The 115,343-nt window shown below is 69.4% G+C and carries 89 protein-coding genes (2 of these 89 cut by a window edge); 56 read left to right on the top strand and 33 right to left on the bottom strand.

The window, feature by feature from the left end; genetic code table 11:
- Positions 1-95: the end of an adenylyl-sulfate kinase gene (gene cysC / locus AMYAL_RS0133945; RefSeq protein WP_020635753.1), read on the top strand. 1,732 nt of this gene lie to the left of the window's left edge; only the last 95 of its 1,827 coding nucleotides appear in the window; its start codon lies off the left edge, out of view; the stop codon is at positions 93-95.
- A gap of 19 nt (positions 96-114) precedes the next feature.
- Positions 115-1,455, top strand: coding sequence for a M20/M25/M40 family metallo-hydrolase (locus AMYAL_RS46740; RefSeq protein ID WP_020635752.1), 1,341 nt, complete (start codon positions 115-117; stop codon positions 1,453-1,455).
- Positions 1,456-1,829: 374 nt separating this feature from the next.
- Here the strand turns inward: AMYAL_RS46740 and AMYAL_RS0133935 are convergent, their stop codons facing one another.
- The gene (locus tag AMYAL_RS0133935) at positions 1,830-3,125 is read right to left on the bottom strand and encodes an MFS transporter (protein WP_143267878.1); all 1,296 of its coding nucleotides are present in this window, start codon (positions 3,123-3,125) and stop codon (positions 1,830-1,832) included.
- A 116-nt stretch (positions 3,126-3,241) separates the two neighbouring features.
- On the opposite strand from AMYAL_RS0133935, the gene AMYAL_RS0133930 reads away from it, so the two are divergent.
- The 18 genes from AMYAL_RS0133930 (at position 3,242) to AMYAL_RS46715 (ending at position 32,082) form a co-directional block, all read left to right on the top strand.
- The gene (locus AMYAL_RS0133930; RefSeq protein WP_020635750.1) at positions 3,242-5,869 is read left to right on the top strand and encodes a penicillin acylase family protein; all 2,628 of its coding nucleotides are present in this window, start codon (positions 3,242-3,244) and stop codon (positions 5,867-5,869) included.
- 261 nt (positions 5,870-6,130) lie between these two features.
- On the top strand, positions 6,131-9,538 hold the full coding sequence (locus AMYAL_RS0133925; protein ID WP_020635749.1) for a non-ribosomal peptide synthetase: 3,408 nt from the start codon (positions 6,131-6,133) through the stop codon (positions 9,536-9,538).
- Positions 9,539-9,566: 28 nt separating this feature from the next.
- Positions 9,567-10,271 carry a thioesterase II family protein gene (locus AMYAL_RS0133920; protein WP_020635748.1) on the top strand — a complete coding sequence of 235 codons (705 nt, stop codon included), beginning with the start codon at positions 9,567-9,569 and terminating at the stop codon, positions 10,269-10,271.
- An 82-nt stretch (positions 10,272-10,353) separates the two neighbouring features.
- A complete protein-coding gene (locus tag AMYAL_RS46735; protein WP_084702198.1) occupies positions 10,354-11,172 on the top strand; it encodes a thioesterase II family protein in 819 nt (272 codons plus the stop codon).
- A complete protein-coding gene (locus tag AMYAL_RS0133910) occupies positions 11,118-13,193 on the top strand; it encodes a condensation domain-containing protein (protein ID WP_084702197.1) in 2,076 nt (691 codons plus the stop codon). The genes AMYAL_RS46735 and AMYAL_RS0133910 overlap by 55 nt, the downstream gene beginning before the upstream one ends.
- Entirely contained in the window at positions 13,186-16,371 is a 3,186-nt protein-coding gene (locus AMYAL_RS46730; protein WP_020635745.1) for a non-ribosomal peptide synthetase, read from the top strand. The genes AMYAL_RS0133910 and AMYAL_RS46730 overlap by 8 nt, the downstream gene beginning before the upstream one ends.
- On the top strand, positions 16,368-17,129 hold the full coding sequence (locus AMYAL_RS46725; protein ID WP_020635744.1) for a 2OG-Fe dioxygenase family protein: 762 nt from the start codon (positions 16,368-16,370) through the stop codon (positions 17,127-17,129). Before AMYAL_RS46730 ends, AMYAL_RS46725 begins: the two co-directional genes overlap by 4 nt.
- Positions 17,130-17,188: 59 nt before the next feature.
- Positions 17,189-18,052, top strand: coding sequence for a RimK family alpha-L-glutamate ligase (locus AMYAL_RS0133895; RefSeq protein WP_020635743.1), 864 nt, complete (start codon positions 17,189-17,191; stop codon positions 18,050-18,052).
- 7 nt (positions 18,053-18,059) lie between these two features.
- Positions 18,060-18,398, top strand: a complete 339-nt coding sequence (locus tag AMYAL_RS0133890; RefSeq protein ID WP_020635742.1) for a hypothetical protein — start codon at positions 18,060-18,062, stop codon at positions 18,396-18,398.
- Positions 18,395-18,976, top strand: a complete 582-nt coding sequence (locus tag AMYAL_RS0133885; RefSeq protein ID WP_209447264.1) for a hypothetical protein — start codon at positions 18,395-18,397, stop codon at positions 18,974-18,976. The genes AMYAL_RS0133890 and AMYAL_RS0133885 overlap by 4 nt, the downstream gene beginning before the upstream one ends.
- Positions 18,973-19,986, top strand: coding sequence for a BtrH N-terminal domain-containing protein (locus AMYAL_RS46720; RefSeq protein WP_020635740.1), 1,014 nt, complete (start codon positions 18,973-18,975; stop codon positions 19,984-19,986). Before AMYAL_RS0133885 ends, AMYAL_RS46720 begins: the two co-directional genes overlap by 4 nt.
- Before the next feature lie 96 nt (positions 19,987-20,082).
- Positions 20,083-20,253: a hypothetical protein gene (locus AMYAL_RS0133875; RefSeq protein WP_020635739.1), complete on the top strand. Its 171-nt coding sequence runs from the start codon at positions 20,083-20,085 to the stop codon at positions 20,251-20,253.
- A gap of 45 nt (positions 20,254-20,298) precedes the next feature.
- The gene (locus tag AMYAL_RS0133870) at positions 20,299-25,530 is read left to right on the top strand and encodes a non-ribosomal peptide synthetase (RefSeq protein WP_020635738.1); all 5,232 of its coding nucleotides are present in this window, start codon (positions 20,299-20,301) and stop codon (positions 25,528-25,530) included.
- Between the two features lie 105 nt (positions 25,531-25,635).
- Positions 25,636-28,779, top strand: coding sequence for a non-ribosomal peptide synthetase (locus AMYAL_RS0133865; protein ID WP_020635737.1), 3,144 nt, complete (start codon positions 25,636-25,638; stop codon positions 28,777-28,779).
- A 65-nt stretch (positions 28,780-28,844) separates the two neighbouring features.
- Entirely contained in the window at positions 28,845-29,672 is an 828-nt protein-coding gene (locus AMYAL_RS0133860) for a phytanoyl-CoA dioxygenase family protein (RefSeq protein WP_020635736.1), read from the top strand.
- 97 nt (positions 29,673-29,769) lie between these two features.
- Positions 29,770-30,195: a VOC family protein gene (locus AMYAL_RS0133855; RefSeq protein WP_020635735.1), complete on the top strand. Its 426-nt coding sequence runs from the start codon at positions 29,770-29,772 to the stop codon at positions 30,193-30,195.
- 161 nt (positions 30,196-30,356) lie between these two features.
- A complete protein-coding gene (locus tag AMYAL_RS0133850; RefSeq protein ID WP_020635734.1) occupies positions 30,357-31,331 on the top strand; it encodes a ParB N-terminal domain-containing protein in 975 nt (324 codons plus the stop codon).
- A 136-nt stretch (positions 31,332-31,467) separates the two neighbouring features.
- Positions 31,468-32,082: a response regulator transcription factor gene (locus AMYAL_RS46715; RefSeq protein ID WP_209447263.1), complete on the top strand. Its 615-nt coding sequence runs from the start codon at positions 31,468-31,470 to the stop codon at positions 32,080-32,082.
- Positions 32,083-32,087: 5 nt separating this feature from the next.
- On the opposite strand, the gene AMYAL_RS0133840 is transcribed toward AMYAL_RS46715, so the two are convergent.
- From AMYAL_RS0133840 to AMYAL_RS0133820, 5 genes are read right to left on the bottom strand one after another with little or no spacing between them, the layout of a single operon-like run.
- The gene (locus AMYAL_RS0133840) at positions 32,088-32,822 is read right to left on the bottom strand and encodes a thioesterase II family protein (RefSeq protein ID WP_143267880.1); all 735 of its coding nucleotides are present in this window, start codon (positions 32,820-32,822) and stop codon (positions 32,088-32,090) included.
- Positions 32,823-32,824: 2 nt separating this feature from the next.
- Entirely contained in the window at positions 32,825-33,559 is a 735-nt protein-coding gene (locus AMYAL_RS0133835; RefSeq protein WP_020635731.1) for a thioesterase II family protein, read from the bottom strand.
- 17 nt (positions 33,560-33,576) lie between these two features.
- Complete coding sequence (locus tag AMYAL_RS0133830) at positions 33,577-34,833, bottom strand: cytochrome P450 (protein ID WP_143267881.1); 1,257 nt, start codon at positions 34,831-34,833, stop codon at positions 33,577-33,579.
- Complete coding sequence (locus AMYAL_RS46710; RefSeq protein ID WP_209447262.1) at positions 34,817-36,649, bottom strand: non-ribosomal peptide synthetase; 1,833 nt, start codon at positions 36,647-36,649, stop codon at positions 34,817-34,819. The genes AMYAL_RS0133830 and AMYAL_RS46710 overlap by 17 nt, the downstream gene beginning before the upstream one ends.
- 53 nt (positions 36,650-36,702) lie before the next feature.
- Positions 36,703-36,921: an MbtH family protein gene (locus AMYAL_RS0133820; protein WP_020635728.1), complete on the bottom strand. Its 219-nt coding sequence runs from the start codon at positions 36,919-36,921 to the stop codon at positions 36,703-36,705.
- Between the two features lie 191 nt (positions 36,922-37,112).
- On the opposite strand from AMYAL_RS0133820, the gene AMYAL_RS0133815 reads away from it, so the two are divergent.
- The 10 genes from AMYAL_RS0133815 (at position 37,113) to AMYAL_RS0133770 (ending at position 54,876) form a co-directional block, all read left to right on the top strand.
- A complete protein-coding gene (locus AMYAL_RS0133815; protein WP_039795949.1) occupies positions 37,113-38,219 on the top strand; it encodes a branched-chain amino acid aminotransferase in 1,107 nt (368 codons plus the stop codon).
- 109 nt (positions 38,220-38,328) lie between these two features.
- The gene (locus tag AMYAL_RS47930; protein WP_020635726.1) at positions 38,329-40,314 is read left to right on the top strand and encodes a SidA/IucD/PvdA family monooxygenase; all 1,986 of its coding nucleotides are present in this window, start codon (positions 38,329-38,331) and stop codon (positions 40,312-40,314) included.
- A gap of 2 nt (positions 40,315-40,316) precedes the next feature.
- Positions 40,317-42,209, top strand: a complete 1,893-nt coding sequence (locus AMYAL_RS0133805; protein ID WP_020635725.1) for a helix-turn-helix domain-containing protein — start codon at positions 40,317-40,319, stop codon at positions 42,207-42,209.
- A 72-nt stretch (positions 42,210-42,281) separates the two neighbouring features.
- Entirely contained in the window at positions 42,282-43,697 is a 1,416-nt protein-coding gene (locus tag AMYAL_RS0133800) for a DUF6002 family protein (RefSeq protein WP_020635724.1), read from the top strand.
- Positions 43,691-44,836: a hypothetical protein gene (locus tag AMYAL_RS0133795; protein WP_020635723.1), complete on the top strand. Its 1,146-nt coding sequence runs from the start codon at positions 43,691-43,693 to the stop codon at positions 44,834-44,836. Before AMYAL_RS0133800 ends, AMYAL_RS0133795 begins: the two co-directional genes overlap by 7 nt.
- Entirely contained in the window at positions 44,836-45,714 is an 879-nt protein-coding gene (locus AMYAL_RS0133790) for an LLM class flavin-dependent oxidoreductase (protein ID WP_020635722.1), read from the top strand. Before AMYAL_RS0133795 ends, AMYAL_RS0133790 begins: the two co-directional genes overlap by 1 nt.
- A gap of 3 nt (positions 45,715-45,717) precedes the next feature.
- Positions 45,718-47,550, top strand: a complete 1,833-nt coding sequence (gene asnB / locus AMYAL_RS0133785) for an asparagine synthase (glutamine-hydrolyzing) (protein WP_020635721.1) — start codon at positions 45,718-45,720, stop codon at positions 47,548-47,550.
- Positions 47,551-47,605: 55 nt separating this feature from the next.
- The gene (locus AMYAL_RS0133780; protein ID WP_020635720.1) at positions 47,606-52,459 is read left to right on the top strand and encodes a non-ribosomal peptide synthetase; all 4,854 of its coding nucleotides are present in this window, start codon (positions 47,606-47,608) and stop codon (positions 52,457-52,459) included.
- Positions 52,460-52,480: 21 nt separating this feature from the next.
- Positions 52,481-53,626 carry an acyl-CoA dehydrogenase family protein gene (locus AMYAL_RS46700; protein WP_020635719.1) on the top strand — a complete coding sequence of 382 codons (1,146 nt, stop codon included), beginning with the start codon at positions 52,481-52,483 and terminating at the stop codon, positions 53,624-53,626.
- 56 nt (positions 53,627-53,682) lie between these two features.
- Positions 53,683-54,876, top strand: coding sequence for an MFS transporter (locus AMYAL_RS0133770; protein ID WP_020635718.1), 1,194 nt, complete (start codon positions 53,683-53,685; stop codon positions 54,874-54,876).
- Positions 54,877-54,940: 64 nt separating this feature from the next.
- Here the strand turns inward: AMYAL_RS0133770 and AMYAL_RS46695 are convergent, their stop codons facing one another.
- A complete protein-coding gene (locus AMYAL_RS46695) occupies positions 54,941-56,581 on the bottom strand; it encodes a DUF885 family protein (protein WP_020635717.1) in 1,641 nt (546 codons plus the stop codon).
- Positions 56,582-56,823: 242 nt separating this feature from the next.
- Between AMYAL_RS46695 and AMYAL_RS46690 the strand changes: the two genes are divergently transcribed.
- Complete coding sequence (locus AMYAL_RS46690; protein ID WP_020635716.1) at positions 56,824-63,348, top strand: non-ribosomal peptide synthetase; 6,525 nt, start codon at positions 56,824-56,826, stop codon at positions 63,346-63,348.
- Here the strand turns inward: AMYAL_RS46690 and AMYAL_RS0133755 are convergent.
- Complete coding sequence (locus AMYAL_RS0133755; RefSeq protein WP_020635715.1) at positions 63,345-64,100, bottom strand: thioesterase II family protein; 756 nt, start codon at positions 64,098-64,100, stop codon at positions 63,345-63,347. The genes AMYAL_RS46690 and AMYAL_RS0133755 overlap by 4 nt on opposite strands.
- A 164-nt stretch (positions 64,101-64,264) precedes the next feature.
- Here AMYAL_RS0133755 and AMYAL_RS0133750 point away from each other — a divergent pair, with 164 nt between their 5' ends.
- Positions 64,265-64,642 carry a hypothetical protein gene (locus tag AMYAL_RS0133750; RefSeq protein WP_020635714.1) on the top strand — a complete coding sequence of 126 codons (378 nt, stop codon included), beginning with the start codon at positions 64,265-64,267 and terminating at the stop codon, positions 64,640-64,642.
- On the opposite strand, the gene AMYAL_RS0133745 is transcribed toward AMYAL_RS0133750, so the two are convergent.
- Positions 64,639-65,502: an alpha/beta fold hydrolase gene (locus AMYAL_RS0133745; RefSeq protein WP_020635713.1), complete on the bottom strand. Its 864-nt coding sequence runs from the start codon at positions 65,500-65,502 to the stop codon at positions 64,639-64,641. The two genes, AMYAL_RS0133750 and AMYAL_RS0133745, sit on opposite strands and share 4 nt — an antisense overlap.
- 58 nt (positions 65,503-65,560) lie before the next feature.
- Between AMYAL_RS0133745 and AMYAL_RS0133740 the strand changes: the two genes are divergently transcribed.
- Positions 65,561-66,397, top strand: a complete 837-nt coding sequence (locus AMYAL_RS0133740) for a helix-turn-helix domain-containing protein (protein WP_039795943.1) — start codon at positions 65,561-65,563, stop codon at positions 66,395-66,397.
- On the opposite strand, the gene AMYAL_RS46685 is transcribed toward AMYAL_RS0133740, so the two are convergent.
- Positions 66,368-67,060 (bottom strand): hypothetical protein, encoded by a 693-nt coding sequence (locus AMYAL_RS46685; RefSeq protein ID WP_039794565.1) that lies wholly within the window; start codon positions 67,058-67,060, stop codon positions 66,368-66,370. The two genes, AMYAL_RS0133740 and AMYAL_RS46685, sit on opposite strands and share 30 nt — an antisense overlap.
- A gap of 98 nt (positions 67,061-67,158) precedes the next feature.
- Here AMYAL_RS46685 and AMYAL_RS0133725 point away from each other — a divergent pair, with 98 nt between their 5' ends.
- Positions 67,159-68,007, top strand: a complete 849-nt coding sequence (locus AMYAL_RS0133725; protein ID WP_020635709.1) for a fructosamine kinase family protein — start codon at positions 67,159-67,161, stop codon at positions 68,005-68,007.
- Position 68,008: 1 nt separating this feature from the next.
- Here the strand turns inward: AMYAL_RS0133725 and AMYAL_RS0133720 are convergent, their stop codons facing one another.
- A complete protein-coding gene (locus tag AMYAL_RS0133720) occupies positions 68,009-68,683 on the bottom strand; it encodes a TetR/AcrR family transcriptional regulator (RefSeq protein ID WP_020635708.1) in 675 nt (224 codons plus the stop codon).
- Positions 68,684-68,775: 92 nt separating this feature from the next.
- On the opposite strand from AMYAL_RS0133720, the gene AMYAL_RS0133715 reads away from it, so the two are divergent.
- A complete protein-coding gene (locus tag AMYAL_RS0133715; protein WP_020635707.1) occupies positions 68,776-69,501 on the top strand; it encodes an SDR family oxidoreductase in 726 nt (241 codons plus the stop codon).
- A gap of 13 nt (positions 69,502-69,514) precedes the next feature.
- Here AMYAL_RS0133715 and AMYAL_RS0133710 read toward each other — a convergent pair whose 3' ends face one another.
- Together AMYAL_RS0133710 and AMYAL_RS0133705 are read right to left on the bottom strand one after the other, a co-directional pair.
- On the bottom strand, positions 69,515-70,324 hold the full coding sequence (locus tag AMYAL_RS0133710) for an RDD family protein (protein ID WP_020635706.1): 810 nt from the start codon (positions 70,322-70,324) through the stop codon (positions 69,515-69,517).
- Positions 70,321-71,067 carry a hypothetical protein gene (locus tag AMYAL_RS0133705; protein ID WP_020635705.1) on the bottom strand — a complete coding sequence of 249 codons (747 nt, stop codon included), beginning with the start codon at positions 71,065-71,067 and terminating at the stop codon, positions 70,321-70,323. Before AMYAL_RS0133705 ends, AMYAL_RS0133710 begins: the two co-directional genes overlap by 4 nt.
- Before the next feature lie 105 nt (positions 71,068-71,172).
- On the opposite strand from AMYAL_RS0133705, the gene AMYAL_RS0133700 reads away from it, so the two are divergent.
- Complete coding sequence (locus tag AMYAL_RS0133700) at positions 71,173-72,015, top strand: helix-turn-helix domain-containing protein (RefSeq protein ID WP_039794561.1); 843 nt, start codon at positions 71,173-71,175, stop codon at positions 72,013-72,015.
- On the opposite strand, the gene AMYAL_RS46680 is transcribed toward AMYAL_RS0133700, so the two are convergent.
- Positions 71,988-72,206: a DUF397 domain-containing protein gene (locus AMYAL_RS46680; protein ID WP_039794557.1), complete on the bottom strand. Its 219-nt coding sequence runs from the start codon at positions 72,204-72,206 to the stop codon at positions 71,988-71,990. The genes AMYAL_RS0133700 and AMYAL_RS46680 overlap by 28 nt on opposite strands.
- 195 nt (positions 72,207-72,401) lie before the next feature.
- On the opposite strand from AMYAL_RS46680, the gene AMYAL_RS0133690 reads away from it, so the two are divergent.
- The gene (locus tag AMYAL_RS0133690) at positions 72,402-73,178 is read left to right on the top strand and encodes a helix-turn-helix domain-containing protein (RefSeq protein ID WP_020635703.1); all 777 of its coding nucleotides are present in this window, start codon (positions 72,402-72,404) and stop codon (positions 73,176-73,178) included.
- A gap of 57 nt (positions 73,179-73,235) precedes the next feature.
- Here AMYAL_RS0133690 and AMYAL_RS0133685 read toward each other — a convergent pair whose 3' ends face one another.
- From AMYAL_RS0133685 to AMYAL_RS0133675, 3 genes are all read right to left on the bottom strand, one after another.
- Positions 73,236-73,499, bottom strand: coding sequence for an amphi-Trp domain-containing protein (locus AMYAL_RS0133685; RefSeq protein ID WP_020635702.1), 264 nt, complete (start codon positions 73,497-73,499; stop codon positions 73,236-73,238).
- An 81-nt stretch (positions 73,500-73,580) separates the two neighbouring features.
- Positions 73,581-74,180, bottom strand: coding sequence for a formylglycine-generating enzyme family protein (locus AMYAL_RS0133680; RefSeq protein WP_020635701.1), 600 nt, complete (start codon positions 74,178-74,180; stop codon positions 73,581-73,583).
- Between the two features lie 13 nt (positions 74,181-74,193).
- Entirely contained in the window at positions 74,194-75,339 is a 1,146-nt protein-coding gene (locus tag AMYAL_RS0133675) for a Cmx/CmrA family chloramphenicol efflux MFS transporter (protein WP_020635700.1), read from the bottom strand.
- 395 nt (positions 75,340-75,734) lie between these two features.
- On the opposite strand from AMYAL_RS0133675, the gene AMYAL_RS0133670 reads away from it, so the two are divergent.
- Positions 75,735-76,814, top strand: a complete 1,080-nt coding sequence (locus AMYAL_RS0133670; protein ID WP_026467663.1) for an NAD(P)H-dependent amine dehydrogenase family protein — start codon at positions 75,735-75,737, stop codon at positions 76,812-76,814.
- A complete protein-coding gene (locus tag AMYAL_RS0133665) occupies positions 76,811-77,290 on the top strand; it encodes a carboxymuconolactone decarboxylase family protein (RefSeq protein WP_020635698.1) in 480 nt (159 codons plus the stop codon). The genes AMYAL_RS0133670 and AMYAL_RS0133665 overlap by 4 nt, the downstream gene beginning before the upstream one ends.
- A 450-nt stretch (positions 77,291-77,740) precedes the next feature.
- Here the strand turns inward: AMYAL_RS0133665 and AMYAL_RS0133660 are convergent, their stop codons facing one another.
- Both AMYAL_RS0133660 and AMYAL_RS0133655 read right to left on the bottom strand, forming a co-directional pair.
- A complete protein-coding gene (locus tag AMYAL_RS0133660; protein ID WP_020635697.1) occupies positions 77,741-78,514 on the bottom strand; it encodes a TIGR03084 family metal-binding protein in 774 nt (257 codons plus the stop codon).
- 95 nt (positions 78,515-78,609) lie between these two features.
- A complete protein-coding gene (locus AMYAL_RS0133655) occupies positions 78,610-80,151 on the bottom strand; it encodes a GMC oxidoreductase (protein WP_020635696.1) in 1,542 nt (513 codons plus the stop codon).
- A 219-nt stretch (positions 80,152-80,370) separates the two neighbouring features.
- Here AMYAL_RS0133655 and AMYAL_RS0133650 point away from each other — a divergent pair, with 219 nt between their 5' ends.
- From AMYAL_RS0133650 to AMYAL_RS0133640, 3 genes are all read left to right on the top strand, one after another.
- Positions 80,371-80,736 carry an RNA-binding S4 domain-containing protein gene (locus AMYAL_RS0133650; protein WP_026467661.1) on the top strand — a complete coding sequence of 122 codons (366 nt, stop codon included), beginning with the start codon at positions 80,371-80,373 and terminating at the stop codon, positions 80,734-80,736.
- Positions 80,737-80,858: 122 nt separating this feature from the next.
- Complete coding sequence (locus AMYAL_RS0133645) at positions 80,859-83,192, top strand: cellulose binding domain-containing protein (RefSeq protein ID WP_026467660.1); 2,334 nt, start codon at positions 80,859-80,861, stop codon at positions 83,190-83,192.
- Positions 83,189-84,637, top strand: a complete 1,449-nt coding sequence (locus tag AMYAL_RS0133640; RefSeq protein ID WP_020635693.1) for a cellulose binding domain-containing protein — start codon at positions 83,189-83,191, stop codon at positions 84,635-84,637. The genes AMYAL_RS0133645 and AMYAL_RS0133640 overlap by 4 nt, the downstream gene beginning before the upstream one ends.
- A gap of 44 nt (positions 84,638-84,681) precedes the next feature.
- Here AMYAL_RS0133640 and AMYAL_RS0133635 read toward each other — a convergent pair whose 3' ends face one another.
- On the bottom strand, positions 84,682-85,422 hold the full coding sequence (locus AMYAL_RS0133635; protein ID WP_020635692.1) for a class I SAM-dependent methyltransferase: 741 nt from the start codon (positions 85,420-85,422) through the stop codon (positions 84,682-84,684).
- Between the two features lie 113 nt (positions 85,423-85,535).
- Between AMYAL_RS0133635 and AMYAL_RS0133630 the strand changes: the two genes are divergently transcribed.
- Positions 85,536-86,108, top strand: a complete 573-nt coding sequence (locus tag AMYAL_RS0133630) for a TetR/AcrR family transcriptional regulator (RefSeq protein WP_020635691.1) — start codon at positions 85,536-85,538, stop codon at positions 86,106-86,108.
- A 45-nt stretch (positions 86,109-86,153) separates the two neighbouring features.
- On the opposite strand, the gene AMYAL_RS0133625 is transcribed toward AMYAL_RS0133630, so the two are convergent.
- The 3 genes from AMYAL_RS0133625 to AMYAL_RS0133615 all read right to left on the bottom strand — a co-directional run bounded on the left by AMYAL_RS0133625 (position 86,154) and on the right by AMYAL_RS0133615 (position 88,549).
- Positions 86,154-86,987 carry a bifunctional 5,10-methylenetetrahydrofolate dehydrogenase/5,10-methenyltetrahydrofolate cyclohydrolase gene (locus AMYAL_RS0133625; RefSeq protein ID WP_020635690.1) on the bottom strand — a complete coding sequence of 278 codons (834 nt, stop codon included), beginning with the start codon at positions 86,985-86,987 and terminating at the stop codon, positions 86,154-86,156.
- Entirely contained in the window at positions 86,984-87,607 is a 624-nt protein-coding gene (locus tag AMYAL_RS0133620; protein WP_020635689.1) for a cyclodeaminase/cyclohydrolase family protein, read from the bottom strand. The genes AMYAL_RS0133625 and AMYAL_RS0133620 overlap by 4 nt, the downstream gene beginning before the upstream one ends.
- 111 nt (positions 87,608-87,718) lie before the next feature.
- A complete protein-coding gene (locus AMYAL_RS0133615; protein ID WP_020635688.1) occupies positions 87,719-88,549 on the bottom strand; it encodes a hypothetical protein in 831 nt (276 codons plus the stop codon).
- Between the two features lie 168 nt (positions 88,550-88,717).
- Here AMYAL_RS0133615 and AMYAL_RS0133610 point away from each other — a divergent pair, with 168 nt between their 5' ends.
- The 3 genes from AMYAL_RS0133610 to AMYAL_RS0133600 all read left to right on the top strand — a co-directional run bounded on the left by AMYAL_RS0133610 (position 88,718) and on the right by AMYAL_RS0133600 (position 93,142).
- Positions 88,718-89,173: a hypothetical protein gene (locus AMYAL_RS0133610; RefSeq protein WP_020635687.1), complete on the top strand. Its 456-nt coding sequence runs from the start codon at positions 88,718-88,720 to the stop codon at positions 89,171-89,173.
- Positions 89,174-89,362: 189 nt separating this feature from the next.
- Positions 89,363-91,696 carry a chitobiase/beta-hexosaminidase C-terminal domain-containing protein gene (locus AMYAL_RS0133605; protein WP_020635686.1) on the top strand — a complete coding sequence of 778 codons (2,334 nt, stop codon included), beginning with the start codon at positions 89,363-89,365 and terminating at the stop codon, positions 91,694-91,696.
- A gap of 126 nt (positions 91,697-91,822) precedes the next feature.
- On the top strand, positions 91,823-93,142 hold the full coding sequence (locus AMYAL_RS0133600; RefSeq protein ID WP_020635685.1) for an aldehyde dehydrogenase family protein: 1,320 nt from the start codon (positions 91,823-91,825) through the stop codon (positions 93,140-93,142).
- 75 nt (positions 93,143-93,217) lie between these two features.
- Here the strand turns inward: AMYAL_RS0133600 and AMYAL_RS0133595 are convergent, their stop codons facing one another.
- The 5 genes from AMYAL_RS0133595 to AMYAL_RS0133575 all read right to left on the bottom strand — a co-directional run bounded on the left by AMYAL_RS0133595 (position 93,218) and on the right by AMYAL_RS0133575 (position 99,754).
- Complete coding sequence (locus tag AMYAL_RS0133595; RefSeq protein WP_020635684.1) at positions 93,218-93,448, bottom strand: putative acetyltransferase; 231 nt, start codon at positions 93,446-93,448, stop codon at positions 93,218-93,220.
- Complete coding sequence (locus AMYAL_RS0133590) at positions 93,445-93,684, bottom strand: glutaredoxin family protein (protein WP_020635683.1); 240 nt, start codon at positions 93,682-93,684, stop codon at positions 93,445-93,447. Before AMYAL_RS0133590 ends, AMYAL_RS0133595 begins: the two co-directional genes overlap by 4 nt.
- 3 nt (positions 93,685-93,687) lie before the next feature.
- Positions 93,688-96,576: a helix-turn-helix transcriptional regulator gene (locus tag AMYAL_RS0133585; protein ID WP_020635682.1), complete on the bottom strand. Its 2,889-nt coding sequence runs from the start codon at positions 96,574-96,576 to the stop codon at positions 93,688-93,690.
- An 89-nt stretch (positions 96,577-96,665) separates the two neighbouring features.
- A complete protein-coding gene (locus AMYAL_RS0133580) occupies positions 96,666-96,860 on the bottom strand; it encodes a hypothetical protein (protein WP_020635681.1) in 195 nt (64 codons plus the stop codon).
- Between the two features lie 14 nt (positions 96,861-96,874).
- Positions 96,875-99,754 (bottom strand): type 2 lanthipeptide synthetase LanM family protein, encoded by a 2,880-nt coding sequence (locus AMYAL_RS0133575; protein ID WP_020635680.1) that lies wholly within the window; start codon positions 99,752-99,754, stop codon positions 96,875-96,877.
- Positions 99,755-100,074: 320 nt separating this feature from the next.
- Between AMYAL_RS0133575 and AMYAL_RS0133570 the strand changes: the two genes are divergently transcribed.
- The 5 genes from AMYAL_RS0133570 to AMYAL_RS0133550 all read left to right on the top strand — a co-directional run bounded on the left by AMYAL_RS0133570 (position 100,075) and on the right by AMYAL_RS0133550 (position 104,717).
- Complete coding sequence (locus AMYAL_RS0133570; RefSeq protein ID WP_020635679.1) at positions 100,075-101,022, top strand: methylenetetrahydrofolate reductase; 948 nt, start codon at positions 100,075-100,077, stop codon at positions 101,020-101,022.
- Positions 101,023-101,135: 113 nt separating this feature from the next.
- Positions 101,136-102,458, top strand: a complete 1,323-nt coding sequence (locus AMYAL_RS0133565; protein WP_020635678.1) for a M20/M25/M40 family metallo-hydrolase — start codon at positions 101,136-101,138, stop codon at positions 102,456-102,458.
- Positions 102,458-103,336 (top strand): alpha/beta fold hydrolase, encoded by an 879-nt coding sequence (locus tag AMYAL_RS0133560; protein WP_020635677.1) that lies wholly within the window; start codon positions 102,458-102,460, stop codon positions 103,334-103,336. The genes AMYAL_RS0133565 and AMYAL_RS0133560 overlap by 1 nt, the downstream gene beginning before the upstream one ends.
- 40 nt (positions 103,337-103,376) lie before the next feature.
- Positions 103,377-103,973: a winged helix-turn-helix domain-containing protein gene (locus AMYAL_RS0133555; RefSeq protein WP_020635676.1), complete on the top strand. Its 597-nt coding sequence runs from the start codon at positions 103,377-103,379 to the stop codon at positions 103,971-103,973.
- Positions 103,974-104,717, top strand: a complete 744-nt coding sequence (locus AMYAL_RS0133550) for an SRPBCC family protein (RefSeq protein ID WP_020635675.1) — start codon at positions 103,974-103,976, stop codon at positions 104,715-104,717.
- On the opposite strand, the gene AMYAL_RS0133545 is transcribed toward AMYAL_RS0133550, so the two are convergent.
- The 3 genes from AMYAL_RS0133545 to AMYAL_RS0133535 form a co-directional block, all read right to left on the bottom strand.
- Positions 104,710-104,931: a DUF5703 family protein gene (locus AMYAL_RS0133545; protein ID WP_016334446.1), complete on the bottom strand. Its 222-nt coding sequence runs from the start codon at positions 104,929-104,931 to the stop codon at positions 104,710-104,712. The two genes, AMYAL_RS0133550 and AMYAL_RS0133545, sit on opposite strands and share 8 nt — an antisense overlap.
- Positions 104,928-105,941, bottom strand: a complete 1,014-nt coding sequence (locus AMYAL_RS0133540) for a hypothetical protein (RefSeq protein ID WP_020635673.1) — start codon at positions 105,939-105,941, stop codon at positions 104,928-104,930. The genes AMYAL_RS0133545 and AMYAL_RS0133540 overlap by 4 nt, the downstream gene beginning before the upstream one ends.
- A gap of 113 nt (positions 105,942-106,054) precedes the next feature.
- Positions 106,055-107,020 (bottom strand): aldo/keto reductase, encoded by a 966-nt coding sequence (locus tag AMYAL_RS0133535; RefSeq protein WP_026467658.1) that lies wholly within the window; start codon positions 107,018-107,020, stop codon positions 106,055-106,057.
- Positions 107,021-107,156: 136 nt separating this feature from the next.
- On the opposite strand from AMYAL_RS0133535, the gene AMYAL_RS0133530 reads away from it, so the two are divergent.
- The 4 genes from AMYAL_RS0133530 (at position 107,157) to AMYAL_RS46675 (ending at position 112,381) form a co-directional block, all read left to right on the top strand.
- Complete coding sequence (locus tag AMYAL_RS0133530; protein WP_020635671.1) at positions 107,157-108,203, top strand: LLM class F420-dependent oxidoreductase; 1,047 nt, start codon at positions 107,157-107,159, stop codon at positions 108,201-108,203.
- Complete coding sequence (locus tag AMYAL_RS0133525) at positions 108,203-109,042, top strand: undecaprenyl-diphosphate phosphatase (protein WP_020635670.1); 840 nt, start codon at positions 108,203-108,205, stop codon at positions 109,040-109,042. Before AMYAL_RS0133530 ends, AMYAL_RS0133525 begins: the two co-directional genes overlap by 1 nt.
- Positions 109,043-109,524: 482 nt before the next feature.
- A complete protein-coding gene (locus tag AMYAL_RS0133520) occupies positions 109,525-110,235 on the top strand; it encodes a histidine phosphatase family protein (RefSeq protein WP_026467657.1) in 711 nt (236 codons plus the stop codon).
- Between the two features lie 103 nt (positions 110,236-110,338).
- Entirely contained in the window at positions 110,339-112,381 is a 2,043-nt protein-coding gene (locus AMYAL_RS46675) for a M3 family metallopeptidase (protein WP_020635668.1), read from the top strand.
- 56 nt (positions 112,382-112,437) lie between these two features.
- Here AMYAL_RS46675 and AMYAL_RS0133510 read toward each other — a convergent pair whose 3' ends face one another.
- Positions 112,438-113,661 carry an aminotransferase class V-fold PLP-dependent enzyme gene (locus tag AMYAL_RS0133510; protein ID WP_020635667.1) on the bottom strand — a complete coding sequence of 408 codons (1,224 nt, stop codon included), beginning with the start codon at positions 113,659-113,661 and terminating at the stop codon, positions 112,438-112,440.
- On the opposite strand from AMYAL_RS0133510, the gene AMYAL_RS0133505 reads away from it, so the two are divergent.
- Positions 113,660-115,057 (top strand): aminotransferase-like domain-containing protein, encoded by a 1,398-nt coding sequence (locus tag AMYAL_RS0133505; RefSeq protein WP_020635666.1) that lies wholly within the window; start codon positions 113,660-113,662, stop codon positions 115,055-115,057. The two genes, AMYAL_RS0133510 and AMYAL_RS0133505, sit on opposite strands and share 2 nt — an antisense overlap.
- Positions 115,058-115,075: 18 nt before the next feature.
- On the opposite strand, the gene AMYAL_RS0133500 is transcribed toward AMYAL_RS0133505, so the two are convergent.
- Positions 115,076-115,343, bottom strand: partial view of a hypothetical protein gene (locus AMYAL_RS0133500; RefSeq protein WP_020635665.1) — the end only. 362 nt of this gene lie beyond the right edge of the window; only the last 268 of its 630 coding nucleotides appear in the window; the start codon falls outside the window, past its right edge; the stop codon is at positions 115,076-115,078.

The following is a 115,343-nucleotide window of genomic DNA, read 5'->3' as shown; positions in this document are numbered from 1 at the left end:
CGTACGAGTCGCCCCGGCGGCCGGACCTGGTCCTGCGCCCCGACGACGGCGACGTGCGGACGCTGGCCACCAGAATCCGCACCCTGCTCGACTGACCCGAAGGAGCCCGCGCCGATGCCGCCGGAGTTCGCCAGCGATCCGCTGCCCCTGCTGCAGGACCTGATCAGGATCGACACCACCAACCCGCCGGGCCGCGAAGGCGAGGTCGTCGCCTACCTGCAGCGGCTGCTGGCCGACAGCGGGGCGGAGCTGACGGTCCTCGGGCCGGATCCCTTGCGCACCAACCTCGTCGCCCGCTTCCCCGGCCGGGGCGAGGCCCCGCCGCTGCTGCTGCACGCGCATTCCGACGTGGTCCCGGTGGACGGGCAGAAGTGGGACCATCCGCCGTTCGAGGCCAGGATCGTCGACGACCACGTCTGGGGCCGCGGCGCGATCGACATGAAGGGCGGCCTGGCGATGATGCTCGCCGCGCTGTCCCGGCTGGCCGCGGCCGGGGAACGGCCGGCGGGTGACGTGCTGCTGGCGGTGGTGGCCGACGAGGAGGCGGGCAGCGCTGTCGGCGCCCGCTATCTGGTGGACCGGCATCCCGGCCTGTTCGACGGGGTGCGGTACGCCATCGGTGAGGAGGGCGGCGCCGGTGTCGATCTGGCCGGGCTGCGGTTCCATCCGATCGTGGTGGCCGAAAAACGGGCCTGCTGGCTCCGGGTGACCCTGCGCGGCCCCGGTGGCCACGGTTCGCGGCTGACCCCGCCGGACACGCCGATGGCGCGGCTCGGCAAGCTGCTCACCGCGCTGAGCGGGACGAGGCTGCCGCGGCACCAGACCCAGGCCGCCGACCGGATGCTCGCCGCGCTGGCCGCCGCGCTGCCGGAGCCGATGGCGTCCGGGGTCGCCCGGTACCGGGCCGACCAGGCGGGCGACCCTCGCCCGGAAGGCCTGCCGCTGACCGAGGCCTTGCGCCTCGACTCGGTGCTCCGGCACACCGCCAACCCGACGATCGTGCGGACCACCGAGAAGATCAACGTGGTCCCCAGCGAGATCACCGTCGACCTGGACGGCCGGGTGCTGCCCGGCGGGTTCACCGTCGAGGACTTCACCGGCGAACTGCGCGACCTCATCGGCCACGACGCCGAGTTCGAGTTGCTGCTGGAAGGGTCGATGGTCCGCCCGGAGCTGATCGCGGAACCGGAGTTCGGCGGCTTCTACGACACCATGGCCGAGATCCTCACCAAAGCCGACTCCGGCGCGACCCCGCTGCCGATGGTGTCACCGGCGTCCACCGACGCCCGGCTGTTCGCGCAGCTGGGTATCCGGTGCTACGGCTGGCTTCCGCTGCGGCTGCCCGCCGGGGTCGACTACCGCGGCATGCTGCACACCGCCAACGAACGGGTCCCGGTCGAGGCACTGGAGTTCGGCACCACCTGCCTGCGGGACCTCCTCCGCTCCTACCGCTGACCCTCCGTCCCCCCTTCACGGACTTTGTTCACCTATGCCTGACCTGCGCGAGGGTGGTAGTTGCGCGGGTGTATTCCGGTCACAGACCTTGATCAACGGAAGATTCCGGACGTTCAACGGCCGGAATTTTCCCCCGTCGACCACACCGCTGCCCAGCACAAGCCCCGCCCGGCACCAAGACGAAACAGCGCCCGCCTGTGAAGGATTGAGACGTTCACTATCCCAAATCCCTCATCAACGAGACCGAGCGTGGAAGATTCAGGACGCCGAACGTCCCAAATCCTCCACACCCGACCACCAACCGCACCAATGAGTGAGCAAATACTGGTCCCTCAAGGAGGCCTTCACGGACTTCGGGCGCAGGGCGCGCGGGGTCAGCCGAGGTCCGGGAGGGTGCGCAGGGTGCGGATCGGGCGGCTCGCCGCCGGGACGGCCGACAGCACCAGCAGGCACGGCGCCAGGAACAGCACCGCCCTGGCGCCGAACGCGTCGACGAGGAAACCGGCCGTGCCCGCCCCGATCGACAACATGCCGAAGCTGATCAACCGGTAGCTGGCGTTCATCCGGGCGTGCAGCGCGCTCGGCGTGGACCGCTGGCGCACGGTCAGCGCGATCACGCTGCCGCTCGCCGACCCGGTCACGCCGAGGAACAGGCCGATCCCGCAGATCAGGATGTCGCCGCTCCCGCCGTCCGCCAGCGGCAGCAGGAAATAGGAACTGGTGGAGAACACCAGCGAGACCAGCAGCGAACGGCCGTAGCCGAGTCGCCGGATCAGGATCGGGATGCCCAGCGAGCCCACGATGCCGCCGATCCCGCTGGCCACCATGACCGCGCCGTAGACAGCCGGATCGTGGCCGAGTACCCGCACGAAGTAGATCAGGAACGCCACCACGATCATCGCGGAACCGGCGTTGTAGATCCCGGCGTGGGTCACCAGGGCGCGCACCGGCGGATTGCGGAGGACCGCATGCAGCCCTTCGGTGAGTTCGCGGCGTGGATCCCGGTCCGCTTTCCGTTCCGGCACGACCTCACGGTGCCGGATGAGCAGCAGGGCGTTGGCGGAGGTGAGATAGGACAACCCGTCGAACACGAGCGTGCCCGCCGGGCCGAACAGCCCGCTGAGCCAGCCGGCGAGACCGGGGCCCGCGGTGGCGCTGACCGCCAGGTTGACCGAAACAGCGCTGTTGGCCGAAGTCAGGTGCTGCGCGCTGACGAGCCGGGGCACGTAGCTGGTCGCGGCGATGTCATACAGCACCGTCATCACCCCGCCCGCGATCGCGACGACGTAGAGCAGCGGGAGCGTCAGAAACCCGAACAGCGCCAGCAGCGGGACCGCCATCACCAGCACGAACCGGCCGAAGTCCATGACGATCATCACCGGCCGCTTGGTCCGGCGGTCCAGCCACACCCCGGCGAACAGCGGGAGCAGGAAGAACGGCGCCATGTAGCACGCCTGCAACAGGCCGACCTGCGTGCCCGAGCCGTCGAGCACGGTCACCACCAGCAGGGGCAGCACGAACTCGGTGATACGGGAACCGAACTGGGAGACCAGGTCCCCGGTCCAGAACCGGCGGAAGTCCCGCTGGGACCGCAGCCGTCGCGGGCTTTCGGCCTTGGCGGCCGCGTCGATGGCCATCTCACTCGTCCCCAGGGTCGGGTGCGTGGTCACGCGGCAACGCCCGGCCCGCGCGATGGACCCGGCAAGGGTCGCACCACGCGGATACCGACGGCAGTCAGGAGAATCCCCGGCTACTCCACCCGGCGGCCGCGGACGATCCTGCGGGGGTGGGCGACGCGCTGAACACCGTGGACACCGAAACCGAGGCACCCCAGGGCGAGCCGGCCGACCCCGGCCGCAAGCGGCGCCGGGGCTGGCGACGGCTGCGGACCATCGCCTGGTCGCTCGTCGTCGTGCTCATCGTGATCGTCTCCAGTGCCGGTCTCTACGTGACGTGGGCGGTGCGGCATTCGTTCCCCACCGTGGAGGGCACGCTCGCGGTGCCGGGGCTGACCGGCCCGGCAGAGGTGCTGCGCGACGGCTACGGCGTGCCGCAGATCTACGCCGACAATCCGCACGACCTGTTCCTCGCCCAGGGCTACACGCATGCCCAGGACCGGTTCTGGGAGATGGACGTCCGTCGCCACATCACCTCCGGCAGGCTCTCGGAGCTCTTCGGCGAGAGCCAGGTGGTCACCGACTCGACCGTGCGGACCATGGGCTGGCGCCAGGTGGCCGAGCAGGAGCTTCCGCTGCTGTCCCAGCGCACCAGGGACTACCTGCAGGCCTACGCGGACGGCGTGAACGCCTACCTTGCCGAGCACAGCGGGACCGGGCTGAGCCTGGAGTACACCGTGCTCGGCGTGATCAACTCCGGCTACACCCCGGCACCCTGGACCCCGGCCGACTCCGTCGCCTGGCTGAAGGCCATGGCGTGGGATCTCAACGGCACGGTGACCGATCAGGCCCGGCACGCGATGCTGGCCGCGGTCATGCCCCCGGAGACGATCCGGCAGCTGTACCCGGACTACGACTTCCAGCGCTGGGAACCCACCGTGCAGCCCGGCGAGACCAGCCGCGACCCGAAACCGGTCGGCGGGGGCAGCACCGCGCCGTCGTCCGCGGACCCCGGCACCGGGGACATGGCGGGCGCGCTGCGCGACGCGGCGGAGGCGTCGACGGCGCTCGACGACGTGCTCGGCCCGCGCGGCGAGGGCATCGGGTCCAACGGCTGGGTGGTCTCCGGGAAGCTCACCGCGAGCGGGAAACCCATGCTGGCCAACGATCCTCACCTCGCCCCGCAGATGCCGAGCCTCTGGTACCAGAACGGCCTGCACTGCCGTTCGGTCGGCAAGGACTGCCCGTTCGACGTGTCCGGATTCGGCTTTTCCGGCATGCCGGGGGTCATCATCGGGCACAACGCCGACATCTCCTGGGGCCTCACCAACCTCGGCCCCGCCGACACCGACCTGTACCTGGAGCGGGTGACCGACGGGGACTACGAATACCAGGGCCGGAAGGTCCCGCTGCAGACACGCCAGGAGGTGATCAAGGTCGCGGGCGGCAAGGACCGGGTGATCACCGTGCGCTCCACCGGGCACGGGCCGATCCTTTCCGACGTCGTCGACCGGCTGAAGTCCGCCGGGCAGAGCGGCCGGTCACCAGGGGCCGATCCGGTGGGCGGCGGATACGCGGTCGCCATCAAGTGGACCGCGTTGCAGCCCGCCCGCACCCTCGACGCCGTCTTCGAACTGGACGCCGCCCGCGACTGGCACACGTTCCGCCAGGCCGCGTCGAAGTTCGCGGCCCCGGCGCAGAACATGCTCTACGCCGACCGGTTCGGCCACATCGGTTATCAGGCCCCCGGCCTGATCCCGGTCCGCAAACAGGGCGACGGCCGGTATCCGGTACCGGGCTGGACCGACGAGTACGAATGGACGGGCTACATCCCGTTCGACGCGCTGCCCAGCGCGCTGGACCCGGCGAGCGGGTACTTCGTCAACGCGAACAACGCGGTCACCGACCCGTCGTACCCGTACCTGATCACCAAGGCCTGGGGCGACGGCAACCGCAGCCAGCGGATCACCGACCTGATCAAACAGGGCGGCAAGCTCGACGTCGCCGCGATGCAGCGGATCCAGCTCGACACCTACAACGTCAACGCCGAGACGCTGACCCCGCGCCTGCTGGCCGCCCAGGTCGGCAAGGACACCGAGAAGGCAAGAAACCTGTTGCGGGGCTGGGATTTCACCCAGCCTGCCGACTCGGCGCCCGCCGCCTACTTCAACGCCGTCTGGCGAAACCTGCTGCGGCTGATGTTCACCGACAAACTGACCAACGGCGCGCCGAAGGTCGACGTGGACGGCGGCGGCCAGTGGTTCGAGGTGGTCCGTGGCCTGCTGGACCGTCCTGACGACGAGTTCTGGCACAACACCACCGACCCGCGCGGCCTGCGTGGCCGCGACGCCATGCTGGGCGCGGCGATGGACGACGCGGCCAAGGAACTGACCGATCGCCTCGGTGCGGACCCCGGCGCCTGGCGCTGGGGCGAGCTGCACCGGCTCACCCTGAAGAACCAGACCCTCGGCACCGGCCCGGCGCCGGTGCAGTGGCTGCTCAACCGCGGGCCGTACGAGCTCGGGGGCGGACCGGCCACCATCAACGCCGCCGGCTGGAACGCCAAGAAGGGCTACGACGTCAACTGGGTCCCGTCCATGCGCATGGTGGTCGACTGGGCGAACCTGGACTCCTCGCGCTGGATCAACCTCACCGGGGCGTCCGGGCACGCGTTCGACGAGCACTACGACGACCAGATGCCGCTCTGGCAACGCGGCGAGTCCACCGCGTGGGCGTTCGGCCGTGACGCGGTCACGGCAGCCACGAAGAACCACCTGACGCTGAAGCCACCCGGCTAGGCCGTGTCGCGAAGGATGCTTTCGCGACGTCGGCGGACGGCGGCCGCGCTCGCTGCTGGTGATCAGATGGACGACACGCGTGCTTGGACGGACATCACGCGTGTCGTCCATCCAAGCACGCGTGCCGTCCGCTCAAGCACGCTTCGGCCGGGCTGTCGTGAGTGTTGTAGGGCTGATCCCGGACTTGTCGGCCCGCACCCGCGTCGATGATCCTGGCGACGCCCCGCGATGTTCTCGAAGCCATCAAGCCTGGAGTGGCCAATGACCGGTGCCGGTCAGCACGGTGCGGATGTGGACACCGACCTCGACGCGGTCCTGCGCGGCCTGTCGCCGGAAAAACGGCGGCTGGTGGCGGCGGAACTGGCGCGCCGGGCCGCGGTGGCGTCGGCGATCCCCGTCACCGCGCGGACCGGTGACCCGTTGCCGTGTTCCTACGCGCAGGAACGCCTGTGGTACCTCGAACAGACCGATCCGGGGTCGATCGCCTACGTCGTGCCCGCGGCGGTGCGGTTCACCGGCGTGCTACAGGTGGAAGCGCTGCGGCGGTCTCTCGACGAGATCGTGCGCAGGCACGAGGTGCTGCGCACGACGTTCACCGATCGCGGCGGGGTTCCCGGCCAGCTCGTGCACGACGCCGAGCCGCTCACCATCCCGTTGGTGGATCTGAGCGACCGGTCGGCCGAGGCCGCCGAGGCCGAGGTGCGCGAGCGGTACCAGCAGGAGGTCCGGCTGCCGTTCGACCTGGCCGCCGGCCCGTTGATCCGGGCCTGTGTGCTCAAGGTGAGCGACACCGAGCACGTACTCCTGCTGAGCACGCACCACATCGTCTCGGACGGCTGGTCCATCGGTGTCCTGCAACAAGAACTGACGACGCTGTACCAGGCGTACGTGGCGGGCGAGGAGTCCCCGCTGCCGGAGTTGCCGGTGCAGTACGCCGATTTCGCCGTCTGGCAGCGAGGACGGGTGAACGACGGCGAGCTCGACGAGCAGGTGTCGTACTGGCGTGATCACCTGGCCTTCGCGCCGGTGCTGGAGCTGCCGACGGACAAGTTGCGCCCCGCGGCGAGGTCCTCGGCGGGGGAGTCGGTCCCGTTGCGCCTGGGCGCGGACACCGTCCGCGCCGTCGAAAAACTCGCCGAAGGTGAGCAGGCCACCCAATTCATGGTGCTGCTCGCCGCGTACACCGTGCTGTTGCGGCGGTGGAGCGGGCAGCAGGAGATGATCATCGGCTCGCCGATCGCCAACCGGGGGCACGTGGACATCGAGCCGCTGGTCGGGTTCTTCGTGAACACCTTGCCGTTGCGGATGGACACCTCGGGCGACCCGAGTTTCCGCGAACTCGTCCGGGCCGCGCGTGCCGAATGCCTCGCCGCGTACGCCCACCAGGACGTCCCGTTCGAGCGGATGGTGGCCGAGTCCGGAGTGGACCGTTCGGCGGGCTCGATCCCGCTGGTGCAGACCCTGCTCGCGCTGCGGAACGTGCCGATGGCCCGGTTGCGGCTGCCGGGACTGCAGGTGAGCGAGCTCGACCTGCGCACCGAGTCGACCAAATTCGACCTGACCCTGGATCTGGTGCCCACCACCGACGGCGGTCTCGACGGCCGGGCGGAGTTCAGCTCGGACCTGTTCGAAGCGGACACCGTCCGCCGGATGGTCGCCGCGTTCGAGCTGCTGCTGGCCGCCGGGCTGGCCGATCCGGAGACGCCCGTCTCCCGGCTGCCGATCGCCGGGCCCGGCGAACTGGCGGAGATGATCGACGTCGCGAGCGGTGGAGGTTCGGCGGAGCCCGCGAAGACCGCCGGCACCCTGCACGGCCTGTTCGAACGACAGGTGGATCTCGCCCCTGACGCGGAGGCGGTGGCCTTCGGCGAGGAGGTGCTGACCTACCGCGAACTGGACGAGCGCGCGAACCGGCTCGCCTGGTTCCTGCGTGCGGAAGGGGTCCGGCCGGAGCAGCTGGTCGGGATCTCGCTGCCGCGGTCGGAACTGATGATCGTCGCGGTGCTCGGCATCCTGAAGGCGGGCGCCGGGTACGTCCCGCTCGACCCGAACTACCCCCGCCGCCGCGTCGCCTACATGGCCGAGGACGCCGGTGCGGCCCTGGTGCTCACCCATTCCTCGGTGGCAGACCCCGAGCGCGTGCGGACCAGCGACGACGCCGAGGACACCCGCCTGGTCTGCCTCGACGTGGAGGCGGACCGCATCGCGGGGTACCCGGCCGAGCGCCCTCCCGCGGTGGTCGCCGAGCCGAACCTCGCCTACGTCATCTACACCTCCGGCTCGACCGGGCGTCCCAAGGGATCGGCGAACGAGCACGGCCGGGTGGCGAACACCCTGAACGGCGTCAACGGCGCCTACGCGCTGACCCCGGCCGACCGGATGCTCGCCATCTCCTCGCTGAACTACGACATGTCGGTGTACGAGGTTTTCGGCACACTCGCCGCCGGTGCGACGATCGTCGTCCCCAGCGACATCGAGACCACCGACCCGGAGCAGCTGCTCGAACTGTTGCGCACCATGCGGGTGACCGCGTGGAGTTCCGCGCCGGCGCTGCTGGACATGCTGGTCAACCACGCCTACCGGCGCGGCGGCATGGACGGGGTCGTGCTGCGCGCGGTCGGGCTCGGCGGGGACCGCATGCCCCCGGCGCTGCCCGGCAGGCTCGCCGAGCTGGTGCCCGGTGTGCGGCTGCTCAACCTCGCCGGGATGACCGAGGCGTCCTACTGCAGCACCTTTCACCCGGTCGCCGAGCGCAGCCCGGCGGGCGTGCTCTGGGGCCGGTCGCTGCCCAACCACCGGCTCTACGTGCTCGACGAGCACGGCGAGCCGACTCCGCCAGGCGTGGCCGGGGAACTGTTCATCGGCGGCGCGGGACCGGGCCGCGGCTACTGGCACCAGCCAAGCCTGACCGCTCAGCGGTTCCTGCCGGATCCGTACAGCCCGGAGCCGGGTGGCCGGATGTACGCGACGGGCGACCACGCGCGGTTCCTGGCAAGCGGGGACCTCGATTTCCTCGGCAGGCTCGACCTCCAGGTCAAGATCCGGGGCTTCCGGATCGAACTCGGCGAGATCGAGAACGTGCTGTCCGGGCATCCGTCGGTGACCGAGCCGGTGGTCGTCGCCTACACCGACGCCGTCGGCGAACGCCGCCTGGCCGCCTACGTGACGCCGAACGGGGACAACCGGCCGACCGCCGCGGAGCTGCGCGCCCATCTTTCCGACCGGCTGCCGGACCACATGGTGCCGTCGGCCTACCTGGTACTGGACAAGCTTCCCTTGCTGCCCAGCGGAAAGCTGAACCGGGCCGCGCTGCCCGCACCCGGTGCCGACCGGCCGGAAACCAGTTACACGGCCCCCGCGGGCGCGCTGGAGCAGTTGCTCGTCGACGTGTGGTCCGAACTGCTCCCGGTGCCGCGGATCGGTACCACGGACGACTTTTTCGAGCTGGGCGGCCATTCCCTGCTCGCCACGCAGGCGGTGTCACGGGTCCGCGAGCTGCTGCGGGTCAAGCTGGACATCCCCGGTTTCCTCGCGGCGCGCACGGTGCGTGCGGTCGCGACGTACCTGCGCGAGCTCGGCACCGTCGAGGGAATCGACGCCGACGCCGTGGCCGAGCTGGTCCTCGAGGTGAGCGCCATGTCCGACGAAGAGGTCCGCGACCGGCTGTAGCCGGCGAGGTGAAGAGACCGGAGAACCCATGAGCCGTATTCCGCTGGTGTGTGCGCCGTTCGCCGGGAGCGGGGCCGCGTTCTTCCGGCCGTGGCGCACGCTGGCCCACAGTGACCTCGAGATCGTCCCGGTCCGGCTGCCCGGCCGCGAGCGGCGGATCCGCGAGCAACCGTACCGGGATGTGCGCCAGGCGGCGGAAGACCTGCTGCCCGGTCTGCTGACGGAGATCGGCGGCGCCGGGCAGGTGGCGCTGTTCGGCCACAGCCTGGGCGCCGTGCTCGCCTACGAACTGGGCCACCTGCTCGCGGGGACGCCGTCGGTCACCGTGGTCAGCCTGGTGGTGAGCGGTTCTCCCGGCCCGTGGACGCGGCGGGAACTCCGGGCGACCGGCTTGCCCGACAGCGAGTTCGTCGCCAGGGTCGGCGAACTCGCCGGGCACCACGACGCGGCACTGGAAGATCCCGAGGTGCGCCAGATGGTGCTGCCGACGCTGCGCGCCGACGTCGAGATGCACGAAAACTACCGCCCTGGCACGGATACCCCGTTGGCGGCACCGATCACCGCGGTCCGCGGCCGGGACGACAGCCTGGTTTCGGCCGAACAGGCCGGGGAATGGGCCAAGGCGACGAGCCGGGAGTTCGTCCTGCGGGAGCTGCCGGGGGAACACATGTATCTCGCCGATTCCGCGGCGGAGGTGCTCCGGGTGGTCGAGGAGTCGGCGGGGCTGAGCTGACCGCCGGAAATGCCTGCCGGGCCGGGTTTGTCGGGACACTCACTGACTTGTTCCCGGCACGTGATCCGGCGAATCTGATCGCGTGACTGAGTGGCTGCGGCATTTCTCCCGATCCGGGCGGGCAAGGGCGAGGTTGCTGTGCCTGCCGCCCGGCGGCGGTTCGGCCAGGATCTACCAGAACTGGGGTGAGCCGCTCGGTGCCGAGATCGACGTCGTGGGGGTGGAACTGCCCGGCCGCGGCGATCGTGGCATGGAACGGCCGATCACCGACATGGCGGAACTCATCGACGGCGTGCTGCCGGAACTGGACGGGCTCGACGAACTGCCGCTGGTCGTCTTCGGGCACAGCATGGGCGCCGTCGTCGCCTGGGAGCTCTGCCGGACCCTCCGCGCCACCAGGGGGTGGCTGCCCGAAGGACTCGTGGTGGCGGCCGCGGCGGCTCCAGGGAGCCTGCACGCGCCGAACTGGCGCAGCGAAACCTCCGATGAGGGCCTGATCGAGTTGATCACCCGCGCCGAAGGCCTGCCCGCGGACACCCCGCCGGATCCGCTGTTCCTGGAGTACATCCTCCCCATCCTCCGCGCGGATCTGACGGTGGTGAACGAGTTCCGGCCGGAACCGCGGCCGCCGCTCCGCTGCGACCTGCGGGTGTACCTCGGCGCCGACGACCCGCTGGCCGGTGAGGCGGAAGCCGTCGGCTGGCTGGCGGAGGTCGAAGGCACCGCGCGGGTCAGCACGTTCCCCGGCGGGCATTTCTTCCCGCGGGACAACGCGACCTCGATGCTCACGCAACTGCGGCAGGACATCCTCGGCTGTACTGGCCTCACGAAGGAGGTTTCGGCGCCATGGCACCCGGATCGCTCTCCGCGGACCAGTATCGACTACTCCAGCGACGTCTAGACGAAGCGGGCATCGGCAAGGCCGCAGACGGGATCCCCCGTCGCCCGGCCGACGAAGCGCAGAGCCCGGCTTCGCATGCGCAGGAACGGTTGTACTTCTTCGAACAGCTCAACCCTGACAGCGCGCTGTACGTCGTCGCCGGCACGCTCAGGATGCGGGGCGAAGTAGACGTGGCCGCGCTGCGCGAGTCCGTCCGTGTGCTCGTCGAGCGGCACGAGGCGCTGCGCACGGGACTGCGCGTCGACGACGAGGGCGGGGTCGTGCAGATCGTGCACCCGCCCGAGGCGGTGACGGTCGACGTGCCCTTCGCCCAGGTGAGCGAAGACGTGCTGTGGGACGAAGTCCGGCTCGCCTGCCGCCGTCCGTTCGACTTGGCGGGGCCGTGCCTGCTGCGGCCGATGCTGTTCCAGATCGCGCCGGACGACTGGCATCTCCTGCTGTGCGTGCACCACATCGTCGTGGACGGGTGGTCGCTCGGCATCCTCGCCGGTGAGTTCGCCCTCGTCTACGCCGCGCTGTGCGCCGGGACGAAGGCGGCGCTGCCGCCCTTGGCGACTCGTTACGTCGATTTCGCTTCGTGGCATCGGGACTACGTCTCCGGCGGCGCGCTCACCGGCCAGCTCGCGTACTGGCGGGAGCGGCTCGCCGGGGCGCGGGCGGTGGAGCTGCCCGCCGACGCCGCGGCTCGCCCGGACCGCGCGTTCTCCGGTGACGTCGTACCGGTGACCGTTCCCGCGGAACTGGTCGCCGCCCTGCGCCGCATCGGCGACGACGAAGGCGCGACGCTGTACATGGTGCTGGCCGCGGCCTGGGCGATCGTGCTCGCGCGGTGGTCGGGACGCCGGGACGTGGTGTGGGGGACGGCCATCGCCGGGCGCACCCGCACGGAGCTGGAAGGCCTGGTCGGTTTCTTCGTCAACACACTGGCGTTGCGGGTCGACGTGCCGCTCGCGCCGGGCTTCCGGGAGCTGCTCGGCCGGGTGCGGGAGGCCTGCGTCGGCGCCTACGCGAACCAGGACCTGCCGTTCGAACAGCTGGTGCGGGAGATCCGGCCGGACCGGGACGGCTTCAGCCGGTCCCCGATCATCCGGCACATGCTGGTGCTCCACAACACTCCGCGCCGGGTGGTCGAGCCGCCGGGGGTGCGCATGGACGTGCTGCCGGTGCACACCGGCACCGCCAAGTTCGAACTCGAGATCGAGCTGTCCCCGGCGGAAGACGGGGGACTCGCCGGTTTCGCGGAGTTCTCGACGGACGTGCTGACGGCGTCCTCGGCCCGGCGGCTGGTGGCCGCGGTGCTGGCGGTGGCGCGGGCGGGCGTGGCCGAGCCGACCCGCCCGGTGTGGGACCTGCCGCTGACGGAGGCGACCGCTCCCGCCCCCGGCGGCACGGGAGCACAGGTGCTGGACCGGTGGATGGCCCCGGTGCCGATCGGTGTCGTGGGGGAGCTGTTCCTCGGCGGAGTCGTCGCGGGGCAGGGGTTCACCGGCCGACCGGCGTTGACGGCCGCACGGTTCGTGCCGGATCCGTCCGGTACGGGCGCCAGGCTGTACGCGACCGGCGATCGGGCGCGACGGACCGCCGAAGGGCTGGTGGAAATCGTCGACGCGCCCGAACCCGTCGCCGAAACCGCCGGCGCGGGCGCGACCGGCCTGCCGGAGACCGTCGTACCCGCCGCCGGACCGGCGGTCGGACCACGGACCGAGGCCGAGCGCCGGGTCGCGGAGATCTGGGCCGAATTGCTGGGTATCGACGCCGGGTTCGACGTGCACGAGGACTTCTTCGAACTCGGCGGCCACTCCCTGCTCGCGGTCCGGATCCTGCACCGGATCCGCGCGGCCTGCCAGGTGGAACTGGAACTGGCCGACTTCTTCGAGGCGGGCACCGTCGCGAACGTGGCCGGACTGGTCGACGCGGCGGCGCCTGCCCGGCCGGTGGCGGCTATCCCGAGACTCGACCGCTCCCGGTTCCGGGCCCCCACCACGCCGGACGTGACGAAAGGCGAGAACGCCGATGACTGACCAGCAGGCGATCGCGGAGTCGTTCGTCTTCCCCGCCTCCTTCGGCCAGGAACGACTGTGGCTGCTGCACCAGATGGGGTCCGGGGCGGCCTATCACATCAACGGCGCGCTGCGGATGACCGGCACGGTCGACGTCCCCGCCCTGAGGGCCGCACTGCAGTTCCTGGTGGATCGCCACGAGGTGCTGCGGACCGGTGTCGAGGTCGGTGCCGACAGTGCGCTGACCCAGGTGGCGCTGGCCACCGCGGTGGCCCCGCTGAGCGTGGTGGACACGACCCGCGACGGGCTGGACGCGGCGATGCGCGCGGTGACCGAGCCCGAGTTCGACCTCGCCGCGCCGCCCTTGCTGCGGTCCGCATTGCTGCGGGTGCTCGACGGTGAGCCGGGGGAGTGCGTGCTGCTGCTGTGCATGCACCACGTGGTGGTCGACGGCTGGTCGCTGGGCGTACTGGTCGCCGAACTCGGCGAGGTCTACGCGGCGCAGCTGGAAGGCCGCGCCCCCGAGCTGCCGGAGCTGGAACTGCAGTACGCGGATTTCGCGGTATGGCAACGGGACTTCCTCGAAGGCGAGGTGCTCACCGGGCAGCTCGCCCACTGGCGCCGGACACTCGCCGGGGCCAAGCCACTGGAACTGTTCACCGACCACCCGCGTCCGGCGCGTTCCCGCTTCCTCGGTGACAGCGTGTCCGCCGACCTCGACGCCGGGCTGGTCGAGCGGTGGGCCACGGTGGCCGAAGCCGAGCGCGCGACGTTGTTCATGACGCTGACGGCGGCCTGGGCGGTGGTACTGCACCGCTGGTCCGGGCAGGACGACATCGTCGTCGGCACCCCGGTCGCCGGGCGCGGCAGCACCGAACTCGACCGCGTCGTCGGCTTCTTCGTGAACACGCTGCCGCTGCGGGTGGACCTCACCGGCGACCCGAGTTTCCGGCAGCTGCTGGTCCGGGTGCGGGAGGTGTGCCTGGCGGCGTACGCGCACCAGGACGTGCCGTTCGAGCGGATCAGCCAGGAGGCCGACCCGGACCACCAGGGCCCGCGGCCGCCGCTGGTGCGAACCATGCTGGCGCTGGACAACACCCCCGGCGAGCCGTTACGGCTGCCCGGTGTCACCGTGGAACGGCTGCCCGCCCCACGCGGCACCCGGTTCGATCTCGGCCTGGACATCGCGCCCACCACTGGCGGCGGCCTGAGTGTGATCCTGGACTTCGACGCCGAACTGTTCGACCGGACCACCGCGGCCGGTCTGCTGGCCGGGCTGACCGAGGTGCTGCGGAGCGCGGTGTCCGATGTGGACAGTCCGGTGTGGAGACTGCCGGTGATGCCGTCGCGCGAGTCGGCGCTGGTGACGGACTGGGCCTCCGGCGGCGAGTTGCCCGCGGGGCATCCGACGACGGTCGAGTGGTTCGAGGCTGCCGCGGACCGGGCGGGTGCCGAGAAGGCGCTGGTCATGGACGGTGGCGAGGCGCTGTCGGTGGCCGAGGTCGAAGAGCGCGCGAACCGGCTGGCGTGGTGGCTGCGCGGCCAGGGTGTGGAACGTGGGTCGCGGGTCGGTGTCTGCCTGGAGCGCAGTGTCGATCTGGTGGTGGCGTTGTGGGGGATCTGGAAGGCGGGCGGTGTCTACGTCCCGCTGGATCCCGGCAATCCGGCCGGACGCTTGGCGCGGATGGTCGCCGAGGCCGATCTGGTGAAGGTCCTGACGACAGAGTCTTTGCACGAGCTGCTGCCCGCCGATGTCGACCGTGTTCGTCTCGATGACGGTGATCTCGCGCGGGAGATCGCCGCGCAGCCTGCCGGGCGACCGCCTGTCGCGCTCGGCGCGGACGATCCGGCGTATGTGCTGTTCACTTCCGGCTCCACGGGTGCGCCGAAGGGTGTGGTGAACACTCACGGCGGCCTGATCAATCGGCTGCGGACGTTCGAGCGACGGCTGGACCTGACCGCACACGACGTGGCGTTGATCAAGACGCCGATCGGGTTCGACGTGTCGGTGCCGGAGCTGGTGTGGCCCTTGCTGACCGGGGCGCGGATGGTGCTCGCGGAGCCTGGTGGTCACCGCGATCCGGTTTATCTGCATGGTGCGATCGAGCGCCACGGCGTGACGATCTGCCATTTCGTGCCGTTGATGCTGCGTGCTTTTCTCGATTGCGGTGTCGAGGGCCGGTATCCCGCGTTGCGGGTGGTGATGGCCAGCGGGGAGGAGCTGTCCGCAGTTCTGGCGGGCGATTTCCTGCGGGCCTTTCCCGGCGTGCGGCTCATAAACACCTACGGCCCGGCGGAAGCGGCCGTCGACGTGACCCTGCACGAGGTCGCCGAACCACTCGGGACGCGGGTGCCGATCGGCGGCCCGGAGCCGGGAACCACGGCGTACGTGCTCGATCGGTGGCTGTCCCCGGTGCCGCCGGGGGTGGTGGGGGAGCTGTACCTCGGCGGTGGTCAGGTGGGGCTGGGATACGCGGGCAGGCCCGACCTCACCGCCGCGCGATTCGTGCCGGATCCCTTCGGCGACAAGGGATCGCGGATGTACCGGACCGGTGACCTGGCGCGCTGGATCGGCGGCGGCCTGCTCGAGTTCTGCGGTCGCGCCGACTTCCAGCTCAAAGTGCGCGGCCAGCGGGTCGAACCGGGTGAGGTCGAGGCGGCGTTGCGCGACTGCGAGGGCGTCGCCGACGTCGTGGTCGTCGCCCGTCCCGATCCGACGGGGGCGGTCCAGCTCGTGGCCTACCTCGTGGGCCACGACGGCGAGGCGCCGTCCGCCGAGCGGCTGCGGATCCTGCTCGCGGACCGGCTGACCCCGGCCATGGTCCCCGCGGTGTTCGTGGCCATGGAGTCACTGCCGAACTCCGTCAACGGGAAGGTCGACCGGGCGGCGCTGCCGGAACCGGAGTTCGGCCGGACCGAGCGTGCGGCCGTGGCGCCGCGGACGCCGACCGAGCTGCTGCTCGCGCGGCTGTGGTCGGAGGTCCTCGGTGTCGAGGAGATCGGGGTCCAGGACGACTTTTACGCGCTCGGCGGTGATTCGCTGCGGGCGATGACCGTGTTCCAGCGGGCGCGCCACGCGGGGGTCGAGCTGCCGATCCCCGTGATATTGGGAAAGCACAGTGTCGAAGAGCTCGCCTCGGCGGTGCTCGCCGGTCGTGCGGAAGGGCGCACGAACCAGGAAAGGGGAGCGGATCGATGACCGAGGAAGTCTTCACTCCGGAGCGGCCCGCTCCGCCGTATCGCGGGACGGCCTTCGCCGACCCGGCGGAACTGGCCGCGGACTTGGCGGCGGAAGGGTTCGTCCGGCTGTCCGGCGCACACTTCCCGATCGACGTGCTCGGCGCGGAATTCGCCGGGTTCCGGGCGGGCTGGGAAGAACTGAGACAGGACGACCAGCTCGTCGACGGCGGTTTCTACCGCTACCGGCGCTACGGCAGGTTGCACGCGGTGTCCACCGATGCCGGGCTGTCGCTCAGCCCGTTGCCGCATCGGTCGTTCCGGCAGGACAGCATCCCGATGTGGCGCGAACAAGAGCGGATGTTCGCCCCGATCCCGCCCGAGACGCTGGCCGACAGCTGCCTGCACGCGCTGGTGTCCACTGACCTGGCGCTCGCGTCCAGGGTGCGGGACAGTCCTGAATGGACGGTCGGACTGCACCTGATCCGCATCGTCGCGCGGACCGGGGAGAGCGGGTTGCCCACCCCGGAGGGCAGGCACCGTGACGGTCACTCGTTCGTCGGGATGCACTTGCTGCGCAAGGAGAACAGCGCGGGCGGCGAGTCCAGCATCTATCGCGACGGGCACCCCGACGTGCGGTTCACCCTGACCGAGCCGCTGGATTCGGTGCTGGTCGACGACACCGCCCTCTGGCACGAGGCATCCCCGATCTCGGTCCGCGACCGCACCGGCGGCCGGGCCGTGCGCGACATGCTGCTCGTGGATCTCAACCCGGCCTGAGCCGTTCTCGGCCCTGGTACCGGTCCGGTACCGGGTCTACCCCGACGCTGGAGTCTCCGATGCCCACTCCCATTGCCGTACTGGCTTCCCGTATCCGCCTTGAAGAGAAACTCATCCTCGGGGCGCTCGAAAAGCGGGGCGCCGTCCTCGACGTGATCGACTCCCGGCGGCACCCGTTCCGGCTCGACGGGCGCGAGCTGCCCTACGCCGGGGCGCTGAGCCGCGAGATCTCGCACACCCGCAACGTCTACGGCACCAGGCTGCTCGAACACGCCGGGCTGACCGTGGTCAACAGCTACGACGTCATCTCGTTGTGCGGGGACAAACTGCTCACCGCGCTCGCGTTGCAGGACGCGCGGCTGCCGGTGCCGAAGGCGATGGTGAGCCTGTCGCCGGACCACGCTCTCGACGGCCTGACCGAGTTCGGCTTCCCGATGGTGATCAAGCCGGTCATCGGCTCGTGGGGACGGCTCGCGTCGCGGCCGAAGGACAGGGAGGCCGCGGAAACCCTGATGGAGCACCGGGCCGCGCTGGCGAGCCCGCAGTATCAGGTGGTGTACGCGCAGGAGTACGTCGACAAGCCGGGCCGCGACATCAAGGCGTATGTGATGGGCGGTGAGGTGGTCGGCGTCATCTACAAGGTGTCCGACGAATGGCGCACGAACACCGCGCGCACCGGACGGGCGGAGCGCTGCGATCCCAGCGACGAGCTGGTGAAGCTGCTGGTGGCGGTCGCCGAGGCGATCGGCGAAGGGGTGTACGGCATCGACGTGCTCGAAGATCGTGACGGCCGGTTCTACGTCAACGAGGTCAACCACACCCCGGAGTTCCACGGCGCGGTCGAGGTGCTCGACACCGATCTGGTCGGCGCGTACGCGGATTACGTGCTGCGCAGGCTTCCCTCGGCGTTGAGCGCCGGCTGAGATGCGCATGGGATTCACCGCCTGCGACCTGCCGCTCGCCGGACAGCACTGGGAGATCCCGCCCGGCCGGTACGACTGGGTGTGCCTGCTGCTGGAAGGCGCTCCGCGAACCGGCTGGGAGGAGACCGTCTGGCTGCACTACCGCGGCGGGGCGGACCCTGAGTTCCTGCGGCCGTTGCCGGAGGAGTCCGCGGACCGGCCGGGGACCGTGCTCGCCAGGATCGGGGTCGCCAGGCGTGACGACTTGACCGCGCTCGTGCTGCCCGTGCTGGCCGATGCCCGTGTGGTCGCGTTCGCACTTCTGGAGTCCTCTGTGGACGTTCGACGGGCCGAGGGGGTCGCGTGATGGCGGACACCGGGATGCGGAGCCTTTCGCTGCTGGAACACGTCAACAACACCGGTCTGAGCACTGTCGGAGACCTCGCCGCCGCCGGGTTCAACATCTGGGGCAACAGCTTTCCCGCGGCGGACCTGCCGTCGCCGGGCGCCACCTCCGTCGTCGGCGGGGTGCCGTTCCGGTTCCCCGAGCGCGCCCCGGACGGGCGGGACAACGTCCGCTGCCGCGGCCAGCGGATCGACGTCCCCGAAGGCCGGTGGGACTGGGTGCACGTACTCGGCGCCGCCGAGCGCCGCACCGAGGACCCGCTGCTGCTGCGGTACGCCGATGGCACCGTGCGGCCGCAGTGGCTGCGGATGTCCGACTTCTGGCCGGAGACCGAGCCGCGGTTCGGCGAACTGCTCGCCTACCGGTGCGCCACGATGCACTACCCGCGGCACGTCCAGCGGACCACCGCCCCGGCGATCTGGGCGCAACGGGTCCCGCTGTCGGTGCCGGACGGCGTCGTGGCGCTGGAACTGCCGGACAATCCGGCGCTGCACCTGTTCGCGATCACGCTGCAGGCGGGGGAGAGGGTGGCGGTATGAGGGTCGAACTGCCGGGGATCGAGCATTGGCGCCACGATCTCGGCCACTGCCTGCAGACCACCGCGGGGGTGCTGCTGGGCTTCCACGGGGCCGATCCGATCGACGTGCTCGGCGCGGGCTGGGGCTTCGGCTACCGGGCCGGGGACGTCCGCCGCGAGGAGTACTACTTCCCTTGCCTGCGCGGCTCGTTGTTCGCCAGCATCGCGCCGCATCACCCGATCACCTCGACCTGGCACGAGCCCGCCGACGCCGAGCAGGGCTGGCAGGAGGTCAGGGCCGCGGTGGCGGCGGGGCAGCCGGTGGCGGTGGCCGCGGACAACTACCACCTGCCGTTCCGGCCGGCCTATCGAGACGTGCACACCAACCATCTTCTGGTGGTGTACGGCTTCGACGACGAACGCGGCGTGGCGCTGGTGATCGACTCGGTGCCGCCGCGATTCCAGGGCGAGATCACGATTTCGGAGCTGACCGCCGCCCGAGACTCGGCGAACCCCGTCGTCCACGACCGGGACCTGTTCTTCACCGCCCGGCCCATCGGAAACCGGTGGCTGGAGGTCGGTGTGGAGCATCCGCTGCCCAAACTGGACCGTGACCGGCTGAGCGCGGTGCTCACCGCGAACGTCGCCGGGTACACCGGGGACGGCGACGGAGGCCAGGAGTACCACGGACTTCCCGGCCTGCGCCGGTTCTTGACCGACTCCTCCGCCCGGCTCGCCGACGGTGACCCGGCGGTGGTCGACGAGGTGTTCGTGGTGGGAGGCACCGCACTCGCGGTGTCCGGACTGCACGGCGATCACCTGGCCGCCGCCGCCCGCCGCTTCGCCGAACCGGCACTGGCCGAACTGGCGAGGGAGGTCGACCGGATCGCGCACCACTGGTCGGCGGTACGCATCATCGTGGCCGCCGGCCGGGAGGATCCCGCCGCCGCGGCCCGCAGCCTCACCACCCGCACGACCGCCCTTCTGGCCGACTACACCCGGACCCTGAACCGCATGTCGCGCTTCGCCTGACACGGCGTTCCAGTCGGGGACTTCCCCGACTGGTCGCGGGACGGCCTCCCGGCACATGCTGGGCCTTCACTGCTGGTGCTGGGTTGAGGAGGCGTAATGACGGCGACAGCGTGCCCGGAGTGCGAAGGGGCCATCGAGGTCCAGGACTCCGCGCGACAGAACGAGATCGTCGAGTGTCCGGACTGTCTCAGCGAGCTCGAAGTGGTCACCAAGGACCCGCTGGTGGTCGCGATGGCGCCGGAGGTCGAAGAGGACTGGGGCGAATAGCGGCGCCGAGGACAGGGCCGGACATCCGCGTACAGGAGTGAATCCATGAGACTGCCCACCCAGCGAGCCGATCTCATCGGGCTGCTCACCGGCCGGTCGGCCGAACAGCCGTCGGACGTCGCGTACGTGTTCGCCGACGGCGAGGGTGGCGAGCGCCCGGTCACCTACCGGGAGCTCGACACCGCCGCACGGGTCGTGGCGGTCCGGCTGCTGGCCGCCGACGTGCGGCCCGGTGACCGGGCGCTGCTGCTCTACCCACCCGGCGCGGAGTACGTCACCGCGTTCTTCGGCTGCCTGTACGCCGGGGTGACGGCGGTGCCGGTGTATCCGCCGGCGAATCGGCTGGGACTGGAGCGGGTGCTCGCGCTGTCCGCGGACTCCGGCGCGGTGGTGGCCATGACCGACGCGGCGAGCCTGGCCGCCGTCCGCGCGCGGTTCGACGGCCCGGACGGCCCCGGTGTCGAATCCGTCCGGTGGCTGCTGGCCACCGAAGACACCGACGTCGCCGAGGCAGGGGAGTGGACGGCCGGATCCCCGGATCCGGCCGCGATCGCGTTCCTGCAGTACACCTCCGGCTCCACCGCGCGGCCGAAGGGTGTCCTGGTCAGCCACGGCAACCTGCTGGAGAACTCGGCGGTGATCGCCGGCGTGCTCTCGCCGGATCAGGACACCCGCAGCGTGAGCTGGCTGCCGCCGTACCACGACATGGGCCTGATCGGCGGGATCCTTCAGCCGCTCTACAGTGGATTCCCAGGGATGTTGCTGTCCCCCTTGGCTTTCCTGCATCGTCCGGTGCGCTGGCTGCGGGCGATGAGCGATTTCGGCGCGACGGCCAGCGCGGCTCCCGACTTCGCCTACGCCGAATGCGTGCGCCGTGTCAGCGACGAGGAGGCCGAGGGGCTGGACCTGAGCCGCTGGCGGCACGCGCTGGTCGGCGCGGAGCCGGTGCGCTCGCAGACTTTGCGTGCCTTCGCCGAACGCTTCGGCCCGGCCGGGTTCCGCGCCGAAGCGTTCCTGCCCTGTTACGGGCTCGCCGAGGCGACGTTGTTCGTGACCGGCGTGTCGAAGCCCGCTCTCCCGACCGAGCTGACCGTCGATCGTGGCGAGCTGTCCGCGGGCACCGCCGTCGAGGCCGGATCGGGCGTGACACTGGTCGGCTGCGGGCCGGTTCAAGGTGCCGCGCTCGTCATCGCCGACCCGGTGACTTTCCGCGAGTGCCAGGACGGGAGTGTCGGCGAAATCTGGGTCAGCGGGCCTTCGGTGACCGCTGGCTACTGGCAGGCTCCGGAAGAGACCGCGCGCGCGTTCGGCGCCAGGCTGGCCGACGACGACCAGGACCGGACCTGGCTGCGTACCGGCGATCTCGGTTTCCAGCGCGCCGGTGAGCTCTTCGTGACCGGCAGGCTCAAGGAGCTGATCGTGGTCCGCGGGGCGAACCACTACCCGGCCGACATCGAGCTGACCGCGGCGCGGGCGGGCGCGGTGCTGGCCGCGGGCCGGGGTGCCGCGTTCGCCGTCGAAGACGCGGAAACCGAGCGGGTCGTCCTGGTGCACGAGGTGGCCAGAGGCTTCGCATCCGCCGATCTCGCGGAGACAGTCCGCGCGGTACGCGAAGCCGTCACCGGTGAACATGGACTCGACCTGCACGACATCGCGTTGGTACGCCCCGGAAGTGTGCCGAGGACCTCCAGCGGCAAGGTCCGCCGGTCCGCCTGCCGGGACGCCTACCTCGACGGGACGCTGCCGGTGCTGGTCACCATGACGGTCCCGGACACCGGGCAGCCCGAAAACCTGGCAGGCAAAGCGCACGACGCAGTGGCCGAGCTGGTCGCCGAAGCGCTCCAGCTCGCCCCTTCCGCGCTGGAGCCGGACCGGCCGCTCGTCGGCCAGGGCCTCGACTCCCTGCGCGCGATGCGGTTGCGCGCGGCATTGCAGACCGAGCTCGGCGTCGAGGTGGCACTGGACTGGCTGCTGTCCGGCGGGACGGCGGCGGAGATCGCCAAGACCACACGGGAAGGCACCCGCGCGGACGGGATCCCGCGGCTCGACGACGCCACGACGGCCCCCGCGTCGTTCGGGCAGGAGCGGTTGTGGCTGCTCGACCAGGTCGGCGCCTCGTCCGCGTATCACATCGCCGGTCGCGTCGACTGGTCCGGCGAACCCGGCCACCAGGCCCTGCTCGACGGAATCCGCCTGCTCATCGACCGGCATGCCTTGTTGCGCACCGGTTTCCGGCTCGACGCCGATGGCCAGGTCGGACAGCACGTGGTCGCCGACGCCGCGGCCCGGTTCGACCTTCCGGTGTCGCAGGTGGCGGACGACGCGGCGCTCGACGAAGCCTGCGCGCGGCTCGCCGCGGAACCGTTCGACCTCGGCTCGCCGCCGTTGCTGCGCGCGGCCCTGATGCGGGTCTCCGCGACTGACCGGTGGGTGCTCGCGTTGTGCGTGCACCACATCGTGGCCGACGACACCTCGCTGGGCATCCTGACCTCGGAACTGTCCACAGTGTACGAAGCACTGGCCGGTGGCGCCGTTCCCGTGCTGCCCGAAGTGCCGACGCGGTACCGGGATTTCGCCGCGTGGCAGCGGGAAACGGACTCTCGCGAAGGCTTCGGCGAGGCCGACGCCTATTGGCGGGAACGGCTGGCAGGCGCGGTCCCGCTGGAACTGCCCGCCGACGGGCCGTCGGAGGCGACCCGATCGTTCGAGGGCGCCACGCTGGCCGCCGAAGTCCCGCCGGACCTGCTCTCGAAGGTGCGCGAACTGGCGGCCGCCCATGAGCTGACGCCGTTCATGGTGCTGGCCGCGGCTTGGTCGGTGGCGCTGTCGCGGTGGTCCGGGCAGGTCGACGTGGTACTCGGCACGGCCACCGCGGGCCGGTCCCGCCCGGAACTGTCCGAAGTGGTCGGTTTCTTCGCGAACACCCTGCCCTTGCGGGTGAATCTCGGCGACGACCCGAGCTTCGGCGAACTGCTGGGCCGGGTACGGGAAGCCTGCCTGGGGGCGTACGCGCACCAGGAACTGCCCTTCGAACGGATCGTGCGCGCCGCCGGGCAGGATCAGGCAGGCGCGCACGGGCTGTCGATCGTGCGGAACCTGCTCGTGCTCCGTGACCGGCTGCCGGTTCTGGGATCGGTCCAGGTCGAGCAGATCCCCACGGCGACGGCGAAGTTCGATGTCTCCCTCGAGTTCTCCCCGGCCGAGACCGGCGGCCTGACGGGTTTCCTGGAGTACGCCAAGGACGTTCTCACCGAAACCGCGGCCGCCGGGCTGGTGTCGGCTTTCGCGGAGGTGCTGCGGGCCGGCGTCGCCGATGCCGGGCTCCCGGTGTGGCGGCTGCCGATCATGCCCCGATCCGGGGAAGCAGGCGTCCTCCAGATCGGTTACGGCGGCGAGCCGTCCACAGGGCACCCGACGACGGTCGAGTGGTTCGAAGCGGTCGCGGATCAGGCGGGCCCCGAGAAGGCCCTGATCATGGACGGCGGCGAGGCGCTGTCGGTGCCCGAGGTCGAAGAGCGCGCGAACCGGCTCGCGTGGTGGCTGCGCGGCCAGGGTGTGGAACGCGGATCGCGGATCGGGATCTGCCTGGAGCGCAGCACCGACATGGTCGTGGCGTTGTGGGGGATCTGGAAGGCGGGCGGCGTCTACGTCCCGCTGGATCCGGCCAATCCCGCCGGACGGCTGGCGCGGATGGTCGCCGAGGCCGATCTGGTGAAGGTCCTGACGACGCAGTCTCTGCACGAGCGGCTCCCGGCCAGTGTCGACCGTGTTCGTCTCGACGACGGCGACCTCAAGCGGGAGATCGCCGCGCAGCCCGCCGGGCGACCGGCCGTCGTACTCGGCCCGGAGGACCCGGCGTACGTGCTGTTCACCTCCGGCTCCACGGGTGCGCCGAAGGGCGTGGTGAACACCCACGGCGGCCTGACGAATCGGCTGCGGACGTTCGAAGAACGGCTGGACCTGACCGCACACGACGTCGCGCTGATCAAGACGCCGATCGGGTTCGACGTGTCGATGCCGGAACTGGTGTGGCCGCTGCTGACCGGGGCACGGATGGTGCTCGCGGAACCCGGTGGTCACCGCGATCCGGTGTACCTGCACGGCGTGCTCGAACGCCACGGCGTGACGATCTGCCACTTCGTGCCGTTGATGCTGCGCGCTTTCCTCGAATGCGGTGTCGAGGGCCGGTACCCGGCGCTGCGCGTGGTGATGGCCAGCGGGGAAGAGCTGCCCGCCGTGCTGGCAAGCGATTTCCTGCGGGCCTTCCCCGGCGTGCGGCTCGTCAACACCTACGGCCCGGCGGAAACGGCCGTCGACATAACCCTGCACGAAGTCGCCGAACCACTCGGAGCGCGGGTGTCGCTGGGTGGCCCGACCCCCGGCGTGACGCTGTACGTGCTGGACCGGCGGTTGTCCCCGGTGCCGGTGGGCGTGGTCGGCGAGCTGTTCATCGGCGGCTGCCAGCTCGCGTCGGGTTACGCGGGACAGCCGAGGCTGACCGCCGCCAAGTTCGTGCCGAGCCCGTTCGGTGACGGCGAGCGGCTGTACGCGACCGGGGACCAGGTCCGGTGGATCGACGACGGGACGCTGGAGTTCTGGGGACGGCTGGACTTCCAGATCAAGATCCGGAGCCAGCGGGTGGAGCTGGGTGAGATCGAGGCGGCGCTGCGGGAGATCGAGGGAGTCGTCGACGCCGTCGTCGTCGCCCCCGAGGATCCGCGGGGCGGGCGGTTCCTGGCGGCGTACCTGGTGTCCGACACCGCGACCCCGCCGGAGTCCGACCGGTTGCTCGCCGTGCTGAGGGAGCGTCTGCCGTCGCATATGGTCCCGGCCGTGTTCACCTGGTTGCCGTCGATTCCGGTGTCCGCGAACGGCAAGGTCGACCGGCCGTCGTTGCCCGCCGTCACCCTGACCAGGGACAGCGAGATCCCGCATGTCGCACCGCGGGACGAGCTGGAGACGCGGCTCGCCGAGATCTGGACCGAGGTCCTCGGTGTGCCGGGGATCGGCGTGCACGACAGCTTCTTCGACCTCGGCGGGCATTCGCTGCTCGCCACCAAGGTGCTGAGCCGGATCAGGGCGATCCTGCGCGTCGAACTGCAGCTGGCCGATCTGCTCACCGCGCACCTGACCGTGGAGCTGCTCGCCGAACAGGTGCGGTCGCGGCGGCTCCAGCAGGCGTCGCCATCCGACCTGCGGGAGGTGCTCGCCATGGTGGCGGAACTGTCCGAATCCGAGACCGCGGCGCGGCTGGCGGTGAACCCGGAAACGTTGTGAGCAAGGGAAATCGACGCTGTCAGTGGCTTACCGGACTTGTGGCCCGATGGGGGACGCCGTGACGATTTCGTGGTCGCTCGCCGTCACACCGTACTGGAGTGGGTAATGGCCGGGGAACCGTACGAATCGTTCAGCCAGGCCTCGTCGTTCCAGCGCGGACTGTGGTTCCTCGCTCAGATCGACCCCGGCGGCGCCGCTTACAACCTCGCGTTCGCCTGGCGGTTGTCCGGCGAGGTGGACGTCTCCGCCCTGCGGGCGGCCTTCGGCAGGCTCAGCGAGCGTCACCCGGCCCTGCGCACCAGGTTCGCCGACTCGGCGGGGATGCCGACGCGGGTCGTCGACGAACCGTCGAGTCCACTGTCCGTCGTGCCCGACGAGGCCGGGTCCGAGGCCGAAGCGTTGCGGCTGGTGGAGACCGCCGCCCGCGTTCCGATCGATCTCGCGGCCGGGCCGGTCTTCCGTGCCACGCTCGTCCGCTATGGCCCCGGTGCGTATCTGCAAGGCGTGGTGGTCCACCAGATCGCGTTCGACCAGTGGTCGGTCCGGTTGCTGGCCAGGGACCTGTCCGAGTTCTACGCGGCGGAGACCGCCGGACGCGCCGCTTCGCTGCCACCGGTCGGCGCGCACCCCGCCCCGCGGGATCAGGCGGGGGACTCCGAGGCGGCGCTGCGGTACTGGGAGCGCCGGCTCGACGGCTTCCCGGTGGGCCTCGAACTCCCGAGACTGCCGAAGAGCGGCGACGTGACCTCGTCCGCGACCCTGTCGTTCGACATCGCGGGTGAGACGGTGGACGCCGTCGCCGGGCGGACCGGCTGCCCGGCCTCCACGGTCCTGCTGGCGACCTGGGCGTTGCTGCTGCACCGCTACAGCCGTCAGTCCGACCTCATGATCGGCACGCCGGTGCTCGCCGACCACGGCGACACGCGCGAGAACATCGATTGCCTGCAGCATATTCTCGCGTTGCGCCTCGATCTGACCGGAGACCCGGCGTTCGGCGAGCTGACCGCCCGTGTGCGTGACACCTTGCGCGACGCCGTGGTGCACCGCGAGATCGGGTTCGACGACGTCGTCAGGGTGGCGAGTCCGAGCCGCCGGGGACGCGGCGACTCGCTGTTCGAGGTGTGGTTCGAAGCCACCGAGGCGGACGCGGCCGACGTCACCTTGCCTGGCGTCGAAGTCACCTGGCTCGACGTGCCCGCTCCCGAGGCCCGGTACCCGCTCGCCCTGCGGGCACGCCGCCTCGGTGACGGCTGGCGGCTGTCCTTCGACTACGCGACCGGCGAGTTCGCCGCGGACACGATCGCCGCGCTGGGGCGGCACTTCTCCCGGTTGCTCACCGGGATCGCGGCGGGTGGCGATCCGCGGTCGTCCCGGATTCCCTTGCTGGACCACGACGAGCGCGACGCGCTGCTCGCCTCCCGTAGCCAAGGCGCCGTCCTCGCGACCACGCCGGGCACGCTGGTGAGCGTCTTCGAGGAGCAGGTGGCCCGTACGCCCGACCGCACCGCCGTCCGTCTCGACTCGGCGGAGCTGAGTTACGAGGCGCTCAACGGGAAGGCGAATCTGCTCGCCGTCCGGTTGCGCGCGGCGGGGGTCGGGCCGGACACACGGGTCGCGCTGTACCTGGAACGCGGCCTGGAGCTGGTGGTCGCCGTCCTCGGTGTGCTGAAGGCCGGTGGCGCGTACGTCGCCATCGACCAGCGCAACCCCGCGGACCGGATCGGCGCCGTACTGGCCGAAGCGGCCGCGCCGGTGCTGCTGACCACCGAAGGGCTGCGGGCCAAGCTGCCGGAGACCGCGGCCGAGATCTGGCCGCTGGACGGCGTCCACCGGGAACCGGGGGTGCCGGAGAATCCGAGCACCGGCCTCACCCCGGAAAACCTGGCCTACGTGACCTACACCTCCGGGTCGACCGGCGGGCCCAAGGGCATCGCGATGCCCCATCGGGCCGTCGTCAACCTGCTCGGCTGGCAGGCCGCGCACTACGAAATGAGCCAGGACGACCCGCCCCGCACGCTGCAGTTCGCTTCGCTGGCCTTCGACGTGTCCGTCCAGGACATGTTCTCGACCTGGATGGTCGGCGGTGAGCTCGTGCTCATCACCGAGGACGAGCGGTTCGAGCTGGCGGGCCTGCACAAGGTCCTGGAGGCGCGGCAGGTCCGGCGGCTGTTCATCCCGGCGCCCGCGTTGCAGCAGGTGGCCGCCGGCTACCGGGCGGCGGGCGTGCTGCCCACCGCGCTGCGCACCGTCATCTCCGGGTCCGAGCAGTTCATGGCGACCCCGGACGTCCGGCGGCTGGCAGGCACACCCGGAATGGCGCTGCACAACGAGTACGGGCCGTCCGAGACCCATGTCGTCACCTGTTACGACCTGCCGACGGCGACCGGCGACTGGCCTGCTCCGGTCCCGGTGGGCCGCCCGATCGCCAACGCGTCGGTCTACCTCCTCGACGAGCGCGGCGAGGTCGTGCCCGACGGAGTGATCGGCGAGATCCACATCGGCGGCGAGGGGCTGGCCCGCGGGTATCTCGGCCGCCCTGCCGTCACGGCCGAACGATTCCTGCCCGATCCGTTCGCGGCGGGCACCGGACGCCGGATGTACCGCACGGGCGACCTCGGCCGCTGGCTGCCGGGCGGCGACCTGGAATTCCTCGGCCGCGCCGATTTCCAGGTCAAGATCCGCGGCTTCCGGGTGGAACTCGCCGAGGTCGAAGCCGCGCTGGAGAGCGATCCCCGTGTCAGTGAGGCGATCGTGCTGGTGCGGGAGGTGGCGGGCGACCCCCGGCTGGTCGGCTACGTCTGCTGCCCCGGCCCCGGCGCCGAAGACCTCGCCCAGCAGCTGCGGGCGCACGCCGCGTCGAAGGTGCCTGACTACATGGTGCCCAGCAGCGTGGTGGTGCTGGACAGGCTGCCGCTGACCGCGAACGGGAAGATCGACCGCCGTGCACTGCCCGACCCGCGGCGACCTGACGAAGAGAGAGCCGGGCGGCTCGCGCCGGAGACCCCCACCCAGCGTCTGCTCGCCGAGATCTGGGCGACCGCGCTGGGCGTGCCGGAGGTCGGCTGTGACGAGGACTTCTTCGATCTCGGCGGGCATTCGCTGCTGGCGACCAAGGTGCTGGCCAGAGTGCGCGCGTCGTTCGCGGTGGACATCCCGCTGCGAGCGCTGTTCGAGTTCCCGACCGTGACCGAGTTCGCGCTGGCGGTGCAGGACGCCGCGGCGGTCGAAGAGCCGACCGGGACGAGATGACTGGGGCCGGTTACCGGCCGGCGGATACCGGGCCGTCCGGGAACCACCGACAAGGAGGCATATCTGTGAACCTGTCAGACGAAGTGACCAGGCGGTATCGCGAGGAGGGATACTTCGTCCACGAAGGCCTCTTCACGCCGGAAGAGCTCGCCGCGCTCCGCGACGAGGCCCAGGCCGAGTTCGGGCGGCCGGGGCCGCAGCGCACCATGGAAAGCGACTCCGGGAAGGTCCGGGCGGTACACGGCGTGCACCGGACGAACGACGTGTTCCACCGGCTCGTCCGGGACCCCCGGCTGATGCAGGTCGCGAGCGAGCTGCTCGGCGACGACGTCTACATCCACCAGTTCAAGATCAACGCCAAGCACGGTCTCGGCGGCGGGATCTGGGAATGGCACCAGGATTTCCTGTTCTGGCAGATGGAAGACGGGATGCCCGCCCCGGACGCGCTGAGCGCGGTGCTGTTCCTCGATCCGGTGACGGAGTTCAACGGACCGCTCTACCTGGTGCCCGGTTCGCACCGTGAACTGCTGCCGGTCACCTTCGACGAGGGGGAGAACTGGGCGTCGACGCTGGCCGCTTCGCTGAAGTACCGGATAGCGCCCGAGGCGCTCAGCGAATGCATGCTGCGCAACGGCATGGTCGCGCCCCACGGCGAGCCGGGCACCGTGTTGTTCTTCCACGGCCAGATGCTGCACGGTTCGCCGCCCAACATGTCCGCGATCAGCCGCCGCCTGGTGATCATCACCTTCAACGCGGTGCGCAACGTGCCGCAGACGGTGGACCAGACCCGCCCCGAATTCCTCGCTGAACGGGACAGCACCCCGCTGATCCCCGGTTCCACCGACGAACTGCTGCGTGCCAGGGTGACCGCCGCTTCGGGCGACCAGCCGTAACAACGGCGGCCGCCGCCGCACAAGACCGTCTCGCCCGCCGGACCCAGGTTGATGGAATAGAGTGAACCCAGGTATCCGAAAGGGAAAGGCATCGTGCATGACGAGTCGGTTCGAATGGGTGACCATCGACAGCGTGGAACCGCGGCGGCTGGCGGATTTCTGGTGCGGCGTTCTGGGTTACGTCGTTTACGAGGACAAGAACGGCGACGCGGTCGAGATCGGGCCCGATCCGGAGGAGCCGGACGAGCAGCGGTTGGCCGCGTTGCGCAGCGGGCCCGCGGCGCCGAATATTTCCTTCGTCCGCGTTCCCGAGACCAAGACCATCGCCAAGAACCGGCTGCACTTCGAGATCTGCCCGATCGACAGTGACCAGCAGACCGAACTGGAGCGCTTGCTCGCGCTCGGCGCGGCCAAGACGGATGTGGGACAGGGAGACGGCCGGTCCTGGGTGGTGCTCGCGGACCCGGAAGGAAACGAGTTCTGCCTGGCACGCAGTCTCGCGCCGGGAGAATTCGACCTGTAGTCCGGAATTGCCGGGTACGCTGTCCGGGCGGGCACAGGGGAGTTTCTTGTGTTTACCGCCCGGTGGCGGATCCTTGGGCCGCCGCCCGCTCCGAAGGCCCGCTCTCGGACAGCGCGTTCGATCCGCTGTCTTTCGAGTGATGCCGGGGGAAGGACGCGGAGATGACGAATCATCAGCCGGGGACAGGCGGCTTTCATTATTCCGAAGAGTGGGTTCCGGTCGATTCACTGCTTCCCGCGGATTCACCGAGGCTGGCCGGTGAGAGCGCGGAACACATCAGGGTGCTGGCTTTGTCGGAGGCGGTGCTGCCGCCGATAGTCGTGCAGCTGGCGACCAGGCGGGTGATCGACGGAATGCACCGGTTGCGCGCGGCCAGGCTGCGTGGCCGCAGAGAGATCCTGGTCCGGTTCTACGACGGTGACGATGACGACGCCTTCGTCATCGCGGTGGAGACGAACATCGCGCACGGGCTGCCGCTGTCGCAGGCCGATCGCACCGCGGCGTCGGCGCGGATCATCCACGCCCGCCCGCAGTGGTCGGATCGGAAAGTCGCTTCGGTCACCGGTCTTTCGGCGACGACGGTCGGCGCCATCCGGCGGCGTTCGGCCGACGGGACCGGACAGGCGAAGGTGTCGGCCCGGATCGGCCTGGACGGCAAGTCCCGTCCACTCGACGCCACCGAAGGCAGGCTGCTGGCGAGTGACTTGATGAAGCGGCGGCCGGAGGCGCCGATCCGTGAGATCGCCGCGGCGGCGGGGGTCTCCCCGGCCACGGCCTTGGACGTCCGCCGCAGGCTCCGCAACGGTGAACATCCGGTGCCCCAGCGGAAAAGAACGGTTCGTCCGGCGCAGGCCGGTTCCACCGGCCAGGTGGAAGACCAGGAGGCCGACACGCCGCCTGGCCTGGACCGGCGGGCGGTACTCCTGGAACTGGGCAAGGATCCGTCGCTCCGGTTCACCGACGGGGGGCGTGCGCTGCTGCGGTGGCTCGACGCGCACACGGCCGGTATGGAGGAATGGAAGCAGCACATCGACAACCTCCCGCCGCACTCCGTGCGGACCGTGGCGAAGCTGGCGCGGCATAACAGCGTTGCCTGGCAAGAAGTTCTTGAGTACCTTGAAAGCAGGATACCGTGAGATTCGTCCACGTTATCCGGAATTCGCCAGTGGAGCCGATTGTCGTCGGCCGATGTTCAACTGAAGGATCCGGACAGTCGAACACCGCACGGGGAGCACTCGAATCCGTTCGAACGAGGGGGATATCGTGATGCGGGTGAATGTTCTTGTCGGTTCACCGGATTATCTCGCTGATCTCGTCCAGGCGCTGACGAATTCGGGAATCGAGGTCGCCCCGTCGGAATCCCTGTCCGACAGCGAGATCCTCTGGTTCGCCGACGCGGTCCTGATCGACGCGGACATGCTGCGGCCGGACCGGGATCTGTTGCATATCGCCGAAATGGCACAGGTCACCGCGGTACTCGTACTCGACGACAGTGCGACGGCGGCTGATCGCGAGGGATATCGTGAGGCCGGAGCGGCAGGCGTGATCAGCAAGCACGACTCGATCGAACACCTCGTCTCCGTGGTGTGGGCGGTCACTTCCGGACGTGACGTGGCCGATTATCGTGACGTCGAAATACCGGCGGCCCGTGAACAGGCCGATCCGGTGGAAGGCAATCTCTCGGAGCGCGAACAACAGGTGCTGGTGCAGATCTCGCGAGGCCTGACCCACGGCCAGATCGCGACCCGGCTGGGAATCAGCCCGCATACCGTGGACACCTACGTCAAACGCATCCGGGCCAAGCTCGGCGTGGGCAACAAGGCCGAGCTCACCAGAGCGGCCCTGCTGCGCCGGGCGACCGCACCCAGCGTTCCCGCCCCTGGGTGAGGCTTTCAGCCGAGGTCGTTCCCGAGCACGTCGAGTACGTGCCGCAAACTCTTGTCGTTGAGGAAATGCCCGGTGTCGAGGACGTCCAGGTCGAAAGCCGCGGACGTTTCCGCGCGCCACGGCGCCATTCGTGCCGGTGACGCCTCGAAGTCGTCACGCCCGGCGAAAGCGTGAATGGGGACTTCCAGTTCCGCCGGCGGGTCATACGCGTGGGTGCCGAGAACCGTCAGATCGGCACGCAGCGCGGGCAGCAACGCCATGAGCAGATCGTCGTCGTCGAGCACCTCCGGCGGTGTGCCGCCCAGTTCCCGCATGTACGCGACAAGCTGTTCGTCGGTTTCGTTCCAGCCCCGCACCACTTCTTCCAGTATCGGACCCGAACTGCTCGACACGTAGAGCTTGCGTGGCATCGGGAGGCACCGGTCTCGCAGCGCGTGCGCCAGCGCCCAGGAAACACGGGCGCCCATACTGGCGCCGTAGCAGGCGAAAGGGTGGTCGAGCGCCGGTTTGAGCACCTCGACGAGCCGGTCGACGAGCGCGGTCATGCTGGTGTAAGGCGCCTCCCTGAACCGGTCCGCGCGGCCGGGAAGCTGGACGGCGACCAGCTCGACGGAGTACGGCAGCAAGCGCTGCCAGTCCCGGAACATCGACGCACTGCCGCCGGCGTAGTGAAAGCACAGCAACCTGATCCTGGCGTCCTGGCGACGGCCCATCCCCTTGAGCCAGCGGCGCTCGTCCACGCTCAGTCCCTGTCGCCCAGTCCGGCGGACAGCACGCTCAGCAGCTCGGGCGGCGCGTCGATGAACCGGTGGTGTTTGCCGGGCAGCAGCTTGAAAGCCGTTTCACCGCAAGCCGTCCACCCGCCCATGGTGTCGTGGCGGATCTCGACGTCCTCGGTCCAGCCGATCGTGGTGACCGGGCAGTCGAGCCGGAACGGATCGGGCATCACGTACCGCTTGTTGGTCTCCACGTCCTCGCGCAGCACTTCGACGTAGAACGAGATGAGGTCCGGGTTCGGTTCGGACCCGAGCTCCCGGCTCAGCTTGCTCAGCTCCTCGGCGAGTTCGTCGTCGTCCATCTCCAGGAAGCGGCCGAACGGGCCGTCCTGGGGCGCCACCTGCGACGAGATGTACACCGTGGCGGGCTGGGGGAGCCCCGCCCTGGTGATCTCCGAGGACACCTCATAGGCGGCGAGCGCCGAACCGCAGTGCCCGAAGAACGCGTACGGCAGATCGAGATACGGCTCGAGCCCGGTGGCCATCAGCTTCGCCAGCTCTTGGTAAGTCTCGAAGTTGGGCTCGGACAGCCGGGTCTCGTGACCGGGCAGCTCCACCGGCAGCAGGTCGACACCCTCGTACTGGCGCGGCCAGTTCCGGTACATGCTGGCGCCGCAGCCGGAGTACGGGATCAGGAACACCCTGCCGGTGGCTTCGGGCGACGGTTCGCGTGGCAGCCACTTGTTTCGTCGTTTGCGCATCGGCGGCACTCCGGAGGTCAACGTGTCCTGGCGGTGATGGGCAGGTGCTTGTAGCCGGAGATGAAGTTCGAGCGCAGCCGCGCGCGTTCGCCAGCGGACTCGAATCCGGTGAACCGGCTGAGCAGCTCGTCGAACACGATCCGGAGCGTGACGCGGGCGACGTTGTGCCCGACGCAGTAGTGCGGCCCCAGGCCGAACGAGACATGCCGGTTGGGCCTGCGCCGCAACTGGAACGTCATCGCGTCCGGGAAAGCCTCCTCGTCCCGGTTGACCGCGCCGAACCAGACCGCGACGGCGTCGCCCGCCTTGATCTTCGTGCCGCGGATCTCGGTGTCGGTGACGGCGTAGCGCATGAAGTGGCTGACCGGCGAAGCGAGCCGCATCGCCTCTTCCGTCGCGGTCGGCGTGACGCTCAGATCGGCGGCCCATTCGTCGAGCAGCCCGTCCTCCATGTGCTCGGCGAGCACGTAGGTCGGCGAGTGCGGGGTGGTGACGGCAGCGCCGAGCAACACGCTGTAGCAGTTGGACATCACCTCGCCCGGTGACATGGGGCGCTCGTCGATCTCGGTGTTGATCAGCACACTGATCAGGTCGTCACCGAGGTTCTTGCGCCGCTCCTGGAAGATGTCCTGGAAGTAGGCGAACAGTTCGCGGTGCGCGTTGTCCAGCGTGGCTTGGGTCCCGCCGGGGAGCAGGTAGTCGGGATCGTCGGGGGCGCTCGAAGCGGTGAGCAGCCGCACGAGCTCCGGCCAGTCCTGCCGCGGCAGCCCCATCGCCGTTCCGCCGACCGCCACCGGGAGGGCCAGCATCGCCTCGGCGAAGTCGAAGGTCCCGCCGTCGGCGAGCGGTTCGAGTGCTTCGACGACGTGCTCACGGATCATCTCGTGCTGGCGTTCGATCGGTTTGATCGCCAGTGCCTTCTGCAGGGACGCGCGCATGGTCGTGTGGCGCGGCGGATCGGTCGCCGGCAGTTGCCTGCCGCCCGCCGGGTCCTGGATGCCGAGCATGCACAGCATCGTGCCCCGTTCCGAGGTGAACGTCTCGGCGTCACGAAGGACGAGGTGCGCGTCTTCGAACTTGACCACGGACCAGAAGCCCCGCCGGTCGTCCACCTGTTTCCAGCTGAGCCGGTCCAGGCCGCGAAGGTCCTGCCAGACGGATTGGTAATCCCCGTCGCTGTAGAGCATCGGATCGTCGACGGCCGTCGCGGCCCCGCTCATCGGGCATCCGGTGGCCGGGTGCCGGTCCGTCGTCAGGTCATGGGACTGTCGCATCAGCCGTCGCCTCCAAAGGATCCGTCGCGTCGCCACCGAGTTGCTTGCGCAGCTCCTCGGCGAGGTCGGCGATGGTCGGCCGCAGGTACAGGGTGCGGGCGGGCAAAGTAACGTCGAACTCCTCTTGGAGCGCCGCGAGCAGTTCGGCGGCCAGCAGTGAATGCCCGTCCAGGTCGAAGAAGTTGTCGTGTATCCCGATCGGCTCGACCATCAGCGCGTCGCTCCAGATCTCGGCGAGCCGTTGCTCGAGGGGATCCGTCGGCAGCACGTAGTCGTCGGGCACGTTGCGCGGGACCTTCGTGCGCGGCAGGACCGATCGGTTCACCTTGCCGTTGCCGTTCAACGGGATGTCGGCCAGCACGATGACCGCCCACGGCACGAGATGCGGCGGCAGGGTTTCCCGGAGCCGCTCACGCAGGGTGATACCGAAGGCGTTCCAGTCGTCCTGGGGCATCCGGCCGACCGCGACATAGGCGATCAGCCGGGCGTCGCCCGCTCCGTCGATGTGCGCGAGCGCGGCGGCCTGTTCGACGCCGGGTTGCCCCAGCAGTTCCATCTCCACGGTGCTGGGCTCGACCCGGTAGCCGCGGATCCTGATCTGGCGGTCCCCCCGGCCGAGGAAGTCGAGCGTGCCGTCTTCGGCCCAGCGAACGAGATCCCCGGTCCGGTACATCCGGCCGCCCGGCCGGGCCGGATCCGGGTCCGCCACGAATTTCTCCGCCGTGGCGGCGGGCCGGTTCAGGTATCCGGTGGCGACCCCGTCGCCGCCGACCCAGAGCTCACCGACCTCGCCGGGGGCCACCGGCCGCATCGCGTCGTCGAGGACCGCGACCGTGGTGCCGTCGATCGGTACCCCGATGGGCACACGGGGAGCGTCGCCACTGTCCCGTGTCGTCCAGCACGTGGTGAAGGTGGTGTTCTCGGTGGGGCCGTATCCGTTGGTGAAGACGAGATGCGGGTACTCGGCGAGTACGCGTTGTACGTGGGCAGGCGACAGGACATCGCCCCCGGAAAGGAGATGCCGCACCCCGGCGAGGCTGTCGAGCTGATGCGTGACGATCTTGTGGAACAGCCCGGAAGTCAGCCACAGCACGGAGATCTTCTCCGCGCGGATCAGCTCGGCGATCTCGGCAAGGTCGGCGAATCCGGGCGGGGCCAGCGCGAGCCGGTTGCCCTTGACCAGCGGCATCCAGATCTCGAACGTCGAGACGTCGAAGCCGACCCTGGTCATCTGCAGGAACACGTCGTCGTCCTGGACATCGATCCAGGACGGGTCGTCGAGCAGCCGGTGGATCGCGCGGTGGGAGACCACGACACCCTTCGGCTCACCGGTCGATCCCGAGGTGTAGCAGACGTAGGCTGGCGTGTCGGGCACGACTTCCGGCGCGTGGACCGGTTCCGCCTGCCCGGTGACGACATCCTCGTACCGCACCACGGTCGGGACGTCGGGTGCCTGCTCCCGCGTGGCTTCCGTGATCACGGCGAACCGCGTCCGCGCGTCCCGCACGATCCGGGCTCGTTGCTCGGCCAGCTCGGCCGGATCGAGATACAGGTACGCGCCGCCCGCTTTGAGCACCGCCGTCAGGGTGACGATCAGTTCCGGCGACCGCACGAGGACGACCGCGACCACCGACCCGCCTTGGACTCCGGCGCCGCGGAGACGTTGTGCCAGTTCGTCCGAGGCCGCGTCGAGCTGGCGGTAGGTCAGCGTTTGCCCGCGGTAGGAGACCGCGATCGCGTCCGGTGTCCTGGCGGCCTGGTCCGCCACCATCTCGTGAACGCACCGCCGGGTGGCCGAGGGCTGTTCGATGCTCAAGAGTGACTCCCTCGTTCCTGACTCTCGCGACGTCGGACGGCGAAGGGGCGCGGTCACCGGTTGGACGCCGGGGCGGCGTCGCGTCGCGCGCTGCGCGGCCGCAGATCGGTCCAGTTCTGCTCGATGTAGTCGAGACACGCCTGGCGGGAGTCCTCACGGTGGGCGATCGTCCAGCCGGACGGCACGGCCAGCGTCGCGGGCCAGAGTGAGTACTGCTCTTCGTCGTTGACAAGCACCGAGAAGTTCCCGTCGGGATCGTCGAACTGGTTCATGCCGCCGGCTCCTTGCCTAGAAACCCCAGTGTTGAGCGCGATCGAATCGCGTCTGTACGGGAAACCCACGCCGTGACGGTGACAGTACCCACGCGGCGTGCGCCGTCCCTATCCCTCCTTCTTGTGACACCACGGCGATCTCGGCCGCCGGTAGGTTGGCCGTGTCCCCGGCCGCGGAAGGTGAACTGCTGATGGTCGACTTCGAGGTACGCCCGAACCGGCAGCCCGTGCCGGAGGCGAAGCGGAAGGCGATTCTGGCGTCGCCGGGGTTCGGCAAGACCTTCACCGATCACATGGTCACGCTGCGCTGGTCGGCCGAACGCGGCTGGCACGACGGGCGCCTCGAACCTTACGGGCCGTTCATGCTCGACCCCGCGACGTCGGTGTTCCACTATGCGCAGGAATGCTTCGAGGGCATGAAGGCCTACCGTCAGGCCAACGGGGTGATCGCGTTGTTCCGCCCGGACGCGAACGCGGCCAGGTTCACCAGATCGGCCGAGCGGATGGCGATGCCCGAGCTGCCGGAGGAGCTCTTCGTCCGCGCGCTGGAACTGCTCGTCAGCCAGGACAGCGACTGGGTGCCGGACGCCGTCGGCACCAGTCTTTACCTGCGCCCGTTCATGATCGCCACGCAGCCGGGCCTGGGGTTCACCCTGCCGTCGGACAGCTACCTGTTCTGCGTGATCGCCTCACCGGCGACCGCCGCGTTCGGCGCCGGGGACGTGCCGAGACCGCTCAACGTGTGGCTGTCGGAGGACTACACCCGTGCCGCGCCCGGCGGGACCGGGGCCGCCAAGGCCGGCGGGAACTACGCGGGGACGTTCAAGGCCACGCGGCAGGCGGTGGGCAACGGCTGCGATCAGGTGGTGTGGCTGGACGCGGCCGAGCACACCTGGGTCGAGGAAATGGGCGGGATGAACCTGTTCTTCGTCTACGCGCCCGACGGCGACGGCAGGCCGCGCATCGTGACCCCGCCATTGACCGGGACCCTGCTGCCGGGGGTGACCCGCGACTCGCTGCTGGCTTTGGCGCCCGAGCTCGGCATCGCGACCGGGCAAAGCCGGATCTCGGTCGACCAATGGCGACGGCAGTGTGCCTCCGGTGAACTGACCGAGGTGTTCGCGTGCGGTACGGCGGCGGTGATCGCGCCGGTGGGGATGGTCAAGAGTGTGTCGGGCGAATGGCAGATCGGCGACCGCAGGCCAGGCCCGGTGACCCTGCGCCTGCGCGAGGAACTGCTGGGAATCCAGCACGGTCATCGACCCGATCCCTTCTCCTGGGCGCACAAGGTGTGCTGACCCGAACGGCGACGGCAGGTGGTGTCATCCGCGCGCGTTCGACTGCATGATCCGGACAGTTGAACGCGAGCGTCTCGGGGAGAAACTTCGAATGCTGTGAGGTACTGCTGTGAGGAATGATGCACCGCCGAACCCGCTCACCGCGGAACTGGGCGCGGAGGGCAATCCGTACGACCTCATCGGCGTGGGTTTCGGGCCGTCGAACCTCGCCCTCGCCATCGCGGCCGAGGAACTCGACAGCGAACGGAACTGCCTCTTCTTCGAGCGCAGCTCCCGGCTGCGGTGGCACCCCGGTATGTTGATCGACGGCTCACGTATGCAGATCTCGTTCCTGAAGGACCTGGTCTCCCTGCGCAACCTGGCCAGCCCGTACACCTTTTTGCAGTACACCAAGGCCAAGGGCCGCCTCGAACAGTTCGTGAACCTGAACGACTTCCGGCCGACCAGGCTGGAGTACCAGGACTACCTGGAATGGGTGGCGGAATCGTTCTCCGGTCAGGTCCGCTACAACTCCGAGGTCACCAGGGTGACGCCGGTCCGGCGGACGGGGGAGGACGCGCACCGCTTGTTCCGGGTGGAGGCGCGCGATGTCGTCACCGGGCAGACGACCGTCCGCTACGCGGCCAACGTCGTGCACGCCGCCGGTGGGCGGCCCCGGCTGCCCGACGGCGGTGTCTGCGACAGCCCGGCCGTGGTGCACTCCAGCGACTTCCTGCCGCGTTTCCCCGGCCATTTCGCCGACCGGTCGCGGCCTTACGAATTCGGCGTCGCCGGTGACGGCCAGAGCGCCGGTGAGATCGCGGCGTACCTGCTGAGCCGGTATCCCGCGAGCCGCGTGCATCTCCTGCTTTCCGGCAGCGCGCTGCGGGCGGCCGACAGCAACCCGTTCGTCAACGAGCAGTTCTTCGAAGGCAGGGCGAATCACTTCCACGCCAGGACGAAACCGGATCGGACGGGGCTGCTGGCGGAGCTGCGCAACACGAACTACGCCGTGGTGGAACCCGGTTTCCTCGACGACCTCTACCGGCTGGTGTACGACGACGAGGTCCGCGGTACCCGCAGGCTGATCGTCCACCCCGGCACCAAGGTCACCGCCGTCGGCGCGGACGGCGCTTCCCTGCGGGTGGCGGTTACCGATCGGCGCGGCGGGGACGAGGAGATGCGGTGTGACGGGGTGGTGCTGGCCACCGGGTACGTCCGCGCGCTGGACGAGTCGATGTTCGCGGATCTGTTGCCGTTCCTGCGGGAAGAGTCCGGAGATCTCGTGCTGTCACCGGATTACCGGGTGGGCACCACCGCGGAACTGGAAGGCGGGTTCTACGTCCAGGGCTACGGCGAGTCTTCCTTCGGTCTCGGCGACACCCTGTTGTCCCTGTTGCCGTTCCGGGCCAAGCAGATCTTCACCGACATCTGCAAGCAGACCCCGCCGCCGGTGCGGACCCGGCGGCCGGTCGAGGTGTCGAAGGCCTCGGCGTACCCGCCGCCGCATTACGTGGAAACCGATCCGAAGAAGATCTACGCGGTGATGGAGCGGTTCAGCTTCGCCACCCTGATCTCCGCACGGGGCGCCGAGGACCCGGTGGTGACGCACCTGCCGCTGACGCTCGACCGGGCACGCGGTGCGCACGGAGTCCTTTTCGGACACCTGGACCGGGCCAACCCGCATGTGCAGCTCATCGACGGCCATCAGCTGACCGTGCTGTTCCACGGGCCGAACGCCTATCTTTCCCCGCAGGTTTTCGAAACCAGCGTGCTCCCCACCTGGAACTCGATGAACGTGCACGTGCGAGGCCGTGGCCGCCTGCTTCCCGATCGGGCCGCACTGCTGGCCGGGCTTTCCGGTATCTGCGTGAAATCCGATCCCGGTGACGATTCCTATCGGCTGGACCTCGACGATCCGCGCATTGACCGGATGATCGAGCACATAGTAGGTTTCGAAATAGAGATCCACGAATTGGTCGGCCGGTTCAAACTGTCCCAGGAACTCGATGACCAGAACAGAATGCTGGCCGCCTCCGCGCTGTCGGCAACGGCGCGTCGCGGTGAACTCGAACTGATCGAGGAAGTCGTCGGGCTGAACGTCGTCCAGGGATGACAATGCGAGAAGAACAGACCTCACGAAACCTCGATCGCGCGTTCGTCGGCTCGGTGCTGAGCGCCGCGAAATCCGGGAAGGGCGCCGTCCTGCTGTATGAGGGAGCGGCGCAGACCGGGAAGACGTGGGTGCTCGGCGAAGTCCTCGGGCTCGCGGCCGACGCCGGATTCGCGACCACCCGGCTCGGCGCCGGCGAGCACCCGGCCGTCGCTGCGGCCGAGCGCGCGGAGCCGGCCGTCGTGGCGATCGACGACGTGCATCGCGCCTCGCCCGGCTTCGCGCGGGAGCTGCTGGCCATGGTCGCCACCGGGACTCGGACGGTCTGGGTGCTGGCCCGTGAGTCCGGTGCGGGCTGCCCCGAGGTCGAGCGGCTTTGCCAGGTTCTCGGCGGCACGAGGTCGGAGCTCGTCCCGTGGACGGAGGACGAGACCGCCGGTTATCTCGCCGATCGGCTGCACGCCGAGCCGGATCTCGCGCTGACCCGGCTGGCCAACACCGCCGGCGGAAACCCGGCCTTGCTCGAAGCGCTCGTCGACGGCTTGTCGCACGAGGGTTTCGTCGAGGTCGGCGACGGACGCGCCCGGCTGGCCAAACCGGGGCTGCCCGAAAGCGTGCTGCCCGCCGTCCTTGACCGCGTCCTGCGGTTGTGCGGCGAGCAACTGGCTCGGGACGCGCTCGTCGAGCTCACCCGTGCCGCGCTCCCGGCGGGCGACCTTCCCGCTCGTGACCCGCGGGAGACGATGGCCCGCGCGACCGAGGCGTGGTGTTCGGGGGAGCTGTCCCGCGGACTACGGCTGGCGTATCGGGCGATTTCGGAAAGCGGGCGGCTCGCCGTCGACGAGAGGCCCGCCGAGGTGGAGATCGCGGCCGCCGTCGTGCTCGCCGATGCGTCCCGGTTCGACGAGTGCGACACGATACTGGCCACGGTTCGAGACCGGATGCGGTGGACCGGGCAGACCCGATGGGAAGCCCCGTGGTCGGCGGCCAAGGCCCGCCGTCTGGCGAAGGCCGGGCGGCTGAGGGACGCCGTCGCGGTGGTGAACGGCCATGACAGCGCGGAGCTGTCCTCACCCGAGCTGGCGGTGCTCGCGTTGGCGGCGCTTCGTGATGGCGACATCGCGAAGTCGGCACGGTACGTGCGCCGGTGCAAGCTGATCGAGGGCGATCCGGCGGAGTACGGCTCCGTCGTCCTGCAGCTCGCCGAAGCCCAGTACGGCCACGGGCACGCATTGTCGCTGTTCAAGGAGATGTACGGGACGGGACGGCGGCTGCGGGAGCTGCTCGTACGCGAGCCGGCGATGGCCGCGCTGATCGTGCGGGTCGCCCTGTGCGGCGACGACCTCCCCACCGCGCGGTGGGTCTGCGAACTGATCGGCGAGCTGGCGGAGGACGACCTGCCTGCCTTCCGGGCGGCAGACCTGCACGCGCGCGGACTGTCGCGGCGGGACACCGGCCTCCTGTCCCAGGCGCGGCTGCTCTACGCGGACAGCTGGTCGCGTGCCAGGGTGGTCGAAGACCTCGCCGACATCGCGAGCCCGCGAACGGCGAACGCGCTTCAGGAGGCGCTCTCGCTGTATTCGGAGGCGGCCGCGGCACGCGACTTCGCCAGGGTTCGAAGCAGGCTGCGTTCGGTCGGCGTCTACGACACTTATGCGCGGTTCAGCGGAATTCCGGGGGCGACGTTCAGGGATCTGACGGACAAACAGGAAAGCATCGTCCGGCTGGTGGCCGACGGTCTGACGAACCACCAGATCGCGAACCAGGTTTTCGTCACCACGCATACGGTCAACTTTCATCTCAGGAAGATCTTCCGCAAGACCGGCGTGAATTCGCGGGTGGAATTGGCCGCGTTGTACAAGTCTTGGGCAAGTTCGGAATTGCCGCGTTCGGGTTGATGGCCAACTGGGGGCACCACCGGCCCGGACTGGCGGGTCAGTGCGTCGTTTGACGATCTAAGGAGTGCGATCTTGTCTCGTACCGATCAGCCGGATGCCGGAGTCGTCCGCGCGGCGCGGGCCGTCCGGACCGGGAATCTCATCACCGACTTCTACGACGAGGTACGGGAACTGTCGGCCGCGACCTGGCGGGTACCGGTGCGGGACGATCCGGCGCGGTTCGGCGTGGGCGGTGCGCTGCCCGACCTGACACCGGCGGTCCGCGAGTACTTCGCGGCGGCCGAGGTGTCCTGGCACGAGATGGGCAGCTACCGCGGCCACGAGCTGATGCTGCTCAACCTCGCCCGCAACCCTGGGACCAACACGACGAAGACCTTCGCCTCGTTGCTGATCGTCGCACGGGCCGCGGAGTTCGCCCGGCGGTACGGCGAACCCGTGGTGATCTTCTCGCCGACTTCGGCGAACAAGGGAACCGCGCTGCGGGACGCGCTGGCGCGAGCGGTGTCGTGCGGGCTGGTCCGGCCGGACCAGCTGCGGGTGGTCGTCCTCGCGCCCGCGGCGAACATCGCCAAGCTGCGGACCGACGCCTTGTCCGAGGACCCGCGGCTGGCGGAGCTGAACCCTTTGCTGACCTACGACGATCCCGTCGCGGAGAATGTCAAGGTGCTCGGCCGCCGCTTCGTCGACGAGTACGCCGAAACGCTGCTGCGGCAGCACGGTCACCACCTCTGGTACTCCCTCGACCTGGACAACTACCTGGTCGCCGACGTCGGCCGCGCGTTGTTCGAACACGCTGTCGCGCCTGTCGACAAGGCCGAACGGCAGCGTACCCACGCGCACGCGGTGTCGAGTGCTTTCGGCCTGCTCGGCTACCACCTCGGGCGCGACCGGCTGGAACGTGACGGGCAGTCGGATCCGCTACGACGTCCGCACAGCCTGCTCGTCCAGCACCTCGGGACCCCGGACATGGTGTTGCATCTGCGGCACGGCGACTTCGACCGCGAACGCGTCCCGCACTACCGGCTCGATCCGGTGACCGGGCGGCACGAGCAGCGATCCGACCCGCATTTCCCGTACCGCACAAGCGATCCCGGCGAGGTGCTCGATCCGACCTTCTACACACGACGGCCTGCGACGTCGAACCGGATGACCGGCATCATCAAACGGCACGGGGGAGACGGGATCGTCGTGTCCGAGCTGGAATGCCACCAGCGGTACGCGGAGCTGACCCCGCTGCTCACCGACGCGGGTTTCCCCGTACCGGCCGATCCGGCCGCGGTGCGCGAGTGGTCGCTCATGATGGCGCTCACCGGTGTCCTCAACGGAATCGACCGCGGCCTGGTCGAGTCCGGGCACGACGTGGTCGTGCACGGCTCGGGCTGGTACACCGACGAAGACATGAAGCCGCTGACCGAGCGCGGGGTGACGCCGGTGTCTTCGGCGGAGGAGATCTTCAAGTACGTCTCCGCCGGGAGCGGATCTTGCTGATCCGGCGCTCGCTCGTCGCGCGGCCGGTCTTCGCCTGGCGTACCAGCACCCGGCCGGCGTTGGTGCGGGCCAGGTCGGCGTTCGACGACGCGCGCTTGCGCCGTGCGACGGACATCCGGTCCACCATCGGCGGTTCGCTCACCCTCGGCTACGCCGGCGTGCCCGAGGGCGCCAGCCATGTCGTGCCGTTCCTGGAAGAACAGGCCGCCGATGGTGCCGCGATCCACCGGGAAACGCGAACGGCGCGGTGGGCGGAGGCGGTGGCGCCGTCCGGCGTCGACCTGCTGGCCATCGGCGCCCCGGCCGCCCGGCTCCGGCCGCTGATGTCGGACCGGGATCTGCTGCTTCCGTTCCGCATCGAGCTCGTCGTGCCGGTCGTACCGGACGTCGAGGCCATGCGGGCCCGGATGTCGAGGAAGGAACGGCAGCGGGTCGCGCGACAGCGGCGTGACCTCGGCTGGACGCTCGAACACGCCACCGCCACCGAGGATTTCGAGTGGTTCTACGAACACGTGCACCTGCCGACGATGCGTGAGCGGCACGGTCCCGCGACCCGCAGCCTGGAGCGTGAGATCGCGTTCCACTCCGTCTTCCGCCGGGGTTTCCTGTTCTTCCTCACCGAAGGACCCGAACGCATCGCGGGGATGCTGTGCCTGGTCGACTGGCGGACCCGCACCCTCACCCTGCGGCTGGCAGGTGTGACGCACGGGGCCCGGTCGCACTACGGCACGGGCGCGTTCGCGGCGTTGTACGCGCTGATCCTGGAATGGGCGGCCACCAACGGCATCCGGGCGGTCAACCTGTCCGGCAGCGAGCCGTTCCTGAGCAAGGGCATCTTCCAGTTCAAGCGCAAGCTGCACCCTCGGGTGGTCCTGCCGTCCGACCATTTCGGCGGCAAACGGCTGTTGCTTCGGGTGCTGCGGGACACCTCGCGGGTGCGGGACCTCCTGGTGGCGAACCCGGTCATCACCGAGACTCCCGACGGCGCGCTGGAAGCCGTGTACTTCCACGACGAGCGACGCCCGGCCCGGCTGGACCTCCGGTGGGAGGGAACCGGGCTGCGCGCCGCGCGGCTGACCCACCTGGACGAGTTCCTGCGGGGCACCGTGGACAGGGGGGCACCATTCGCATCGGCGTGATGATCCTGCCCGCGGCCCGTTGGCGGGAAGCGCGGCAGTCCTGGGAAATGGCCGACGAACTGGGTTTCGCGCACGCCTGGACCTTCGACCACATCGCGTGGCGCGAGCTGGCCGGGCAACGGTGGTACTCCGCGATGCCGACGCTCGCCGCGGCCGCGCAATGCACCCGGCGGATCCGGCTCGGCACGCTGGTCGCGTCCCCGAACTTCCGGCATCCGGTGCCCTTCGCCAAGGAAGCGGTCACCGTGTCCGACCTTGCGGACGGCCGGTTCGTGCTCGGAATCGGCGCGGGAGGTTCCGGCATCGACGCGGAGGTGCTGGGCGGGGCGCCGTGGTCGCCCGCCGAGCGCCGGGACCGTTTCTCGGAGTTCGTCGAGGTCGTCGACCAGCTGCTGAGGCTGCCGTGTTCGGACTACGCGGGCCGGTTCTACTCCGCGCGCAACGCGTGGATCGACCCGGACGGCGGCGCGCGCGCCAGGATTCCGGTGGTGATCGCCGGAAGCGGTCCCACCGGGATACGGCTGGCGGTTCGGCACGGGGACGGCTGGCTGACCAACGGCGTGGCCGCGCGCCGGGGGAGCGTGGCCCCGGCGGTGACGCCCGAGCTGGCCAGCGAGCAGATCGGCGCCGTCCGGCGGATGTGCGTCGAGGAAGGCCGTGATCCCGCGACGCTGAAGGTGTTCCTGCTGAACGTCAATCGAGCGCAGGCGCCGTTCTCCTCGGCCGCCGCGTTCGCCGACGTCGCCGGCCGGTACGCGGAGGTCGGCGTGACCGATCTGATCGTGCCGTTCCCGAGAAATGAGCCACCGTACGAAGGAGATCTGCGTGTGCTGGAAAAGGTCGCAGCGGATGTGCTGCCCATGGTGGCGGGGGACTGACTGATGTGCGGAATCGCCGGTTGGGTGGACTTCACCCGCGACCTTTCGGCGGAGAGCGCCTGCCTCGGTGAGATGACCGGCGGGCTGGCGCCTCGCGGCCCGGACGACGAGGGGATGTGGCTGTCGCGCGAGGCCGCCGTCGGTCACCGCAGACTCGCGGTCATCGACATCGCCGGCGGCAAGCAGCCGATGGTCACCACCCGGTCGCCCGGTGGCGGGCAGATCGTGCTGACCTACAGCGGCGAGATCTACAACTTCCGGGAGCTGCGCGCCGAGCTCGTCGCGCGCGGGCACCGGATGCACACGCAGTCCGACACGGAAGTGGTCCTGCGCTCGTATGTGGAGTGGGGCGCCGCGGCCGTCGAGCGCTTGGTGGGGATCTTCGCCTTCGCCGTCTGGGACACCGACCGGCGTCAGTTGCTGCTGGTCCGCGACCGGCTCGGCGTGAAACCGTTGTACTACCACCGTTACGCGGGTGGCCTGCTGTTCGGGTCCGAGCCGAAGGCGATCCTCGCCAACCCGCTGTTCACCGCCAGGATGAGCGAACAGTCGCTGCCGATGCTGTTCAACGCCCGGCTCACGCCGTCGGGCGCGACGCCGTTGCTGGAGCTGGCCGAAGTGCGGCCGGGACACGTTCTGAGGTTCACCCCCGGCGAGTTCGCCGAGTCGAGGTACTGGGCGCTGCAGAGCGAGGAGCACACCGACGACCTCGACAAGACGGTGTCGACGGTGCGTGAACTGGTCGAGCGGATCGTCGCCGAGCAACTGGTCTCCGACGTGCCGCTGGGCACGTTGCTCTCCGGCGGCCTCGACTCGTCCGTGGTGGCCGCGCTGGCCGCGGAGACACTGCGGGAGAACGGTTCCGGGCGATTGTCGACGTACTCCGTCGATTTCGCCGGTGCCGAGGCGGACTTCCGGCCGACCGCGCTGCGCCCCGACCGGGACAGCCCGTACGCCAAGCTGACCGCCGCGCATATCGGTGCCGACCACCACGAGGTGATCGTCGACGACGAGCGGATGCTGTCCGCCCTCCCGACCGCCAGGCACGCGCGTGACCTGCCGAGCCTCGGGCAGTTCGACGCGTCGATGCTGGAGCTGTTCCGTTCGGTCCGCGAGACGTCGACCGTCGCGCTGTCCGGTGAGGCGGCGGACGAGGTGTTCGGCGGCTACCCGTGGTTCCGCCACCCGGACGCGGTCTGGGCGGACACGTTTCCCTGGATGGGGGATGGCGTCCGGCTGACCGACTTCGTCGCGCCGGACGTGCGCGCCCGGATCAAACCGGGGGAGCAGGAACGGGACCTCTACCGGACGCTGCTGGCCGAGGTGCCCGGCCTGCCGGGGGAAACCAAGCTGAACGCGCGGATGCGTGAGGTCCTGTATCTGAGCATGCAGGCCCCGCTCAGCCTGTTGCTGGACCGCAAGGACCGGATGAGCATGGCGGTGGGCCTCGAGGTGCGCGTGCCGTATTGCGACCATCGGCTGATCGAGTACGTCTGGAACGTCCCGTGGGAGATGAAGACCGCGGACAACAGGGAGAAGAGCCTGCTCCGCCTGGCGTTCGGCGACCGGCTGCCGCCCGAGGTCCTCGACCGGCCCAAGAGCGCCTATCCGGCGTCGTTCTCCCCTGGCTATGCCGCGCAAGTGATCTCCGGTGTCCGCGCGCTGGCGAGCGACCCGGACTCCCCGCTGGGCGCGGTGCTCGACGGGAAACGGATCGAGGACATGATCTCCGCCGCGGACCGGCCGACGATGACGCACGCCAATCACGCCCACATCCTGATCCCGTTGCTGGAGGTCGACCTGTGGATGCGCGAGCTGGGAGTGACCCTGTGCTGACGGCACCGTTCGTGAACCCGAATTCAGGCAGGCTCCGGTAGGCAAGGGGGAATCGATGTCCGAGCGTGGTGACTTCGCCGGTGCGCCGTCCGGGACGGACCCGCGAATCGATCTCGTCCGGTCGATCTTCGCGGAGGTGCTCGGCGAACCGTGGGTGGCCGCGGACGACGACTTCTTCGAGCTCGGCGGCCAGTCGATGCTGGCGTCCCGTCTGCTGACCCAGTTGCAGGCGGCTTTCGGCGCGCAGATCACCCCGCGGGAGTTCTTCACCGCGCCGACGCCCGCCGGGGTGGCGAGCAGGCTCGACACGTACCGGGCGAGCCGCCCGCCCATCGAGCGGAAGGACCGCACCGCACGGGTCCCGTTGTCGTTCGCGCAGCAGCGCCAGTGGTTCCTCAACCAGGTCGCCGGTGGCGGGGCCGGGTACAACACCCCGCTCGCCTTGTCGCTGTCGGGTGAGCTGGACGTCGAGGCGGTCCGCCTGGCGGTGCGCGATGTGATCGCCCGGCACGAGCCGCTCCGGACGATCTTCCCGGCGGAGGCGGGAACGCCGAGGCAGGAGGTCCTCGAGGTCCCGGACGCGGCCGCGGCGGTGGTGGTGATCGACGTCGAGCCGGACAAGGCGCAAGAGACGGTCCGGCGGTACGCGTCCGAAGGTTTCGACCTGACCGTGGACGCGCCCCTGCGGACCTACCTGTTCGTCCTCGGTCCCGATGAGCATGTGCTTTTGCTGGCGTTGCATCACATCGCGGTCGACGGCTGGTCGTTCGAACCGCTGCGGCGCGACCTGTCCACCGCCTATCAGGCGAGACTGGCCGGCAGCGCGCCACACTGGCCGGAACTGCCGGTGCAGTACGCGGATTACGCGCTGTGGCAACGGGAACTGAGCGACCGCGACGAGGATTCCCTGCTGGCCGCACAGCTGGACTATTGGCGGACGGCGCTCAAGGGCGCACCGGCGCAGCTCACCCTGCCGACCGACCGCTCCCGCCCGGCCGTCGCCGGCTACGACGGCGGCCGGGTGCGCGTCCATCTCGGCGCCGAACTGCACCACCGGCTCACCGCCCTCGCCAGGGAGCACCAGGCCACGCTGTTCATGGTCATCCAGGCGGGTCTCTGCGCCCTTCTGACCAGGTTGGGCGCGGGCACCGACGTGCCGATCGGCGCGCCCATCGCCGGCCGCACCGACGCGGCGCTGGACGACCTCGTCGGGTTCTTCGTCAACACGCTCGTCCTGCGCACTGGCACGGCGGGCGACCCGGACTTCCACGAGCTGATCGAGCGGGTCCGGACGACCGACCTCGCCGCGTTCGACGCCGCCGACGTGCCGTTCGAGCACGTCGTCGAAGCGGTCAACCCGGTTCGTTCCCTCGGCGTGCACCCGCTCTTCCAGGTGCTGTTCCTGGTGGACGCGAACGTCGAGCCCGCGCTGGACGCGCCGGGCCTCAGGTCCCGCTTCGAGGCGGTCGACATCGGGACGTCCCGGTTCGAACTGTCGTTCAACTTCAAGGAACAGCTGTCCGCCGACGGTGAGCCGGGCGGGGTGGACGGCCTGGTCGAGTACGCCACCGACGTGTACGACCACGGCACGGTCGAGGCCATGGCCGAGCAGCTGTGCCTTGTGCTGGACCAGGCCGCCGCCGATCCAGGGCGGCCGATGTCGCGGTACGAACTGCTGTCCGCGCCCGGCAGGCGACGGGTGCTGACCGAATGGAACGACTCCGCCCGTGCCTTGCCCGCCACCGACCTCGCCACGTTGCTGGAGGACCAAGCCGAGCGGACACCGCGGGCGGTCGCCGTCGTCACGGACACGGACAGCGTCACCTACGCCGAACTGCACGCCAGGGCCGATCAAGTGGCCAGGGAACTGGTGGGGCGGGGTGCCGGGCCCGAGCGGGTCGTCGCGGTGGTGCTGGAGAGCTCCGTGGAACTGCTGGTCGCGATGCTGGCCACGGTCAAGGCGGGCGCGGCCTATCTCCCGGTGAGCCCGGACTTTCCCGACGACCGGGTCGGGTTCATGCTCGCCGACGCCGCGCCCGCTGTCGTGGTGACGAGCGTCGAGCACGCATACCGGGTACCCGGTGCCCTGGTCCTCGACGACCCCGAGGACGTGGCGCGGATCGACCGGCAGCCCGCGACGAAACTGACGGGTGACCAGCGGCGTGACGGGGGAGCGGCCGCCTACGTGATCTACACCTCCGGCTCGACAGGGGTGCCCAAGGGGGTCGTGATGCCCGCGGCCGGGCTGCTCAACACGGTGTGCTGGCAGGCGGACGGCGGTTCGGGGGACACGGGCGGGGTCACCGCCCAGCTGGCGAGCGTCGGATTCGACATGTCGTTGCAGGAGATGCTCGCGACGCTCGCCCGCGGTGGCACGCTGGCGATCCCGGAGCCGGACGTCCGCACCGATCCGGCGCGGCTGGTGCACTGGATCGACCGGCACCGGGTGAGCATGATCATGGTGCCGGCGTTGCTGCTCGACGGGATCTGCTCGGCCGCCGCCGCCGAGGGCACCGAGCTGCCGACGCTGACCGACATCGTGCAGGCGGGCTCGGCGCTGACACTGGGCGATGAGCTTCGTTCCCTGCTGGCCGCTCGGCCGGGCCGACGGCTGATCAACCAGTACGGGCCGACGGAGACGCATTGCGCGCTCTCGTTCCCCGTGCCTGCCGAGGTCGTCGCGAGCGGCCGGACCACGACGATCCCGCTCGGCCGCCCGGTGTGGAATCACCGGGTCTACGTGCTGGACGAGGCAGCGCGCCCGGTCCCGCCCGGTGTGCTCGGCGAGGTGTACATCGCGGGCGCGGGGGTGGCCCGTGGCTATCTCGCCAAGCCCGGCCTCACCGCGACGCGGTTCCTTCCGGATCCGTTCGGCGCATCCGGCGAGCGGATGTACCGGACCGGCGATCTGGCCAGGTGGAACGGCGACGGCACGGTGACGTTCGCAGGCCGGGCCGACCACCAGGTGAAGATCCGGGGCTACCGGGTGGAGCCAGGGGAGATCGAAACGACCCTGCACGAGCACCCAGGGGTGGCACAGGCAGCGGTGACCGCGATCGAGGCGGCGCCGGGAGACCTCCGGCTCGTGGCGTACGTGGTGGGCGCGGGCGCTGTCCGGCTCGACGTCGCCGAACTGCGCCGCCATGTGTCCGGAACCCTGCCCTCCTTCATGGTCCCGGCCTCGTTCGTCGTACTGGACCGGTTGCCGGAGAACGCCAACGGGAAAGTGGACCTCGCCGCGCTGCCCGCTCCACAGTGGACGGTGACCGGCCGGGCGCCGCGCACCCCGCAGGAAGAACTGCTGTGCCGGCTGGTCGCCGAGGTGCTGGGGCTCGCCGAAGTCGGGGTGGACGACGGGTTCTTCGATCTCGGCGGCCACTCACTGCTGGCCAGCAAGCTGGCGGGCCGGGTGCGTTCGGTGTTCGGCGTGGACCTGCCGGTGCGGGTGATCTTCGACCGGCAGACCGTCGCGGGCATCGCCAAGGCCATCGACGGTCCGGCGTCCGGCAGGCCGCCGGTCAGGGTGATGAGCCGTCCGGCCAGGGTGCCGTTGTCCTTCGCGCAGCAACGGTTGTGGTTCGTCGAGCAGCTGGCGGAACGGGTGGACGACGGTTCGGCCTACCACCTGCCGTCGGTGTTCTCGCTGACCGGCGAGGTGGATGCGGGCGCGGTGCAGGCGGCGATCGGTGACGTGATCGCCAGGCACGAAAGCCTGCGGACCGTGTTCCCGCTGTCCGGTGACGAGCCGTATCAGCGCGTTCTCGACCCCGAACCGTTCCGTCTGACCACAGTGGACTGTCCGGAGCCCGGTGTGCCCGACGCGGTGGCGGCCGAGGTCGACCGCCCGTTCGACCTCGAGCACGAGCCGCCGTTGCGCGCCAAGCTCTTCCGGCTCGCCCCGGACCGGCACGTGCTGCTGATCTGCCTGCACCACATCGCCACCGACGGCTGGTCGATGCGGCCGCTGTTGCGGGATCTGTCCACCGCGTACGCCGCCAGGCTGGCGGGCGGCGCCCCGGACTGGGCACCGTTGCCTGTCCAGTACGCGGACTACACGCTGTGGCAGCGGGAAAGTCTCCACACCGACGGGACAGGTGTCACGGAGCAGCTGAGGTACTGGACCGGACAGCTGGCAGGCCTGCCCGAACAACTGGAGCTCCCGGTGGATCGGCCCCGGCCGTCGGTACGCGACCGGCGTGGCCGGACCCTCTATTTCGAGCTCGACGCCGATCTGCACGACGGCCTCACCCGGCTCGCCGGAACCGGGGGTGCCAGCTTGTTCATGACGTTGCAGGTGATGCTGGCCGGTCTGCTCACCCGGCTCGGTGCGGGCACGGACATCCCGATCGGCGCGGCGATCGCGGGCCGCAACGACGACGCGTTCAGCGACCTCGTCGGCTTCTTCGTGAACAACCTGGTGCTCCGCACCGACACCAGCGGAAACCCGACTTTCACCGAACTGCTGGCGAGGGTGCGGGAAACCGACCTGGCCGCCTACGCCAACCAGGACGTGCCGTTCGAGCGGCTGGTCGAGGTGCTCAATCCGGCGCGATCGCTGAGCCACAACCCGCTGTTCCAGGTGTCACTGGTCCTGCAGAACGCGGGCGAGGCCACGCTGGAACTCCCTGGCGTGGAGGTGACCGAGCACCAGGCCGGGCTGCGCAACGCCAAGTTCGACCTGCTGTTCGCGTTCACCGAGCGACGTGACGCCGCCGGCCGTCCGCAGGGCATCGACGCGCTGGTCGAGTACGCCACCGATATCTTCGACGAGGAGACGGTCACGTCCCTGACCCAGCGGCTGGTCCAGGTGGTGCGTGCCGCGGTCGCCGATCCCGGTTCGCGCCTGGGCGCCGTCGACGTACTGCTCCCCGGTGAGCGCGAGAAACTGCTCGCCATGTGGTCGGGCTGACGAGAAAGGCGGTGACGGCAGATGAACCTCCACGATCGATTCACGCCCGGCCCGGAGTTCGGTGAGACACTCCGCGCCGGTGCCCGCCGGGCACACGAGACAGGGGAGGTCGACGCGGCGAGCCTCGAAGCGCTGCGCCGATCGGGGCTGCTGGGCATGATGGTCCACGAAGACCATGGTGGCTGGGGCTACGACGCGGCCGCCGCGAACGCCGCGATCGAGACCGTCGCCGCGGACAACCCGTCGATCGCCATCATGTTGTATCTCCACTGCGCGGTGGCGGTGCGGATCGAGCAGTACGGCACCGAGACCCAGAAGAAACACTGGCTTCCGCGCATCGCGCGACGCGGCGAGCTGGTGGCGTCCGCGTGGAGCGAGCCCGGCTCGACAGCGGACAAGCGCTCGCTGTCCACGACCGCCCAGCGTGACACCGCCGGAGGGTGGGAGATCAAGGGCGGCAAGACCTTCTCCACCAGCGCCACCGTCGCCGACTTCTTCATCGTGCTCGTCCAGCTTCCCCCCACCACCGGGACAGCTCACGCCACCGGGCCCACCTACGGCGGGAGCGACCAGGCACTGTTCCTCGTCGAAGCGGCCACCCCCGGCGTCGAGGTGCCCCCGGACGCACTCGACATGGCAGGCATGCGCGGCTCCGGGACGGGAATGGTGCAGTTCCGGGACGTGACCGTCGGGGAGGACAACCTGCTCTGCTCCGGCAGCGCCACCCCCGAAGCGATCCAGCTGCCCCACCGGCTGGGGCTCACCCTCGGCGCGGTCAGCGTGGGGCTGGCCCAGGCGGCGCACGAAACCGCGCTCGCGCACGCCCGCGACCGCGATCTCTTCGACGAGCCACGGTTCCAGCGTCAGCTCGCCTCGACGGAGATCGCCGTCAGATCGGCCCGCGCCGCCGTCCGCGACCTCACCACCGGTCCGGCACAGGACAGGGTGCTGCGTGCCTACTGCGTCAAGGTCTTCGCCTCGACGACCGGTGAGACCGTCTGTGGCACGGTCCGAGGTCTCCTCGGCAGCGCCGGCTACCTCCACGCACACGAGATCAACCGGATCTCCCAGGACGCTGAAGCCGTCACCCATATGGGGCCGCCGACGCATTTGTGCCTCGACCTGATCGCGGGACGGTTGGCCCCCGCGACCGGACCCGATCGGTAGCCTTCGACCCCGGACCGCGACGCGTACATCCATGCCAGGCCTGCCAGGAGGAAGCTATGTCCGTCGAGGACGATGTGGCGAGGCCGCTGCGGGCGAATCCGACCTGGTGGCGGTGGCTGGCCGCGGCGTCGCTCGCCAGGCTGCCCCAGACGATGCTGCCGGTCGCGCTGGTCCTCACCGCACACGACGTGACGGGGTCGTTCGCCGGAGCCGGTCTGCTGAGCGGCGCAAGCGCGCTGACGTACGCGGTGTGCGCGCCGTGGCGGGGCAGGCAAATGGATCGGGCCACGTTGCCCCGTGCGCTGGGCTGGTCGCTGCTGGGGTCGACGGCGGGACTGGTCGCCACGGCGATCGCGGCCGCCGCGGGTGCGCCTTTGGTGGTGCTGCTGGCCTTGGTGGTCGTGGCGGCGGGCAGCGGTGCCGGGGTGAGCGGGGCGTACCGGGCGCTGTTGCCGCAGGTCCTGCACGACGGCCATCTCAAGCAGGCGTACGCGATCGACGCGGTCGCGCTGCAGTCCGCCTGGATCGGCGGTCCGGCGCTGGCGGCCGTGGTGGCCGCTCTGGTCGGGCCGCAGGCGTGTATCGGCACGGTGGCCGCTGTCGTGGCATCGGGTGCGCTGCTCAGCTGGACGTTGCCGGGCAGGCCACCCGGAAACGGCCCCCGGCAGTCGTCGTCGGCGCGAACGCTGCTGGCGCGGCTTTGGGTGCCACTGCTGCTCAACGTGGGCATCGGCGTCAACCTCGGCGCGCTCGACGTCGCCCTTCCCGCGTTGCTGGCGGACCACGGTCAGGCCACCACGAACGGCGGCTTGGTGCTCGCGGGTATCTTCGCCACGAGCGCGCTCAGCGGTTCCGTCTATGCGGCCTTGCCCGCCACGAACCTGCTGCGCAGAACCCCCAGTCTCACCGTGGCCTGGACGCTGATCTCCGTGTACGGCTTCATCACCGCGATCGCCGCCGTGACACCTTCGCTGGTGCTCGCCATCAGCTGCCTGCTGATCGCCGGACTGGCCTTCGCGCCGGGTGACACCGCGGCCATGTTGCTGGTCCCCGAGAAGGTCCCCCCGGATCGGCTGGCGGAGGCGTTCGGGTACTTCTCCGCCTTCGGCTACCTGGGGACCGCCGCCGCCAGCCCGGTGGCGGGATTGCTCGTGACCCGGTTCGGCGCTGACGCGGGTCTGGTCCTGGCGGGCCTGGCGCCACTGCTCACCGCCGTGATAGTGCCGATCACCCGGCCACGGAAGAACTAAAGGTGGTGTCCCGAGCGCCACGTTCGAGACGATGAGCGTCCCAGGCGTGGCGCTCGGGACACACTCACCGATCGCCGGCGGGAGCCAGCAGGTCCGCCTGGTCGAGGTGATCGCGCAGACCGAGGAGTTCCCAGCGTTGCAAAGCGAGAGGCACGTTGCCTTCGCGCCACAGCCGGTCGTGGAACGCCTTCAGGTCGAAGGCGTCGCCCTGACGCCGGGCGCAGGCCGCCAGCAGGTCGAGGATCTGCAGTTTGCCGACCTGGTAACTCAGCCCCTGGCCGGGGTTGCCCGCGAAGAAAGTGGCCTCCTGCCACGCGGTCGCCCGGTCCATGGGGACCGATTCCGCGAGCACGTCGGCAGCTTCCCGCAGGGACAACTCGCCGAGCGCCAGCGCGACGTCGATCTCCACGCGCAATGCACGGAGCCGCATCGCGTTGACGACGAACGCGGCGCCCGCCGGTTCGCCGTCGAAGGCTCCCAGGTTCAGCAGCAGTTCTTCGTGGTAGAGCGCGATTCCCTCGTTCGGCGCGGAGTCGTAGTAGGGACGGCGCGCCGGATTGCCGTGCTGCCAGGACATCGCGAGCTGCTGCGCGTGGACGCCTTCGTGCGCGAGCCCGGTGAGCGGGGTGCGGATCTCGGCGAGGTCGAAGTAAGGCAGGTCCGGGTCCGGGTTCCGGACGTAGCGGATCGCGTCATCGTCCACACGGGACGGTGACGCCGGGTCGTGCGGCACACCCAGCCAGGTCAGCGGTTCGAGATACGCGGGGAGTGGTGCCATCCGGTATCTCCGCGGACCTGCGGGCAGGCTCAGCACATCGTGGTCGAGGTAGAACCGCCGCAAGTCACGTTCGGCGTCGCGTTGCCGGGCGATCAACTCGTCGATGCCGGGCAGATTTCCGTGGGCCGTCGTGTGATCGTCGCGGCGTGGAAGCGTCTCGGCCCACACCGCCCGATTCCGTTCCTGACGGGCCATCGTCCGCAGCTGTTCCGCCGGGAACGGCAGCAGCGCCACGCGGTGCAGGAAGAACGCGAACGCGTCCGCGCCGACAGCGACTTCGTCGGTGTCGAACGGAGCTTGCCCGGCAAGCCAATCCCGGTAGCCGGCGACAGACCGTGCGGCGCTTTCGGCCGCGGCGGGCAAGCGGTGGTCGGGCGCCGACACCGCCAGTGCCGCCATCGCCGTCCGCAGCTGTTCGTCGGCCCGGTGGAGCGCGGTGAGCGTTCGCCGGGCGAACGGCCCGACGATCGTCCCGTCGAGGTTCTCGCGTGCTTGTTCCAGAACAACGGGAACGTTGCGCAGCTGACGAACGACGGCGTCGGCCCGCTGGGTGCCGAACGGTGGCGGCTCCAGCAGAAGGTTGTAGACACAGACCAGGCTTTGGTCGACGTAGAACGACGGATCACGTTGCCAGGAACGCGAAAGATCCAGCTCCCACCGGACCCGCGCCAGCGCCGATCCGAGCAGCCGCCGGTCCACCTGGCCGCTGATGTCCACATCGGACAGCTCGATCCGGCGGTACCGGTCGGCGAACCCTTCGTGGGCCTCGCGCCGGGCACGGATCGCCGAAGCCGACCAGTCGGCGACCCAGTCCGGAGGCCGCTCCACCCTGGTGATGTCGTCGTAGGAATCCGGCTGGGTCCTGGTGCGCCAGGCCCAGAACTCCGCCGCCAGCCCCGGCAGCGCCGCGCTTGGTGCGCCGTCCATTTCCGCCCTCCGTCGTGCCGGGAAACCGCGAGAGCGGACTGAAGATCGACGCTAGCCGTTCGCTCGCGAGGTGGCAAGAAACGGTAGCGCGGAGGCCGTGTGCGCCGAGTGGCCTACCCAACCGAGTAGTTCTCCTGTCACCCGGCCGGTCCCTAGAGTCGAGGTGGTTTCCGTGCCGGCGCCGAGAAGAAGGAGCCCTCTTTGACTCGCCTGCTGTCGCACCCCGTGGTGGAGGACCGGCGGTGACCGCGACCCTGGTGGACCTTTTCGAAGACCGGGTGCGGCAACGGCCGGACGCGGTCGCGCTGGTGTGCGGCGAGATCTCGGTGTCGTATCGCGAACTCGACGACCGGTCGACCAGGCTGGCCGGGCTGCTGGCCGAGCACGGTGCCCGCCCCGGCACGTTCGTCGGCGTGCGGCTGCCGAGGTCCGCGGACCTGCCGATGGTGCTGCTCGCGGTGCTGAAGTCCGGAGCGGCTTATCTGCCGTTGGATCCGTCCTTTCCGGGGGAGCGCGTGGCGTGGATGCTGCGGGACGCGGATCCGGTCGTGGTCGTCAGCACTTCGGATGTGCTCGGCCCTGACGCGCCAGGACAGGTGTACACGCTGCCGAACGGTGTGGAGCTGTTCCACCAGAACAAGGCCGAGACCGACTTCCTTTTCGAGGAGATCTTCACCAAGCTCGAGTACCTGCGAAACGGGATCACCGTGCGTGACGGCGACGTGCTTTTCGACGTCGGCGCGAACATCGGCATGTACACGCTGTTCGCCGGCCTGCGCTGGCCCGACGCCACCATCTACTCCTTCGAACCGATCCCGGCGGTGTACGAGTCGTTGCGCCGCAACGTCGAGCTGCACGGCCTCAACGCCAAGGCCCTCCCGTACGGCCTGGCCGGACAGTCAGGCGAGGCGGACTTCACCTTCTACCCGCATGACACGGTCATCTCCTCCTGCGTCGCCACCGACGAGGCGGCGCACGAGATGGTCCGCTCCTACCTGCGTCACCAATTCGACGAGCTCGCCCAGGATGACGACGACGAGGCCGTCAGCGACGAGGCCGTCGATGAACTGGTCGACGCGCGGCTGTCCAGCGAGCGGTTCACCTGCCGGCTGCGCACCCTTTCGGAGGTCGTGCGCGAGTACGGTGTCGAGCGGATCGACCTGCTGAAGATCGACGTGGAGAGCGCCGAATACGAGGTGCTCAAAGGCATCGACGCCGAGCATTGGCCACTCATCCGGCAGCTCGTGATCGAGGTGCACGGCGTCGACGGACGGCTCGACCAGGTGCTGACCCTGCTGCGGGGGCACGGGTACGAGGTGACCTGCGCCCAGCACAACCGGCTGCTGGACGACACCGCGCTCTGCAACGTCTACGCCATCCGCACGGACGCCGCGCCACCCGGCGAGGAGCCTGCCGCGCCGGAGGAGAGCACGTCTCGACGGCCGCGGGCCCGGATCCTGCTGGACGACCCGGCGGTCGAGGCCCGGCTGTCCGACGGCACGGGCCCGGTTCTTTCGACCGCGCCCCAGGCGGATGACGCGGCGTACCTGATCTACACCTCCGGGTCCACCGGACGGCCGAAAGGTGTGGTCGTCCCGCACCGCAACGTCGTCGCGCTGCTCGCCGCGGCCGACGAGTCGTACGACTTCGGCCCGGAGGACACCTGGACGCTGTTCCATTCGTACGCCTTCGACTTCTCGGTCTGGGAACTGTGGGGCGCCTTGGCGTACGGCGGCAAGCTCGTCGTGGTTCCGGCCGGGATCGCCCAGTCCCCGCCGGATCTCCTGCGCCTGCTCGCCGACCGGCAGGTCACCGTGCTCAACCAGATCCCGTCGGCGTTCTACGAACTGATGCGTGCCGACGCCGAGGACCCGTCCACCTCGGGCAGGCTCGCCTTGCGCTACGTGATCTTCGGCGGTGAGGCGCTCGACCTGGCGAAGCTGGACGAGTGGTACGGACGGCACGGCCACGGTCCCCGGCTGGTCAACATGTACGGCATCACCGAGACCACGGTGCACGTCACGTACGCGGCGCTGGAGCACGGCTTGCCCGCCGCGGTCGGCCTGATCGGCCGTCCGCTGCCCGGTTACCGGTGCTATGTGCTGGACGACGGGCTGGGGCTGGTACCACCGGGGGTGCTGGGCGAGCTGTACGTGAGCGGCGTGGGCCTGGCCTGGGGATATTGGGGTCGCGGTGGCTTGACGGCATCCCGGTTCGTGGCGGATCCGTTCGGCGACGCGGGCGGGCGGATGTACCGCACCGGTGACCTGGTGCGGTGGGGAAGCGGCGGACTGGAGTATCTGGGGCGGACCGACGACCAGGTGAAGATCCGCGGCTTCCGGATCGAACTGGGCGAGGTCGAATCGGTGCTGGCGCGATGCCCCGGCGTGGCCGACGCGGTGGTCGTCGTCGGTACCGACGCGCGTGGCGAGCGATGCCTGGTCGGGCACGTCACCCACGACACCTCGGAAACCTCGGTGGATCCGGCGCGGCTGGGCGTGACGGCGCGGGAGTTCGTCACCGGGTTTCTCCCCGGCTACATGGTGCCGGCGGTCGTCATGGTGTCGGCGCGATTCCCGGTGGCACCCAGCGGAAAGGTCGATCGGCGGGCACTCCCGGCGCCGGTTTTCGGCTCGGCGTCGCGCGCCGCCAGGACCCCGCTGGAAAGCACGTTGTGCGGACTGTTCGGCGAGGTGCTCGGTGTCGAAGACGTCGGCGCCGACGACAGCTTCTTCGACCTGGGCGGGCATTCACTCATCGTGACGCGGCTGGTCAGCCGTGTCCGTTCGGTGCTCGGGGTGGAACTCGGCATGCGGGCGCCGTTCGACGCGCCCACCCCCGCGCTGCTGGCCGTCCTCGTGTCGCAGGCGCGGGAACGCAGGCTCGTCCTGCGGCCGATGCCCCGGCCCGGACACGTGCCGTTGTCCCCGGCGCAGGCGAGGCTGTGGTTCCTGCACCGGCTCGAAGGACCGTCGGCGACGTACAACATCTCGATGACCCTGCGGATCAAGGGAGATTTGGACGAGGCCGCGCTGCGCGCCGCGCTGGGTGACGTGATCGCCCGGCACGAGAGCCTGCGCACGGTGTTCCCGGACACCGACGGCGTGCCACGCCAGCACGTGCTTTCCGTCGACGCCGCCCGGCCGGTCTTCGAGTCGGTCCAGGTGAACGGACAGGACCTGGGCACCGTGCTGGAGTCCCTGGCTCGTAGCACCTTCGATCTCGCTCGCGAACTGCCGATCCGCGCTTGGCTGGTCGAGCGCTCGGCCGACGAGCACGTGTTCGTCGTGCTGCTGCACCACATCGCCGGTGACGGCTGGTCTTTGTCGCCGCTCACCAAGGACCTCAGCACGGCGTACAACGCCCGCCGCGCGGGAAAAGATCCCGAGTGGACGGCACTCCCGGTGCACTACGTGGACTACACGTTGTGGCAGAAGGAGTTGCTCGGCGACGCCGCGGATCCCACGAGCGTCCACGGCACGCAGCTGGAGTACTGGCGGCGGACGCTGTCGGGGTTGCCCGAGCGGATCACGCTGCCCGCCGACCGGCCGCATCCGGCGATCGGCACCCACCGGGGCGACATCCACGAGTTCACCTGGGACGCGGAGCTCCACGCCGCGCTGACCACGCTCGCCGCTCGGTACGGTGCCAGCCTTTTCATGGTGGTGCACGCGGGTCTGGTCGCGCTGCTGTCGAAGCTCGGCGCGGGCGGCGACATCCCGATCGGGACGCCGGTCGCCGGCCGGACCGACGAGGCGCTGGACGATCTGGTCGGGTTCTTCGTCAACACGCTGGTCCTGCGGACCGATTGTTCGGGTGTCACGACGTTCCGGCAGCTGCTCGAACGGGTACGAAGCGTCGACCTGGATGCCTACGCACATCAGGACCTCCCGTTCGACCAGGTCGTCGAGATGCTCAACCCGGCTCGATCCCGTGCGCACCAGTCCCTCTTCCAGGTGCTGCTGGGAATGCAGAACCTGCCGCGGGACGGGATCGCGATGGACGGGCTGAGCGTGACCGACGGGTACGTCCCGACCGGGACGTCGAAGTTCGACCTCTTCCTGCAGTTCACCGAAGGCGAAGCGAAGCTGGACGGCACGATCGAGTTCAACACCGACATCTTCGACCTCGGCACCGCCGTGTCGATCGTGACCCGGCTGCGCCGCCTGCTGACGGCGGTGGCCGCCGAGCCTGAGCACCGCCTCGACGACATCGAGCTGCTGACCGCGGCCGAGCGCAGGCAAGTCCTCGTCGACTGGAACGACACGTCTCGCGACATCCCGTTCGCCGCACTGCCCGATCTCTTCGACGAACAGGTGGCGCGCGCACCGGACGCGGTCGCCGCCGTCTACGAGGACGCACAGCTGACCTACGGCGAACTGGCCGAGCGCGCCAACCGGCTGGCCCGGTTGCTCATCCGCCACGGCGTCGGTCCGGAACGGACGGTCGGCGTGATGATCGGGCGATCGCTGGACGTCGTGGTCGGGCTGATGGCGATCCTCAAGGCGGGCGGCGCGTACCTGCCGATCGACCCGGACTACCCGGCGGAGCGCATCGAGTTCATGCTGGGTGACGCGAGTCCGGCGTTGCTGCTGACCACCGGGTCGATCGCGAAGTCGTTGCCGGACAACGATTATCCGTGCGTCACCATCGACGACGTCGACCTGGAAGCCTATCCGGGCCATCCGGTGCGGGACGACGAGCGGACTGCCGCTCTGAACCGGCTGACTCCCGCATACGTCATCTACACCTCCGGCTCCACGGGGCGGCCGAAGGGGGTGGTGATGACACCGGACGTCATGGTGAACATGTTCGAGTGGCACAACACCGTGCTCGGCAAGGGGCCCGGCATCCGCACCGCCCAGTTCGCGTCGGCGAGCTTCGACGTGTCACTGCAGGAGATGCTGTCGGTGCTCACTTCCGGCCGCACGCTGGTGATCGTGCCTGCCGACGTCCGGACCGACCCGCTCCGGCTGGTGCGGTGGCTCGAAAAGCACCAGGTGAACGAGTTGTTCGCGCCGAACCTGCTGATCGACGCGCTCGGCAGCGCGGCCGAAGAGCTGGACGCGGATCTCCCGGACCTGCGGGACATCGTCCAGGCGGGGGAGGCGCTGACGGTGAGCCGTCAGGTCAGAAGGTTCTGCGGGCGGGTGCCGGAGCGCCGGGTGCACAACAACTACGGCTCGACCGAGGCCCAGGTCGTCACCGCGTACACCCTGGACGGTGATCCCGGCGGCTGGCCCTCTCCGGTGCCGATCGGCCGGTTGCTGGACAACCTTCGTGCCTACGTTCTCGACGGCGCGCTCCGCCCGGTGCCGGTCGGCATCGCCGGTGACCTGTACACCGCGGGCGCGGGGCTGCCGAGGGGATACGGCAACCGTCCAGGGCTGACAGCCGAACGGTTCGTGCCGGATCCCCATGGCGGGCCGGGCGCGCGGATGTACCGCACCGGTGACCTCGCCCGCTGGCATCCGGACGGTCATCTCGAGTTCGCCGGCCGATCGGACGACCAGGTGAAGATCCGCGGGTTCCGGGTCGAGCCGGGTGAGGCGGAAGCGGCGCTCGCCCGCTGTCCGGGAGTCGCGCGGGCGGTGGTCGTCGTCCGGCCGGACAGCCGGGGCGAGCCGTGCCTGGTGGGGTACGTGACACCGGAACCGGGGGCCGCCGCAGACCTGGACGTCCTCGCGCGTGACCATGTCGCGGAGCGGCTGCCCGCGTTCCTGGTACCGGTCGTGGTGCTGGTGCTGGACGCGTTGCCGTTGCTGCCCAACGGAAAGCTGAATCGCCGGGGGCTGCCGGAACCCGTGTTCGCCGGGGCCGCGGACAGTCCTCGCTCGCCGAGGGAAGCGGTGCTGTGCCGGCTGTTCGCCGACGTGCTCGGTATCGGCGAAGTCGGCCCGGACGACGGTTTCTTCGACCTGGGCGGGCATTCGCTGCTGGCGACCGGCCTGATCAGCCGGGTTAAGGCCGTGCTCGGGGTGGAACTGGGTGTCGGGGCGGTGTTCGAAGCGCCCACGCCCGCCGCGCTCGCCCGGCTGATGGCGGGAGACGCCACGGGCGGTGCCTTCGACGTACTGCTCGAGTTGCGCGGACACGGCAGCCTGCCGCCGGTGTTCTGTGTCCATCCGTCGAGCGGGATGAGCTGGTCGTACGCGGGACTGCTCCACCACCTCGATCCGGAGATCCCGCTTTATGGACTGCAGTCGGCGATCTTCGGCGACGACGGTGCCGTGCCGGACACCGTCGAGGAGATCGCCGCGGACTATCTGCGCCGCATCCGGGAGGTACAACCGAGCGGACCGTACCGGTTGCTGGGCTGGTCGTTCGGCGGGCTGGTCGCGCACGCGCTCGCGGTGAGACTCGAACAAGAGGGCGAAAAGGTGGCGCTGCTGGCGATCCTCGACGTACCGCCCGTGGTGGACCGGACCGGCGACCCCCTCCCGGACGACAGCGCCGACGACGTGCTCGCCGACGAGATCGGCCAGGCTGGCTTGCCTGCCGAAACCATGGAGCGAATCGACGCCAGTATCCGGCACAGCGTCCGGCTGCAAGGCGAGTTCACTCCCGTGCGGTTCGGCGGTGACCTGCTGCTGTGCACGGCCGGACCGAGCGGATTGGCCGACGAATGGCGGCCTTACGTCGGTGGCCGCATCACGACCCACCGGATCGACACCACACACCACCGGATGATGCGCACGTCCGCCTTGAGCAGGCTCGGCCCGGTCCTGGCGGCCGCGCTCGGCTGGTCGTCAGAGGGCACGGCCTAAGCGACGTCCGGTTCGACGTCGAGGAAGGCAGCTTCCAGACGGCGGATCCTGGCCCAGAACTCGGCCTCCCGGCCGGATTCGAGCACACCGAGATACGCGCCGGGGACGACGCGGCCGACGAACGGACCGGAAGTCCACACCCGCCAGCCGCCCGTGGCGTCGTCGCCCGAATCGGACGCCGGATCGTCGGTGCCGCGCATCGCCGCGAGCGGGCACGAAAGCCGTGTCCTGACGGGCCCGCGGTAGGCGTTCAGCAGCTGAAGGTCGCCGAGCAGCAGGTCCAGAGCGTGCTCCCAGCTTTCGGGCGAGTCGCGGTAGCCCGCGACCGGGGTGAGCCCGGTGCGGCCGAACACCCGTCCCATGGCCGACGCGCCCGCCTTGGCGTTCTTGTCCGGCGAGCGCCGCTGCGGGGCGCACGCGTCCACGACGATCAACGCGCCAGGGGCGATGCCCATCCGTTGAGCCGCTTCCAACGCGACGAAGGCGCCCATGCCGAAGCCGATTACCACGATGCGGGAAAACCAGTCTTTCGGCGTCGCATCGGCCAAGAGCGCGCCGAGTTCTTCGACAGAGGAAGCCGGTGGTTCCGCGAGCCGTTCCCCATGCCCTGGGTACTCGACTCCCCAGACGTTCGCACCGGCCGCGACGGCCAGTGATCCGAACGTCCGGAGCGTGCCGCCGGCGGGCGGAAGCAGCAGGTAGCCGCGCTCGCCACCGTCCGATGTGGACAGTGTGGTGAGCGTGGTCGTCATGATCCGAAAGATACGCGACGTTAACCCGAACGGGGTAACGATTCGGAGTCGACCAAGATCAAGTCACCCGGCAGGGGGAGGCTCCGACGAAAGGCTGCCCGGTCGTGTCGTATCTGGCGTTCCCCGTTCGACGTCTTGATAGAGAGAGCCGGAAGGAGACAGCGATGACCACCACGACACTGGCCTCGACCACGCGGCTGAATCCGGTGAGCCGTACCCTGCCGGTTCTGCTGGCACTGGAGGACGACGCGGAAGACGTCGGCCGCCTTTCCCCGGACGACCGCCTGACCTGCCACGTGCACGGCCGCTGGATCCACCAGTGCGTCGCCTCCCCGCTGCATGTCAACCCGGTCACCAGGCATCGATGGTGCCGATCCTGCGCGACCGCGCTGACCGTCTCGGTCGACGAGCTGTCCGGTGCCGTCACGATGGCCTGTCCTCGTTGCGGCCACGGCGAAAGCACCGCCTCGGCCCGGCTGATCACGGCGTGCCGGGCCAGCCTGGCCGCGGCGCGCGCCCAGGCTGCCACGCGGGTCGCCTAAGCGACCCACTTGAGGAGCCGTTCGATGATCAGGTCGCGATCCTCCGGACGGAGATAGAGGTAATGACCGGCGTCGGGCAGGATTTCGACGTCGGCGTGGGGGACAAGGCTTTCGAGCCGCGCGGCGGCAGCGGCCGGATCGTGCACGACGCTGCGCCCGCCGAAAAGGGCGAGTGTGGGCAATTCGATGGACCGGAGTGCCTTCTCGCTCGGGCATACCTGGAACGGCACTCGTGCCCGGTAGCACCGGACACCGGCGAGCACCAGCCGAGCGGCGGGCTGGTCGAGGATGTCCTCCCCGGCGGACCACGTCGTGAAGCGCCGCCACAGACGTTCGCTGTCGAAGACGGCCGCAGGAAGGCCGTACCGGAACACCTTCCGGGCGAACGGCGCCGTAACGGTGGTCGCGTCCAGCAAACCGATGGACGCGAGCCTGCCGGGCGCGTGGATCGCCTGGTTGACCGCGTGCCAGCCGCCGGTCGAACCGCCGACGAGGTGCACGGCGGTCAGATCCAGGCGCTCGAAGACGTCGTCGAGAGCGCACGCGCGGTCGCGGATGTCCTTGAACGGCATCTTGTGAACGCTCCCGCCCGCCTCGCCGAGAGTGTCGATAGCGTAGACCGTGTTCTGCTCGGCCAAGGCGGGAAGAAGTGCTGCGTAACAGGCGGAAGTCGCCATGAGCCCTGGCAGCAGGACGATCGGCGCGCCGTTGTCGCCATAGCGGTAGACGCGAGTGATGCCGTGGTGCGTCCTGATGTTCACCACCGCGCCCGGCTCCGGGCACTCGGCCATGGCGCGGTCGTAGGCGGCGAAGTACCGGTCCTCGGCCGCGGGATTTCGGAAGCTCCCGATCTTTTTCATGGGTGGAACGCTAGGCAGCGCCCCGTTCCCGGTCTTGAACGAAAGTAAGATGGGCGGCATGGCCGGGTGGAGTCTGGTGGTGCCGCGCCACGACATCGGCCGCGCGCCCGGTGAGCGGATGCTCCGGCGGCCGCATCCCCGTCTCGCCGCACACGTCTCGAGTTACGTCGGGCACGACCTGCCCGACGCCGGGCCGACCGCGTGGCGGATCACGCCGCTGTCCGTGCTGATCTGGGTGATCGACCTCGAAGCCCCGCGCCGTCCGCGCGGGGAAGGCGTGATCCCGGAATCGCCCGTACTGGGATTGCGAGACCGGCCGCTGCTCGCGGAACAGGACGGGGTCTCGCGCGGGATCGCCGTCGCCCTGACCCCGCTCGGCGCGTACGGATTGTTCGGGATCCCGTTGCGCGAGTTGACCAATTCGGCGATCGCGGCGGTCGATCTGATGCCGTCCGGGCCGCTGACCGAACGGCTCGCGGAGGCGTCGGGCTGGCCGGAGAGGTTCCGGCTCCTGGACGAGTATCTGATGTCGAGGCTCGCTCGCGGTCCGGAACTCGCGCCGACGGTCCGCTACGTGTGGGACAGGCTGTCGGCGGATACGGTCCGAGTGGGCGCACTCGCGGACGAAATCGGCTGGAGCAGGCAGCACCTCAACGCCCGCTTTCGCGAACAGATCGGGCTGAACCCCAGCACGATCGGGCGGATCACCCGGCTAAACCGCGTCATGGCGCTGGTGAACGAGGCGTCGTCCCTCTCCTGGGCGGAGGTGGCGCACCTGGGCGGCTACAGCGACCAGGCGCACCTCGTCCGCGAGTTCCGGGCGCTGACCGGATGCAGCCCGACCGAGGTCGGGAAACCGGCCGGACTATTTGTTCCGCCAGGTCACGGAGCGTGAATCGGCGCTCTCGTAAGGCTGGGTCGTGTACGCCAGTGAGGTGATCGGGTCCGACGCGACCCCGAAGTGCAGGCGGCAAGCTTCGAAGACCGCTCCCTTGACCGAAAAGTCCTTCGGCGCGAAGTTCTGGTCCTCGCATCCGGCGACATCGGTCTTCCCCATGCCCAGAAGGGAGCCCGGCCAGCCGCCGCTCCTGGTCTTGGCGGTCAGGATCGGCGCCGTCACCTCGGCGAGGTTGGTGCCGTCGACGTTCGTCAGCTTCTCGTGGACGAAAAAGAAGTTCTTGCCCCGCAACTTGGCCTTGTCTTCGTCCTTGAGCGGCAGGCTGTCGATGTCGGCGTCAGGTGCCTTCACCGATTCGACGGTGACCGTGAGCCCGACGACGCCCTTCGCGTAGCGGCTGTAGAACGGGATGATCGCCTGCTCGCCGAACTTGAGCTTGGTACCCGGTTTGACGGCGTCGCCGGTGACCTCCAGCGTGGGCGTGGTGGTCAGATACGGCATCTCCGTCGTCGTCGGCGACGGGCTTGCGGGTGCCTCTCCGGACGTCGTGGCCGAGGCACTCCTGGCCTGGCCGGTGTTCGACGGCGGAGTGCAGCCGACCAGCGCGACGCAGGCCATCGCGGCGATGGCGGCATGACGAACTCTCGGACGTGTGGGCACGACCGATCTCCCCTCGAAAGTGAAAGCGCGTGGAATTCCCCCGAGAAGCACTCTAGACAACGAGCGTTCACCCGATCGGCGGAGGTAGGTTGCTGGGCATGACCCAGGTTTCGACGCCTGCCGAGGCGGCCACGAGGATCACTGGACGCGCGGTCGCCGAGCAGAGGAGCCTCGCGAGCGCGGTGACCGAAGTGGTGCTGGACAACGGGGAAACGGTGGTCGTCAAACGGGGCCACGCACGGAACGCGATACCCGCTGAGGCGGCGGGACTGCGGTGGCTGGGTGACGCCGATGCCGTCCGGGTGCCGGAGGTCCGCGGCCACGAAGAGGACTGGCTGGTCACGGAACTGGTCGGCGGCGGGCGGCCGACGCATCACGCGGCGGAACGGCTGGGCCGGGGGCTCGCGGCCTTACACGCGGCCGGAGCGCCCGCGTTCGGCGCCGCGCCTCCGGAAGGGCCTGCCGACGCGTGGATCGGGCTTGCCCCGATGGAGAACGCGCCGGGGGAGGACTGGCCGCGGTGGTACGCCGAGCACCGGGTGCTGCCGTATGTCCGCCGCGCGGTCGACGAGGGCACGCTGGACGGTGCCGAAGCCGCCGTCATCGAGCAGGCCTGCGCGCGGCTTCCGGAGGTGGCCGAACCTCCCGCGCGGCTGCACGGCGACCTGTGGAACGGCAATGTGCTGTGGGGAGCCGTCGAGGCCGCCCTGATCGACCCGGCCGCGCACGGCGGTCATCGCGAGACCGATCTGGCCATGCTGCAGTTGTTCGGCTGCCCGCTGCTCGATCGGGTGCTGGCCGCCTATCAGGAGGTCGCCCCGCTCGCCGACGGCTGGACCGACCGGATCGGGGCACATCAGCTGTTCCCGCTCCTCGTGCACACCGTCCTTTTCGGACGGTCCTACGCCGGGCAGGCGGTCGCGGCGGCGAGGGCCGTCGGCCGGTAGTTCACCGCGCGACGCGGTCGAGCCATTCGGCGAGCATCGCGTGCTCGGCCGGGGTCAGCACGTCCACGGGATCGTTCTGCAGGGCGGCCTTGAGCGCGATCGCCCGGCTGGCGACGTCCGAAGCGGCGTCCACGCTGTCGGTGGTGATCGTCGCGATGATGTGTTCGCGCGCGGCGGTGATCAGGTCCGTGTCGCGCTCTTCGGGCGGGCTGGCGATGAGCGAGAGGATCACGCCCATCCCGGTCGCGTGAACCAGCCGCGCGGCTCGTTCGACCGGTACGCGCAGCCTGCCCGCCTCCGCGATGCGTTCGACGATCCGGCTGAGCAGCGCGTCCGCCTCCTTGCGCGCTTCACGGACGCGGGGTTCGCCGTACATGAGCATGTAGAAGGCGGGCTGGGCCAGGCCGAACTCGACATGCAGGTCCCAGCCGCGCCGGAGATCGTCCACCGGGTCTTCGGTCTCGCCGAGATGGTGCTTCTCGCACAGGTATCTCTGGAAGCCATACGTGGCGACCGCGTCGAGGAGGCCGTCCTTGTCGCCGAAAGTGCGGTAGAGCGTCGGCGCCTGCACTCCGGCGGCGGCGCTGACCGCGCGCGTCGACAACGCGTCGCGCCCGCCGTCCAGCAGCAGTTCCGCCGCCGCGCGGACCAGGCGGTCTTTCGTCGTCAACGTCATGTATCGACGATAACATGGATCGGTTAGCGCTGGTTCGCTATCGGTGATACCTTGAAATCGTTATCAACGGAAACGTCTGATGGGAGCGCACCATGACACGCGTAGCGATCGTCACCGGCGGGTCGCGGGGTATCGGCAGGGAGTCGGCCGAGCGGCTGGCGTCCGACGGATTCGCGGTCGTCGTCGGCTACGGCGGCAACAAGGATGAGGCGCAGGCGGCGGTCGAGGCGATCACCGGCGCGGGCGGTCAGGCGATCGCGGTGCAGGCCGACGTCGCCGACGAGAACGCCGTCGCGGCCCTGTTCGACACCGCGGAGAAGAGTTTCGGCGGGGTCGACGTCGTCGTCCACGCCGCCGGGACCATGTATCTCGCGCCGGTGGCCGAACTGGATCTCGACCGGCTGGACCGGTTGCACCGCACCAACATACGGGGCACCTTCGTGGTCGATCAGCAGGCCGCCCGCCGTGTTCGCGACGGCGGCGCGATCATCAACTTCTCGACGTCGGTGCTCGGCCTCGCCCTGCCAGGGTACGCGGCCTATGCGGCCACGAAGGGCGCCGTCGAGGCGATCACCCTGGTTCTCGCCCGCGAACTGCGCGGCCGTGACATCACGGTGAACGCGGTGGCCCCCGGCCCGACCGCGACGGCGTTGTTCCTCGACGGCAAGGACGAGGAGACCGTCGCTCGCATGGCGGCGCAGCCCCCGCTCGAGCGTCTCGGCACCCCGGCCGACATCGCGGAGGTCGTTTCGTTCCTCGCCGGTCCGGCCCGCTGGGTCAACGGTCAGGTTCTCCGCGCCAACGGCGGAATCGTCTGAGGAGGTTCTCGGTTCACGGTGACCCGTCGTCGCGCCGCATGGCCTGACGGCCCCGCTCCCGGACCTGATGGAAGGTCGCTTGAGCCTGCTGGGAGAACTGCTGGACCTGGGGCGCTTGCCAGGCTTGGCGGGCACGCGTCATGCCGGTGTCCAGGGCCCGCTGCTGGAACTCGCGGGCTTGCCGCAGTTGTTCCGTCCAGGTCTTGGAGACCACGACCGAGCCGGTCCGCCGATCGTGCCAGGACGTCTTGCCGGTGACCGAGGTCCGCAGGAGGCAGCATTCGACAGCCGAGAAGATCAGGAGCGCGACACCGGCCAGCATGAGCGGCACGCTCAACTGGAGGACGGCCGCGATGAGCAGCACCCAGCCGAGGCCTGGGATGAGCACGGTGATCGCGGTTCGGGCGCAGACCTGGCCGAAGCTCAGCCGGCCACCGTCGGCGCGGCACACCGTCAGCGCGAAGGCTGCCTTGCCCAGGGTGCGTCCCCAAACGCGGACGAGAAGCACTTCGTACGCCATGATCAGCAAGACCTGTACCGCCAGGGTCAGGGCGACGACCAGGACGATGTCGCCCCACAGGGCTCCCGCCTCGGCTCCGGCGGTGTCACCGAGAGCGCCCCATTCCCCGAACAGGGATTTGAAGATCCCTTTGCCTGCCAGGACAAAGCCATGTTCGGTGGCCTCGCTCTGGATCTTCTCGGCGGTCAGGAACCAGAGCGGCGAGGTGACCAGCCACGGCACGAGCCAGTCGATCCAGCGGGCTCCCCAGCGGCGGGCCGAGGTCGGATGTGGCGGGAGCGGGCTCCCCGGCGGCTGGATCATCGTCCCACCGCCACCCGTGCTCGCCTGTCCCACAACGGGTTCCTGACCGCGTCCCACCACGTCGAAGCGGCGAACAAGCCGGCCAGGATGTCCAGCGGTTCGAACTTGAAGACGAGGTCGAGGCCGTTGATCACGGTGACGGATTCGATCAGGCAGGCCACGCCGGCGACGGCCGCGGACCAGCGGCTGCGCAGGAGCAGGGCCAGCAGGCTGAGGATCACGACGACGGTGGCGTCGACGACGAGCATGGCCACGGTGCCCATGACGATCTTGACCAGGAGCACGCGCAGCAGGGCGAGCTCGTTCCGCTCGTCGTCCGGAAGCTTCCGTCGTGGGTCGGACGGGTGCCGGGAGAGCTGGAACCGCTCGTCGAACTTGTCCAGCATCGCCGGGTAAGCGGCAGCCCAGGCCAGGAAGACGAGGAAGCCCACAAGGATCAAGCCGGTGGGGCCGTCCTCGGCCTCCTTGTACTTACCGAGGAAGAAGTTGGGCACCATCGCCGCCAGCCCGGCGATCAGCAGCAAGGCGGGCGAGACCCTGCCCAGGCCATGGAACCTGGTCCTGAAGAGCAGGATCAGCGGGAGGCTGATGACCAAGGCTCCGTAGACGAGCCCCGTCTGAAGGAACCAGAGAGCGAGGATCGCCGTGGTCAGCCAGAAGACGGGGTACAGGAACCATCTGCCGATGCGATCGATCACCTCCGGGACGCCCGTGTCGATCAGTTTGTACAGCCACGCGGCCATGACGGCCCCCCTCGTGCAAATATTGCATTCTGCACGGACGGTAGCGAGGTGTCTCCGGTAGTGCAAGAGTTGCATTGTGTAGTTTTTGCTTCGATGGGAGTTCCGGTGGCAGAGGTGTCCGACGCGGGGGAAGACCGCCGCCGGTTCGGCGGTGAACTCAGGCGTCTGCGGGAACAGGCGGGCCGGACACTCGACGAGGCCGCCACGCGCCTGGAGTGTTCGGCCGCCAAGATCAGCCGGATCGAGACCGGTCAGGTCGCCGTCCGGCCGCTGGACCTGCGAGAACTGCTGGACTTCTACGCGGTGGCAGGCGCGCGCCGGGCGGCGATGCTCGCGGTGTCCCGGCAGCGGGGCAAACGGCCGGACCTCGACGGCGTCATCTACGACGGCTACAACCTCTATCTCGGCTACGAAGAAGAGGCCGGTGACATCCGCGAGTACCAGCCGCAGTGGGTGCCCGGTCTGCTGCAGACCCGTGAGTACGCGCACGCGTTGTCTCTCGCGGCCGGCTCGACGCCCGAGGTCGCCGAGCGCCGGGTCGCCCTGAGGATGGAACGCCAGGCGCTCCTCCGCCGGGAAAAGCCGCCTCACCTTTCGGTTGTCGTCGACGAAATCGCGCTTCGCCGTCCGGTGCCCGAGCCGGGCCTGATGGCCGCGCAACTGCGGCACCTGGCCGACGCCGCGGGGGACCCGCACGTCACCGTGCGGGTCCTGCCGTCGTCCGCGGGGATGCATCCCGCCCAGGCGGGCGGGTTCATCATCTTGGGCTTCCCGCGCCCCGAGGATCCGGACGTCGTCTATACCGACGACCTGACCGAGGGGCGGCTCACGCAGGAACCCGGCCGCGTGGCGCAGTACCTCACCGCTTTCGAGCGGGTCCGGGCACTGGCGTTGGAGCCCGCGGAATCGGTCGCCTTGATTCACGACGTGGCGGAGTCACATCCCTGACCGTCCGCGCTCCCGGAATAGTGGCGGACGAAAGCCGTCCAGCCCGCGGGAGAGACGACGAACGCGGGTCCGGGATCCTTGGTGTCCCGGACACCGACCCCGGTTTCCAGGAAGGCGACTTCCACACAGGTCGGGCCGCCTCCGCAACGACTGCTCTTGAACCATCTCGCGCCGGTGAGATCGTGTGCCACGGTAGTTCCTCCCTCATTTGTTTCTCCGGATGAGAAAAGATCGTGGAATGTCCCGTCGTCGCGACGTCGGGAAATTTTGTCGCGACAGCGCACACTCTGTTCACCAGCGAAAACACGGCCGCGGGTGCCGGTCGCCCGCGGTGTCGCTAATCTACGTCCGCATGGTCGCACAGCGCTGAGGGACAGGGGAGCGCTATGGAAGCCCGGAGTGCCGATTCCGGTGACATCGCGGATGCCGAAGAGCTCGGCGCACTGATCAAACGGCTCCGGGACGAGCAGCGTCTCACCCAGGACAACGTCGCGGGCCGCGCGGCGAAACGTGGTCTCCGGATCAGGCGTGAACGAATTTCGGAAATCGAGAACGGCCGACGTGAGCCGCCGACCCAAGGCGAGTTACGCGCCATTCTTCTCGGCCTGGGGCAAACCGAAGAAACGGTGAAGGGATTGCAAGGCCTCCTCGCCGGGACGACCGCCCGACCCTCGGAAGCCGACGTCGTGGAAGTCGCTTTCGCCGAGCCCGTGCGTCAGCCGCCATCGGCGCCCCGCCGGATCGGTTTCGGCCACCGGCTGTTGCTGGTGCTGTCCGGTGCGGTGGCGGGTGTGCTGATCGCGACCGGCGTCGCCGGAGTGTGGCCGTGGACGCTCGTCACCTACGAGGCCGACCTCACGGCGAACGTCGGACGCCCGAACCCCGCCGACGCGCGCGGACCCTGCCCGCAGCGGAGCACCGATGTCCGCGACCACCGCGACGACACCGCGGGGTCGGTCTGGTACCGCGAATGCACGGACTACCTGGAGATCTGGGTGACCGACCACATGAAGGACGGCCGGTGCGTGTGGGCGATCGTGCACTGGAGCAACGGCGTTGTCGACTCGTCGAACCGCGCTTGCCCGGCAGGCAAGATGGAGTTTTCGAAGATCGCCAAGTACGCGCCGGACTTCTGGATGGAGCTGGTCGCGAGACAGACGTGACGGCGGGCCCGCCAGGGAACCGCGGGCCCGCTCGCCAAGTCCTTTGGGGACGGAAGATCAGACGACGGCGCCTTCGGAGTCGTCGTCCGAGCCTGCTTCCTCGATCTTCCACTTCAGCTGGAACTCCACCTCTTCCTCGCCGTCACCGCGCTCGTGCTCGATCGAGAACTGCGCGTGGGCGGGGACGCGGAACCGTTCCCCGGCGATCTGGATGCGGAACGAGGTCTCGGACTCGAGAGCGTCGGCGAGGCGGCGCAGTTTGGCGACGACGTCGGCGGTGGAGTAGACGCGTTCGACGTCTCGGGGAGCGGTTCCGGTCACGGTTTCCTCCAGGGTCCGGCACCCCGGCGGGGTGTCCGTGGCGTCATTCAATCGCGTGATCATCGCGCGCTGTAGCCGGGGTCACAGTGACCGGGCGAGGCGGAAGCCGACGTCGTCGACGCGGAAGGACGGGTGACTGCGGCGCCGAACCGAAGCCCGGCAACTCCAGTGCTCGTCGAACCAGCCGCCGCCTCGCAGCACCCGGTACTCGCCGTACACCTCGGCGTCGTAGACGTCCCAGCACCATTCCCAGACGTTGCCCAGCATGTCGTGCAGGCCCCACGCGTTGGGTGTCTTCCCGCCGACTTCGTGCACGGACTCCGCCGAGTTCTCGCGATACCACGCGATCTCGTCGAGCCGTCCGTACCGAGGACCGGTCGTGCCGGCGCGGCAGGCATGCTCCCATTCCGCTTCGGACGGCAGGCGGTAGCCGTTCGCGGACCGGTCCCACGTCACTTCGGACTCCAGCCGGTATGCCGGGGTCAGCCCTTCGCGTTCGGACGCCGTGTTGCAGAACTGGAGGGCGTCCTCCCACGAGACCTCGGCAAGGGGAAACCTGCCGGGGTCGCGGGTGACCGGAACGGGCGAGAGCAGGAAGGACACGACGTCGACAGCCCAGCTCCGCTGCGTCCGCCGATCCGAAAGCGTGACCTCGCCCGCCGGCACGGTGATCATCTCCATGGTCCCGCCGATGTTACCCAGGCCGCGATGCCTTCAGCCGCAGGACGAACGCGAGCGGGATCAAGGCTAACGCTGCGCTGATCCAGACGGCGTGGCGATAGTCGCCCGTCGTCTCCGTGACGAAACCGGCGAGCACCGGCCCCAGGAACGCGCCCGCGTTGAGCGCGACCGTCGCGAACGAACCGCCGAGGGTGGGCGCTCCGGGAGCCACGTGCATGACCCTCGCCACCAGTGCGGAACCGCAGCCGAAGGACAGTCCACCTTGGACGGTCGTCACGAGGAACAGGGCGACCGGTTGCGCGCCGGTCACCGCCAGTACCGTCCAGCCGACCGGCAAGGCACACAACGCGAGGACCAGGCCACTCCCGAGTTCACCATCGCCCTTACGGCCCGCCACGGTGACCCCGATGAACGCGCCGACGCCGAACGCCGCGAGCAAACCGGAAACCGCGCCGGAGGGCAGGTGCGCGACGTCTTTCGCGATCACCGCGAGGAAGGCGAACGTCGCGAAGGTCGCGCCGTTGACCAAGGCCCCGAGGATCATCGCTTGCCGCACCGGAGGGGATTTTATTTCGCGCGCTTCGCGCCGTATGGAAACTCCGCGTGAGCCCGCCGCGTCGGCGGGTGCCGATCGGAACACCAGTATCAGTGCGGGAAGGCACAACGCCGCGACCGCCCAGAACGCGGAACGCCAGCCCGCGAGATCACCCAGTACGGCTCCGGCGGGCACACCGGCGACACACGACAGCGTGATACCCGCGACCAGGATCGCGGTGGCTCGTGCCTGCTTTCCCTGTGGTGCCAAGGCGGCCGCGACGGGGATGGCGACGGCGAGGAACCCGGCGTTGACGACAGCCGCGGCGATCCGGGTACCGAACAGCACCGGAAAGCTCGTCGTCACGGCGCCGATGACGTGCACGACGGCGAAGGCGGTCAGAAACCCGGCCAACGCCCGGCGGCGCGGCCAGCGTGCGCTGAGCACGGCCATGGCCGGAGCGCCGACGATCATCCCGACGGCGTACGCGGACGTCAGCGCGGCCACCGCGCCGACCGGGACGGACAGGTCACCGGCGATTCCCGGTACCAGACCGGAAACCATGAATTCAGAAGTGCCTTGCGCGAAGACGGCAAGGCCGAGGACATAGACGAACAGAGGCAACGGACGACTCCCAAGCAGAAGACGAGCAGGAGGAGCCGTGCGCTGGACAGGAGGAAACCCGGCCGGGCGCACGGAACAGCGCTCGGTCATCGGAAAGCGGGGTCATCGGGAAGAGAGAGGGCCGATACCTAACGGCCGGATACGACGACTCGCCGCCGGATGACCGGCGGCGACGTTCTGTCCGACTCGGGGCTCGTCACGAGAGCGCACACTACACGCGGCCGTCGGCGACCTTCCACCCGATTACCGCTCACCGATGGGAACGGCGCTCGTTCCGCGTGCCGGAACGCTTTCGTTGCCGCCTCGAATGAACCCGAGTAATGCGCTCTGACCTGCGGTTTTCGTGATTGTTTCGGTACTGGGAACCGATCGGTGATTCGGTTAACCTCGACTTCATGATTCCCACAGTTGTCTGGGGTACAGGCAACATCGGCCGTGCCTCCATCCGGGCCGTCGACGCACATCCGGCGCTGGAACTCACCGGTGTGCTCGTACACGACTCCTCGAAGGTGGGCCGCGACGCGGCCGCGCTCGCGGGAGTCGACGGTGAACTGGGTGTGGCGGCGACCGATGACGTCGAAGCCGTCCTGGCGGCGGGTCCGCGGGCGGTGGTGTACGCCGCGTCCGGCGACATCCGGCCCGCCGAAGCGCTGGCCGACATCGTCCGCGCGATCCGGGCGGGGGCGGTGGTGGTGACCCCCGCGCTCTACGCGCTGTACGACCAGCGCAACGCGCCCGAGGAACTACGGGAGCCTGTGCTCGCGGCGATCGCCGATGGCGGTGGCTCGCTGTTCGTTTCGGGCGTCGATCCGGGCTGGGGCAACGACATCCTGCCGTTGCTGATCAGCGGACTCGGCACCACCGTGGACGCGGTCCGCTGTCAGGAGATCTTCGACTACTCCACCTACGACCAGCCGGATTCCGTGCGCTACCTGGTCGGCATGGGGCAGCCGATGGACTATCAGCCGCCGATGCTGGCCCCGTCCGTCCCCACGATGGTGTGGGGTGGACAGGTGCGGCTGATCGCCCGCGGCCTCGGCGTCGAACTCGACGAAATCCGCGAGACACTCGACCGCCGTCCGCTCGAGGAAACCGTGACCACACGGGCGATGGGCGAATTCGAAGCGGGCACGCAGGGCGCTGTCCGGTTCGAAGTGCAGGGGATCGTGGACGGCGAACCCCGCATCGTCATCGAGCACGTCACCCGCATCCACGCGTCGTGCGCGCCGGACTGGCCGACACCGCCCAGCGGAGACGGGGCGCACCGGGTGATCATCGAAGGCCGCCCCAGGATCGAAGTCTCGGTCGAGGCGACCGACGAGGGCGAGAACCGGTCCGCCGGCGGCAACGCGACCGCGGTCGGCAGACTGGTCGGCGCCATCGACTGGCTCGTGGACGCCAAACCGGGCCTCTACGACGCACTCGACGTCCCCTTGCGACCGGCCACCGGCAAGCTCGGAAGGAGCGCGCGATGAACATCGACATTCCCGAGGGCAAGGACCCGATCGGCTACGTGTGGGGCGAGATGGTGCCCGGCATCGGTGTCGCGGCGTCGCAGCTCTCGCTCGCGGTCTACTCGCACACCACGCTGGGGCTCCGCGAGTTCGAAGCGGCACGGCTGCGGATCGCGCAGATCAACGGTTGCGTCTTCTGCCTGGACTGGCGGACCGAACGCGACGGGGTGAAAGTCGAAGAGGAGTTCGCCGACGCCGTGACCGAGTGGCGCACCACCGACGCCTTCGACGACCGGACCAGGCTGGCCGCCGAGTACGCCGAACGGTACGCGATCGACCACCACGGCATCGACGACGAATTCTGGAAGCGCATGGCCGAGCATTACAGCCAGAAGGAAATCGTGGAACTGAGCATGAGCATCGGTTCCTGGCTCGCCTTCGGGCGGCTGAACCACGTTCTGGGGATCGACACGGTTTGTGTGCTGCCCAAGTTCTGAGGGCCGGTGCTGACCGCTTGCCGTCTCGTGAGTGGTGAGGACGGTTCAAGCCGTCCTTACCACTCACGACCCCGATGCGAGGCTGGCCGTCTCACGTGATTGCCCGGACGACACGCGTGATTGAACGGACGACTCGCGAGACGTCCCGCCAGGCACGCGTGTCGTCCATCCCGTCACGCGTGTCGGCCTGTTGGACACGCGACACCGCCATCCGCGCACCACGGCAGGTACCTAAGACGCCCTTGGTCCTAGCCGTCCTGACGCTCACGACCGCCGAGAGACTGCGCGGCCCGGACACAGGCCGCGTGTCGCGAAAGCCACTTTCGCGACGTCTGATGTCCCGAAAGTGGCTTTCGCAACACGACCAGCGGAGCGCATGCTTGGACCGTCGGCAGGGCTAGTCGTAAGTGGTAAAGCTGGCTCTAACCGTCCTCACCACTCACGAAGCCATTAGAGGAAAACCCTGGCGATGTCCAGCCATTTCCCGGCGTCCTCGCCGACCGCGGTGAGTCCGGTCTCCGTCCGAGGCCTGCGCCGGGTGACCAGAAGACAGAAGTCGAGAGCGCTGCCTTCGACTCGTTGCGCGGCGTTTTCCGGTCCCCAGGACCATGTTTCGCCGTCAGGACCTGCCAGCTCGACACGGAACGGCTCTGTCGGCAGAGGTGACTGGGCGGCGTGGAAAGACAGCTCGCGCCCGGCTACTCCCAACGCGGCCACGTGTTCGAGCCGACTTGTCGGACGGCGCGTGACACCGAGCGTATCGAAAACGTCTTGCCCGTGTGCCCACGTTTCCATGAGCCGAAGGGGCACCATGAGCGTCGCGGTCAGCTGCGAGCCGAACCACGGAAACCCTTGGTCCAGCGGGATTTCCCGGAGTGCCGCCGCCACTTCGGTTCGACCGGCGCGCCAGCGGTCCAGCAGCGCCGATCGCGGTTCGGCCGCCCCTTCGGCGGCTTCGCGATCGGCGTGTCCGCTGCCTGCGGCTTCCACTCGTTTCAGGACGGCGTCGAACGCCTCGGGTGTCCGGATGGCGGTGAGAACGTTCGCGTCGGCCGCGGCGAGGTGAGCGATCTGGTGGGCTATCGTCCATCCCGCCGCCGGCGTGGGCTTGGACCAGTCTGCCGCCGCCGAAACCAGGGCGTCGAGCTCTTCTCCTTCGGCCACAAGGCCGGGCAGAGCGAGGTCACGCTCCACACCGGACAGGTCGAGACCGTAGTCCAACATCTGTTTTCACCTTCGCGAGCGTTGGCGGCACCAGATTCGGGCAGGATCGTTCTGGTGCCGCCAGGCTACCCGAAACGAAGAGACGAGCGAGCTCGTCACAGATCGGTGGCGACGATCTTTTCGATGTTCCGTTCCGCCAGCGCGGTGATGGTGACGAACGGGTTCACCGAGGTGTTACCGGGGATCAACGCGCCGTCGATCACGTAAAGCCCCGGATGGCCGTGGAGCCTGCCGTAATTGTCGGTCGCCTTGCCGAGCACCGCGCCGCCGAGCGGGTGGTAGGTGAGATGGTCGCCCCAGATCTTGTACACGCCGAAAAGATCGGTGCGGTAGATCGTGCCTTCCTTCGAGTTGATCTTGTCGAAGATCGTCTTCGCCATCTCGATCGACGGTTGTTTCCACGCGGTCTGCCAATCGAGGTCGACCTTGTTCGCGCCCGCGTTCCAGGAGAACGTTCCCCGGTTGGGGTTCTTGGTGATCGACAGATAAAAGGAGGCGTAGGTCTCGATGCCGGTCGGCAGCGGGGCGACTTCGGCGAACGCGCCGCCGGCGGCCCAGTTGTCGATGCCCGCGGTGGGGATGGACGACTGCAGCGCCCCGGTGGCGTCCCACATGTGGTTGGCCCGGCCGCACATGACGTTCCCGTTGTCGCCCCAGCCCTTTCCGACCTCGTTGTTGAGGTTGGGCAGCGCGCCGGTCGCCTTGAGCTTGACCAGGAGCTTGCTCGTGCCGACGCTGCCCGCGGCGAAGAACACCTTGTCCGCGGTGACGGATTTCGTCCCGGTGACGGTGCCGGCGGTGTCGAGTTGCTCCATCACCACGGTGTATCCGCCACCGGAGGCGGGCGTGACCGACGTGACGCGGTGCAGCGCCGAGATCGTCACCCGTCCTGTCGCCTTGATCCGCGGGAGATAGGTCTGCTGCAACGACTTCTTGCCCGCGTTGTTGCCGTAGAGGATCTCCCCGGCCAGCGCGGACCTCGGGACCGTGCCCGCCTGCTCCTTCTTCATGTAGTCCCAGTCGTACACGTCCGGGACGAACAGGAACGGGAAACCCGATCGCTGCGCGTGCTTCCGGCCGACCCGCGCGTACTGGTAGCACTCGGCGGTCTCGAACCAGTTCGGATCGATGGTGGCGACGCCGAGACCCGCGTTGGCGCGCGGATAGTAGACGCCGTACATCTCGTCGGCGTTGACCGTGGGCAGGACGGCGCCGAAGTTCTCGCGTTTCGGCGTGACGGCCATGCCGCCGTTGACCAGTGAGCCGCCGCCGAGCCCGCGCCCTTGATAGACGGTGATGCCGCTGAACTCCTCGGCGTCGAGGATTCCGGTGTGGCGCGGGACGTCCTTGTCCAGCGGGAAGCCGAGGAAGTTGCTCAACGGCTGCTTGGTCCTGGTCCGCAGCCAGAAGGACCGGTAGTCGGGAGTGGTGGTGTTGGCGAAGATCTTGCCGTCCGTGCCGGGGGTGTCCCACGCCTTGCCGAGTTCGACGAGGTGGACGTCGACGCCCGCCTCGGCGAGCCGGAGCGCGGCGACGCAGCCGCCGTACCCGGAACCGATGACGAGCGCGGGGATTCGCGCGGCGTCGGCGATCGAACTTTTCGCGGAGGCGGTCCCGCCCAGGGCTGCGGCCCCCAAGATAGAACCAGTTCCTGCAATGAACAGGCGGCGGGATAACTGTCCGGAAGCGCTTCTCCACATGGTTTCGTCGCTCACAAGATCTTCCTCACCGTTGAGGGATTTAGAACAAGTTATACCTTCGGCTATGCCGGGTGGCAATGAACGTGAAGGTTCTTTTCGTTCGCTTGGGCCAGGCAGGCGGGCGGCGTGTCGGTGGATGGGCCACTATGTACTGCTGTGGAGTCCACTCGAGTTGATCGCTGGCTGTGGGCCGTCCGGCTCACCAAGACGCGTCCGGATGCCGCAGCGGCCTGTCGTGGCGGCCATGTCCGCGTGAACGGCAAACCCGCCAAGCCCGCGACCACGGTCGTGGCGGGCGACGAGGTGCGCGCCAGGGTCCACGACACCACGCGGATCTTGGAAGTGACACGGGTGATCCAGAAACGTGTCGGCGCCGCCGACGCCGCGACCTGTTTCATCGACCGGACGCCCGCGCCGCCGCCCGAGTCCGCCGTGCCGGTCGCGCGGCGGGAGCGGGGCGCGGGGCGTCCGACCAAACGGGAACGCCGGGTGCTCGACCGTTTCCGTTCCGGAGAACACTGAACCGTTCACATACATGGACATGATTCACATCCGTTGACGGGTGACAGGGACGTGAACTATAAAGGCTGAGTCCGGGTGTACACGCCGCAACACCTTCCGTCAGTCCGTCACGGAGGTTTCGGGTGTCCCGAAAAAGTACTCTTCGTCGTGCCGTCCTACCGGCGGTCGCCGCCGTGGTCGCCACCGCCGCGCTCCTGCAGATACCGCCCGAGGTGGCGGACGCGGCGCCGGGGCCCGGCGCGCTGACCGGCCTCGACGTCGGTGCGGCCAATCGCCGAGCGCCGGTCGCGGGGCTCTACGACTGGTCGAAAGCCGGTTACCGGGGCGGCGCCGCGCTGCCCGGTTCCGGCGAAGTCAATCCGAACGCCACCTGCCAGGTCACCGCGGCGGAACTGGCAAGCCAGTACAACGTCAAACCCGACGACGGCGCCGACGACACGAACGGGATCCAAGCGGCGATCGACGGGATCAAGAGCGCGTGCTCGCCATCCGGTAGCTACACCAAACTGAGCACGATCACCTTCCCGGCAGGCCGGTTCGACGTCACTCACGAGATCCACGTCGACGCCGATTACCTGATCCTGCGCGGCGCGGGCAAGGACGTCACCAAGTTCGTCTACAAACCCGACGCGAACACCCTCTACGACGCCCTCACCCCGGACGGTTCCGACTGGGACGAGGACGGGATGACCTCGGGTGCGGGCAAGGGCGGCTGGTTGTGGCCCGGCCGAGGGCTGTTCCGGGTCCAGTCCAGGGGAGTGCACTCCTCCTACGCGAGCGACTACGCCTCGGCGCCTGCCAACCGCAAGGACATCTTCGAAGGCACGGTCAACGTCCATTGGAAGGCCGGGGTGAAGCTGCGGGGCAAGCCGGGTGACGCCGCGTTCGCCGCCCGGACGGGGGACAAGGTCGTCCACCTGGCGAGCAGCGGCGCGCTGACCTCGCTCGCCGCCGGGAACCTGGTCAACATCCGCGCGGCCAACTCGCAGAAGTTCTACGAGCAGCAGCAGGCGACGCCGACCACGTTCCCGTTGCTGAACATGCACATGCGCCAGCAGATCTTCACCATCGCGGCGCTCGACACGGCCGCGCGCACCATCACCCTCGACAAGCCGCTCGAATACGACGTCCCGGTGAACTCCACCTCGGACGGTTCGGCCCCGATCGACGGCGCCACCTATGACTCGAAGGCGTCACCGCTCGTCGACCCGGTGCTCGGCGTCGGCTTCGAGAACCTCGGCTTCACGCAGGACATGCCGGGCCTGAACCCGGCCGAGGCGAACAACAACTACGGGAACATGGCGCCCGCCGCGGAAATGCACGGCATCGTGTTCAAGTGGGCGGCGAACTCGTGGGTCCGCGGCATCCGCGCGGACATGACCGGTTCGCATCCGATCGTCACCGAGGAGGCCAAGAACCTCCAGATCGTCGACAACGAACTCAACGGCTCCTGGAACAAGGGCAAGGGCGGCAACGGCTACTTCCGCGGCTCCCGTGTCTGGGATTCGCTCTACGCCGGCAACACCTCGACCCTGCTGCGGCACTTCACCTTCCAGTGGTCCGCCTCGGGCAACGTGGTGATCGGGAACTCGTTCGACTCCGACCTGAACCTGCACGGGGGCTGGGAACGCAACAACCTCTTCGAGCTCAACACGGTCAAGGTCCCGTACGCGCACCGCTCCGGGAACTGCCGGGCCAACTGCGGTGAAGAGGGTGGCGGCGGTCCCGACGACTCGAACTGGTTCCCGATCTGGTGGGGCGCGGGCAAGAAGGCCGTCAAGTGGTCGGGCGCTTCCGGTCCCCGCAACGTGTTCTTCAACAACGCGATGACCAAGCAGCTCACGGACAACGGCCCGTATAACGACTTCTACGCCGACCGGCACCGCGTCTACGCCTTCGGGTGGGACGGCGCCGCGTACAAGCATCTCGACGTCGGCGGCACGCCGATCGCCGACTGGGCGAAGAACGAGCAGCGGGACTACACCGGTGGTCACGGGGTCGACGCGACCAAGACCGACGCCGCGTCCTCGCTGTTCCTGAAGTCCGTCGACGGTGCTCCGCCGTCTTCGTCGACCGGCCAGACCACGACGACTACGTCCAGCTCGACGGCGCCGACCACCACGACCACTTCCGGCCCCGGCGCGTGCCTGACGGCGTCGTTCGCCCGGAAATCGGTGTGGGACAGCGGGTACGGCGGCGGTTTCACCGTCACCAACACCTGTCCGGCCGCGGTGGGTTCGTGGACGGTCGAGTTCGACCTGCCCGCCGGGACGACGGTCACCAGTTCCTGGAGTTCGGTGCTGACCAAGACCGGCCAGCACCACCGGTTCGGGAACGCGACGCACAACGGGAGCGTCAAACCCGGCGGATCGGCGACGTTCGGCTTCAACGCCGCCGGTCAGGGGCTCCCGGTCGCGTGCACGATCGCCGGAACGAAATGCGGAGGCACGGAATGACGAGGAAACGACTGCTCGCCGCGTTCGCGGCCCTGGCGTCGGCGGCGGGCCTGTTCGGGGCCGTCGTCACCGCCGAGGCCGCCGCGCCCAGCCTGTCCGCCACGTTCGCCCAGGGCTCGGTCTGGGACGGCGGGTACGGCGGAAAGTACACGCTCGCCAACACGGGAGACGCGAACAGTACACAGTGGACGATCGAGTTCGATCTTCCCGCCGGTACGGCGATCACCACATCGTGGAGCTCGGTGCTCACCAGGACCGGGCAGCACTACAAGGTCACCAACGCCGGCTTCAACGGCACGATCAAACCCGGCGGTTCGGCGACGTTCGGCTTCAACACCGCCGGGCTCGGCCTGCCGACCGGGTGCACGGTCAACGGCAGCCCGTGCGGGGGAGGGGCGCCGACCACCACCACGGTGCCGCCGACTACGACCACGAGCAGGCCGCCGACGACGACCAGCAGTGTTCCTTCGGGAGAAGTGGTCGACGTGAGCACCACGGCGCAATTGCAAGCCGCGCTGGCCGCCGCGAGCCCAGGGCAGACGATCCGGCTGGCCGCCGGAACCTATCGGGGTTCGTTCGTGGCCACGAAGCCAGGGACCGCCGCCGCGCCGATCACGGTGACCGGACCGTCGACGGCGGTCCTGATCAACGACGGCCCGTCGGGTGAGGCGCCTTCCTGTCCGGCGCCGACGGCGGGCTGGGACTCCGGGTACGGATTCTGGCTCTATAGTGCGCCGTACTGGCACCTCCAGGGCTTCACCGTGCAGGAGTCCAAGAAGGGCATCGTCGCCGACAATTCGCACCACACGGTGATCGAAGGCGTGCGGGTCCATCAGATCGACGAGGAGGCCGTCCACTTCCGCCGTTCCTCCGCCGACAGCGTGATCCGTGACTCGACGATCAGCCACACGGGTCTGGTGCAGGCGGGCTACGGCGAGGGTGTTTACCTCGGCTCGGCGAACTCGAATTGGGAGTGCCACGGCAATTCCGGCGGGGTCGACCGCAGCGACCGGGTTCAGGTGCTGAACAACCACATCGGACCGTACGTCGCCGCGGAAGGCATCGACGTCAAGGAGGGCACCGAGGGCGGCGTCATCCGGGGCAACACCTTCGACGGCCAGGGGATCTCCGGGGAGAACTCGGCCGATTCCTGGATCGACGTCAAGGGATTCGGGTACGTCATCGAGGGCAACACCGGCACCTTCGCCTCGCCGGGGACGTTCGCGAACGGCTACGAGACGCACAATCCGGGGACCACCCCGTCGTTCCCGAACGGCTGCGGGAACGTCTGGCGGGACAACAAGTCCGATCTCGGCGGCGTCGGCCAGTACGCCATCAAGATCACGTCGGCGTCGAAATGCTCGGACCGCCCCAACGTCGTCTACGCGTCCAACACCGTGTCGAGGGCGGTGAACGGGCTGACCAACGTCCCCGTCACGCCTTGACGGACGCCGGTGACGGGAGCCGCGCGGCTCCCGTCACCGGCGGGTCAGTCCCGGACCGCGGTGATCGCGACGGTGGCGTAGCGGGTGGTGAACCGGCCGCCGATCCCGTCGATCGCCGCGCCGACTTCGGCGAGGATCTCTTGTCGCACAGCGGGTTCGACCCAGGTGAGCGAGCCGAACGTCGGGAGCTGGTCCAGCCATTCGTCGCGGGTGTGGACTCGCTCCCAATCGTGGCGGCTTCGCCGCGGCTCGCCGAATCCGCCCGCTTCACGCAGGCCGTCGGCGGCTTTGTCCAGCAGCAGCCCGTACGGGTCGGCGGACTGTTTCGGCACGCTCTTGAGGTCGATCGGAGCATCCGGCACGTGTCGCCGGTACGCGTCCGCCAGGGCGTCCGTGACTTCCGCCGGTGGCTCGGGCACGTGCCAGAACGCGGACCAGAGCCCGCCCGTCCGCAGGACTTCGGCGGCCTTGGCGGCGCCCGCCACCGGGTCCACCCAATGCCAGGCCTGTCCGGAGACGAGCAGGTCGAACCGGCGGCCAGCGGGCTCCCAGGTTTCGAATTTCGCGACTTCGACGTCGATCCCGCTCCGGCGGGCGAACTCGGCCATCCGCGGGTCCGGTTCGACGCCCAGCACGTGACAGCCCGCCGCTTGGAGCTGGCGCGCTTCGATTCCGGTGCCGACGCCGACGTCGAGGGTCTCGCGGCCGGGTGCGGCGGCGACGAGGTGATCGATGAGCTCCGGGGGATAGGCGGGCCGGGTCCGGTCGTAGCGTTCGACGTCCACGCCGAAGGATTCCGCGGCCTGTCGATGGCGATGAGGCTCTTGCCCCGAAGGTAGAGTGGGCATGCGCCCACCATAAGTGGGCACGTGCCCACTCGTCAACGCAAAGGAGCCGTATGCCGACCGGGGTAGCCCTCCGCGCCGTCCGCGTGCAGTTGTTCGACGCCGCCGAGCGGGTCTTGCTGCGGGACGGGCCGAGCGGGCTGACCAGCCGTGCCGTCACCACGGAGGCGGACTGCGCGAAAGGTGTGCTGCACCGGCATTTCGACGACTTCGACGGATTCCTCGCCGAGTTCGTGCTGGACCGGATCGAAAAGCTGGACGAAGAGAGCCTGCGCAAGTCCGTCGGCACCGGAACGGTCGTGGACAACCTCACGTCGGCGCTCACGGCGGTGTTCGAGTCGGTCGCCGTCGCGATCGTCCCGCTCGTGATCTTCCGCGACGAGCTTCGCGCCCGGTTGCAGCGCGAATGGCCTGCCGGGATCCCGGTGCTGACCCAGGCGGCGGTGATGATCGGCGGCTACCTCGGGGCGGAACGCGAGGAAGGCAGGATCGCCGAGGACGCCGACGTCGAGACGCTCGCGGCCACGCTGATCGGCGCCACGCATCTGCTCTTCGCCGATCGCACGGCGCCCGCGCCCGAAGCAGCACAGGTGCGGAAGGTCGTCGAGACGGTGATCAGGACATGAGAAAGGCGGCGAGTCCTCAGTGGACTCGCCGCCTTCGTCAGCGGATCAGGACTGTGCGGCGGTGACGGTGTGCCGCAGCAGCAGCGACGTCGTGACCGGGCCGACGCCGCCGGGGACCGGCGTGATCGAGCCCGCGATCCCCTCGACCGCGGCCTGGTCGACGTCGCCGACGAGCCCGCCTTCAGCGGTCGGGTTGGTGCCGACGTCGATCACCACGGCGCCGGGCTTGACGTGGTCCGCGCCGACGAAGTGCGCGCGGCCGACGGCCACGACCAGGACGTCCGCGGTCTTGGTGACCGCCGCGAGATCCTTGGTGCGGGAGTGGCAGACGGTCACCGTCGCGTTCTCGGCGAGCAGCAGCAGCGCGGCGGGCTTGCCGACGACGGTCGAGCGGCCGACGACCGCGACCTGGGCGCCGGACAGGGCGACCTGCTCACGCTTCAGGATCTCCAGCACCGCGGCGGCGGTGGCGGGCGCGTAGGTCGGCAGGCCCGCGGTGAGCCGGCCGAGGCTGACCGGGTTGGCGCCGTCGACGTCCTTGCGCGGGTCGATGTGCGCGCCGACGTCGTCGAGCGTGACGCCCTCGGGAAGCGGGGTCTGGCAGATGATGCCGTGGACAGCCGGATCCGCGGAGAGCTTGTCGAGTTCGCGGGTGACGTCCTCGCCGGTCGGCTTCTCCAGCTGGACCACGCGGCAGTCGACGCCGACCTTCTTCGCGGCGCGCTCGATCGAGCGCACGTACCAGGCGGTGGCGTCGTCGTCGGTCGGCACGAGCACGGCCAGCGTCGGCGCGGTGCCGGATTCGCGCAGCTTGGCGGCGGTCTCGGTGACCTCGGCGGTGATGGCGGCGGCGATCGCGCGCCCGTCGATCAGGGTCATCGGGCGAGCCTTTCGCGAACCTGGGCGATGAGGACGTCGGCGCGCCCGGCGGCGGGCGTGTACTCGGCGAGCCGGGCCTCGGTCTCCTTGCGGAGCTGCTCGTCCGACATCGACGCGAGGTTGACCTCGACGTTGACCACGCCCGACTCGAGCGCGGACTTGGCGGAGGAGGCGGCGACCGCGATGTCGGAGATGACGTTGGTGTTGGCGCCTTCGAGGATCGAAGCCGCGACGTCGATGACCTCGGCGGCGAGGGCGGCCGTGCGCAGCGGGACCTCGGCGGCGCCGACCAGGGCGGCCTGGATCGCGGCCGTGCGGGCCTGCTTCTCCTCGTCGGTGGCCTTCGGGAGCTTGTACGCGGCGACCACCGCTTCGAACGCGGCGGCGTCTTCGGCGGCGAGGCCGAGCGCGCGGCCGCGGAGGTCCTCGGCCTTGGCCAGCGCCTCGGTCATGGTGGCCTCGTGCTCGGCGTACTTCGGCTTGCCGATGGTCAGGTTGCACACCATGGAGACGAGGGCGGCACCCACGGCGGCGTTCATCGCGGCACCCGCGCCACCACCGGGCGTCGAGGCCTTCGAAGCCAGCTCATCGAGCCACTGACCGACCGGTCGATCCTCCACGCGATGTTCCCTTCCCGCTCGTTTTGCCGTCGCGCCGAAGCCTACCCGTGGGGTTCCCGGACAGCCCGAAGGCCACCTTCGCGTCGCGAAGGTGGCCTTTGAGCGGAGGGGTCAGCCTCGCTGGTACTCCTCCCACGTGAGCTTCGGCGAGACGGCGGGACCGTCGTCGGAGCCGCGGCCGGCGAGGCCGTTGTACCCGAGGTAGTAGTCACCGGCCTGGTGCTGCGCGCCGGACGACAGGTCCGGATCGGACAGTGCGATGGCGTGGATGTGGTAGGCGAAGCCCTGGGCCGGGGTCCGGACCCAAGCCGCGAAGCCCACCTGACGCAGCTTCCGCGCGACGTCGGTCCGCGTGGCCGAGGACATGCCTTCGACGCCGATGTCGAGCGCGCCGCCGCCGTCGTGCGTCCCGGCCGAAGCGCCGACGCCGCCGGGGTTGTACGAGCCCTGCGTGATGGTGAGCTGCCTGCCGAGCAGGCCTTCCGCCTTCACCAGCATCGCCTTGGTGCGGGTGTTCATCGTCTCGCCGTGGTAGGTGAGACGGCTACCCGCCGCGACCGTCGCGGTCACGGTGTACCGGCCCTCGCCCAGCTTCTCGAGCGACGTCTTGCCCGGCAGTCCGGAAGCGTCGATCCCGGTGTAGCCCAGCGACTTCTGGTAGCTCGAATACGCGGTGATCGTCGACGTGCCGAAATGGCCGTCGACGTACTGCTGGTCGAGCAATCCCTTGGCGGACAGGGCCTGCTCCACCAGCAGGACACTGTCCTTGGCGCCCGGAGTCAAGGCGCTGTCGGCCCGGCGCGGGTCGATCTGCGCGGCTTTGAGCACCGCTTCCATACTGGCCGCGGGCAACGCGGCCGCGGCCACTTCGGCACTGGCCGGTGCGGCCACGCCGAAGGAGAGCGCGGTCGCTGTCGCGACGACGGCTACCTTGGTCAACAATTCCTGCCTCCTGAACGAACTTCGACCCGATGTCCGGCCAGCATGAGCAGCGCGAGTACAAGGGCCGTACAAACGGGACGGTCGTTGTCGCCCGGTCGGGTGTCGCTCCGGCGAAATCGGAAGTGACCTGATAAGACTTCCGGTGGACGCCGAAAGGTTGAGACCCACATGGTGCTTCGTACTTCGCCACCCTCAAGGGCTCATCTCAGACTGCTCGCGGAAGCGGACGCGGCACCCCCGGCCCGGCGCCGGGACCTCTACGCCGAAATCGCCGACCGGCGGCTGGCCGCGATCCTCGCCGCGGAAGACGTCGCCGAGGAACACGGGCTGAGCGCGCACGTCCGGACGACCTGTTACGTCCACCGTTGCTGGGTGCATCAGTGTGTCTCCGATCCGATGCACGTCCTGATCGTCACCGGGCACCGGTGGTGCCGTCGCTGCGATCGCACGGTCGACGTCGAGGTCGACGAGACCTTTCCTGGTTCGGTCGAGCTCTCGTGCGACGGCTGTGGCGTCCCGCCGGACACGGCCGCGAATCGCGAGGTGCTCCTGGCCTGCCGGACCAGCCTGAGCGCCATGCACGGTGGGGAAGCTTCGACGCTGTACGTCGTCCCCGACTGCTGACCAGCGCCCGATCGCACCATTCGATGACGCCGAACGGCCGTGTCATCGTGGGCTGTCCGGGGCATCAAGTGGTTTGGACCATCACTGTTACCGAAGCGTGATCTGGACATATCTCACGGACCGTTACTTTGTTGTGGCGCGCAACGAATTGCTTCGCCCGTGGATTTCCAACGCCGGAGGTGTCACGACGTGGACCGGATCTTTGTGCAGCCCAAACGGCGGAAAGGGGTCCGGGGCGCGCTCGCCCTCGGCCTTTCCGCGCTCCTGATCGCCGCCGGTCTCGGCGGCGCGACCGCCGCTGCCGCGGACTACAGCCAGAGCGCCGCGTCCTTGAACGCGACCCAGGCGCAGTTCTCCTTCACCCCGGCGACGACCGCGCGGTACGTCGACATCCACTACACCGGCGTCCCTGGGGTGGGCCAGCAGAACGTCCGCATGACCGACAGCGGGGGAACGTGGCGGCACACCGTCGGTTCGCTCGCCGCCGGCACGGTGCTCGACTACTGGTTCACCTACGAGAAGAACGGGCCGCAGTACGACACCCCGCACTTCGGCTACACCCACGGCGGCAGCGGAACCACGGTCGCCTCACCGACGTTCGACCCGCCGGGCGGCAGTTATCCCAGTGCCCGTTCGGTGACACTTTCGTCCGCGACCGCGGGCGCGACCATCCGGTACACAGTGGACGGATCCACGCCGACCGCGTCGTCCACCGTGTACACCGGGCCGATCACGGTCTCCGCGTCTTCGACGATTTCCGCGATCGCGCTCAAATCGGGCTCGGCGAACTCCGCCGTGGCGTCGGCGAGCTACACGATCGGATCGACGCAGGCGACCTGCCCCGCCCAGGCCGAGGTGCCGGACTTCGGTCCCAACGTGCGGATCTTCGACCCCGGTATGTCGGCGTCGTCGATCCAGGCCAAGCTCGACGCGGACTTCAACGCGCAGAAGGACACCCTGACCGCGCAGTTCACCGAACGCCGGTACGCGCACCTGTTCAAGCCCGGTGTGTACAACGGCATCCACGACGACGTCGGCTACTACACCTCTGTCGCGGGTCTCGGGCAGAACCCAGGGGACGTCGTGATCAACGGCGACGTGACCGTCGACGCGTTCAACGAGTCGGACAAGGGCGTGGCGCTGCAGAACTTCTGGCGCTCGACGGAGAACCTGGCCGTCGTGCCGAGCAGCGGCGCGACCCGCTGGGCCGTCGCGCAGGCCGCGCCGTTCCGCCGGATGGACATCCGCGGGGGATTGAACCTCTTCCCGGCCAGCTACGGCTTCGCCAGCGGCGGGTACACCGCCGACAGCAAGGTCTCGGGCAAGACCGCGTCGATCTCGCAGCAGCAGTGGTACACCCGCGACAGCAGCTACGGCAGCTGGGAGGGCGGCGTCTGGAACATGGTGTTCTCCGGGACGAACGGCGCCCCGGCGAACACGTTCCCGAACCCGCCCGAGACGACACTCGGCACCACTCCGGTGTCCCGTGACGTCCCGTACCTCTACCTGGACGGCTCCGGTAAGTACCGCGTGTTCCTGCCTTCCTTGCGCACCAACGCTTCCGGGCCGAGCTGGGCCAACGGTGGCACGCCGGGCAGTTCGCTGCCGATGAGCCAGTTCTACGTCGTCAAGGCGGGGGACACGGCGTCGTCGATCAACAACGCCCTTTCCCAGGGCTGCAACCTGTTCTTCACTCCAGGCGTCTACCACCTCAACCAGACGCTGAACGTGACCAAGGCCAACACGGTCGTCCTCGGCGTCGGGTACCCGACGCTGGTGCCGGACAACGGTGTCGACGCGATGAAGGTCGCCGACGTGGACGGGGTCCGGCTCAAGGGCCTGCTGTTCGACGCCGGAACGACCAACTCGCAGTCGCTGCTCACGGTCGGCCCGGCCGGCTCGGCGGCGAACCACTCGGCCAACCCGACGACGCTGCAGGACGTGTTCTTCCGGATCGGCGGCCAGATCGCGGGGAAGGCGACCAACAGCCTGATCGTCAACAGCCGGGACACGATCATCGATCACATCTGGGCCTGGCGGGCCGACCACGGCAACGCGGGCACCTACGGGTGGACGGCCAACACCGGCGACACCGGCGTCGTCGTCAACGGGGACAACGTGCTGGCGACCGGCCTGTTCGTCGAGCACTACCAGAAGTACCAGGTGATCTGGAACGGCCAGAACGGCAGGACGATCTTCTTCCAGAACGAGATCCCCTACGACGTCCCGGACCAGGCGGGCTGGAAGAGTCCCAACGGGCTCAACGGGTACGCAGCCTACAAGGTGGGGGACAACGTGACCACGCACGAGGCGTGGGGCCTTGGCAGCTACTGCTTCTTCAACGACAACCCGGCGGTGAACCTGTATCACGCGTTCGAGGTACCGAACCGCTCCGGCGTCCGGTTCCACAACCTGGTGACGGTCTCGCTGAACTACAAGGGGACCATCACCCACGTGATCAACGACGCGGGAGCGGTGACGCCACCGGGAACGACGCCGAGCAACCTGGTGAGCTACCCGTAGCACCGAGGGGCTGAAGGGCGCTTTCCCCGCATGACATGCGGGGAAAGCGCCCTTCAGCTATCTGTATAACGACCTATACTGCGACGCGTCGGGCGCCCGGCGCGTCGCGCGGTTAGGCTCGGCTCCATGATCAGCAGTGATGCCTCCGCGATCGTCGGTGACCTGCGCGAACTGTTCCGCTCCGGCGTCACGAAGCCGGTGACCTGGCGGCGGAAGCAGCTCGCGGGCCTGCGTGCGCTCCTTACCGAGCAGGCGGACGTCTTCATCAAGGCGCTCTACGCCGACCTGCGCAAGAACGCAGTCGAGGCCAAACGCGCGGAGATCGCGCTCGTGCGCAACGAGATCGACCACACGCTGGAGAACCTCGACTCTTGGCTGACCCCGGAGCCCGCCGATATCCCACAGCCCCTGCGGCCTGGCGCCGGGCGTGTCGTGCGGGAGCCGCTCGGGGTCGCGCTGATCATCGGGCCGTGGAACTACCCGCTGCAGCTGGTGCTCGCGCCGCTGGTCGGGGCGCTGGCGGCGGGCAACTGCGCGGTCGTGAAGCCGAGCGAACTGTCCCCGAACACCTCGGCCGCGATCGCCGAGCATCTGCCGGCCTACGTCGAAGGCGTCCGCGTCGTCGAGGGGGCGATCCCGGAGACGACGGCGCTGCTGGAGCAGAAGTTCGACACGATCTTCTACACCGGGAACGGGACCGTCGGCCGGATCGTCATGGCCGCGGCGGCGAAGCATCTCACACCGGTCACGCTCGAACTGGGCGGGAAGAGCCCGGCGATCGTCGAGCCCGGCGCGGATCTCGCCGTGACCGCGCAGCGGCTCGCCTACGGCAAGTTCGCCAACGCGGGTCAGACCTGCGTCGCGCCCGACTACGTCCTCGCGATCGGCGACACCGGCCCGAAGCTGGCCGAGCACCTGGCCGAGACCGTCGAAGCGATGTTCGGCGCGGACCCGGCCACCAGCGACTCCTACGGCCGGATCATCTCGACCCGGCACCATGACCGGCTCGCCGCGCTGCTGGACGACGGGACCGCGGTCGTCGGCGGCAAGGCCGACCGCGACGAGAAGTACATCGCGCCCACCGTGCTCACCGACGTCTCCCCGGACGCGCCGGTGATGCGGGACGAGATCTTCGGCCCGATCCTGCCGATCATCGAGGTCCCGGACGTCGACGCCGCGCTGGCCTTCGTCAACGAACGCGACAAGCCGCTGGCGTTGTACGCCTTCACCGAATCGGACGAAACGAAACGCAGGATCGAGACGGAGACGTCGTCCGGCGGGCTGGTGTTCGGGGCGGCGATCATCCACCTCGCGGCGCCCGAGCTGCCGTTCGGCGGGGTGGGGGAGAGCGGCATGGGCCGCTATCACGGCCGCTACTCGATCGACAACTTCAGCCACGTGAAGGCAGTGCTGGACAAACCCCTTGCCAGCGGTAAGGCCACTTAGAGCGGCAACGTGTCGTGCCGGGTGGCAAGTCCGTGAAGGCCTCCTTGAGGGACTCAGAGTCCCTCAAGGAGGCCTTCACGGACTTCCGAACGTGTCCTTACGGGACCCGCGTGGGGCCGGTGGTGGTGGGACGGTCTTCGCCAGGACGATGTCTGCCAGCCGGATCGTGGCGAGACCGCGTTTGGTCTCCACCGTGCATTCCGCGTCGTCACGGGAGCGCAGGTAGCCGAGCGCGTCGGTGAACCCGCCCTCGATCCGGTACCGCACGACGACCCTCGTGCCGACCGGGACGTCCGGGAGGGTCATCGGTTCAGATGCGCGGTGAGCTCGTCGTCGCTCGGTTCGACCAGGTGGGTGCCGTCCGGCCAGACGATGGTCGGGATCCGCCGCTCACCGTTCTGCAGCGCTCGCACGATCTCTTCAGCGCCGGTGTCCGCTTCGACATCGACGTAGTCGTACTCGACGCCCTTCGCGTCCAGCAAGGCACGGCTGCGTTTGACGTCGGGGCACCAGACGGCGCCGTACACGGTGAGGTCGTTCATGGATCACAGCATGCCAGGTCGCGGTCCGGCCGCTCGTTCGGCGAGGGCCGAGCGGTCGGCGAGGCCGGTCTTGGCGAGCAAGCTCGCGACGTGCTTCTCGACCGTCCTGGGGGAGATGTGCAGCCGGGCCCCGATGTCTTTGTTGCCCATTCGCTCGGCGAGCAGCACCAGCACCTCGTACTCGCGCACGGTGACGCCTGCCGCGCGCAGGTCGCCGGGGACGCGGTCGACCCCGGCGCGGCGCTGGCGGACGGGCGCGCCGAGCTTGCGGAGCAGGCTCCGGCAAGCGGCCGCGACAGCCTGGATGCCCCTGCCGTGGAAGTACTCTTCGGCTTCCTTGAGCCAACCCGCCGGATCGCCCCAGCCGTCGGCGGCGGCCGGTTCGGCGATCAGCCGGAGCCCGAGATAGCGGGCCAGCGGATAAGGCGCCGACGTCTCCAGCGCGGCTGTCACGGCTTGCCCGGCTTCCACCGCCTCGCCTCGCCTGCCGTGCTCGACGGCGTGCGCGAACTCGACGAACTGCCGGTTCCATCGCATCTCGCTCATGGCGGAACCGGCCTCGGGGCAGTCGGCACCGCCGAGCGTGTCGACGAGCGTCCTCAGTCCGTGCTGGCCGGCGAGGTGGAATCGGCTCGGTCGCCGGTCCTCGAGCTCGGTCACCTGGTCGAGCTCGCGGCGCGCCCGCTCGAAGTCCTCTTCGAGCAGTGAACAAAAGACCTGCGCCAGCCCGATGCTCAGCACCATCTCCTGCGCGTTCTCACCGCCGCTTTCCCGGAAGTCCGCGAGTGCCTGTTCCATCGCCGGACGGTCCGCCCGGTGCCCGGCCGACATCGCCCTGGTCATATGCGCGTACTGCAGCAACGCGGTCAACCGGAGCCTGCCGAGCACGGCGAGGTTCTCCTCCAGCAGCGCGTGCGCGGTGTCGAACTCGCAGCGCAGGATCGCGTGCATGGTGCGCACGGAATCGACCGCGCAGTGCAGCGTGATCGACCCGGTCCGCTGGGCGTCGTCGCGGGCGAGCAGCAGGGTCTGCTCGTCGCCGTTCATCAGCACGCGATGCCCGCCGAGCCGGACCAGCGCCTGGGTGCGGAGGTGGTGCAGGTGGTTGTCCTCGGCGGTCCGCCGCGCGAGCTGCATGTAGTGCTCGGACTCGGTGAGATCCCTCGGCAGCGCGAGCATGCCGAGCACCTGGAGCGCCTGGCAGACGACGAACGGCTGCCGGGTCTCCTCGGCCACCTTCCACGCCTGCCGCGCGAGCCGTTCCGCGGTGCCGGTCCGGCCGGGGACGTCAAGCCAGAGATTCGCCTCGACGGCGTCGAGCGCCGCTTGCTGGGCAGGTGAGATCGCCGAGCCGAGGGGAGCGCGGGCCCGTTCGATCTGGCCGAGGCATTCGTCGTGCCGTCCGGCGATGTAGGCGGCCCAGGCCAGCTGGGTGTGCAGTTTCGCGGCCCGTTCCAGCGTCCCGATCTCGCCGAATCCGTCGGAAAGCTCGACGGCGCGGTCGAACTGGCCGGTCTGCCCGAGCGCGTACAGCAGCGTCTCCAGCACTTCGGCCCGGTCACCCGCGTCGGCCCCGGCGAGCAGGTCGACGGCCTTGGTGAGCATCGTGACCGCGGAGTCCGCGGCACCGGCGTCGAGCGCGCGGCGACCGGTTTCGGCGAAAAGGTGGCCCGCCGCCCGCTCGTCCAGCGCGGTCAGGCGGAGCGAAGCGGCGAGGGCGCACAGATCACCGGGCAGCCCTGGGTACAGCTTCTCGACGGCGTCGGCGGCCTGCCGGGCGAGCGCCGCCTTCCGCGCCGGTGACTGACGCGCGAGCAGCGCTTCGGCGGTCAGCGGATGGCGGAAGGCGTACCAGCCGGGTGTCGTCTCGTCGGTGGTCACCAGGTTCGCCGAGACCGCGGCGCTGAGGTGGTTGTGCAAGGTCCGGTCGTTCGTCCCGGTGACCCTCTGCACCACCGGCAGCGGGAAGCGCCGTCCGATGATCGCGGCGACCGACAGCAGTTCGCCCGCCTGCTCGCCGAGTTGCTCCATCCGGACGCCGATACTGGTGATCAGCGCGGCGGGTACACGGGCGCGAAGCTCTCCGATGACGCGCCAGCCGTCCCTGCCCTCCACCAGCAGACCGTCGTTCACCATGCCGTGGAGGAGCTCCTCGACGATGAACGGCAGCCCGGCGCTGTTGCGCCACAACAGTTCCGCCGCCGGTGCGGGCAGGCGTCCCGGCTCGGTCTCCAGACAGGCCGCGGCGAGGGCGCGGGTGTCGGCGAGACCGAGCCTGTCGAGTTCGAGGACGGTGCAGCTCATCCGCTGGGCACCGGTGGTCGCCAGGCGGAGGGCGTCCGAGGGCTCGTTGCGAAGGGTGCCGACGAACAGGGTCTGCGCCGCCGCCAGGTTGTCGACGAGGTATTCGAGGATGAACAGCGTCTCGGCGTCGGCGTCTTGGAGGTCGTCGAGGACCAGCAGCGCGCCGCGTCCGCGGCTCGTGACGGCCAGCAGCCGGAACACCGCTTCGGCGAGCACGAGCAGGGAACCGGATTCCCGAGGCCGGTCGCCTTGGCTCCAGTCGGGGACGAGCTGGGCGAGGACGGGGACGAACGGGTCGAGTTCGGCCGCCTCGGGCGGGCCACCGCCACGGAAGTGTGACCACAATGCCTGGGTCAGTGGCCGGAACGGGACGAGCGGGCCGATCGAACCGGCCCTGCCCTGCAGGACCGGGATGTCCGCGGTGACCGCTCGCGAAGCGGCTTCGATGGCGAGCCGGGACTTGCCGATGCCGCCTTCACCCACGAGAAAGATCGCGCCGCCGCGGCCGGCGATGGCGCGATCGAGAGCTCCGGAAAGCTCGGTCAGTTCGGCGTCACGGCCGATCACCCGCGACGAACGGATTCCCACCGCCGTGACTATAGCGAGCGGTTTCGGCCTTTCGCGGCGAGAAGCTGATCACGAAGGCGGGCGGCGCGTGCCCGCCTTCGTGGCCCGTCTCAGATCCAGCCGCCGGTGAAGACACTGACGACGGACGGCGATCCGGGGTCGCTGGACAGGGTGGCGAGCGGGTTGGCGCTCAGCCGCGGCTTGCTGCCCGCCAGCGCGTGGTTGCGCGAGCCGACCTCGAGGGCGCGCGGCAGGTTCACGGCGCCGAGGGCGTCTTCGGTCGCGGACAGGTCTCTTTCGTACATTCGGGTTCTTCTCCTCATACTCGGTTTACCGGCGGAATGACGGTGGCCGCGGGATGCGGCCGATCGGGGCGGAGCAGGAGTGCGGACGGGACCCGGTCGCCGAATCCCAGCCGCAGCAGGCCGTAGCCGATACCCGCCAGACCGGTCAGCAACCCCGGCGCGGGGATCGCGCCGGGAGTACCGCAGCGCGCGCCGCGCTGGTCGATGGCGGCGAGCAGATGACCGGTCCGGCGACGCGCCGCGGCGGCGGCGCCAGTGTGCCCGTTCTCCGCCAGCACGCACAACACTTCCAGCACTCCGGACTCGCCGTGACACAGGCTGAGATCCTTCATGGGTGCCCCGTCGGACAGTCGTTTGACCGTCCGGTCCAGCTGGAGGGAGTGGGCGGGATCGGGCAGCTGGGCTGCCTGGCCGAGGGCGGCGCCCGCGAGACCGTCGCACCAGCCGCCGGTGCTTTCCGCCCGATCGTCCGCCTTTCCGGGCGATTCTTCGCCGGTCCGGGCGTGTGCCCGCAGGACCCAGTCGATCCCGGCGGAACCGCGCGCGAAACCCGTCCCCAGTGGACGCTCGCGGTCGAGCAGCAGGCCGGCGTATCGGTCCGCCTTCGCCAGCGCCGACTCCAGTCCGGTTTGGACGTACACCGAGCGCATCGAGGCGACCCCGCCCGCCAGCCCCGTGGTGAACCCGGACGGTGTCCCGTGCGTGGCGTCGGGCATCAGGTCGACGGCCTGTTCGATCAGATCACCCGCGGGGAGACCGACCAGAGTGCTGAGCCGGGCGATCGTGTACGCGACGCCACCGAGCCCGAGAAGCCCGCCGCAACCGGCGGTGGCGGCCAGTTCGGGGTCGGCCCGGAGGGTGGCGAAAAGGCTCGGGAGCGGGCTGATCGCGTAGGCGGCCAGATCGCGGTAGCGCGCGATCCCGGTCAGCTCGGCGAGCTGGGCGAGGAACAGCGCGACACCGCAGTAGCCTTCACCGAGCCCCGCGCCCATCGGCAGCACGGTCCAGTAGCGGTCGTCGACGAGTTCGATGCCGAGCCAGTTGGAGCGGTGCTCGTCGGAGAAGGCGTTGGCGACGATGTGATCGGCGATCCCGCAGGCGGTGACCAGCAGTCGTTCCGCGTCGGGTGCCTGGTTCGGCACGGCCGTTTCCGCGGTCTCGCCGCTTCCGTGATGCCCGTCGATCGCCGTGCTGATGGCGAGGGTGGCCGCGATCAGCCATTCCTGGTCGCGCTGGTCGAGCGGATCCATGTCGGCGACCTTCGCCAGCACGGTGTCCAGCGACGGCCGGTCGACCACGCCTTCGACACTGTCGCCGCGTGAATCCAGCAGCGACGTCGAGCCGGGGTTCGAGGTGAACATCGGCACGTCGCCCGTCCACAGGTCGGCCCGTTCGTGCGGCACGAGCCTGAGCAGTTTTTCCTCGCCTGCCGAGTCCTCTTCGAGCAGGTCGAAGGCGCGGTCGCGGTCCTCCGCGTCGCGCAGGAGGTCGGGATGGGTGGTCTCGTCCAGCAGGCGGAAGTAGAAGTTCGTCGGCCGGATGAGCACCCGGATGGGATCTTCGGCGCAGCGCCGGAGGTGCTCGGCGAGTTCGTCCCGAGCGGTGGAGATCGCGTCGTAGCCGAGCCGGAATCCGGCCAGCAGCGCCGCGCTGTGCTCGGCGGGGGTGACGTCGCGGCCGTCGAGACGGGGGAGGTTGTTCCCGCCCGCGAGTTCGCCGGGCACCCGGACCAGTCGCATGTGGTCGGTGCCGGGATCGGCCCAATCGACCCGGTCGGTTGGCAGCTTGCCACCGCGTCCGGCTAGCCCGGAGATGTCGACGGCGCCGTGCTCCCCGGCGAAGAGCTGGGGGAGCAGCAGGGTGCGCTGGACCGATCTCGCCAGCATCGCCGCCGCGGGATCACCCTCCGGCGGGTCGGGCGGCGACGGCTGGAACAGCGTCTCGATGTCGATCAGCACCGGCTGGTCGCCGCAGGCGATGATGTTCTCGTAGTGGACGTCGGTGGCGTCGAGCGCGTGCAGGAGCGCCAGGAGGATGCCCTGGCGGCGGTAAAAGCGGTCGACGTCGGCGATATCGGCGCAGGGTCGGTACTCGACGAACCGGAGCCAGCCGTACCCGTCGCGCGGCAGTGCGTCGGCGGTCCGCAGTTCGAGGCCGGGGAGCCGCTTGTTCAGCTGGTCGACGACGTCGGTGAAGCGCTCGTGCAGGATCAGCGGACGGGGTTTGTAGATCACCTTGGCGCCGCTGGAGAAGCGGAGCAGTTTGACCGACCGTCCTCGCGCGTGCGAGTCGCCGATCCCGCCCGCCACCTCGACGAGCGTGCCGAGCTCGCCGTCCACGACCGAGCCGGGAAGCGCGGCGGCGTCGGCGGCGAAGCGGGTCAGCATTTCGGCGTTGGCTTCGGCGGCGTGCAGACAGGACTGGGCGAGGAGCCGGGCCAGAACCGGGTACTCGCCGAACAACCGGGCGAGTCCGGCCGGAGTGGATTGCCGGCGCACGAAGTCCGAGAAGCGCTCTTCGGGCGTTTCACCCTGGAGAGTGCCGGCCTTGCGGGCGCGGTGGAGTTCGAGGACCAGGGTGCGGACCGAGAGTTTGAGCAGATGCTGGTCGAGCTGAGCCGCGAAACCCCGGCGGAGCGCCTCGACGTCGGCATCGGCGAGGTCATCGGGGACCGCCGCCTGGCAGGCGGCAGCGACGAACGACCTGAAGACCCCGGCGAACTCGACACGCCAGTCACGGACTGGAGGGCGCTCCGGCAGAAGCGTCGTGACAGCGTGTTCGGCGAAGTCGGCCCATACGGGCTTGTCCGCATTCCGTTCGCGCGGGGTCTGGCCGTGCACCCACCAACTCAGCGGCAGGGACGTCGCCGATGTCTGGGGCGTCACACCGGTCATGGTTTCAGCTCGGCCGGGCACGCACATGGGGGCGGCACCCCCCACATTCAGCGCACGCACGAAGATGCCCGGAGAGTGACGGCCGGGTAGGCGGCAGGGGGCGTGCAATCAGGCAAGTACGAGTCTCATCGGCGCCCCGACCGGAATATGGGGTCCCGGCACCCATGCGCGGGACCGGTCCCGGCGCGACCATGGTCAGGTGGCGCGGCGGTCGCTGGGGGATCACCGCGGCGCCGGGCGCGGGCCGGTTTCTGGGGGTCCGGCCCGCGCCGCCGGAGGGAACGTCCACCGCCCGGCGGCGAACTGCTAGCTTCCGCGTCATGGTGGACCACAGCGACAGCGCGGCTTTCCGGAAGCTGGTGACCGGCGCCGAGAGCGGCATCCTCCTGTTCGGCATCACCCCGCCCCGGCTGAGTGCCGATCCCGAACGGATCCGAGAGATCACCGCGGCCACCCTGGGACGGCTGGCCGCCCTCGACATGGACGGTTTGGCGCTCTACGACATCGACGACGAAAGCGACCGCAATCCGGCGGAACGGCCGTTTCCGTACCTGCCGACCATGGATCCCGCGACCTACCATGCGGACTACCTCGACGGGTGGAACCGTTCCGCGATCATCTACCGGTGCGTCGGCAAATACGCCGAGGCCGAACTGCGGACCTGGCTGCAGACAGCGGATTCGGACCGTGTGCACGGTGTCTTCGTCGGTGCGTCCTCCAAGGACAAGCCGGCGCTGACAACTTTGTCCGAGGCGCAGGCCCTGCGCCGGGACGTCCGTCCGGATCTGCTGCTGGGCGGCGTCGCCATCACCGAACGCCCTGAGGAGCATCTGCGTCTGATCGCCAAGCAGGAGGCGGGATGTGCGTACTTCATCTCGCAGGTCGTCTACAACGCTGACGCGGCGAAGAGCATGGTTTCGGATTATTTCTACGCCTGCCGCGAGCGGCGGCTCACGCCAAAGCCCGTCCTCTTCACACTCTCGGTGTGCGGGTCGACGAAGACCCTGGCATTCCTCGAATGGCTCGGCGTCGATGTCCCGCGCTGGCTCGAGAACTCCCTGCGCCACGCGGACGACACGCTGGCCGAATCCTATGAGCAGTGTATGGCGACCGCACGAGACCTGATCGCTTTCTGCCGCAAGCTCGGCATGCCGTTCGGCTTCCTCGTCGAGAGCGTGTCCATCCGCAAGGCCGAGATCGAAGCATCGACCGCCCTCGCCGACGAGCTGAGCCGGCTGCTCGAACGAGGCCGACCGTGTGCTCGATGATGAGCGAGGAGCGAAAGCGGAGGAGCTGCGCAGGGCGGAGGGTGGGTTTTCCCACGGTGTCCACCACGCGGTGGCACCGGGTCGGCGGGCTCCACCAATGGTAGGAATGCCTGGTGACCGAACCGAATTTGATCGAAGCCGCCGCCGAAGAGGCAGTCACCCTCACCAGTGAACTGATCCGCATCGACACCACCAACACCGGTGACCCCGACACGCTGGTGGGTGAACGCGCCGCGGCGGAGTACGTCGCCGAGAAACTCACCGACGCGGGCTACGAGATCACCTATGTCGAGTCCGGCGGCAAGAACCGCCACAACGTGATCGTCCGGCTGCCGGGCGCCGACCCTTCGCGTGGCGCGCTCCTGATCCACGGTCACCTCGACGCCGTCCCCGCCGACGCCTCGGAGTGGTCGGTGCACCCGTTCTCCGGCGCGATCCAGGACGACTACGTCTGGGGCCGCGGTGCTGTCGACATGAAAGACATGCTCGGCATGACGCTCGCGCTGGCCCGCCACTACAAGATCAACAACATCGTCCCGCCGCGTGACCTCGTGTTCGCGTTCCTCGCCGACGAAGAGGCAGGCGGCAAGTACGGCGCGCAGTGGCTGGTGGAGAACCGGCCCGAGCTGTTCGAAGGAGTCACCGAGGCGATCAGCGAGGTCGGGGGCTTCTCGATCACGCTGAAGGACAACGTCCGCGCGTATCTCATCGAGACGGCCGAAAAGGGCATCCGCTGGATGAAGCTGCGCGTGCGCGGTACCGCGGGCCACGGCTCGATGATCCACCGCGACAACGCCGTCACCAAGCTGTCCGAGGCGGTCGCGAGGCTCGGCAACCACCGCTTCCCGCTGGTCATGACCGACTCCGTCCGCGAGTTCCTGGACGGCGTCACCGAGATCACCGGCTGGGACTTCCCCGAGGACGACATCGAGGGTTCCGTCGCCAAGCTCGGCAACATCTCGCGGATGATCGGCGCGACCCTGCGCGACACGGCGAACCCGACGATGCTCACCGCGGGCTACAAGTCGAACGTCATCCCCTCGGTCGCGGAGGCTTCGGTCGACTGCCGGATCCTTCCCGGCCGTCTCGAGGCGTTCAACGCCGAGCTGGAGGAGATCCTCGGCCCGGACATCGAGAAGGAGTGGATGGAGCTGCCGCCGGTCGAGACGACCTTCGACGGTGCCCTCGTCGACGCGATGACCAACGCGGTCCTCGCCGAAGATCCTGGCGCCCGCACGCTCCCGTACATGCTCTCCGGCGGCACCGACGCGAAGTCGTTCCAGTCGCTCGGGATCCGCAACTTCGGGTTCGCCCCGTTGCAGCTGCCCGCGGACCTCGACTTCTCGGCGCTGTTCCACGGGGTCGACGAGCGTGTCCCGGTCGACGCGCTGAAGTTCGGCGTGCGGGTGCTCGACCGCTTCCTGCGCTCGGCCTGATGCCCGGTCTGCTGGCTGCCGACGGGACACCCCTGCATTTCGAACGCTGGGGTGATTCGTCGGCGCCGGTGACCGTGGTGCTCCTCCACGGCTACGCCCTCGACAGGCGGAGCTGGCGCGCCATCGGGCCGGTACTGGCCGAGGCCGCGGAGGAGCCGCTCGCGGTGCTGGCCTACGACCAGCGCGGGCACGGTGAATCCGGCGAGGTCCGGGCCGCGTCGGCGACCATGGGGCAGCTCGCCGACGATCTGGCCGAGGTGCTGGAGAAGGTGATCCCGGACGGCAAGATCGTCCTGGTCGGCCACGACATGGGCGGGCTCGCGATCCTGTCGCTCGCGCAGCGTCACCCGGACGCCTTCGCGGCAAGGGTGGCGGGAATCGGGCTGCTCGCCATGTCCGCAGGCGGGGTCACCCCGGACGCGATCTGGCCGAACGCGCTCGGGAAGCTCGGCCGGGACCTGGAAATGGTGTTCGGGACGAAGCTGATCGGCCTGGTGCGGGAGCATACGAGCAAGGCGGTGACCGCCGGGCTGCGGTGGTGGCTCTTCGGGGACGACCCGGTGCCCGGTGACGTCGAGCTGGCGGTGCGGATGATCCGCGGCAACTGGCCGCAGACGGTGTCCGCGTTCCGTCCTGCACTGGACGCTTACACACGGGAGTCAGCGTTGTCGCAGGTCGGCGCGGTGCCGGTGACCGCGATCGTGGGGGAGCGGGACAAGCTCGTGCCCGCGGCGGACGTCGAGGAGCTGGCCGGCGCGGTGGAGAACGGGACCTCCGTCGTGCTGCCCGGTGTCGGGCACGTCGTGCCGTTGGAAGCGGCCCCGCAGGTGGTGCCGCGTCTGCTGGCACTGGCGAACCGGGCACGCCGACAAGACTGACTTTCTTGACAAGTTCTGTTTTCGGTGACACCTTCTTGGCATGTTCTCCGTTGCGGTGATCGAGGACGCGGAAGCGGCCGAAGTCTCACTCGACCCGGTCCGGGCCCGGCTGCTGGCCGAACTGGCCGAACCGGCGTCGGCCACGATGCTGGCCGCGCGCGTCGATCTGCCGAGACAGAAGGTCAACTACCACTTGCGGGCGCTGGAGAAGCATGGCCTGGTCGAGCTCGTCGAAGAGCGGCGCAAGGGCAACGTCACCGAGCGCATGATGCGCGCGACGGCGTCCTCGTACGTCATCTCGCCGACGGCGCTTTCGGCCGTGCAGCCCGATCCGGCCCAGTCGCCGGACAGGCTCTCCGCGCGCTGGCTGCTCGCGGTGGCGGGCAGGCTGGTACGCGACGTCGGCGTGCTGATCACCGGCTCGACCAAGGCGCGCAAACGGGTCGCGACCTTCGCGATCGACGGCGAGGTGCGGTTCTCCTCCGCCGCGGACAGGGCCGCGTTCGCCGAAGAGCTCACCGTCGCGATCACGAACCTGGTGAGCAAGTACCACGACGAGGACGCCGAGCAGGGCCGTGACCACCGGATTGTCGTCGCCGTCCACCCGAGCGTCAAAACCGAGCCCGAGGAGCACTGAATGGGCCACGAATTCGAGATCTCCGACCGGGTCGAAGTCGACGCGACGCCGGAACAGGTCTGGGACGCCATCGCGACCGGGCCGGGCATCACGTCCTGGTTCATGGGGCGCAACGAAGTCGAAGGCGGCGTCGGCGGCACCGTGAAGACCGCGTTCGGCGGCTACGAACCCGCGTCCGCGATCACCGCCTGGGACCCGCTGGAACGGCTCGTCTACGGCACGGAGCCCGAACCGGACGGACGATTCGTCGCCTACGAATTCCTCATCGAGGGCCGCTCCGGTGGCAGCACCGTGCTGAGGACCGTGACGAGCGGTTTCCTGCCCGGCGACGACTGGGAAGACGAGTTCGAGGCGATGAGCGCCGGCGGAGAGCTGTTCCTTCGCACGCTGGTCGAGTACCTCAACGGTTTCGCCGGCCGGCAGGCGGCGCCGGTGACGGTGTTCGGGCCGATGATCGAGGACTGGGACAGCGCGTGGCTGAAGCTGGGCCGGGAACTGGGCCTGGCCGGGCGGCCGGAGATGGGGGACCGGGTCCGCCTGTCCACCAGCGGGGTGTCCACTGTGGACGGCGAGGTCTACTTCGCGAACGCGCAGACGGTCGGGATCCGGACCCCGGACGCGCTCCTGAGGTTCGTCCGCGGCTTCGTCGGGCCGATGGTCGCGATGCATCATCTGTTCGGCGACGTCGATTCCGCCGAACAGGACGGGATTTGGGCCGACTGGCTCGGCCGCGTGTTCAGGTGATGAGACCGGGCAGGGGGGTGGCGGTGCGCTTGCGGCGCAACCACACCCTCCTGGTCCCGTCGGAGTAGAGCCGGACGGTCGAGAGCTCCCAGCCGGCGAACTCGGCGTGGATCGACAGCTGCGTCGCCGCCGCCCGCCGGGAGACACCGGGAGGCAACTGCAGCCGCCGGTACTCCCAATCCCCTTCGACCACCGCCTCGTCCACAACTGTCATGGCGTGATCACCTGGATCCCTTCTCCGATGGCCGAGCCGACGACCACACGGCCGCTCTGCTCGTCGACGGTGACCGAATCTGGCTGCCGCACGGTGGGGAACCGGTGCTTCTCGATCGGCTCCCCGCCGCGGACGTCGAAGCCGACGACCTCGTTGCGTTCGGTGAGGGTGACCCAGGCCAGGCCACGGGTGCGGTCGTAGGCGATGCCGTACGCCCCGCCGGGGACGGGGTAACGCTGGCGCAGCAGCAGCGGCGTCGTGGAGAACGCCAGCAGCGCGCCCGCTCGCGCGTCGGTGACGAAGACGCGTCCGAGGTCGTCGGTGACAGCGTTGGCGGCGCCGTCGCCTGCGCGCAGGCCCTCGCCGATCTTGCCTTCGGCGAGGTCGACGGCGAACAGGGCGGTGCGCAGCTTGTCGAGCACGACCACGCCGTCACCGGTGTTCAGCACGTCGTCGGCGCTGTAGATCTGGCCGGTGACGGTCTTCGGGGCCGCGTTCTTCGACAGCACCTCGACGACCTTGCGGTCCCGGACCGACACCAGCGTCGCGTCGCCGTCGGCGAGACCGGCCGATGGCTGCCCCGCGACCGGGACCGTCTCCAGCGCGCCATCGGGCAGGGAGACCTTCGCCAGCAGGCTCTTGCCGGGAACGCTGGCGAGCACCTGCGAACCCGAGACCGTGAGCCGCTCCGCCGGGCCGGGCAGGGCCACGGTCTTCTTCGGCGCGTCGAGGGCGGCGAGGTCGTAGATGCGCAGTGAAGGCGGCTCCGAGACGGCGACCACGAGGGCCTTGGTCGTCTCGCTGGTGGCCAGCGCCTTCACCCCTGGCACGGCGAACACCGAACCGGCGGGCTTGACCGTCACCGCGGGGGAGACGGCCGCCGTCACCGCGACAGGGTTCTGCACGATCTGGAGCGAGTCGTTCGGGGTGTCGTCCGTACCGCAGGACGAGAGCACCAGGGCACCGGCGAGCGGGATCGCGATCCGGGAAACGGCGGACAGCCGACCCACCTTGGTGCCTCCACCTGCTACTCGTCGAACGGACTTGTCCAGCATCCCCCGGAAACCCCACCGCGTCACGTCTGTGTCACCCAACAGTCACCTAATCCAGTATTCGAGACGGCTCAGAGGCCGCGTTCCGGGTACCCGACCTCGATCGCGCTGACGTCGTCGAGCGCCGAGCGGATGGCGGGCGGGAGCGTGATCTCCTCGGCGGTGAGCGAACCGGTCAGCTGACCCGTGTCACGGGCCCCGACCACGGGCGCGACCACTCCCGGCCGGTCGCGGACCCAGGCCAGCGCGACGGCCAGCGGGGAGGTGCCGAGGCCGTCGGCGGCCGTCGCGACCGCCTGCACGATCCGGGCCGCGCGATCGGTCCGGTGATGTTCGACATAGCCCGCGAAAACACTCGAAGCGCCGCGCGAATCGGCGGGCGTCCCGCTGCGGTACTTGCCGGTGAGCACTCCCCGGCCCAGCGGCGCCCACGGCAGGATGCCGATGCCGTGGTGCTCCGCGGCCGGGACGACCTCGCGATCGACCCCGCGCTCCAGCAGCGAGTACTCGACCTGCGTCGAGACCAGGGGAGCGACGGCGGAAGTGCGGGCCGCGGCCGTCGCCAGCTGCCAGCCGCAGTAGTTGGAGACGCCGACGTAGCGGGCCTTGCCGCTGGTCACGGCGTAGTCGAGGGCGGCGAGGGTCTCGTCGACCGGCACGGTGGTGTCCCAGGCGTGCAGCTGCCACAGGTCGATGTGGTCGGTGCCGAGCCGGCGCAGCGAACCTTCGAGCGCGCTCAGCAGGGCACCGCGCGAGGCCCCGCCGCCGAACGGGCCGTCGGTGCGGCGGGCGACCGCCTTGGTGGCGAGCACGATGTCGTCACGGGGTACGAGGTCGCCGAGCAACCCTCCGAGGACGCGTTCGCTCTCGCCTTCGCCGTAGATGTCGGCGGTGTCGACCAGGGTGCCCCCGGCGTCGACGAACGCGACCAGCTGGCTGGCCGCCTCCTCCGAGTCGGTGTCGCCACCCCACGTCATGGTCCCGAGGGCCATCCGCGAGACCCGCAGTCCCGACCGGCCGAGCTGTCGCTTTTCCACGACGGGCGAGCCTAGCCGGAAGGCAAGTGCGGGACGCGGAGCAGGTGAGCGTGTCGTGATCGAGTACCACCGGGCGGGTCATCGGCTGTCAACACCCTGAACGGAGTGATGACACTCCGATGGATACATTCTCGCCGTGCGACTCGGACTGAACTTGGGCTATTGGGGCGCGGGAAACGACGCGGCCAACCTGGCATTGGCGAAGAAGGCGGACGAACTGGACTACGCGGTCGTCTGGGCCGCGGAGGCGTACGGCTCGGACGCGCCGACGGTGCTGTCCTGGGTGGCGGCGCAGACCTCACGGATCGATGTGGGCAGCGCGGTGCTGCAGATCCCCGCGCGGACCCCGGCGATGACCGCGATGACCGCCGCGACCCTGGACACGCTGTCGGGCGGCCGGTTCCGCCTCGGCCTCGGTGTCTCCGGCCCGCAGGTCTCCGAAGGCTGGCACGGCGTGAAGTTCGCCTCGCCGCTCGGCCGCACCCGCGAATACGTCGAGATCGTCCGCAAGGCGCTGAGCCGCAGCCGGGTCAAGTACGACGGTGAGCACTTCCAGCTGCCCCTGCCCGGCGGGCCCGGCAAGGCGCTGACCCTCACCGTGCACCCCGTGCGCGAAGAGATCCCCGTGTACCTGGCCGCGATCGGCCCGAAGAACCTCGAACTGACCGGCGAGATCGCGAACGGCTGGCTGCCGGTGTTCTTCTCGCCCGAGCACGCCGGTGAACAGCTGAAGCTGATCCAGGCGGGGGCGGACAAGGCCGGGCGCTCCCTCGACGGCTTCGACGTCGTCCCCACCGTCCCGCTCGTGGTCGGCGACGACTGGAAGGCCTGCGCCGACGCGGTCCGCGGCTACGCGGCGCTGTACATCGGCGGGATGGGCAGCCGGGAGAAGAACTTCTACAACCAGCTCGCCTGCCGGATGGGCTTCGCAAGCGAAGCGGCCGACGTCCAGCAGAAGTACCTGGGCAGGGACTACGAGGGCGCCATGGCGGCCGTCCCGCTGGAGTTCATCGACGCGACGTCGCTGCTAGGGCCGAAGGAACGGATCGCCGAACGGATGCAGGCCTTCGCCGCGGCGGGCGTCACGACGCTGACCATGGCTCCCTCCATGCCGGACCCCGAGAGCTCCGCACACGCTCTCGAGGTCGCCGCCGAGGCGATCGAACTGGCGGGTGTCGCCTGATGGGCTGGTTCGAAGCACTGGTCCTCGGCCTCGTCCAAGGCCTGACCGAGTTCCTGCCGATCTCCTCCAGCGCGCACCTGCGGATCACCGCGGCGCTCGCCGGTTGGGACGATCCGGGCGCCGCCTTCACCGCGGTCACCCAGATCGGCACCGAACTCGCGGTCATCCTGTACTTCTCGACCAAGATCGGGAAGATCCTCCGTGCCTGGTTCTTCTCGATCTACAAGAAGGACTGGCGGCAGGACCCCGACGCCCGGCTCGGCTGGCTGATCATCGTCGGCTCGATGCCGATCGTGGTGCTGGGCCTGCTGCTGCAGGACGCCATCGACGAGTCCTTCCGTGACCTGCGGATCACCGCGACCACGCTGATCGTGTTCGGCTTGATCCTCCTGGTGGCCGACCGCATCGGAAAGCAGGAGCGCACCCTCGACCACCTGACCGTGCCGCACGGCCTCGGGTTCGGGTTCGCGCAGGCGCTCGCGCTGATCCCCGGCGTCTCCCGCTCCGGTGGCACCACCAGCGCCGGGCTGCTGCTCGGCTACACCCGCGCTGAGGCAGCGGAGTACTCGTTCCTGCTGGCGCTGCCGGCGGTGTTCGGCTCGGGCCTGTACAAGCTGACCGACATCGGCAAGGACGGCGCCCCGGCCCAGTGGGGGCCGACGATCCTGGCGACGCTGGTCGCGTTCGGTGTCGGCTACGCGGTGATCGCCTGGCTGATGTCGTACATCAAGACCAAGAGCTTCGTGCCGTTCGTGATCTACCGGCTCGTGCTCGGTGTCCTGCTGTTCGTGCTGATCTTCACCGGCGTCCTGGACCCGCAGGCCGGCCCGCACGTGTAGCCCTGCCGTTGGGCCTCGTGCGTGGCCCCGCTGGACGCGTTGCGAAAGCCACGTTCGCAACCTTCAACGTTGCGAACGTGGCTTTCGCAACACGACCTCCCCGCCAGACCGCACCAGACCCCAGGAGGCGTGGGCCTCGTGAGTGGTAAGGAGCGTTAGGGCGGACCCGTATTTGCGTACCTAGGCCTGACCTGCGGACGGTGGCGTTTCCGCACCGTTGCGGGGCAGACAATCTTCCCCCGTGGACCACACCCGCATCCAGCACAAGCCCGACCCGGCACCGAGACGAAGCAGGCCGAGCGTGGAGGATCCAGGACGTTGAACGTCCCAAAACCTCCACGCTCGACCGCCAGTCACACCAGCGGGTAAGCAAATACAAGTCCGTCAGAACCAGCTTTGCCACTCACGAGACCACCCCGCCCGCGCCCTCCCGGAGGACGAAACGCGAGAGAGGGCAAAGCAGGACACGTAGGGTGGGCCACGTGAGTACTGTGATCCTTCTGCGCCACGGCAAGTCAACGGCGAACGGTTCGGGCGTCCTCGCCGGGCGCACGCCCAAGGTCGGCCTGGACGACACCGGCCGGGCGCAGGCGGCCGCGCTCGTCGAACGCCTGGCGCCGGTTCCGCTCGCCGAGCTGGTGGTCTCGCCGATGCTCCGCTGCCGCCAGACGGTCGCGAAGCTGGCCGAGGCGCGCGGTCTGGACAAGGTCAAAGAGCCCGGTTTGTCCGAAGTGGACTACGGCGAGTGGACCGGTCGCGCGCTCAAGGATCTGGTCAAGGAACCCCTGTGGCGGGTCGTGCAGGCGCATCCGTCGGCCGCGGTCTTCCCCGGCGGCGAAGGGCTCGCCGAGATGCAGGCCCGGTCGGTCGCGGCCGTCCGCGCGCACGACGCCCGGATCACCGCGAAGCACGGCGAGAACGCGGTCTGGCTTTTGTGCAGTCACGGCGACGTGATCAAGTCGATCCTCGCCGACGCGCTCGGCCAGCACCTCGACGCGTTCCAGCGGATCGTGGTCGATCCGGCATCCGTTTCGGTGGTCCGCTACACCGAGACTCGTCCGTTCGTGTTGCGGGTCAACGACAACGGCGGTGACCTGACCGGTCTCGCCCCCGTCGAACCGAAGGCGAAAGCCAAGCGCGGCAAGGGAAAGCAGAGTTCCGACGCGGTGGTGGGCGGTACCACCGGAGCGTGACCATCGCCGTTCGCGGAGTCACCGCCACGGACGGCATCCACCGGCCCCTCACTGCCCGTAAGGTGGCCAGAACAGCAGTTTCGACGACCCTGGAGCAGCACCGATGATTTCGCAGGACAACCCGTTCGCCGCGCCGAGTGAGCTGCCCTACGCCCTTCCTCCGTTCGACCGGATCGCCGACGAGCACTTCCTGCCTGCCTTCGAAGCGGGTCTTGCCGAACACGCCGCCGAAATCGAGGAGATCGCCGGTTCGCCCGAGCCGCCGACCTTCGAGAACACCATCGCCGCGCTCGAGAAGTCCGGCAGGCTGCTGTCCCGTGTCTCCAGCGTGTTCTTCAACCTCTCCGGATCGAACGCGAACGACGAGATCCAGCGTGTGCAGGCCGAAATGGCACCGCGGCTGGCCGCGCACGCGGACGCCGTCAACCTGAACCCGGCCCTGTTCGCCCGGATCAACAGCCTGTTCGAGCGCAAGGACGAACTCGGCCTCGACACCGAGTCGCTGCGCCTGCTGGAGCGTCACCACACCGATGTCCGCCGCGCGGGCGCAGGGCTGCCCGAGGCCGATCAGAAGCGTCTGCGCGAGCTGAACGAGCAGCTTTCGACCCTGGCGACCCGGTTCCAGCAGAACCTGCTGAAGGACACCAACGAGCTCGCCGTGGTCGTCGACGACGTCGCGGAACTCGCGGGGCTGAGCGAAGACGAGATCGCGACGGCCGCCGAAACGGCGGGGGAGAAGGGGAAGTACGTCCTCAAGCTCACCCTGCCGACAGCGCAGGCGGCGCTGGCCTCGCTGGAAGACCGGGCGCTGCGCGAGCGGATCTTCACCGCGTCGGTGTCCCGCGGCAACCGGGGCAACGAGTTCGACAACAACGACGTCGTCGCTCAGACGGTCCGGCTGCGTGCCGAGCGGGCCGGTGTGCTCGGCTTCCCCGACCACGCCTCGTACGTCATCGAGGACGAGACGGCGAAGACGGCCGCAGCCGCGGTCGGGCTCCTGGAGCGCCTCGCGCCGGTCGCGGTCGCCAACGCCAAGGTGGAGGCCGAAGAACTGCAGCGGTACCTCGAAGCCGACATTCCCGGCGCGATCCTGCGGCCGTGGGACTGGGCGTTCTACGCCGAGCGCGTCCGCAAGGACCGGTTCGAGGTCGACACCGCCGCGCTGCGCCCGTACTTCGAGCTGAACCGCGTCCTGACCGACGGGGTCTTCTTCGCCGCGTCCGAGCTGTACGGCTTGAGCTTCACCGAGCGGGAAGACCTGCCGAAGTACCACCCCGAGGTCCGCATCTTCGAGGTCTTCGACGCCGACGGCGCGGAACTCGGCCTGTTCCTGCTCGACTACTACGCCCGCGATTCGAAGCGCGGCGGCGCCTGGATGAACAACTTCGTCGACCAGACGAAACTCCTGGGCACCAAGACGGTCGTGGTGAACGTGCTCAACGTCGCCAAGCCGCCGTCGGGTGAGCCGACCCTGCTGACCTTCGACGAGGTCGTCACCGCGTTCCACGAGTTCGGGCACGCGCTGCACTCGCTGCTTTCGGACGTCGAATACCCGATGTTCTCCGGCACCAACGTCCCGCGTGACTTCGTCGAGTACCCCTCGCAGGTCAACGAGATGTGGATGCTCTGGCCCGAGGTGCTGGCGAACTACGCCAAGCACCACGTGACCGGCGAGCCGCTGCCGCAGGAGCAGATCGACAAGCTCCTGGCGTCGCAGCAGTACGGAGAAGGCTTCTCGACGACCGAGTACCTCGCGGCGTCGCTGCTCGACCAGGCGTGGCACGGGCTCGGCACCGAGGACAAGATCGACGACGTCCAGCGGTTCGAGGCCGAGGCGCTGACCAAGGCCGGGGTCGCGCTGGAAGCGGTGCCACCGCGCTACCGCACCAGCTACTTCGCGCACATCTTCAGCGGCGGCTACAGCGCCGGGTACTACTCCTACATCTGGAGCGAGGTCCTCGACGCCGACACCGTCCAGTGGTTCCGCGAGAACGGCGGGCTCACCAGGGAGAACGGCGACCACTTCCGGCGTGAACTCCTCGGACGCGGTGGCAGTATCGACCCGATGGCCGCCTTCCGCGCGTTCCGCGGCCGCGACCCGGAGATCGAGCCGCTGCTGAAACGCCGCGGTCTCGCCGGGGCCTGAAGCCCTGACGGTTCCCCTGCCTGGACACCCCCAGTGCCCAGGCAGGGGAACCGCGTTCAGGCGGCGAGTTCGGCGACGGCCGCGGCCACGTCGTCCACTTCCCGCTCGGTGTTGTAGTAGTGCGGGCTCAGCCGCAGGCACCAGTCGACGTCCTTGTCTCCGAAGTCGAACTGCGCGAACTCCCGGTAGCTGAGCGCCGAGTTGATCTTTCGCGCGTCCATCGCCTTCTTGAAGGGGACGGCTTCCCAGCCCTTGATCGAGAACGTCACCAGCGCGCCCAGTTCCGGGCCCCGGTCGAGCACTTCGACGCCCGCGATGGCGGCGAGCCCGTCACGCAGCCTCGCCGCGAGCGCGGGAGTGCGCCGTGAGATCGCCTCCAGGCCGACCTCACGGGCATACCTCGCGGCGGCGGCGCAGCCGAGCACGGTGGCGTAAGGGAATTCCCATTCCTCGAACCGGGTGGCCGACTTCGCGGATTCGTAGTCGCCGGGCGCGCTCCAGCGGGCGCCGTGCATGTCGATGAACAGCGGCTCATGCCCGGCTTCGAGGAACCGGTCCGAGACGAACAGGAACCCCGAACCGCGCGGGCCGCGCAGGAACTTGCGGCAGGTCGAGGTGAGCAGGTCGGCGCCGATCTCCTCGACGTCGACGGGATACTGGCCGATCGACTGGCAGGCGTCGACGAGATAGAGCAGACCGAGTTCCCGGCAGTGCCGTCCGATCTCGGCGACCGGCTGGACCAGCCCCGAGTTGGTCGGGATGTGGGTGGCGGCGACCAGTTTCGGCCTCCGTGTGCGCATCAGGGCCGCCATGGCGTCGACGTCGACACCGCCCTCTGCCGTGTCCGGTGCGTGGACGATTTCGATGCCGAACCGCTTCCGCAGCGACAGGAACGCGATCTGGTTGGAGATGAAGTCGTTGCGGGTGGTGAGGACGACGTCGCCGCGTTCGAACCGGATCGAGGACAGCGCGGTGGAGTAGGCGTGAGTGGCACTCGCCGCGAAGGCGATGTTGCGCGGCCGCGCGTTGATCAGGGCGGCGATCTCGCCGTGGAAACCGGCGACCTCGTCCGCCCGTGCGGCGGCGGCCTCGTAACCACCGATCTCGGCTTCGAGACTCAGGTGGTCGAGCATCGTGGTCAGCACCGGCCTGGCCAGCAGGCCGCAGCCGGCGTTGTTGAAATGGACGACCTTTTCGCTGCCGGGCGTATCGGCTCTGAGGGCCGGAACGTCCAGTAGTGGTTCCGCGCGATTTTCAGTAGCACTATCATGTTCCTTCATGTCGGATAGTAGCACTTCCGCGCTCGTCATCCAGCTGCGTTCCCTGGTCCGCTCGGCGGCGACGGGGGACCGGTTGCCCAGCAGCCGTGAGCTCATCGAGCGCTACCGGGTCGGCCCGGTGACGGTGTCGCGCGCGATCGCCCAGCTGGCCGCCGAGGGCGTGGTCGTGACCCGTCCCGGAAGCGGGACGTACGTGGCGGCGAAGCCCTCCGTGTCGGGCGAACCGCTCGACACGGCGTGGCAGACCGTCGCCCTGACCGACCGCAGCGTCGACACCAGGTCCCTGACCGGAACCCTCGGCCCGCCGCCGGACGGCGCGATCCTGCTCGACGGCGGCTACCCGCACCGATCGCTGCAGGCGGCCCGGTTCCTGAGCGCGGCACTCGCGCGGGCAGGCCGCCGTCCGGACGCCTGGGACCGCGCACCCGCTGCCGGTCTGGCCGCACTGAGGTCGGTCTTCGCGGGACCGGCGGGTGCGTCACCGGATGACGTCCTGATCACCGCGGGCGGGCAAAGCGGGCTGTCCATGGCGTTCCGGGCCATCGCGGCGCCCGGAAGCCCGGTCCTCGTCGAATCGCCGACCTATCCGGGAGCGCTCGCCGCGGCACGGGCGGCGGGGCTCCGTCCGGTGCCGGTCCCGATCGACGACGACGGGGTCCGCCCGGACCTGCTGGCCGAGGCGTTCGCGATGACCGGAGCCCGGCTTTTCTACTGTCAGCCCGCGTTCCACAACCCGACCGGGACCGTGCTCACGGCCGATCGCCGCCGTCCGGTGCTCGAGGTGGCGCGGGCGGCCGGAGCGTTCGTCCTGGAGGACGATTTCGCCCGCCATCTGTCACACGGGGCCGCGGCACCGCGCCCGCTGATCACCGAAGACCGCGACGGCACGGTCGTCCATCTGACGTCGGTGACCAAGGCCGCCGCGCCGAGCCTCCGGATCGGCGCGTTGATCGCGCGAGGACCGGTCCTCGACCGGATGAAGGCGATCCGGCGGGTCGACGACTTCTTCGTCTCCCGGCCGCTGCAGGAGGCGGCTCTCGAACTGCTCAGCGCGCCGTCCTGGGAACGTCACGTGCGGAAACTGGGTGCGGAACTGCGGGAACGGTGCGGAAAAGCGGCCGCGGCACTGGCCAGTGAATGTCCTGAATGGACAGTCGCCCGCCTGCCCTCGGGAGGACTGCACCTGTGGGTGCGGCTACCGGCGGGGAGTGACGCGAACGCGATCGCCCGCGCCGCGAGAGAGCGAGGAGTCGTGGTCGGGGCGGGGGAGCGGTTCTTCGCCACCGAGCCTGCCGGGCCGTTCTTGCGACTGGGCTTCGCCGCCACGGCCGACATCGCCGAACTCACCGAAGGCATCCGACGGCTCGGGCAGTTGTCCATGAAGACAGATGTATAACGACCTATACGGCGTGGCTCAGGCCAGTACGGCGTCCAGAAGCAGGTAAACACCACCGCCGAGAACGACACCGGCCACCGTTCCCGCCGTGACCTCGGCCCTGGTGTGGTCGCCGAGTTCGACGCGGGACCAGCAGACCCAGCCGACGCCGAGGAACACCAGCGCGAGCCAGGGGCCGTAGACGCGCATGAGCATCACGGCCGCGCCCGCCGCCACCATCGCGTGCATCGAGATCTTGAACTTCGCTCCGAAGGTGATCGCGAGCGCGGCGACCAGGCAGACGAGC

The organism is Amycolatopsis alba DSM 44262, assembly GCF_000384215.1.
Lineage (GTDB): Bacteria > Actinomycetota > Actinomycetes > Mycobacteriales > Pseudonocardiaceae > Amycolatopsis > Amycolatopsis alba.
The sequence above is the reverse complement of the archived record's forward strand: the minus strand, read 5'-3'. Positions and strand labels throughout refer to the sequence as shown.

Bases quoted from the DNA above. Each gene is read 5' to 3' on its own strand.
- AMYAL_RS46725 (WP_020635744.1), top strand. From the start codon at position 16,368: ATGACCGAGGAAGTCTTCACTCCGGAGCGGCCCGCTCCGCCGTATCGC.
- AMYAL_RS46700 (WP_020635719.1), top strand. From the start codon at position 52,481: ATGAACCTCCACGATCGATTCACGCCCGGCCCGGAGTTCGGTGAGACA.
- AMYAL_RS0133525 (WP_020635670.1), top strand. From the start codon at position 108,203: ATGGGCTGGTTCGAAGCACTGGTCCTCGGCCTCGTCCAAGGCCTGACC.
- AMYAL_RS0133680 (WP_020635701.1), bottom strand. From the start codon at position 74,180: ATGGAGATGATCACCGTGCCGGCGGGCGAGGTCACGCTTTCGGATCGG.
- AMYAL_RS0133740 (WP_039795943.1), top strand. From the start codon at position 65,561: ATGGCCGGGTGGAGTCTGGTGGTGCCGCGCCACGACATCGGCCGCGCG.
- AMYAL_RS0133925 (WP_020635749.1), top strand. From the start codon at position 6,131: ATGACCGGTGCCGGTCAGCACGGTGCGGATGTGGACACCGACCTCGAC.
- AMYAL_RS0133665 (WP_020635698.1), top strand. From the start codon at position 76,811: ATGAACATCGACATTCCCGAGGGCAAGGACCCGATCGGCTACGTGTGG.
- AMYAL_RS0133920 (WP_020635748.1), top strand. From the start codon at position 9,567: ATGAGCCGTATTCCGCTGGTGTGTGCGCCGTTCGCCGGGAGCGGGGCC.
- AMYAL_RS0133720 (WP_020635708.1), bottom strand. From the start codon at position 68,683: ATGACGTTGACGACGAAAGACCGCCTGGTCCGCGCGGCGGCGGAACTG.
- AMYAL_RS46695 (WP_020635717.1), bottom strand. From the start codon at position 56,581: ATGGACGGCGCACCAAGCGCGGCGCTGCCGGGGCTGGCGGCGGAGTTC.
- AMYAL_RS0133550 (WP_020635675.1), top strand. From the start codon at position 103,974: ATGGGCCACGAATTCGAGATCTCCGACCGGGTCGAAGTCGACGCGACG.
- AMYAL_RS0133750 (WP_020635714.1), top strand. From the start codon at position 64,265: ATGACCACCACGACACTGGCCTCGACCACGCGGCTGAATCCGGTGAGC.
- AMYAL_RS0133640 (WP_020635693.1), top strand. From the start codon at position 83,189: ATGACGAGGAAACGACTGCTCGCCGCGTTCGCGGCCCTGGCGTCGGCG.
- AMYAL_RS0133555 (WP_020635676.1), top strand. From the start codon at position 103,377: ATGTTCTCCGTTGCGGTGATCGAGGACGCGGAAGCGGCCGAAGTCTCA.
- AMYAL_RS0133545 (WP_016334446.1), bottom strand. From the start codon at position 104,931: ATGACAGTTGTGGACGAGGCGGTGGTCGAAGGGGATTGGGAGTACCGG.
- AMYAL_RS46730 (WP_020635745.1), top strand. From the start codon at position 13,186: ATGACTGACCAGCAGGCGATCGCGGAGTCGTTCGTCTTCCCCGCCTCC.
- AMYAL_RS0133560 (WP_020635677.1), top strand. From the start codon at position 102,458: ATGCCCGGTCTGCTGGCTGCCGACGGGACACCCCTGCATTTCGAACGC.
- AMYAL_RS0133755 (WP_020635715.1), bottom strand. From the start codon at position 64,100: ATGACGACCACGCTCACCACACTGTCCACATCGGACGGTGGCGAGCGC.
- AMYAL_RS0133705 (WP_020635705.1), bottom strand. From the start codon at position 71,067: ATGGCCGCGTGGCTGTACAAACTGATCGACACGGGCGTCCCGGAGGTG.
- AMYAL_RS0133725 (WP_020635709.1), top strand. From the start codon at position 67,159: ATGACCCAGGTTTCGACGCCTGCCGAGGCGGCCACGAGGATCACTGGA.
- AMYAL_RS0133770 (WP_020635718.1), top strand. From the start codon at position 53,683: ATGTCCGTCGAGGACGATGTGGCGAGGCCGCTGCGGGCGAATCCGACC.
- AMYAL_RS0133745 (WP_020635713.1), bottom strand. From the start codon at position 65,502: ATGAAAAAGATCGGGAGCTTCCGAAATCCCGCGGCCGAGGACCGGTAC.
- AMYAL_RS0133600 (WP_020635685.1), top strand. From the start codon at position 91,823: ATGATCAGCAGTGATGCCTCCGCGATCGTCGGTGACCTGCGCGAACTG.
- AMYAL_RS0133805 (WP_020635725.1), top strand. From the start codon at position 40,317: ATGCGAGAAGAACAGACCTCACGAAACCTCGATCGCGCGTTCGTCGGC.
- AMYAL_RS0133625 (WP_020635690.1), bottom strand. From the start codon at position 86,987: ATGACCCTGATCGACGGGCGCGCGATCGCCGCCGCCATCACCGCCGAG.
- AMYAL_RS0133510 (WP_020635667.1), bottom strand. From the start codon at position 113,661: ATGAAGGAACATGATAGTGCTACTGAAAATCGCGCGGAACCACTACTG.
- AMYAL_RS0133820 (WP_020635728.1), bottom strand. From the start codon at position 36,921: ATGAACCAGTTCGACGATCCCGACGGGAACTTCTCGGTGCTTGTCAAC.
- AMYAL_RS0133505 (WP_020635666.1), top strand. From the start codon at position 113,660: ATGTCGGATAGTAGCACTTCCGCGCTCGTCATCCAGCTGCGTTCCCTG.
- AMYAL_RS0133715 (WP_020635707.1), top strand. From the start codon at position 68,776: ATGACACGCGTAGCGATCGTCACCGGCGGGTCGCGGGGTATCGGCAGG.
- AMYAL_RS0133865 (WP_020635737.1), top strand. From the start codon at position 25,636: ATGGCCGGGGAACCGTACGAATCGTTCAGCCAGGCCTCGTCGTTCCAG.
- AMYAL_RS0133710 (WP_020635706.1), bottom strand. From the start codon at position 70,324: ATGATCCAGCCGCCGGGGAGCCCGCTCCCGCCACATCCGACCTCGGCC.
- AMYAL_RS0133830 (WP_143267881.1), bottom strand. From the start codon at position 34,833: ATGCGACAGTCCCATGACCTGACGACGGACCGGCACCCGGCCACCGGA.
- AMYAL_RS0133580 (WP_020635681.1), bottom strand. From the start codon at position 96,860: ATGTACGAAAGAGACCTGTCCGCGACCGAAGACGCCCTCGGCGCCGTG.
- AMYAL_RS0133815 (WP_039795949.1), top strand. From the start codon at position 37,113: ATGGTCGACTTCGAGGTACGCCCGAACCGGCAGCCCGTGCCGGAGGCG.
- AMYAL_RS0133780 (WP_020635720.1), top strand. From the start codon at position 47,606: ATGTCCGAGCGTGGTGACTTCGCCGGTGCGCCGTCCGGGACGGACCCG.
- AMYAL_RS0133595 (WP_020635684.1), bottom strand. From the start codon at position 93,448: ATGACCCTCCCGGACGTCCCGGTCGGCACGAGGGTCGTCGTGCGGTAC.
- AMYAL_RS0133575 (WP_020635680.1), bottom strand. From the start codon at position 99,754: ATGACCGGTGTGACGCCCCAGACATCGGCGACGTCCCTGCCGCTGAGT.
- AMYAL_RS0133895 (WP_020635743.1), top strand. From the start codon at position 17,189: ATGCCCACTCCCATTGCCGTACTGGCTTCCCGTATCCGCCTTGAAGAG.
- AMYAL_RS0133875 (WP_020635739.1), top strand. From the start codon at position 20,083: ATGACGGCGACAGCGTGCCCGGAGTGCGAAGGGGCCATCGAGGTCCAG.
- AMYAL_RS46720 (WP_020635740.1), top strand. From the start codon at position 18,973: ATGAGGGTCGAACTGCCGGGGATCGAGCATTGGCGCCACGATCTCGGC.
- AMYAL_RS0133590 (WP_020635683.1), bottom strand. From the start codon at position 93,684: ATGAACGACCTCACCGTGTACGGCGCCGTCTGGTGCCCCGACGTCAAA.
- AMYAL_RS0133790 (WP_020635722.1), top strand. From the start codon at position 44,836: ATGATCCTGCCCGCGGCCCGTTGGCGGGAAGCGCGGCAGTCCTGGGAA.
- AMYAL_RS0133690 (WP_020635703.1), top strand. From the start codon at position 72,402: ATGGAAGCCCGGAGTGCCGATTCCGGTGACATCGCGGATGCCGAAGAG.
- AMYAL_RS46740 (WP_020635752.1), top strand. From the start codon at position 115: ATGCCGCCGGAGTTCGCCAGCGATCCGCTGCCCCTGCTGCAGGACCTG.
- AMYAL_RS0133855 (WP_020635735.1), top strand. From the start codon at position 29,770: ATGACGAGTCGGTTCGAATGGGTGACCATCGACAGCGTGGAACCGCGG.
- asnB (WP_020635721.1), top strand. From the start codon at position 45,718: ATGTGCGGAATCGCCGGTTGGGTGGACTTCACCCGCGACCTTTCGGCG.
- AMYAL_RS0133890 (WP_020635742.1), top strand. From the start codon at position 18,060: ATGGGATTCACCGCCTGCGACCTGCCGCTCGCCGGACAGCACTGGGAG.
- AMYAL_RS0133850 (WP_020635734.1), top strand. From the start codon at position 30,357: ATGACGAATCATCAGCCGGGGACAGGCGGCTTTCATTATTCCGAAGAG.
- AMYAL_RS0133835 (WP_020635731.1), bottom strand. From the start codon at position 33,559: ATGCGCAAACGACGAAACAAGTGGCTGCCACGCGAACCGTCGCCCGAA.
- AMYAL_RS0133630 (WP_020635691.1), top strand. From the start codon at position 85,536: ATGCCGACCGGGGTAGCCCTCCGCGCCGTCCGCGTGCAGTTGTTCGAC.
- AMYAL_RS0133870 (WP_020635738.1), top strand. From the start codon at position 20,299: ATGAGACTGCCCACCCAGCGAGCCGATCTCATCGGGCTGCTCACCGGC.
- AMYAL_RS46675 (WP_020635668.1), top strand. From the start codon at position 110,339: ATGATTTCGCAGGACAACCCGTTCGCCGCGCCGAGTGAGCTGCCCTAC.
- AMYAL_RS0133570 (WP_020635679.1), top strand. From the start codon at position 100,075: ATGGTGGACCACAGCGACAGCGCGGCTTTCCGGAAGCTGGTGACCGGC.
- AMYAL_RS0133910 (WP_084702197.1), top strand. From the start codon at position 11,118: ATGGCACCCGGATCGCTCTCCGCGGACCAGTATCGACTACTCCAGCGA.
- AMYAL_RS0133610 (WP_020635687.1), top strand. From the start codon at position 88,718: ATGGTGCTTCGTACTTCGCCACCCTCAAGGGCTCATCTCAGACTGCTC.
- AMYAL_RS0133660 (WP_020635697.1), bottom strand. From the start codon at position 78,514: ATGTTGGACTACGGTCTCGACCTGTCCGGTGTGGAGCGTGACCTCGCT.
- AMYAL_RS0133670 (WP_026467663.1), top strand. From the start codon at position 75,735: ATGATTCCCACAGTTGTCTGGGGTACAGGCAACATCGGCCGTGCCTCC.